General features: G+C 59.2%; 82 protein-coding genes and 14 pseudogenes (1 of these 96 cut by a window edge). 61 read left to right on the top strand and 35 right to left on the bottom strand.

Going from position 1 to position 115,343, the window contains the following annotated elements; genetic code table 11:
* Positions 1-91: the end of a chemotaxis protein CheW gene (locus ACZ89R_RS05060; protein ID WP_429546480.1), read on the top strand. 965 nt of this gene lie to the left of the window's left edge; only the last 91 of its 1,056 coding nucleotides appear in the window; its start codon lies beyond the left edge, outside the window; its stop codon occupies positions 89-91.
* 848 nt (positions 92-939) lie between these two features.
* Here ACZ89R_RS05060 and ACZ89R_RS05055 read toward each other — a convergent pair.
* From ACZ89R_RS05055 to ACZ89R_RS05045, 3 genes and pseudogenes are all read right to left on the bottom strand, one after another.
* A complete protein-coding gene (locus ACZ89R_RS05055; protein WP_008006142.1) occupies positions 940-1,437 on the bottom strand; it encodes a RidA family protein in 498 nt (165 codons plus the stop codon).
* Between the two features lie 24 nt (positions 1,438-1,461).
* Positions 1,462-1,764, bottom strand: a pseudogene (locus tag ACZ89R_RS05050) (monoamine oxidase); the annotation flags it as partial.
* Between the two features lie 37 nt (positions 1,765-1,801).
* Positions 1,802-3,020 (bottom strand): annotated as a pseudogene (locus ACZ89R_RS05045) (IS3 family transposase).
* A gap of 242 nt (positions 3,021-3,262) precedes the next feature.
* On the opposite strand from ACZ89R_RS05045, the gene ACZ89R_RS05040 reads away from it, so the two are divergent.
* The 5 genes from ACZ89R_RS05040 (at position 3,263) to tnpB (ending at position 6,649) form a co-directional block, all read left to right on the top strand.
* Positions 3,263-3,802 (top strand): nucleoside/nucleotide kinase family protein, encoded by a 540-nt coding sequence (locus ACZ89R_RS05040; RefSeq protein ID WP_429546481.1) that lies wholly within the window; start codon positions 3,263-3,265, stop codon positions 3,800-3,802.
* Positions 3,803-3,945: 143 nt separating this feature from the next.
* Positions 3,946-4,284, top strand: coding sequence for a hypothetical protein (locus tag ACZ89R_RS05035; protein ID WP_429546482.1), 339 nt, complete (start codon positions 3,946-3,948; stop codon positions 4,282-4,284).
* Between the two features lie 132 nt (positions 4,285-4,416).
* Complete coding sequence (locus ACZ89R_RS05030) at positions 4,417-5,544, top strand: adenylosuccinate synthetase (RefSeq protein ID WP_476241465.1); 1,128 nt, start codon at positions 4,417-4,419, stop codon at positions 5,542-5,544.
* Positions 5,545-5,954: 410 nt separating this feature from the next.
* Positions 5,955-6,272 (top strand): IS66-like element accessory protein TnpA, encoded by a 318-nt coding sequence (gene tnpA, locus ACZ89R_RS05025; protein WP_429546484.1) that lies wholly within the window; start codon positions 5,955-5,957, stop codon positions 6,270-6,272.
* Positions 6,269-6,649 (top strand): IS66 family insertion sequence element accessory protein TnpB, encoded by a 381-nt coding sequence (gene tnpB / locus ACZ89R_RS05020; protein ID WP_429546485.1) that lies wholly within the window; start codon positions 6,269-6,271, stop codon positions 6,647-6,649. Before tnpA ends, tnpB begins: the two co-directional genes overlap by 4 nt.
* A gap of 192 nt (positions 6,650-6,841) precedes the next feature.
* Here the strand turns inward: tnpB and ACZ89R_RS05015 are convergent, their stop codons facing one another.
* The 14 genes and pseudogenes from ACZ89R_RS05015 to ACZ89R_RS04950 form a co-directional block, all read right to left on the bottom strand.
* Positions 6,842-7,915, bottom strand: coding sequence for a hypothetical protein (locus tag ACZ89R_RS05015; RefSeq protein WP_429546486.1), 1,074 nt, complete (start codon positions 7,913-7,915; stop codon positions 6,842-6,844).
* Positions 7,916-7,946: 31 nt separating this feature from the next.
* Positions 7,947-9,758 (bottom strand): hypothetical protein, encoded by a 1,812-nt coding sequence (locus ACZ89R_RS05010; RefSeq protein ID WP_429546487.1) that lies wholly within the window; start codon positions 9,756-9,758, stop codon positions 7,947-7,949.
* A gap of 3 nt (positions 9,759-9,761) precedes the next feature.
* Complete coding sequence (locus ACZ89R_RS05005; protein ID WP_429546488.1) at positions 9,762-11,054, bottom strand: hypothetical protein; 1,293 nt, start codon at positions 11,052-11,054, stop codon at positions 9,762-9,764.
* Positions 11,055-11,073: 19 nt separating this feature from the next.
* The gene (locus ACZ89R_RS05000) at positions 11,074-11,997 is read right to left on the bottom strand and encodes a hypothetical protein (protein WP_305502049.1); all 924 of its coding nucleotides are present in this window, start codon (positions 11,995-11,997) and stop codon (positions 11,074-11,076) included.
* A 68-nt stretch (positions 11,998-12,065) separates the two neighbouring features.
* Positions 12,066-14,456 (bottom strand): hypothetical protein, encoded by a 2,391-nt coding sequence (locus tag ACZ89R_RS04995; protein WP_429546489.1) that lies wholly within the window; start codon positions 14,454-14,456, stop codon positions 12,066-12,068.
* Between the two features lie 10 nt (positions 14,457-14,466).
* Complete coding sequence (locus tag ACZ89R_RS04990; RefSeq protein ID WP_429546490.1) at positions 14,467-15,606, bottom strand: hypothetical protein; 1,140 nt, start codon at positions 15,604-15,606, stop codon at positions 14,467-14,469.
* The gene (locus ACZ89R_RS04985; RefSeq protein ID WP_429546491.1) at positions 15,585-17,030 is read right to left on the bottom strand and encodes an alkaline phosphatase family protein; all 1,446 of its coding nucleotides are present in this window, start codon (positions 17,028-17,030) and stop codon (positions 15,585-15,587) included. The genes ACZ89R_RS04990 and ACZ89R_RS04985 overlap by 22 nt, the downstream gene beginning before the upstream one ends.
* Positions 17,020-18,252, bottom strand: a complete 1,233-nt coding sequence (gene eboE / locus ACZ89R_RS04980; RefSeq protein ID WP_429546492.1) for a metabolite traffic protein EboE — start codon at positions 18,250-18,252, stop codon at positions 17,020-17,022. The genes ACZ89R_RS04985 and eboE overlap by 11 nt, the downstream gene beginning before the upstream one ends.
* A complete protein-coding gene (locus ACZ89R_RS04975; protein ID WP_305502040.1) occupies positions 18,249-19,133 on the bottom strand; it encodes a TatD family hydrolase in 885 nt (294 codons plus the stop codon). Before ACZ89R_RS04975 ends, eboE begins: the two co-directional genes overlap by 4 nt.
* Before the next feature lie 37 nt (positions 19,134-19,170).
* Positions 19,171-19,944 (bottom strand): EboA domain-containing protein, encoded by a 774-nt coding sequence (locus ACZ89R_RS04970; protein ID WP_429546493.1) that lies wholly within the window; start codon positions 19,942-19,944, stop codon positions 19,171-19,173.
* Positions 19,941-20,831, bottom strand: coding sequence for a UbiA family prenyltransferase (locus tag ACZ89R_RS04965; RefSeq protein WP_429546494.1), 891 nt, complete (start codon positions 20,829-20,831; stop codon positions 19,941-19,943). The genes ACZ89R_RS04970 and ACZ89R_RS04965 overlap by 4 nt, the downstream gene beginning before the upstream one ends.
* Positions 20,828-22,702, bottom strand: a complete 1,875-nt coding sequence (locus tag ACZ89R_RS04960) for a 3-dehydroquinate synthase (RefSeq protein WP_429546495.1) — start codon at positions 22,700-22,702, stop codon at positions 20,828-20,830. The genes ACZ89R_RS04965 and ACZ89R_RS04960 overlap by 4 nt, the downstream gene beginning before the upstream one ends.
* Before the next feature lie 299 nt (positions 22,703-23,001).
* Positions 23,002-23,472: pseudogene (locus ACZ89R_RS04955) on the bottom strand (TetR family transcriptional regulator); the annotation flags it as partial.
* A gap of 652 nt (positions 23,473-24,124) precedes the next feature.
* Positions 24,125-24,635: pseudogene (locus ACZ89R_RS04950) on the bottom strand (helix-turn-helix transcriptional regulator); the annotation flags it as partial.
* Between the two features lie 16 nt (positions 24,636-24,651).
* On the opposite strand from ACZ89R_RS04950, the pseudogene ACZ89R_RS04945 reads away from it, so the two are divergent.
* Both ACZ89R_RS04945 and ACZ89R_RS04940 read left to right on the top strand, forming a co-directional pair.
* Positions 24,652-25,149: pseudogene (locus ACZ89R_RS04945) on the top strand (DNA adenine methylase); the annotation flags it as partial.
* 82 nt (positions 25,150-25,231) lie between these two features.
* Entirely contained in the window at positions 25,232-25,822 is a 591-nt protein-coding gene (locus tag ACZ89R_RS04940) for a hypothetical protein (RefSeq protein WP_429546496.1), read from the top strand.
* A 224-nt stretch (positions 25,823-26,046) separates the two neighbouring features.
* Here ACZ89R_RS04940 and ACZ89R_RS04935 read toward each other — a convergent pair whose 3' ends face one another.
* Complete coding sequence (locus ACZ89R_RS04935; protein WP_429546497.1) at positions 26,047-26,370, bottom strand: SOS response-associated peptidase family protein; 324 nt, start codon at positions 26,368-26,370, stop codon at positions 26,047-26,049.
* A 49-nt stretch (positions 26,371-26,419) separates the two neighbouring features.
* Positions 26,420-28,705, bottom strand: coding sequence for a GGDEF/EAL domain-containing response regulator (locus tag ACZ89R_RS04930; protein ID WP_476241464.1), 2,286 nt, complete (start codon positions 28,703-28,705; stop codon positions 26,420-26,422).
* A 548-nt stretch (positions 28,706-29,253) separates the two neighbouring features.
* On the opposite strand from ACZ89R_RS04930, the gene ACZ89R_RS04925 reads away from it, so the two are divergent.
* From ACZ89R_RS04925 to ACZ89R_RS04880, 10 genes are all read left to right on the top strand, one after another.
* Positions 29,254-29,754 (top strand): Csu type fimbrial protein, encoded by a 501-nt coding sequence (locus tag ACZ89R_RS04925; protein ID WP_429547897.1) that lies wholly within the window; start codon positions 29,254-29,256, stop codon positions 29,752-29,754.
* Between the two features lie 111 nt (positions 29,755-29,865).
* A complete protein-coding gene (locus ACZ89R_RS04920) occupies positions 29,866-30,396 on the top strand; it encodes a Csu type fimbrial protein (protein ID WP_429546498.1) in 531 nt (176 codons plus the stop codon).
* 19 nt (positions 30,397-30,415) lie between these two features.
* Complete coding sequence (locus ACZ89R_RS04915; RefSeq protein ID WP_429546499.1) at positions 30,416-30,949, top strand: Csu type fimbrial protein; 534 nt, start codon at positions 30,416-30,418, stop codon at positions 30,947-30,949.
* A gap of 4 nt (positions 30,950-30,953) precedes the next feature.
* Positions 30,954-31,454 (top strand): Csu type fimbrial protein, encoded by a 501-nt coding sequence (locus ACZ89R_RS04910; protein ID WP_429545168.1) that lies wholly within the window; start codon positions 30,954-30,956, stop codon positions 31,452-31,454.
* A gap of 44 nt (positions 31,455-31,498) precedes the next feature.
* Positions 31,499-32,290, top strand: coding sequence for a fimbrial biogenesis chaperone (locus tag ACZ89R_RS04905; RefSeq protein ID WP_429545169.1), 792 nt, complete (start codon positions 31,499-31,501; stop codon positions 32,288-32,290).
* A gap of 157 nt (positions 32,291-32,447) precedes the next feature.
* Positions 32,448-34,805 carry a fimbria/pilus outer membrane usher protein gene (locus tag ACZ89R_RS04900; protein WP_429547898.1) on the top strand — a complete coding sequence of 786 codons (2,358 nt, stop codon included), beginning with the start codon at positions 32,448-32,450 and terminating at the stop codon, positions 34,803-34,805.
* A 72-nt stretch (positions 34,806-34,877) separates the two neighbouring features.
* Positions 34,878-35,825: a Csu type fimbrial protein gene (locus ACZ89R_RS04895; protein WP_429546500.1), complete on the top strand. Its 948-nt coding sequence runs from the start codon at positions 34,878-34,880 to the stop codon at positions 35,823-35,825.
* Between the two features lie 712 nt (positions 35,826-36,537).
* Positions 36,538-36,792 (top strand): AbrB/MazE/SpoVT family DNA-binding domain-containing protein, encoded by a 255-nt coding sequence (locus tag ACZ89R_RS04890; protein WP_429546501.1) that lies wholly within the window; start codon positions 36,538-36,540, stop codon positions 36,790-36,792.
* Positions 36,789-37,136: a type II toxin-antitoxin system ChpB family toxin gene (locus tag ACZ89R_RS04885; protein ID WP_429546502.1), complete on the top strand. Its 348-nt coding sequence runs from the start codon at positions 36,789-36,791 to the stop codon at positions 37,134-37,136. The genes ACZ89R_RS04890 and ACZ89R_RS04885 overlap by 4 nt, the downstream gene beginning before the upstream one ends.
* Before the next feature lie 240 nt (positions 37,137-37,376).
* Positions 37,377-37,643, top strand: coding sequence for an Arc family DNA-binding protein (locus tag ACZ89R_RS04880; RefSeq protein ID WP_429546503.1), 267 nt, complete (start codon positions 37,377-37,379; stop codon positions 37,641-37,643).
* Here ACZ89R_RS04880 and ACZ89R_RS04875 read toward each other — a convergent pair.
* From ACZ89R_RS04875 to ACZ89R_RS04865, 3 genes are all read right to left on the bottom strand, one after another.
* Complete coding sequence (locus ACZ89R_RS04875) at positions 37,626-38,003, bottom strand: LysR substrate-binding domain-containing protein (protein ID WP_429547899.1); 378 nt, start codon at positions 38,001-38,003, stop codon at positions 37,626-37,628. The genes ACZ89R_RS04880 and ACZ89R_RS04875 overlap by 18 nt on opposite strands.
* Before the next feature lie 190 nt (positions 38,004-38,193).
* Positions 38,194-38,280 (bottom strand): hypothetical protein, encoded by an 87-nt coding sequence (locus ACZ89R_RS04870; protein ID WP_476241492.1) that lies wholly within the window; start codon positions 38,278-38,280, stop codon positions 38,194-38,196.
* A gap of 169 nt (positions 38,281-38,449) precedes the next feature.
* Entirely contained in the window at positions 38,450-39,352 is a 903-nt protein-coding gene (locus tag ACZ89R_RS04865; RefSeq protein WP_429546505.1) for a LysR family transcriptional regulator, read from the bottom strand.
* 130 nt (positions 39,353-39,482) lie between these two features.
* Here ACZ89R_RS04865 and ACZ89R_RS04860 point away from each other — a divergent pair, with 130 nt between their 5' ends.
* The 3 genes and pseudogenes from ACZ89R_RS04860 to rmuC all read left to right on the top strand — a co-directional run bounded on the left by ACZ89R_RS04860 (position 39,483) and on the right by rmuC (position 41,177).
* On the top strand, positions 39,483-40,313 hold the full coding sequence (locus ACZ89R_RS04860) for an oxidoreductase (protein WP_429546506.1): 831 nt from the start codon (positions 39,483-39,485) through the stop codon (positions 40,311-40,313).
* Between the two features lie 254 nt (positions 40,314-40,567).
* A pseudogene (locus tag ACZ89R_RS04855) lies at positions 40,568-40,811 on the top strand (short-chain dehydrogenase/reductase); the annotation flags it as partial.
* 114 nt (positions 40,812-40,925) lie between these two features.
* Positions 40,926-41,177 (top strand): DNA recombination protein RmuC, encoded by a 252-nt coding sequence (gene rmuC, locus ACZ89R_RS04850; RefSeq protein WP_429546507.1) that lies wholly within the window; start codon positions 40,926-40,928, stop codon positions 41,175-41,177.
* Between the two features lie 359 nt (positions 41,178-41,536).
* Here rmuC and ACZ89R_RS04845 read toward each other — a convergent pair whose 3' ends face one another.
* The 10 genes and pseudogenes from ACZ89R_RS04845 to ACZ89R_RS04800 all read right to left on the bottom strand — a co-directional run bounded on the left by ACZ89R_RS04845 (position 41,537) and on the right by ACZ89R_RS04800 (position 60,541).
* The gene (locus ACZ89R_RS04845; RefSeq protein WP_429546508.1) at positions 41,537-43,711 is read right to left on the bottom strand and encodes a site-2 protease family protein; all 2,175 of its coding nucleotides are present in this window, start codon (positions 43,709-43,711) and stop codon (positions 41,537-41,539) included.
* The gene (locus tag ACZ89R_RS04840) at positions 43,708-45,084 is read right to left on the bottom strand and encodes an efflux RND transporter periplasmic adaptor subunit (protein ID WP_429546509.1); all 1,377 of its coding nucleotides are present in this window, start codon (positions 45,082-45,084) and stop codon (positions 43,708-43,710) included. The genes ACZ89R_RS04845 and ACZ89R_RS04840 overlap by 4 nt, the downstream gene beginning before the upstream one ends.
* Positions 45,081-45,842, bottom strand: a complete 762-nt coding sequence (locus tag ACZ89R_RS04835; RefSeq protein ID WP_429546510.1) for an efflux RND transporter periplasmic adaptor subunit — start codon at positions 45,840-45,842, stop codon at positions 45,081-45,083. The genes ACZ89R_RS04840 and ACZ89R_RS04835 overlap by 4 nt, the downstream gene beginning before the upstream one ends.
* A complete protein-coding gene (locus ACZ89R_RS04830; RefSeq protein WP_429546511.1) occupies positions 45,839-47,731 on the bottom strand; it encodes a TolC family protein in 1,893 nt (630 codons plus the stop codon). Before ACZ89R_RS04830 ends, ACZ89R_RS04835 begins: the two co-directional genes overlap by 4 nt.
* A gap of 45 nt (positions 47,732-47,776) precedes the next feature.
* Positions 47,777-55,399, bottom strand: a complete 7,623-nt coding sequence (locus ACZ89R_RS04825; RefSeq protein WP_429546512.1) for an Ig-like domain-containing protein — start codon at positions 55,397-55,399, stop codon at positions 47,777-47,779.
* A 466-nt stretch (positions 55,400-55,865) separates the two neighbouring features.
* A pseudogene (locus tag ACZ89R_RS04820) lies at positions 55,866-56,231 on the bottom strand (IS21 family transposase); the annotation flags it as partial.
* Positions 56,232-56,508: 277 nt separating this feature from the next.
* Positions 56,509-57,531 (bottom strand): transketolase family protein, encoded by a 1,023-nt coding sequence (locus tag ACZ89R_RS04815; RefSeq protein ID WP_429546513.1) that lies wholly within the window; start codon positions 57,529-57,531, stop codon positions 56,509-56,511.
* Positions 57,528-58,376: a transketolase gene (locus ACZ89R_RS04810; protein ID WP_429546514.1), complete on the bottom strand. Its 849-nt coding sequence runs from the start codon at positions 58,374-58,376 to the stop codon at positions 57,528-57,530. Before ACZ89R_RS04810 ends, ACZ89R_RS04815 begins: the two co-directional genes overlap by 4 nt.
* 16 nt (positions 58,377-58,392) lie before the next feature.
* A complete protein-coding gene (locus ACZ89R_RS04805) occupies positions 58,393-59,691 on the bottom strand; it encodes an MFS transporter (protein WP_429546515.1) in 1,299 nt (432 codons plus the stop codon).
* Positions 59,692-59,791: 100 nt separating this feature from the next.
* The gene (locus tag ACZ89R_RS04800; RefSeq protein ID WP_429546516.1) at positions 59,792-60,541 is read right to left on the bottom strand and encodes an SDR family NAD(P)-dependent oxidoreductase; all 750 of its coding nucleotides are present in this window, start codon (positions 60,539-60,541) and stop codon (positions 59,792-59,794) included.
* Positions 60,542-60,739: 198 nt separating this feature from the next.
* Between ACZ89R_RS04800 and ACZ89R_RS04795 the strand changes: the two are divergent.
* Together ACZ89R_RS04795 and ACZ89R_RS04790 are read left to right on the top strand one after the other, a co-directional pair.
* Positions 60,740-61,654 (top strand): annotated as a pseudogene (locus ACZ89R_RS04795) (LysR substrate-binding domain-containing protein).
* 608 nt (positions 61,655-62,262) lie between these two features.
* Positions 62,263-62,562: an Arm DNA-binding domain-containing protein gene (locus ACZ89R_RS04790; protein ID WP_429546517.1), complete on the top strand. Its 300-nt coding sequence runs from the start codon at positions 62,263-62,265 to the stop codon at positions 62,560-62,562.
* A gap of 208 nt (positions 62,563-62,770) precedes the next feature.
* On the opposite strand, the gene ACZ89R_RS04785 is transcribed toward ACZ89R_RS04790, so the two are convergent.
* Both ACZ89R_RS04785 and ACZ89R_RS04780 read right to left on the bottom strand, forming a co-directional pair.
* Positions 62,771-63,127, bottom strand: a complete 357-nt coding sequence (locus tag ACZ89R_RS04785; protein ID WP_429546518.1) for a type II toxin-antitoxin system RelE/ParE family toxin — start codon at positions 63,125-63,127, stop codon at positions 62,771-62,773.
* Positions 63,128-63,129: 2 nt separating this feature from the next.
* Complete coding sequence (locus tag ACZ89R_RS04780; RefSeq protein WP_429546519.1) at positions 63,130-63,420, bottom strand: type II toxin-antitoxin system ParD family antitoxin; 291 nt, start codon at positions 63,418-63,420, stop codon at positions 63,130-63,132.
* A 1,049-nt stretch (positions 63,421-64,469) separates the two neighbouring features.
* Here ACZ89R_RS04780 and ACZ89R_RS04775 point away from each other — a divergent pair.
* From ACZ89R_RS04775 to ACZ89R_RS04590, 38 genes and pseudogenes are all read left to right on the top strand, one after another.
* A pseudogene (locus ACZ89R_RS04775) lies at positions 64,470-64,994 on the top strand (MCP four helix bundle domain-containing protein); the annotation flags it as partial.
* Between the two features lie 9 nt (positions 64,995-65,003).
* Entirely contained in the window at positions 65,004-66,110 is a 1,107-nt protein-coding gene (locus ACZ89R_RS04770) for a methyl-accepting chemotaxis protein (protein ID WP_429547900.1), read from the top strand.
* A 4-nt stretch (positions 66,111-66,114) separates the two neighbouring features.
* Complete coding sequence (locus ACZ89R_RS04765) at positions 66,115-66,648, top strand: chemotaxis protein CheW (RefSeq protein WP_429546520.1); 534 nt, start codon at positions 66,115-66,117, stop codon at positions 66,646-66,648.
* 14 nt (positions 66,649-66,662) lie between these two features.
* Positions 66,663-67,367, top strand: a pseudogene (locus tag ACZ89R_RS04760) (Cache 3/Cache 2 fusion domain-containing protein); the annotation flags it as partial.
* A 210-nt stretch (positions 67,368-67,577) separates the two neighbouring features.
* Positions 67,578-68,501: pseudogene (locus tag ACZ89R_RS04755) on the top strand (methyl-accepting chemotaxis protein); the annotation flags it as partial.
* Entirely contained in the window at positions 68,498-69,427 is a 930-nt protein-coding gene (locus tag ACZ89R_RS04750; RefSeq protein ID WP_429546521.1) for a chemotaxis protein CheW, read from the top strand. The pseudogene ACZ89R_RS04755 and the gene ACZ89R_RS04750, both read left to right, overlap by 4 nt.
* Positions 69,420-70,226, top strand: coding sequence for a CheR family methyltransferase (locus tag ACZ89R_RS04745; RefSeq protein ID WP_429546522.1), 807 nt, complete (start codon positions 69,420-69,422; stop codon positions 70,224-70,226). The genes ACZ89R_RS04750 and ACZ89R_RS04745 overlap by 8 nt, the downstream gene beginning before the upstream one ends.
* Positions 70,219-70,731 (top strand): chemotaxis protein CheD, encoded by a 513-nt coding sequence (locus ACZ89R_RS04740; RefSeq protein ID WP_429546523.1) that lies wholly within the window; start codon positions 70,219-70,221, stop codon positions 70,729-70,731. The genes ACZ89R_RS04745 and ACZ89R_RS04740 overlap by 8 nt, the downstream gene beginning before the upstream one ends.
* Positions 70,728-71,789, top strand: coding sequence for a protein-glutamate methylesterase/protein-glutamine glutaminase (locus tag ACZ89R_RS04735; protein WP_429546524.1), 1,062 nt, complete (start codon positions 70,728-70,730; stop codon positions 71,787-71,789). Before ACZ89R_RS04740 ends, ACZ89R_RS04735 begins: the two co-directional genes overlap by 4 nt.
* A 138-nt stretch (positions 71,790-71,927) precedes the next feature.
* Positions 71,928-72,707, top strand: a pseudogene (locus ACZ89R_RS04730) (cache domain-containing protein); the annotation flags it as partial.
* Positions 72,708-72,827: 120 nt separating this feature from the next.
* On the top strand, positions 72,828-73,562 hold the full coding sequence (locus tag ACZ89R_RS04725; RefSeq protein ID WP_429547902.1) for a methyl-accepting chemotaxis protein: 735 nt from the start codon (positions 72,828-72,830) through the stop codon (positions 73,560-73,562).
* 85 nt (positions 73,563-73,647) lie between these two features.
* Positions 73,648-75,282 carry a methyl-accepting chemotaxis protein gene (locus ACZ89R_RS04720; protein WP_429546525.1) on the top strand — a complete coding sequence of 545 codons (1,635 nt, stop codon included), beginning with the start codon at positions 73,648-73,650 and terminating at the stop codon, positions 75,280-75,282.
* 249 nt (positions 75,283-75,531) lie between these two features.
* Positions 75,532-77,076 (top strand): BcsE family c-di-GMP-binding protein, encoded by a 1,545-nt coding sequence (locus tag ACZ89R_RS04715; protein ID WP_429546526.1) that lies wholly within the window; start codon positions 75,532-75,534, stop codon positions 77,074-77,076.
* On the top strand, positions 77,073-77,267 hold the full coding sequence (gene bcsF / locus ACZ89R_RS04710) for a cellulose biosynthesis protein BcsF (RefSeq protein ID WP_429546527.1): 195 nt from the start codon (positions 77,073-77,075) through the stop codon (positions 77,265-77,267). Before ACZ89R_RS04715 ends, bcsF begins: the two co-directional genes overlap by 4 nt.
* Positions 77,260-78,879, top strand: a complete 1,620-nt coding sequence (bcsG, locus tag ACZ89R_RS04705) for a cellulose biosynthesis protein BcsG (protein WP_429546528.1) — start codon at positions 77,260-77,262, stop codon at positions 78,877-78,879. Before bcsF ends, bcsG begins: the two co-directional genes overlap by 8 nt.
* Positions 78,876-79,100 (top strand): cellulose biosynthesis protein BcsR, encoded by a 225-nt coding sequence (bcsR, locus tag ACZ89R_RS04700; protein ID WP_429546529.1) that lies wholly within the window; start codon positions 78,876-78,878, stop codon positions 79,098-79,100. The genes bcsG and bcsR overlap by 4 nt, the downstream gene beginning before the upstream one ends.
* Positions 79,097-79,819: a cellulose biosynthesis protein BcsQ gene (gene bcsQ, locus ACZ89R_RS04695; RefSeq protein ID WP_429546530.1), complete on the top strand. Its 723-nt coding sequence runs from the start codon at positions 79,097-79,099 to the stop codon at positions 79,817-79,819. The genes bcsR and bcsQ overlap by 4 nt, the downstream gene beginning before the upstream one ends.
* Positions 79,816-82,407, top strand: coding sequence for a UDP-forming cellulose synthase catalytic subunit (gene bcsA / locus ACZ89R_RS04690; RefSeq protein WP_429546531.1), 2,592 nt, complete (start codon positions 79,816-79,818; stop codon positions 82,405-82,407). The genes bcsQ and bcsA overlap by 4 nt, the downstream gene beginning before the upstream one ends.
* Positions 82,404-84,698, top strand: coding sequence for a cellulose biosynthesis cyclic di-GMP-binding regulatory protein BcsB (bcsB, locus tag ACZ89R_RS04685; protein WP_429546532.1), 2,295 nt, complete (start codon positions 82,404-82,406; stop codon positions 84,696-84,698). The genes bcsA and bcsB overlap by 4 nt, the downstream gene beginning before the upstream one ends.
* Positions 84,698-85,813 carry a cellulose synthase complex periplasmic endoglucanase BcsZ gene (bcsZ, locus tag ACZ89R_RS04680; RefSeq protein ID WP_429546533.1) on the top strand — a complete coding sequence of 372 codons (1,116 nt, stop codon included), beginning with the start codon at positions 84,698-84,700 and terminating at the stop codon, positions 85,811-85,813. Before bcsB ends, bcsZ begins: the two co-directional genes overlap by 1 nt.
* A 41-nt stretch (positions 85,814-85,854) precedes the next feature.
* Positions 85,855-88,755 carry a cellulose synthase subunit BcsC-related outer membrane protein gene (locus ACZ89R_RS04675; RefSeq protein ID WP_429546534.1) on the top strand — a complete coding sequence of 967 codons (2,901 nt, stop codon included), beginning with the start codon at positions 85,855-85,857 and terminating at the stop codon, positions 88,753-88,755.
* A gap of 60 nt (positions 88,756-88,815) precedes the next feature.
* A complete protein-coding gene (locus ACZ89R_RS04670; protein WP_429546535.1) occupies positions 88,816-91,275 on the top strand; it encodes a PAS domain-containing protein in 2,460 nt (819 codons plus the stop codon).
* 387 nt (positions 91,276-91,662) lie between these two features.
* Positions 91,663-93,537: a TonB-dependent receptor plug domain-containing protein gene (locus ACZ89R_RS04665; protein ID WP_429546536.1), complete on the top strand. Its 1,875-nt coding sequence runs from the start codon at positions 91,663-91,665 to the stop codon at positions 93,535-93,537.
* Positions 93,534-94,067: a YfiR family protein gene (locus tag ACZ89R_RS04660; protein WP_429546537.1), complete on the top strand. Its 534-nt coding sequence runs from the start codon at positions 93,534-93,536 to the stop codon at positions 94,065-94,067. Before ACZ89R_RS04665 ends, ACZ89R_RS04660 begins: the two co-directional genes overlap by 4 nt.
* 4 nt (positions 94,068-94,071) lie before the next feature.
* Entirely contained in the window at positions 94,072-95,337 is a 1,266-nt protein-coding gene (locus tag ACZ89R_RS04655) for a diguanylate cyclase domain-containing protein (protein WP_429546538.1), read from the top strand.
* A 182-nt stretch (positions 95,338-95,519) separates the two neighbouring features.
* Positions 95,520-99,356: a PAS domain S-box protein gene (locus ACZ89R_RS04650; RefSeq protein WP_429546539.1), complete on the top strand. Its 3,837-nt coding sequence runs from the start codon at positions 95,520-95,522 to the stop codon at positions 99,354-99,356.
* Positions 99,353-99,982 carry a response regulator gene (locus ACZ89R_RS04645; protein WP_429546540.1) on the top strand — a complete coding sequence of 210 codons (630 nt, stop codon included), beginning with the start codon at positions 99,353-99,355 and terminating at the stop codon, positions 99,980-99,982. Before ACZ89R_RS04650 ends, ACZ89R_RS04645 begins: the two co-directional genes overlap by 4 nt.
* A 446-nt stretch (positions 99,983-100,428) precedes the next feature.
* Positions 100,429-101,523 carry a methyl-accepting chemotaxis protein gene (locus tag ACZ89R_RS04640; protein ID WP_476241491.1) on the top strand — a complete coding sequence of 365 codons (1,095 nt, stop codon included), beginning with the start codon at positions 100,429-100,431 and terminating at the stop codon, positions 101,521-101,523.
* An 8-nt stretch (positions 101,524-101,531) separates the two neighbouring features.
* Positions 101,532-101,900, top strand: coding sequence for a response regulator (locus ACZ89R_RS04635; RefSeq protein WP_429546541.1), 369 nt, complete (start codon positions 101,532-101,534; stop codon positions 101,898-101,900).
* A 63-nt stretch (positions 101,901-101,963) separates the two neighbouring features.
* The gene (locus ACZ89R_RS04630; protein ID WP_429546542.1) at positions 101,964-102,272 is read left to right on the top strand and encodes an STAS domain-containing protein; all 309 of its coding nucleotides are present in this window, start codon (positions 101,964-101,966) and stop codon (positions 102,270-102,272) included.
* 13 nt (positions 102,273-102,285) lie between these two features.
* The gene (locus tag ACZ89R_RS04625) at positions 102,286-104,454 is read left to right on the top strand and encodes a chemotaxis protein CheA (protein WP_429546543.1); all 2,169 of its coding nucleotides are present in this window, start codon (positions 102,286-102,288) and stop codon (positions 104,452-104,454) included.
* Between the two features lie 63 nt (positions 104,455-104,517).
* On the top strand, positions 104,518-106,173 hold the full coding sequence (locus ACZ89R_RS04620; protein ID WP_429547904.1) for a methyl-accepting chemotaxis protein: 1,656 nt from the start codon (positions 104,518-104,520) through the stop codon (positions 106,171-106,173).
* 4 nt (positions 106,174-106,177) lie between these two features.
* Positions 106,178-106,702: a chemotaxis protein CheW gene (locus tag ACZ89R_RS04615; protein ID WP_429546544.1), complete on the top strand. Its 525-nt coding sequence runs from the start codon at positions 106,178-106,180 to the stop codon at positions 106,700-106,702.
* Positions 106,699-107,583, top strand: a complete 885-nt coding sequence (locus ACZ89R_RS04610) for a chemotaxis protein CheW (RefSeq protein WP_429546545.1) — start codon at positions 106,699-106,701, stop codon at positions 107,581-107,583. Before ACZ89R_RS04615 ends, ACZ89R_RS04610 begins: the two co-directional genes overlap by 4 nt.
* A gap of 94 nt (positions 107,584-107,677) precedes the next feature.
* Positions 107,678-108,826: pseudogene (locus ACZ89R_RS04605) on the top strand (HAMP domain-containing protein); the annotation flags it as partial.
* Positions 108,821-109,684, top strand: coding sequence for a methyl-accepting chemotaxis protein (locus ACZ89R_RS04600; protein ID WP_429547905.1), 864 nt, complete (start codon positions 108,821-108,823; stop codon positions 109,682-109,684). The pseudogene ACZ89R_RS04605 and the gene ACZ89R_RS04600, both read left to right, overlap by 6 nt.
* Before the next feature lie 148 nt (positions 109,685-109,832).
* Positions 109,833-111,905, top strand: coding sequence for a putative bifunctional diguanylate cyclase/phosphodiesterase (locus tag ACZ89R_RS04595; RefSeq protein ID WP_429546546.1), 2,073 nt, complete (start codon positions 109,833-109,835; stop codon positions 111,903-111,905).
* Between the two features lie 426 nt (positions 111,906-112,331).
* On the top strand, positions 112,332-114,134 hold the full coding sequence (locus ACZ89R_RS04590) for a tyrosine-type recombinase/integrase (protein ID WP_429547906.1): 1,803 nt from the start codon (positions 112,332-112,334) through the stop codon (positions 114,132-114,134).
* A 447-nt stretch (positions 114,135-114,581) separates the two neighbouring features.
* On the opposite strand, the pseudogene ACZ89R_RS04585 reads toward ACZ89R_RS04590, so the two are convergent.
* Positions 114,582-115,057: pseudogene (locus ACZ89R_RS04585) on the bottom strand (alpha/beta fold hydrolase); the annotation flags it as partial.
* Positions 115,058-115,343: the final 286 nt, after the last annotated feature.

The following is a 115,343-nucleotide window of genomic DNA, read 5'->3' as shown; positions in this document are numbered from 1 at the left end:
CAACCGCTCTATCTCCTTACTCGACATCAGCCAGGGACTATCGGCGGGTATATTTTCAGAGCCGAACTCTGCATCCAGCATGCTGGAGTAGAGAAGCAGCCCAAGATGATCAGCGTATAGTCCCGCTAGATTTTCCCGGAGCGGGATCCGCACATTCAATGGTGCTGCGTCTCCAGTGAAAACCCATGTCCTGCTGTTTTCGGTCATCGTCACTACTGGGATAGGGGGGCCTCTACGCCAGTCAGAAAATCAGATCAGGGTTCGCCCAGCGCCAAAGCACTGCCATTCAGCGAGGTGGTGAAACTGTAGGCACTGGACGAGTTGAGAGAGTCTAAACCTGAAAGGATATTCCTGTAGAGATCGTTCTGATTTGTAACTGAACTGGCCTAATGATTTTGGACACTTCGATCGGGCGTTGACCGTGACGACTGTTTTTCCTTCAGCGTTGATCTTCCACGAATAACCTTCAGCCACACCCTCTTTGATCAATGCATCAAAAAGGATTGCGCAGTGTTCTATCAATGTCGACGAAATCATCACATTCAAGACACACTTGCCTGCGTAATCGAGGTAGCCGTCCTCGACTTTCGACGTTTTTTCGCTCTTTCGCCATGACCCACTAGCGCGTGAGGCTCGGTTAATTTATAGGGGGCTACAATCGTTCGCCGGATTATAGGTGAGTTCAAATCAGTGCCAGTCGTGGCGAGCGAGTTGTCACGGTCGAGCACTTGGAATCGGACATTGCCTTCGACCTGAGGAGGTCTGGGTTTGCGTTGTAGCTGCTTTTCCGATTTGACCCAGTGGCCACGCCCAGGGAGAGGAACACCGGCTTTTGCGACAAGCTTTTGCGACGGCGACGTTGGAAAGGCGCCCGATGCGTGGGTCAATAGGGCAGTTGGGCATGGGAGTGAAGCTCCTGTAGATCGGTTGGGGCCCGTGTCACTTCTTGCGAGCGGCGACGGCTTCGATTTCGACCAACCCGCCCGGTAGCGGCAGGGCGACTACCTGCACGGCGGTGCGTGCCGGTTTGTTCGGTTGCGCGGCGCTGCCGAAGAACGGCGTATAGCCTTCCTGCAACCCGGCGAAATCGAGCTTGCCGCCCTTGGCCGGATCGCCCACCAGAAACACCCGAAGTTGCACCACATCACCCAGGTCCAGTCCTTGGCTTTGCAGTACGCCTTTGAGCTTGTTGAGAATCGAGGTGGTCTGCGTCGCGGTGTCGCCATAGGCAGCGAAGGAATCCTTCGGTGCTTTCGGGTCGTGCAGGTCGGCGAGCAGGCCGCTGACAAACAGCAGGTCGGTCTGTGCCGGCACCGACACCGCCAGCGAAATCGGGAAACTGGAGTTGGGCAGGGCGATGCGTTTGATCTCGTCGGCGTGGCTGCTGAGGGCGGTGGCGGTCATGAGGAGTCCTGTGAGCAAAGTCATGGTTTTCATCGGTCAGTCCTTTATTGAAAAAAGTCAGGCGGCAACGCCCGGTTGCTGGCGTTCGGCATGGCGGCCGATCAGGGAAACGATGCGTCGCGCCGAGTCGGCTGCGCTGTTCTGCCAGATGCCGACGCCGCCATGGGCGAGGGCGTCGCTGGCCAGGTACGTGCGGCCCTGAGGCTCGTTGAGGATCTGGTAAGCGCTCTCGCCTACCTCGTCGTTGACGATCCATGGGCCTTTGCTGAAGGGTACCTTGGCCCAGTTGATGGCCACCGGTTTTTGCAGCTTGGTGCTGTGGCCGGGGTGCAGCAATTCGACCGCTTGCCACGAGGAGGCTGGACTTGCCCCTACAAAACCGGACACCAACTCCCTGTTAAATTGATGCTGCCGCTAAGCGCCTGAACTCTCTCGGCGAGCGATATTTCAATGCGCTGTGCGGATGCTGCTCGTTGTAATGTTCGAAGGCAATTGCCAGGTTACGCAGCGCCGTTTCTCGATCCGGCTTGGGCATGTGCGCCACGTAATCACGCTTGATCGTCTTCACGAAGCTCTCTGCCATGCCGTTACTCTGTGGGCTGCGCACCGGGGTGGTCACCGGCTGCAAGCCGATCTGTCGAGCAAACAGACGCGTCTGTTCGGCGGTGTACGCCGAGCCGTTGTCGCTTAGCCACTGCACTGGCGTTGCAGGCAGTGGATCACCGAAGCGCTTTTCCACACTTTCCAGCATCAAGTCGCGGATATCATCGCCGCTGTACCCGGTCGGGCTCGCGACCCAGCCGATGGCTTCGCGATCACAGCAGTCCAGGGCAAAGGTCACGCTCAGTTTGGCGCCATCCTCGCAGCGGAACTCAAAGCCGTCCGAGCACCAACGGGTATCGCTGGTTTCCACGGCAATACGTCCCTCGTGCCGACGTGGCACACCGGGCTGTTTGATCCGGCGCTCAAGCAGCAGGTTGTGATCACGCATGACCCGGTAAACCCGCTTCACGTTGATCGCGGGCAGCAACTGGGTTTCACGGGCGCGACGCAGCAATCCCCAGACACGACGGTAGCCATAGCTGGGCAGCTCGCTGACCTGTTGCTGGATTTCGGCCACCAACTCAGCATCGTTCACAGGCCTGCTTCGCCGTGTCTTGGGCGATACCGATTGCTTGATTCGAACCGTTAATTGCGAGCGCGCCACACCGAGACATTCGCTGACCAGCTTCACTGGTCGTCCCCCGGCAACAAGGGTGAGTGCGCAATCCATTTTCGCGACCGGGCGATCTCAACGGCCTCTTTGAGGATTTCCGCTTCCATCGTTTTTTTGCCAGCATCCGTTGCAGTTCACGGATCTGCTTGAGCGCATCGCTCAGCTCGGAGGCTGGCACCACGGCTTCGCCCGCGCTGACCGCCGATAGACTGCCGTCCTGATAAAGCTTGCGCCACAGGAACAGCTGATTGGCATTGATGCCGTTACGCCGAGCCACCACCGAAACGCTTTGCCCTGGCTCAAGACTCTCGCGAACCATGGCCAGTTTTTGCTCTGGGCTCCAGCGGCGACGCCGCTCCTGACCCAAAAGCTCCCCACTCTTATCGTTGCTGTTAGTCATAAACATAACCGTTTGCCTATCCCTTATCGTAAGGGGGAAACGGTGTCCTGTCTTTCATGGGGCTCGTTCACTGTCAGCATTGCGTATGGCCCACTTGCCCTCGGCTAGATAAGTTTCGTTAGATCCGAGCACTCGGTCTCAGCATCAGCGAATGAAAGAGGATAAACCTTAGGGCTGCGTCTCTTGGCAATTACGCAAGGTGTGTTGGGCGGACGCTTACGCAAGACAGGGATTGTCATGAAGTGAAGCGACTACTGCTTTTGAGTGGCCCGATGGCCAGTGGCAAGACATCGATTTCTCTCGCCCTACAAGAAAACTATGGGTTTGTGCCCATCAGCAGTGGCTCATTTCTGCGGGCGCAACTGGCCGCCCGGAACGAGCCAGTTAATCGTCATAACCTTCAAGAACTCGGTGACATCCTCGACGGGGCTACCGACTTTTCCTGGCTCATAGAGTCCGTGGCAAACCCGGCCATCAAAGCTCAGCCGGATGTTGAAAACTGGCTGCTGGACGCAGCCCGTAAACCCAAGCAGGTGGAGTTGTTCAGGCTCCGGTTCGGGGATGCGGTGAGGCACGTGCACATCAACGCGCCAGAGTCTGTTCTGGAGCAGAGATACGCTGCGCGTGGCGCAAGTCTTGTCGTAGAGTATCAGGCGAGCGTACTGCACCCTAACGAGCAGAGTGCTCGTTCGCTCGCAGGTTTTGTGGACAAAGTTCTAGACACTGAAGAGCTCACCTCGTTGCAAATTGCAGATCAGATAATGGACGTCTGGGAGAAGTAGCGCATGGAAACTCGGCTGATTGTAGTGATCAGTGGCAAGACCTGTAGCGGCAAGAGTGGATTAGCCAGTTTGTTGGAAAAGGAGTTTGGCTTCGCCGTGGTTTGCGATCGTCGAGCCCTTGAAGATAATGAGTGGCGCCTCGCATGGATCAGCCGACCATGCTTGATCGTCGACGTGAGCTGGATGAGGCCGAGTTTGAACAGTGGATGCTTCTGGAAACCCAGGCAATGTGCGCGAAGGAGAATGGCCGACCGTTAGTCGTCGATCATCTGAATACGCTGGCGCAGGTACTGCAGTTTCGACAGGCCTTCGGGGCCAACCTGGTACATGTGCACCTCTACGCTAGCGATCCCACGCTTCAGGGGCGTTACGCCAAGCGTGTTGAAGGGCAAACCAACCCTCCAGCCTATGAGGACGTGAATCAACTCAAGGATCCGGATGAGATCGATGCGCTCAAGCAGGATGCAGACGTTCGCATCTAAACCGAGCGCTCAGATTCCGAGGACACATTGGTGCGGGTCGCCGCTCGCTTGCACCTCTTCACACCGCCCGAAATCCGATGTGTAGATGTTCTCATCGGCGGGCAGTACGGAAGCGAGGGCAAAGGCAATATCGTGGCTTACCTGGCTCGCGAGTACGATGTCATGGTTCGCGTCGGTGGCCCCAACGCTGGACACACCGTGGCGAGTGCCGCCGGCACGTTTACCTATCATCATCTTCCCTCAGGGTCGCGTGAAGTGACCGCACGGCTACTCCTTGGCCCTGGCATGACTATCCGATTGCCGGGGCTTTTGAAGGAGATTGAAGCTTGCGGTATCGGCGTAGACCGATTGTTCATCGATCCTCAAGCAACCATTATTGAAGATGAAGACATCGAGACGGAGAAGAAGGGGCATCTGGTCTCAACCATCGCTTCTACTGGAAGCGGAAGTGGGGTAGCGGCTGCGCGGCGTATTCTGAGCAGAGGTAAAGAGATCAGGCTCGCACGGGATGTTGATGAGCTGCGCCCTTACGTGGGGACTCCTGGAAAATATCACGGATGCACATCAGACAGGTTGGAGGAGGCCTACCGCAACGGTAACTCCATTCTGCTGGAAGGAACCCAAGGTAGCGGGCTGAGTATTTTCCACGGTGACTATCCCCATGTGACGTCCAGGGACACGAATGTTGCAGGATGCCTCGCTGAAGCGGGGATATCACCCAGCAGGATCCGCAAGATCCTTATGGTGATTCGACCTATGCCTATCCGCGTTGGCGACCCGGATGGGAATCAGGGCCACACTTCTGGGACGCTTAAGCATCCGACGACTTTCGACGACATTGCAAAGTTTGCAGGTCTCGAAGCGGACGCTTTAAACGCTGCCGAGAAAACCTCCACCACTCACCGTAACCGTAAAGTTGGCTGGTTTGAATGGGATCAGTTTCGCAAAGCATGCGCGCTGAATGCCCCGACCGACATCGTCCTGACCTTTGCAGATTACCTCAAGTCGACGAACCGTAATGCTCGTCGGTTCGAGCAGCTTGATTCTGACACGATCAAATTCGTGGAGGAGCTTGAGCGCGTGTCTCAAGCGCCTGTCTCGCTGATCAACGCTGTCTTTAACGCGAAAGATCAGTTTATAGTGGCGTCTCAATATCAATCACGCAGCAGCGCTGATTATGCTCATGGATGGGAGTTTATGCTTCTCAGCAGTTACAACAGTGTATTTGGAAGGACTTGGGTAAGGACGAATGCCGCATAGGTTTTAGGAGAAGTCCAGGAAACCCCTCCAGCTCATCCTTACCCCGAGATTTACGCCGGCGCCCTCCAGACCGCTGCCATCTAAGTTGGTGGTGTGATCAGCGGACAGACACACGCTGCCATCCTTCGACACCCGGGAAACAATTCCCAGGCCAAGATGATTTGTGATCAGATTCGTGCAGTCGACACCGTCGAATGTGGAAGTGCCTATTTGTTAGCCGTAAAGTGACGATCCTTGCTTGTATTTCAGTTCCTTGAGTGAGTTCTTCTTTCAGTGCCTTCTAGGGCTACCGCATATTGCTGATAGATTGTAAGGGGCCGGCGAACACGCCTTCCGAGCCAAGCCGATAAGGGCGATTGTGTCCGCGTATTTTTAAAGCGGACGCAATTACCCTTAACGTCAGGATCGCCATGCGCCAACGTAAGTCCTACCCGAAATCCTTCAAAACTCAGGTCGTCCAAGAGTGCGAACAGCCCGGTGTATCCGTGGCGGCTATTGCGATGACGCACGGTATCAACGCCAATGTCGTTCGCCGGTGGATACCGCTTTACCGTGATCAGCAGGCAGTCGCGCTGCCAGCTTTCATTCCTTTGAAAGTCGAACCAAAACGAAAGACCGAAGCGTTGGCGATCATTGAGTTACCGCTTGGCCAGCAAACGCTCACGGTGACTTGGCCAACTTCCGGTCCCGAAGGGTGCGCCCGATTCATCCGTGGACTCGTCCAATGATCCGCATCGATTCCATCTGGCTCGCCACCCAGCCGATGGACATGCGCGCAGGCACCGAGACTGCGTTGGCCAGGGTGATCGCGGTGTTCGGTGCGGCGAAGCCGCACTGTGCTTATCTGTTTGCCAACCGTCGTGCCAATCGCATGAAAGTGCTGGTGCATGATGGCTTGGGGATTTGGCTTGCTGCCCGGCGCTTAAATCAAGGACGTTTCTTTTGGCCGGGCGTGCGGCACGGCTCTGAAGTCGAGTTGGATGCAGAGCAACTTCAAGCCTTGGTGCTCGGCTTACCTTGGCAACGCGTCGGTTCCGGAGGAGCCATCACGGTGCATGGCCTGCCTGCCAGCGCAATTGGCCCATCAGTCTATCGCCGCCCATAGCCCTCTCTGGCAACATCGGCGCATGACTTCGCATCCGAATCTCGATCAATTAAACCCTGAAGAACTGCGTGCCTTGGCGGCGCAGTTGATCCAGTGCGTCGAGGCGATGGACAAGCTCACTTGATGTATTTCAGGACAATCGACAAGGCCCCAAAAAAAGCCACTCATTGAGTGGCAGTTTTTGGGGGGGCGTCACCAGGCACCTACTTTATAGAGCTGTACCCGACGGAGTCTGCCGCTCAACGGGGTGACGTTGTTGTCTGTCGTGGGCAGCGGCCGGCCCGCTAATCCCATGCCTTCGCTCACCAGTACCGCCTCTTGCAACAGGCACAGGTTGGAAGGGGTATCCAGGCCGCGGGCGAGCACGGCGACTTGGGCTGTTTGCAGGTTGCAGCTCAACAGGCGACCCGTGAATCGGGTAAAGCCGCCATGGAGTGGTTCGCCGTTCCAGTCAGGCGGCAAGGGTTGCTGTAAGCGGTCGCAAAGCTCCAGGACCAGCACGTTCCCCTGCGGACACAACGCCAGTCCGGTGGGGAGTTGCAGGCCGCGAATCAGCACCTCGATCTGCCCGCTGTCGGGCCAGACCCGAATCACTCGGCCTGCCTTATCGGCAAAGTCGATGCCCTTGCGCGCAGGGTCGCCCTGCAGCTCTCCGGAGAACAGGCTGATCAGCACGGCGTCTGTCGCCGGTTCGTACACCAGGGTCACGGGAACGGCTTCCTGGCCCTGGTCCAGTTCGGGCAACTGGACCAATACGCGCTCGCCCTGTTCGCCGGTGAATTCCACCAACTGATTGGTATCGGGTTTGACCGCCAGCCAACTGTGGCGAGTCGGGTGGTAACACAGCGCATTCAGATTGCCACGGCTGTGAAACACCGGCTCGGGCGGGGTGTATTGCAGGTCCAGCAGTTTGGAACCTTCGACGTAATCGGTGTGGCTGACCAGGCAGCGCCCGTCACCGCAGGCGATGTCCGACAGCCCCATGATTTCATCGCGCAGCATGCGGGCCTGCATGTTCATGGCGCGAAAACCTTGCGCCAGTGTTTCGCGAGGCAGGTAGGCGCCGGGTCTGTGCGGATCCGGTCTCAGTCGACTGATACGGCCGCTGAAGGGCTGTTCCGGCAGGCCCGAGCCGGCTTCGGTCAGCAGCAGGCTGCCATCGGCCTGCACACAAAGGCCCCGAGGGTTCAGCAGGCCCTCGGCGATGATGGTGCTCGGGCGCAGCGTTTCAGTCGGTTGCGCCGGAATATGAACGGGAATGGACATAGGGTCTCTCTCCATGGACAAGGGGGCGCGACTACTGCGGCGGCTGCCACGGTTCCCCGGTGAGATAGGCCCGGAGCAGCGCCCGCTGGCAGGGCGACATCGAGCGCACCACGGGCATGAAAAGGGTGGTGCCTTTGTAGGCGTCCGAGGTTCGGGCGAGGATGGGGTTCTTGGCGCCCATGACCGAGTCGCGCTGATTGAGCGGGATGTAGCGCGACATGGCGGGGAAGGCCAGATAGTGAAAACGCAGGACGTTCGGGTACATCAGCTCCCAAGTGATGGTGGTGCCCTTGGGGATGCCGAAGTCGGTCTGTGCGTATTTGCGAAAGCTGGTGAAGTAGCCACTGCTTGGAAGGCCATTGGCGATGCAGGTCAGGGCGACAAAACCCGCTTGGGCGGCGCTACCCGGTTTGACGGTGACGGGGAAACTGATTTCGAGCTGGCCGGTGTTGACGGTCAGCGAGGCAGGAAAATCGAGGAAGTCCCAGTATTGCGGCTCATCGTACACAGCAGGCGCGGCGGCCTGCAGGTCGATTTCGGTGGCGCTGGGGACCGGGCCGCCCAGATACCTAACCTGCAGGGTGATCGACAGACCATTGGGGTAGTCCTCCAGATAAACGTTGCGCTGATCGGCATAGATTCGATAGGTCGATTCGGTTGCTTTAAGCGAGGTTCCAGCGACCTTGTTAGGTGCGTTGATTGCCAGCGCAGTGGTCCGCGCCGCCTGCAGTTTGTCGGCGGTCAGGGGCAGGTCGACGATGCCGCCATACACGTAGTAGTCGAGCAAAAAGCGGCTGGTCGGCTCCAGGGTGAACAGTGTGGTGGTACCTGCGCTGAAGGTGACGGGGCCGTAGTTCGCGTTGGGTCCGATAGGGCTGGTGATGTCGTCCCTGACGGCCCTGAAGGTTTCCTTCGGAATGACGTTCACCATGTCGATGCTCAGGTAACCGTTGTTTTCGCCCAGATCGGCATAGCCGGCATTCCCCGTACCCTGGTTGACCAGTTGCCGGCCCGACTGGCAGTTCAGCGGCTCGTCGGCGAAGGCCGGGGCCAGTGTACCGATGACCCGGCCGATGCTCGGGTTGGGCGTGTACCTGCCGGCGGCATAATCGGCGTCCAGTTGTTCGGTGGTCATCGTGGGGCACATTTCGAACATGACGAAACGCAGGACGATGCCTGACGCACCCGGCGCCTGGATGATCGAGCGCAGTCCATTGCTGTTCTGGTTCCAGCTGACGATGCTGCTCAAAGGGAAGGTCAGTTGAAACGTACCGCTGGCGTGGAAAGATCCTGGCGCATCCATTTTCGCGGGCAACAGCACACGTCCCGCCACGTCGAAACTGCTGCACACGGTATTACTGCGAATCAGCAATTGGATGTCGCTGTTACCGCCAATTTGCAGGCCGCCGACGAATATCTGGGTGGTCGTTGATGAGGTGGGGTCCAGGTCGACCATCATCGGGCCGGAAACGGGCCCTTGTCCGGTCACTGGGTCCACCGAACCGAGCAGATAGACCGGCTGGCCCACCATATCGCCGGTGGTGTTGATGCTGCCCGGACTACCCTGCGAACTGATCAAGGCGTTCTGCATGTCGACGACATGCTGCCCGTAGTGATTCCAGCCGCCGGCGGTGTAGTAGTCGCCCGTGGGTGCATTGATCATGTTGTTCAGCTGATCGTCGGTGTAAGACTGGGCTCCCGGTGCCAGGGTCGAGGTGGTCAGGTCGAAGAGCGGCCATTTCTCATTGCCGTCGTAAGGGATGGTGGGGGAGTTGTTCGGCAGGCTGACGTCCGTGCGGATGCCGCCCCAGAAATTCAGCCGTGGTCCATTGAGAATGCTCATGATCTATTCCTCGTCCTTGGTGGTTGTGCCGACAGGCGCATTGGCGAATTTGAACAGGTAGGAGTAATCGGACTTGTAGGGGCTCTTGACCGGTGTCGCCATGGAGTGGCAATTCATGCAGCTGCTGTTGGGCTGGATGTAGCTCTCCATGGTCACGTTGGCCGACAGGGCCGGTGTCGGCTGGCCCAACGGGTTACTGGGGTTGTCCGGCATCAGCGGACGCTGGGTGGTGATGAGCTGGTAGTACTTCAGCACGCTTCTTTGCAGGTCCGGGTCGGTGCGGTATTGGGTGTTGACTCCGTTGGTGACCTCGGCAATCGGGGTGACCCGGTTCAGCGGGTTTGGGGTCTGGAACGTGGTGCCGGGTTTGGGCACGCAGACCAGATGTGCGCCCTGCGTCTGCCAGTCGCACGGTGACTGGTTGAGGCTGGCGGCGGGGGCGGTGGAGTTGAAGTAGGAATAGGCCGTGCCGGATGTCGGCTGGTCGACCCACTTGTCGTTCACCAGCGCCTTGGACGGAACGTTGTCGATCTGCTCGAAGGTCGACCAGATCCACTGCGGATAGCCGTTGACCTTGGTGATGATGTGCAGGCCCACCAGGCCAAGGTAGGCCTCGGTGACACCGGTGCGTTGGCCTTGGTCGTTGAACGTGGGTACGCGCGCCAGCATGGTCAGGTAGCGGCTGGCGTTGTCACTGGTCGTGAGGATGCGCCAGCTCGACTTGACCTCGATGACTCCGTTGGGGAAGTTGATGTTGTTGGCTTTGGAAACAACATCGGCGTTATAGAAGCTGTTGTTGACGATGTAGTCGTAGGACGTCTCGTTGGCCGATATGTCGTAGTAGGTCGGGTTACCGGCCTGGTCGATCAGCCAGCCGCCGACAGCCTGGTCCACGGCATTCACCTGGGTGCTGTTCTTCAGCGCGGCGATGTTGATGATGCCCAGGCTTTTGGCGGTCTGCGGGGTATTCCACGGGCCAGGATCAGCCCCCTTCGGCAGGAAGATTTCCTCCACGGTCTTGTAGGTCTGCCAGACGGTGTAGCCGGGATCCCCAGGCTGCTTGGCGCAATCGGGATCACCTCGCTGCCCGTTCTGTGCGGGCCAGTTCAAGGCGATGAACATCTGCCAGCTGTACTGATCGAACTGGTCCTGACTGGCCGAGGCGGCCGGTGCGGTGCTGGGAGGCTGGCAGTTCAGGCTGGTGGCCTGCGTCGATGGCATGGCCTGTTCCCGAGCCAGGGCTGGCAGGCTGGCCAGACCGAGTAATACCATGGTGAGGCGGAGCGAAGTTTTCATGGCGATCCTTCGTCATTGATCAGGGTTTGCGTTGCATGAGTTTGTCCCACTGCGCTCGCTTGCCATTACCCAGAGAGGGCGGCGGATCGAACAGTTGGCACTGCGGTGGATTCGCCGGGCACATCGCGGCCACTTGCGCCCAGGTCTGGGCCGGGTCCGGTTTGGCGATGCGGAAGTTGGTGTAGTTCTGGCTGACGATGGGCGCATTGGCGACACTGGTGTCACCGGAGAAAAAGAACGACTGGGGATGCCGGTAGGGCGGTTGTCCTGACAATTGTTTGAAAAAGGCGTAGCCGAACAGGATCGGACCTTGCGGTGACTCGAGGTCCAGGGCGTAGGCCTGCACGCTGCCATTGAGGTTTTTGCTGCGCTCGGCGCTGTAGGGCAGATGCTGGATGAAGTCTTGCCGTGGCGGATGATTCATTGGCGAAAACATGCAGCAGGCCGGCATGTCCTTGGGGCGGTCTTGCGGGTACGTCAGGAAGTACGCCTTGTTGCCCAGGGACACGAAGGAGCAGGTGTAGTTGTTGTTCTTGATCGGGAAGATCGGCAGACAGTATTTCTCGTAGTGCTCCATCATGGCGCCGAAGCCGTCGCCATCCGGTGGGATGTAGGCGGTGTCGTAATAGCTGGTGCCTCGGGAGACGGTGTAGTCCGCCGGGGTCAGGGTCGAGGGTGGATTGCTGTAGGGCGGCGGGTTTTTTTCGTAGTTGTGCATCACCCGGTACATGGTCCAGTCGCTGATCCAGTACGCCGGGAAAAACGGATCGGAAGGGTCGCTCGGTGCTCGTGTGGCGATGCAGTTGCCGTTCTGCTTATTGCACCCTTCGGTGTTGTGCACCCCCATGGTGAAGTAGACGGCGCCGCTGTCCGCCTGGGCGAAAAGCGCCGGGCTGAGCAGCAGCGTCAGCAGCAACAATCGGTTCAAGATGCTGGTTTTCATAGGGCACTCCTGTGAATTGCCGGGTGACAGGCTCGTCACCCGGTGATCCTGCGTGAAGCGTTGTTGTTTTAGCCTTGTTCGTAGTCGCTCATGCTGAGCGGGACGGGTGGATAATTGCGTTTCACCAGCGACTGTGCCCAGAGCTCCAGCACAGCGCGTCGGCTTTGTGACATGTCGCGGGTGATGGGCATGGCGAGGGTGCTTTCCTCCTGGTACTCCTTGCTGATCAACACAATCAGTTGGTCGATGGCGCCTTCGATTCGCTCCAGGGAATTGAGTGGCATGTATTTGCTCATGATCGGGTACAGGTAATAGAAGGGCTGCAGGATGCGTGGGTAGATGAAGCTTTCCCAGATCAGGACGCGGGCCTCGGGCTTCGTGTAGATCTTGTTCCACTCATTGACGAAGTCCTCCTGCAGTTTCGGCTCCAGCGGCAGCACCCGCAAAGGCGCCATGAAGTCGGTATAGGCGTTCGTGTAGTTGAAACTGAAAGGGATCTCGGGAGGCTGTTCACCCTCCTGCACGAAGAAGCGCAGGGTCGGAAAGCCAGGGGCCCGACCTTTGACGGTCAGTCGTGCGATGCCCTTGGCGTCGGTCTGTATCTGCGTCACGCAATAGTTCACGGTGCTGTTCTGGATATCCTGCAGTTTGCCTTCCATGGCGATGGGATTACTGAAGCCCAGGCTGGGGGCCAGGGAAACCGAGGCGGGCGTCGACAGGTATTGTTGATAGGTGACGGGGATCGGCACCTCGGAGGGGGCCTCGGCGTGTAACGCCATGAGCCGGCGGCCACTGCCTGTGCTTGCCTGGCTGTGTTCGCTGGGGGCATCGATGAATTGCGGCAGATTGGATTTGTTCTTTTTGCGGTTCAGCGGATAGTCGTAGAGCAGCGTGAAGTCGGCCTTGTTGCTGAACGCCAGGTAGTAATCGCTGGTACTCAGCATGAAGGCGTTGTCGTACTCCGCCACCCAGAGCACGGTGCCGGCCGGCGCCGGAAGGCCGTCGTATTGCACCATGATCTGCAGTGTTCTGCTGTCTCCCACATCAATGAAACTGGCGCTTTCCACCACCTCGGCGGTCCACATCTGCTGGGTAGCGGCCTGCGTCGGTGTTGTGCCCTGCAGTTGCAGTTCCAGTGATCCGGTTTGCAGCTTTTTCCTGGCGCCGGGGTTGAGCGTCAAATCCAGGATGCCGGAGCGTTTGTCGAAGGCTGCCTGTCGATACTGTTCGAAGCCGAAACTGGCCAGGGGACTGAATTGGCCTGCGTCGTTTATCCCCAGTACGTAATTGCCTGCCTGGAATTTCTCCGCCACCGGAATGTTAGCGTTGCTGTCGAGTGGATAGAACGGGAAGGCGGTCGAGAGATCCAGCGACAGGGTATCGCTGTCAGGCTGGACCTGGGCCGAGATCACTCCCAGCTGTATTTCTACGCCAGGGGGAAGGGGCGTATCGCCAGGTGAAGTCTTGTAAGGATTGATGGCGGAGGCGGGGACCAGGCGTCGTCCCGCCGGCGCAGTCGGGAACTCATCCTCAAACCACAGGCCCAGGGTGCCGGCGGTGCGGCTGTAGGCCGGGTTGAAGAAAATATCGGCAACGTTGTCCAGGCCTTTTTGATACATCGCCTGCACGTTCGCCTGTATCTGCGGGTCTGTGGAATGGGTGTTGATGGGGGGGTAATCGTTGAAAACGCCGTTTCTGTCGTAGCAGGTCAGGTAGGTGGAGAACCTGAACATGAGCCCCTTGGCGTGTTGTTGGTCCATCTGTTCCTGGAGGTCTTTGAGCAGTTGCGAGTCGCCAATTACCCACTGCAGGTTCTCTTTGGGAAAGCAGGTCTGCCACGTTGTGGTGACATAGATCAGGCCACCCAACGCCCCCCAGTTGAAGTTCAGAAAGCGATCGAGCATCCGGTGCTGACGCTTGAGTGTCACGCCGCACTGATCGTCACCCAGCACCAGCTTGTCGAAGTACAACGCGGTGAAGGTGTTCTGCCAGGGGCTGACGTCGACGAATCGGGCGGGGGTGGGATTCGTGCTGCCAAGGGGGTTGCCGAACAGTTGGTAAGCCTTGTCGATCAGCGGATCCTGGTCGACGTAACCACCGCCAGGAAGCTCGCCGCCAATGATCACGGACCGGGTCTGGTCATAGCTGACGGTGCCGCAGGCGTTGTCGCCGAACAGGTCCCATTCGGCGGGAATCATCGGGTAATGATCCGGATCGGCATTGCCCGGTACTTGCTGGGCATAGGCGGGTACGTCGCTTAACGGCAAGGGGGCGATGGCCCAGGGCATCAAGGTGCTGGCGGCATTCTCGGGATCGATACCGTATTCAGCGAGAAGCCGCCAGTTCATCTGCATCTTGACCGCGTCGTAGAGCGGAAGTACGTCGTTGTTATTGGCCGTTGGCGGGTTCCAGAACATATGGCCGTTGAGGTAGATGCGGGGGAAATTCAATACGCTCATGTCATGCTCCTTAGCGGTGCCACTGGGCGCGTTTGAGCGACCAGACAAAGTCCAGTTTGTTGTAACCGACGAAGGCCGATTCCGGCAGGAGGGCGGTGGGGTAGACGATGCCGCCCTGTTCTTTCATGGCGAAGTTGAAATAGCCCTTTTTCGCCGAATACGCGGCGGTGTTGTGGCAGGCAAAGCACGACGACTGGCTCTGAAAGGCTGACTCCAGCTGAGAGTTGGCCAGCAAGGTCGGGTTGGTCCTGGACTGGACGGCGATCAGTTCGTACTGCGACAACCCGGGATATTGGGCCTGGAATTGGCTGTTGACGGGTTTGGCAGCGGCTATCGGCCCGGTACTGTTGGTCATCGGGGTGGGCGGGATGGCGTTGGTGACGGTGTACTTGCTGTTGTTGATGTTTTCGAAAGTGGTCCAGACCCAGCCGGGATTCAGCTTGTTGATGACATGCAAGCCGCTCAGTGCTGCATAACCAACCTGGTATTTGCCGTCTTGCAGGTAATAGGCCTGGGCGATGTAGTAACCGTCGTTTTCGAGGGTCTGTTTGTAAGTCGCGTCGGAGCCGATCCACAGCCAGGCGGATTTCAACTCCCAGGCGGTAGAGGGGAACTCCAGGTTGCTGGTCAAGGCCGCCTGGCCGTTCATGTTGTAGACCTGACGTTGCACGATGTAATCGAAAGTGCCTTCGCCCATCAGCAGTTGAAAACGCACCGGTTTGCCTGTTTCTGGCGCAGGCACCGCACCGCCCATTTCCAGAATCATGCCATCGACCTGTTGCGTGGCGTTGAGGTTATGGAAGATTCGGGACAGGTCCATTCCCTGCGCCTTGGCTTGCGTCAGCACCGCGTCCGGAGGCGGCACGGGTGTGCCATAAGGGGCGGGTTTGGCGCCATTGATCAGGTAGACCTGGTCGGAGGGTTTCATGGACTCCCACTCGAGGTTGGGGCTCCCCGCTGCGGCGGGCTGGTTCAGGCAGACGAACCAGTTCCAGGCCAGGGTCTCGGGACTCTGGGCAAACTCGGTTCGGGTCTTGTCGACGTTTCCTCCAAACTGCAGGAAGTTGCTGCAGTCGAAGGTGCTCGGGGTCTGAGCCTGAGCCAAACCGGCCAGGGTACTCAGAACTGTTATAGAAATGGCGCGCCGCATGGAAGCTCCTTGGCATTGGCCAGGTCGGTGTGTGGGTGCCCCAGGAAATGCTGCAGGAGCAGTTGTTTCACCGCCGTGGCCGCAAGGTGCTGCGGCAACGGCAGATCGCAATTGGTGATGAGCAGTGGGCCGGTCTGTTCGCTGGTGGGCAGGCGGCCATGGCTGCCGCGGACCAGGCGGGTGTCCAGCGGAATCAGGTCCATGTAGTAGCGAAAACCGAGCTTTTTCTGTAGCAGGCGGCGCGCCACTTTCAGTTTGGGGAAGCGAATGGCCGGGTCAATGAAGAGCTCCAGCGGGTCGTAGCCGGGCTTGCGATGGATGTCCACGGTGCGGGCAAAGTCGGGTGCCTGGAGATCGTCAAACCAATAGTAGTAATCGAACCAGTAACCCGGCGCGGCCACGGTCACCAGCTCGCCGCTGCGCGGATGATCCAGTTGCCAGGCGCGTTGTTCGGCTTTATCCAGCACCTGCTCGATGCCGGGCTGTCGCTGTAACAGCGCTTTGACGCGAGGTATGTCTTGCGCCTGCTTCACGTAGACATGCGCGATCTGATGATCGACCACGGCAAAAGCTGCGCTGGCGCCGGGGTCGAGCAACTCCCAGGTCAGCGATTGGCGCACCTGCAACAAGCCTTCCGAGCGCAACAGCCGGTTGATGGAGACCGATTGCTGGACCGCTTCGATGCCGTATTCGGACAGCAGCATCACCGCCGCGCCTTGTTCTTGGGCAAAGGTCAGCAGACGACCCACTTCACTGTCGATGGCCCGCACCTCGTCGGCAATCGACGGATGATCGGGGCCCAGGCGCTGCAGGCTGTAGTCCAGATGGGGCAGGTAGACCAATTGCAGGTCGGGTCGGTCGAGCTGGAATTCGGCGATGGCACAGTCGACGATCCAGCGGCTTGACGCGATGCCGGCCGCCGGACCCCAGAAACTCGGAAACGGGAATTCGCCGATCTGCTGCTCGATGCGTTCGTGCAACGAGGCCGGTGACGAATACAGACCAAACATTTTGCGGCCATCGGCCGGGTAGTGAGGGCGTGGGGTGATGGCGGCGTCCACGTCCGCATGCATGTTGAACCACCAGAACAGCTGGCTGCAGCGAAACCCGGGGATCTCACGCTTGAGCTGCTGCCAGACCTTTTCCCCCTGGATCAATGCGTTGGGTTGCAGCCAGAAACGCACTTCAGCCTGATCGCGGAAATACCAGCCATTGCCGACGATGCCGTGCTCCGACGGCGGCAGACCGGTGAGGATCGAGGCCTGCACCGTAGACGTGACAGCCGGAAACACCGGTTGCAGGCTGGCCATTTTTGCCGTTTTCAACAGGGCATTGATGTGAGGCGTCGCCGCCCCCAACAGCGCCGGTGTCAGCCCTACCACATTGATCAGCAACAGCGGTTGACGCGGTTGATCAGAGGGCATCGGCGTACGCCTCCCGCGCTTGGGGTTGCAGCAATTGCCGCTGCCGCAGTTGGTCTTCGACCCAGTGCAGTTCGGTGGCGATCCCCTGGAGTTGGGCGTGTTCGGTGGTGGGCCGCAGCTGGGCGGGCAAGACGCCCCAACTGTAGGTTTCCACTTCCAGTACAGGACGAAAATCCGCATGGTCTACCAGGAAGTCGAAGGTCTGCGACAGGGCGATCTGACTGCCACTGAGCTCGGGCAGCAGCAAGTGTTCACTGAACAGTGGAATGTGGAAATGAATCCTCAGTTCGGAGTATTGCCCCGGGCTTTTAGCGCAATCGTCGAGTGCGGCGGGAAGGTCCGCCCAGGCCAATAACCGGTCCTGCGCATCGCGGGCTTTCACTTGATGCAGGTAGGTGGTTTCGGCAAAGTCGCTCAAGGTCTTGAGTATGTGTTCGCGCCGGTTGTCGTCTTCAGGGGGCAGGTGACAAATCAGGGCGTTGGACAGCTGGATCTTGCCGACGGGCACCCGGGCCTGACGCAACCTTTCTAGCGATTGATAGCAGTCTTCGAACATCACTGCCTGATGGCAGACATCAAAACACAGCGCCAAGTATTCATGGTGCTGGTCCGTGGCTTGGTAGCGGTGGAAGAAGGCGATGGTCTGATCGGTGTTTTCCAGCACGCAGTCCGGCTCCATTTCCAGGCAGAACACGATCTTCTTGCCCGTCTCCAGATGCAGCCTGGCCAGTGCGGCCGTGAGTTGGCGCAGCAGATGCTCGGCACGCTGCTGTAAGGCCGGGTTCCAGCTAGCGGCATAGCCCAGCGGCACGGTGGAGATCACCCCTTGTTTACAGTCCGGGGGCAGGGCATCCGCGAGGATCCGCGCCAGATTCAGGCTGTATGCCAGCCGTTCCGGATCGGCCCAACTGGGCAGATACACCTCGGCTTTCACCGCGCCCTGATGAAATTGGCCGTAGGGAAAGCCGTTAAGCGAGGTCAGGCGTAGGCCGCTGCGTTGCAGCAGGCTCAGGAAGTCCGTGCGAGCCGATGCCTGTTGTAATTCGGACGCGGCGAGTGCGCTGATCCACAATCCACTGTCCTGCTCGTTCAACCCGCGCAGGGTTCGCACACCCTGAAAATGCTGTTCGATGGAGGACCGTAGCCCAGCCAGGTCACGGGTCGGGTGCACATTGCTGCAATAACCGACCTGCGCGGCAGCCCAACCCGTGCCGGCACTCATTTGATCACCGGTTCCTGGCCCCGTAGCGCGGAGTTTTCCTGCCACTGCCGACGCTGATCGATGGGCAACGGGGTGCTGACCAGGGCTTTGTCCAGTTGGCCGCTTTGGGCAAAAAAGTCCACGGGGTTGTGGAACAACACCTGTTCGACTTGGGCTTTGCTGAAGCCGGCCGCCAGCATCGCTTCGCCCGTTTTCGGCACCTTGAGCGGGTCGCTGATGCCCCAGTCGGCGGCGCTGTTGACCACCATTTTCTCGGTGCCGTACTGCTGCAACAGGGCGACCATGCGCTGTTCCGACATCTTGGTGTTGGGGTAGATCGAATGGCCGCGCCAGCAGTCGCTGTCCAGCACCAGCGGCAGGGTCAGTTCGTTGAGGTGGTCGATGATCACCAGGTGCTCGGCAATCCCGACTTCGCGAATCACCGCCAGGGTGCGTTTGGTGCCACCGATCTTGTCGCGGTGCGGGGTGTGCACCAGCACCGGCAAATTGAATTGTTTGGCCAGCTCCAGCTGAGCGGCGAGGAAGCGATCTTCCTCCGGGGTGATGTCGTCGTAGCCGATTTCGCCGACCGCCACGACGCCGTCTTTCACCAGGTAGCGCGGCAGAATCTCCAGCACTTCATTGGCCACCGACAGGTCATTGGCCTCCTTGGGGTTGAGGCCGATGGTGCAGAAGTGATGGATGCCGAACATGCTGGCGCGAAAGCGCTCCCAGCCCAACAGGGTGTCGAAGTAGTCGATGAAACTGCCGACGCTGGTCCTGGCCTGACCCTGCCAGAAAGCCGGCTCGATCACCCCCGTGATGCCGGCGGCGGCCATGTTCTGGTAGTCATCGGTGGTACGGCTGACCATATGAATATGCGGGTCGAAGTACTTGAGCATGGTGAATCCTCGTCAAGGGGAGGGGAGCCGTTGAGTATCAGTTCAGTGGGGTATCGGCCAGGTGCTCACGCCATTCCGGCGGTAAGCGTTGCTGCTGACTCAGGCCGACCAGACGCTGGTGTTGCGCCGGGCTGAGCAGGTCGAAGGCAATCACCCGGGGCAGCCCGGCGGACACCGTTCGTTCGGCAGCGAGCTGTTCGTCCAGCAGGTCGAGGGCCAGTTGGTTGAGGGTGACGCTGTGTCGTTGCGTCAGGCCAAGCAGGCGTCGTACGTCGAGCCCCATGCCCAGTGCTTTCAGCACCAGTTGATGGAAGGCCCGTTCGCTGTAATGACGCGACGGGTAGAGGGTGTCCAGGGCGAGGGCGGCAAACACCTGGCTGTTGCTGGTACGCCCGGCCTGCAACGCCAGTTCGACGCAAAGCCCGCGGCTATCTAGCCAGTCGAGGGCTTTCAAGGTGGCGATCTTTTCCTGATCGTCGCCCCACAGAAACAGCTGGCGCAGCAAGGGCAATTGCCCGGCGAGGGGTTGTTGCTCCAGGACCTGAGACAGCAACAACGCCCGCGCCATCTGGACGTTGCTCCAGCAGGAATTGTCGGGCAGCGCATGCTCCTTGAGGCTGCGCTTGCACTGGCTACTCAAGAGCGCAGCAGTGTTGGCGTCCGGGCGTTGCTCAAGCCGCTCCTGCGCCTGACGCCACCACTGCAGTTCGGCTTCATCGAGCTGCTGGGTGAGGGCCTGGCGTTGTTCGGCGAGACAATCGTGGCGCATTTCGAGGGCCGCCGATGGCGGTGCAGTGACGTCCATGTTCATGTCGGTCTGATCCAGCGCTGGAAGTGTGGAAGCAGGAAAAACACCAAAACACATAACAGGCTGCCCAGTGGCTGGTTGGCCACCGCCAGCACCAGGGCATCGAACAACGGCAGGGCCGCCAGGCCAGCGCCGATAAAGGCGCGGACTTGCCGGTGCTGCGGGTTGGCCAGGTGGCGCCAGTAGTGCCAGCCCAGCCAGCCTAGCCAGAGCAACAGCACCGGCCAAAACCAGAGGTTGTCGGAATAGAACGCCAGGGCCAGCGGGCTCAGCATCAGGATCAGGGGGAGGCGACTTAGCAACTGGTTGCGGTGTTCCTGGCGGGCCAGGTAGGTCAGGCCACTGATATAGACGCCCAGCAAAATGGCGCAGAGCCAGATCGGCTCCGGTGGCACCGCCAGGCTGGCCGCCGCCGTGAGGTAGAGGGCCGAGCGGCAGGCGCCCATCAGCCAGACGCTGTGGGCGTATCTCTTGTGCAGCAGGTTGTAGCCGAGGATGCAGCCCACCAGCAGGGTGGCGCTGCCCAGCAACCAACGCGGTTGGTCGATCAGTCGGCTCAGGCCCAGCACCGACGCCGCGGCCAGCATCAGCAACAGCCCAGTGACCAAGCCTACCTGCTGTCGGCTGACCAGGCCGAGGGTGATGGGGCGGGGGTTATCGTGCTGTTGGTCCCAGTCGGCGTCGAGCAGGTCGTTCAACAACATGCCGGCCAGATACAACAGCGACAGTGCGGCCAGCAGCAGAATCCACACCAGGGACGACGGCGGCGCCAGGGCACCGGCGCTACTGGCCAGCAGGGCGGCGGCCAAGGTGTTGGTCCACACGGTGGGCAGGTTGGACACCCGGCCCAGGGTCATCCAGGTCTTCAGGTTCAGCGGTGTCTGGCTCATTGCGCGCAGCCCTCGCTCAGGGTGAACGCCGGGCCGATGTAGGTGGACAGTCGCTGCAACGCTTGCTCCATCCGCGCGGCATCGATTTCATGCAGGTCCACCGACTCGCCGATCCGGCTGAGCATGGGGATGGAGAGTTGCCCGCCCAAGTGCTGGCGGAATTCCTCCAGCCCGAGCAACACCTGTGAGCGCCCCTGTGGATCTTTCAAGGTCAGTTCCGGTGGGCACAAGCTGAAGCCGAGCTTGAGCAGCAGGGACAGAACACGTTCGGTGTCAGCATCGTTCAAGAGCCCGAGGGCATTGGCATAGAGTCCATCCAGGGCCATGCCCACGGCCACGGCTTCACCATGGCGCAGCCGGTGGTGACTGAGATTTTCCAGTTTGTGCGCGGCCCAGTGCCCGTAATCCAGTGGCCGCCCATTGCCGCGTTCGAAGGGGTCGCCAGCACCGGTGATGTGCGCCAGGTGCAGTTCGGCGCAGCGGCGGATGGCATAGCGGCTTGCGGGGTGATCGAAGTGGGCGAGGGCGTCAGCCTGTTGCTCCATCCATTGGAAAAATGCCTGGTCCTTGATCAGCGCCACCTTGACCGCCTCGGCCAGCCCGGCGATCTGGTCGCGACGGGTCAGGCTGGTCAGCAGCTGGAAGTCGTTGATCACCGCTGTGGCGGGGTAGAAGGCCCCCAGCAAGTTCTTCTGGCCGAACGCATTGATGCCGTTTTTCACACCGATGCCGGCATCGTTCTGGGCCAGTACTGTGCTCGGAATACGGATCAGGCGAATGCCGCGATGGAAGGTGGCGCAGGCGTAGCCCACCGCATCCAGCACCGCGCCACCGCCCAAGGCCAGGACATAACAATGTCGGTCCAGCCCATGCCGCAACATGTCGCTGTAGAGCTGCTGCAGCACCTGCGAGTCCTTGCTCAGTTCGCCGGCCGGCACCGCAATTGGCGCGGCCTGTAAGTGCAGGTCCGCCGCATGGGCGGCAAAGTAGGCGTCGATCTGTTCCAGCAATTGCGGGGCGCTATGCAGCAGTTGTTCATCGGCGAACACCAGTACCGTCACCGGTCCCCGGTGCTGGGCGGTGAGCTGGCGATGCAGACAGGGGTTGGATGGGGCGAACAGATGATCGGTAAACACCACCGGGTAGTCGTAACTGACCTCGAAGCGCCCGTGCAGTGGTTGCTCCGCGTCGTGCCTGCGCAAGGTCTTGAACAGGCTGTACCCAGCGATAAACAGTCCGGGCAACACCATGCTGGCGAGGAGGGTCACCAGCAGCGCGTTCTGCTCGACGAGGAAGGTGCCGATGGCGCTGTAGGCCAGTGCCAGGCCGGCATTGGCCAGGGTGGTGACCAGTAGAAACGCGCGCAGCGGATAACGTTGCATGCCGGCGGCCACCACCGAGGTTTCCGCCAATACCGGCACACCGCGCAGGCAGATCAATGACAGCGTGCCCAACCGATACGCCAACTGCCCCGGCTGGCGCTGATGCAGACCCAGGCGGCCGGACAGCAGACGAAAATAGCCGGCCCCCAGCGCATAACCCAGACCGGCACCCAGGCACAGGCCAATGAAAATCACCAGATAGCCGCCGAGACTGCCGAGCATGGCCACGGCCAGCAGCGCCACCATGCTCGAAGGCACCGGCAGCACCACGTCCAGCGCCAGCAGGGCGATCAGCAACATTGCCAAATTGAGTTTCTGGGAGAGGGTAGAGGGCAGGTACAGATTGAGATGGGCCAGGAAGTTCTGGATCTGTTGTTCGAACAACAGAAAGCTGGCGATCACCAGGCCCGAGAAGCAAAGCAATGAAATCCAGAAATGTCCGGCAGGCCCTCTTTTCGAGAGCGCACGATACCCACGGCTGCGCTTCATCAAGCATCCCTCTTGATTTTTATGACTGATTCCGTGTCAGCGATTAAAAGCAGCGTCTGGTTTTTTTAGGTGAATAGACTCGCTCGCCTGAGGGGCTGGTTTTATGTGCGGTTGATAACGCTTGCGAAGATATTCATGAACCTAGACGGTTGTGGTGTTTTTGCAAGCTTGCGTGGTGGCAGAGTTTTAGATGAGCTGTTGGAACGATGCGGTAATGTCGATGGGGTGAGTATATTTATTGGCTTTTTGTTTAATTATTACCGACGTTTTTCAAGGTGGTTGTCGCGTCCGCCGTCTCGCTACGCGACCTTTATGACCACGGTCAGCTCCCTTTCAGGGTTCAGATACACCGTCCCGATTGGGTTCCAATTGCGTGTCTCACCTGACCAGCGTTTCGGTCTTTTTTCTCTCGCCTGCCCATAGATCGCATCGCGCTGAGCCAGTATTTCCCGGTCTTGTCCCTCATGACGTTGGGCCGGTGTCACGAAGCGGATCGACTATGGCGATGCACGGTGTTGTACCAGTCATAAATCCCTCACCCAGATACGCGCATCATCCAGGCTGGTAAATCCGTTCTGCGGCCACTGCGGGCAGTACTTCAACGTTCTGAACAGCGACTCCGAGTACGGGTTGTCGAAAAGCTCCGTTTTGGATGCGAAGTGACTATAGAAGGCCCCCCGGGTCAATCCCGCACTCTCCATAATTGAGTCGGTACTGACTTTTTCGCTAACCCGCGGTCGCCCACGCGACGGCGTGATGCCCAAATCGTAGCCACAGCTTCTCTATCGACATGGCGTGATGGCTGCGCAGGTGAAACCAGCAATAAAAGATAACGACGTATCAGTCGATCATCGGCACTGGTAAAGATGGTTTGCAGCAGGTAGTGAAAGACTATCTCCGCATGGACCATCGGGATGCAAGCCGCATACACTGCCCGTTAGCCTTCATGGTCAATGATGCTGTTCAGCAGGACGGAGCCATCCAGGAGAGCTACACCCAAGTGCTCGCAGCTTTCATCACACGTCTAGAGTCCGGACTGAAATCGACGACAGAGACGGATACACGCCAGCATGCTCTGCAAATTGCCGTAGGGATGGTTGGGGGCTTGGCACTAGCTCGAGCTGTGGCCGATGACCAATTGGCGCAAGAAATTCTCACAGCCTGTCAACAGGGGTGTTTGCAGTTCGTTGAGCTATGACATGCCTTAGCAAGCAACGAAACGGCCGCATTGGGTCGAGGCTGTGTGAAAACGTTTTTCAGCGCGGTAGGTACCGGACTAGAAATCGCGCTTCTACGCGAAATCCACATCTGCTGACATGCCGATAAATTTCAGATCTAAGATAGACGCGCACACTTCAATTTTGGCGAAGCGTTTTTACACACTCTGGACCCATTGCTGCCTGTAACCAAACGGTCAATTACCTAGCTTTGACTGTACGCCGAACGCCTTCGCAATTGCGCTGGACTGACTCCAAGGCGTAGCTTGAAAGCGGCCGTCATGTATGCTTGGGAGTTAAAATCGCAGGTGAGTGCGATCTCCGACAGCCTGGCGGTCGAATCGCGAATCGCGAATCGCGAATCGCGCATCGATGCTCGGGCCTTGGTCAGGCGTCGGTCGATTAGATAGCTATGAGGGCTCTTGCCCGTCGCGTTCTTGAATGCGCGCATGAAATAACCTTCGGACAACTCAAGCAACCCCGCCATTGCCTGTATACCCAGTGGGCCGTCGAGGCCAGCATCAATGAATTCATCGAGCAGGCGCATCCGGCTACCGGTTATAGAGTCTTGGGGGCGACGCGTCGATACCTTCCACCCGCTCAGCCAATGCGAATGCCCAGGCTTCACAGTCCTCCTCCTCAGAGGTCTGCAACAGCGCGCGGCGCATTCGCAGGGCGAGGTTAATGGCTGGTTGATCAAAGCGGTTGTTGAGTGCGCTCACCCACTAATGCATCACCGACATCCAGTGCGCCACCCGATTCTTCTACCTGCAGCACCATGCCTTCGCTGGTAAGGTCACCGGGCAGACGTTCGGTACCCCGACCACCGGCCCAGCGATCAACCTGCTGCGGATCGAGGAAAACCTCTCGGCTGCCTGCAAACGCCTGTCCGGCACCTCCGTCGAGAACCTTCCTTGGTTGGAATGCGCTGAACACTACGACCGTGCCCATACGTTCCATTGCGGACCCGCCTTACTGGCAGACCGCTGGGTATAGGGTGGACTTTCCGTTCGAGAGCCATGAGCGCATGGCGGGCTTCATGCGCCCAAAGGCAAGGTGATGGTCAGTATCAACGATCACCCGGACATCCGGCGGGTGTTTGAGGGCTTCCACTACGAGACCTTGGACATCCGCTACACCACGACCAATCTGCGGCAGGGAAAGGCCGAGGTGAGTGGTGAGCTGGTGATCATGAACTGGGAACCAGCGGCTTTAGGTGGGCTGTTCTAATCCATTCGTTTTGTTCTGCTACAGTGAAGGCGCGAAAAGGAAAACTCCGAGCACTTTTAGAATCGCACAAGGAAAAATGGACATGACTTCTGCAACTGTCGCTTCAAACGATTTTCTGGCTGTTTTGAAAAAGCAGCGCGCACTGGCCCACAAAAGCATCGCGAATCCGTCTGGAGGTACCATCGGTTTTTCGGCGGGTGAGCAATTGGGATCGCTTCCAATCTCTAATAGTGATGCACTTGATGATGCTCTGCAGCAAATAAAGGCTGTGGCCAATATAGGCGCCACCGCCACCGCTGACCAAGCTCAAAATGAGATTACGACCATTACAAATACGTACATGAATGGTGCGAGAGATGCCAATGCCAGTGCGGCCTTCAAGCAGCAAATGGAGCAAAGCAAGGCACATGCGATAAATAATGCAAATAGCGCGATTGATAAAGCCTATGATAAAGCAGAAGACCTTGGCTGTAACATGAGCCCATCAGAGCAAAATGCGCTTATTAGTTTTATGGCAAATGTTGTTGAGAAGGGGATTTCAGGTGTTATTAATGAAATCACTGATTTCATAGTTAATGCAATCAGAACATTTCCAAGTTGGATTGGTCACGCATTTGATGCGATCAAGCAAACTTTTGCGAAAATCGCGGCATTTATTAAAAGTATATTCTGAATGGGGATGGACCACTCTGTCGACAGAGAGAGTGGTCAAATTAACCATCGGTTACTGGGCTGTTGTTTGGTTTGTAGTTGGTTGAAAAACAGTGTGCTTTCACCGCATACGTTAAGCCAAAACTAACCAGCCCAAGGCAAAAGGTTGATATCAGCGGCGAGCGGGTAATCATGGCGCGTTGGATAAGCTGATTTAGCGATCAAAGCTGCTAATAGTTTTTAGATTCAGCAGGAATTCAGATAAGTGGATCGCTGGGATTTGATCAGGCCGCTTTGCTGATTGCGGAGATTACCGATAGAGCGGCCGACGTTGAACCATTCGAAAGCCTCCGGCGGTTCCCCTGTAATAGCATTATTTGTTCCGCGCGCAGCTGGATTCAGCCATTCCCGCGCCAGGTCGGGGGTGAGCGTTACCTGCTGCCAGTCGTTTATATCCACCACGCCGCCCTTGCTGTCGGCGCTGATGAACACGAAGCCGGCATGCGCGTCCGGAGCGGACGGCGCGACGTTGTAGAACTCTAAAGTCTGGTCTCCTGCATAGTTGATCAATGCGTTTGGAATGACAGAATTCGCCGGTTAGCGACACGAGTAGACATAGTCATTTTTGTGCCCCGGATGAGGACCTGGTAGTTTGACGGTTTCCATCCGGCTCAATACTGCCGATCTGCAAGAGCTCGCTGGCTTGAAGGAGGCTAACGGCTTTACTGAAATAAAAGCCCTGCGCCGTGATAGGCGAGCCTGTAGAAATCAATGAGTCACGTTGTTCTTGAGTTTCCACGCCTTCGGCGATCACCCCGATTCCCATTTCACGGGCGAAGTTGATGATCGCGCGTAGGGTCGTGGCGCTGGCCGGGTCGCGGATGGCATTGTCAATGAAGTTCTGGGCGATCTTGATGTGGTTGATCTTATAAGTTTTGAGGTAGTCAAATGATGAGTATTCGGTGCCGAAGTCGGCGATGGCGACTTTCACCCCCAGCGCGCACAGACGCGGCAGCACATCGTTGTGGCTCCACTTGGTCTGCGCCAAGGTCGCTTCGGTGACGTCGAACCGCAGATCCCAGGGACAAATGTTCCAGTGTACGGTGGTGCGCAGCACGTCATAAATGAGGTCCGGGCCGCTTTTGAGCTGGGCTAGGGACAGGTTGATCGCGATCACCGGCGGCGCCATGTCCCGATCCCGCCACTGCCGCATCTGCTGGCAGGCCCGGTCCAGCAACCAATGCCCCAGGGCAATGATGGCGCCGGTTTTTTCCGCGGCGGGCAGGAAGGTGTCAGCATTCAGCAGCCCCCGCTGAGGGTGGTTCCAGCGCACTTGGGCCTCCATGCCCAGGATCCTGCCTGAACTCAGGTCCACTTCAGGCAGATAGTGCAGTTCGAGTTCGTTCCGCTCGATGGCCATTTTCAATTCGTTGGCGATAGTGAACCGGTCAAGCACTTCCTGATTGATCTCCTCGGAATGAAAGTTGTATTGGTTACCGCCCTGATCCTTGGAGCGGTACAGCGCCATGTCGGCCTGGTCCAGCAGGCTGTCGGCACTGACGCTGCTGCAGGTATAGTTGCTAATGCCGATGCTGACCGAGTTGTGCAGGTTACTGCCATCGATCGAATAGGGGTGCCCCAACGTATCGCGAACCTTAGCGGCCAAGGTCGCCGACTGGGTCGGGTCGCTGACGTTGAGTTGAAGAATCGTGAATTCGTCACCGCCCAGGCGTGCCACCACGTCGTTTTCTCGCACACAAGCCGTGATGCGTCGGGCAACCTCCTGCAACAGCAAATCCCCCACTGTGTGGCCAAAGCTGTCGTTGATCCGTTTGAAGTGATCCAGGTCCAGATAGAGAACCGCAAACCCCATCGCGCCACGGCGGGCGGCGGCGAAGGCTTGATGCAGACGCTCAGTGAGTGTCGCGCGATTGGCCATTCCGGTCAGCGCGTCGGTGCGTGCCTGCTGGGTGATGTGCTCTTCGGCCTGCTTGCGTTCGTTGATGTCGATAATGATCCCTTCCACCTCGAGCAAACGCCCGTCGTCATCGCGTACCGGCACATAGCGATTTTCCACCCAGCGCCACAGGCCATCACCGGTACGCAGGCGGAACTCGATGGAGGCGCCGACAGCATGCCGGTCCAGGACCTGGGCCATGGCGGCGTCGAGTTTTTCCAGGTCTTCGGGATGAATCAGCTCCCGGGCCCAGTCGGCAGAGGCCACCAGATTGGCCGCGACATGACCGAACTTGGTGATGTTGTGAGAGATATACGTCAAGGGGAACGACGGCTCCCCAAGCAGCCGATACAGAATGGTCGGGCTGTTCTGCACGATGATGTTAGCGTCGAACAGCTCGCGGGTCCTTTCTTCGACAGCCTGTTCCAGCAGGTTCATTTTAAGGGTGGCGTCTTCGGCCATTTGCCATTTGACCGTCAGCGCACAGGCCAGCTGACGGATCTCGATGGCATCGAAAGGCTTTTTCAGGATTAGCAGGCGATCACCCAGTTCCAGGCGTTCGGCGATGTTTTCCCAGGAGTGATCTGAATACGCGGTGCAGAGAACGACTTGCAATTTGGGGTCGACCTGCCAGAGCCGTTCGATGGTTTCCAGGCCGTCCCAGCCGGGGGGCATGCGCATGTCGATGAAGGCCATGGCATAGGGTAGATCCTTGGCCAAAGCTGCTTCGACCTTGTCCAAGGCTTCGAGGCCCTGAAAGGCGGAGTCGAGTTCAAAGACTTGCACCGCAGCGGCTGGAGTGCTGCCAAACAGGGCTTCTTCAGCAGATGCCCAGCCATTTTCGGGACTCGCTGCCGGGCCGAGAGTCTTGCGGAAATCGTCATGAATTGACGGCATGTCGTCCACGATCAAGATGCGCCGATTGACGCAAGTTACCAAGCTGCTCATTCGGCCACTCCAATTAAGTTCTGGATATAAAAAAATGAATACATACAGGTTCCATCCTTAGTGGCCATTAATGCCAGCGTAAGCATAGCTCAACGAATTCACTTCGATGGCAAAGTAGCGACTATTGAGTAAAGAGCGAAGCAACTGGTAAATTCAATATTGAAGGCTAGATTCCCATTTAAGTCAAAAGTGATGTATTGAATCTTGCACTTAACTAAATTCTAGGGGCGGTAAGACTCACCCTGAACCAAGGTTCAATCAGTTTGGCCGACATCTCAATCACGATTTATGTAGCAGTGATCGAGCGCAATATTGGAATGGTTAGTGGCGAGTCCAATTACCTAGTCAGCTAAAACCGCCTCCTCCCACGAGAAACCGTGCCACAGGTCCACTGATTACACGAAAGGTAGCCCTTCGTCTCAAAGAAGCGGATTTGACATGTTGTTTGTCCCCTTGGCTGGATGTCTTTTCCTTGGGTGCTAACCTCAACCCGAGAATCCCCCCTCAAAAGGATTGAGGTTGTGAATGGACTTAGGTTTTTGGCGGTCATGAGCATGATGCTCAGTGCGACGGCATTGGCTACGGAGTTTCAGGTTGAGGTCCGGGTCAATGTACTGCGCGGATGCCAGTTGGTCGGTCAACAGCGCGAGGCGGGCATTGAGCAATTAGGCGTGCTCGACTTCGGCAGCACCGCCCGCCTGGACGATCCGGCAGGACCATTGAGCGCAGCACTGCTTGACACACGCCTGCCACGCCTGGAATGCAATCCCGATACCCCTTACCAATTACAGGTCGACGGCGGCCTGCATGGCGGCGTCGGCGAGGTCCGCTATCTGGCAGGCAGTGCAGAGCACAGCAAACCCATTCCTTATCGCCTCTATCAAGACGCTGCACGGCAGATTCCGCTGCCGGTGAATGTGCGCTTGAGTGGGCGGGTGCCGGATTCAGGTACGGTGGATTTGCCTCTGTATGCCCGTATCGAACGGCTGGCCGAGATCCCCCGTGTCAGCCGTTATTCCGATCTCTTGAAAGTGACCGTGAGCTGGTAGCAAGGCATTGAGTGACACCTGCCCGATGGATTCGGGCAGTACAAGGAAATGTCGTTCGCAAGCGGACGGCCAATGTTTGAATCCTGATGGAATTAGGATCGGTGCGAGACGATGAAGAGTTGGGTGGTGATAGCCCTTGGCACAGTTCTACTGCTGGCTGAGGAGGCGCAAGCGGCGATGAGCGGGCAGATTGATGCGCGGCTCACCATCATCGCCAGTTGTGAAGTGACCAATGGCGCCGCCAACCCTGGCAGTTCGTTCAGCGATTTCGGCCTGCTGGATTTTGGTGCGCAAGGTCCGACCTGGACCAACCCGATCAATGCCAACCTGAGTGATGCCGGCAACGGCACGCTGGAAGTCTCCTGCAATCCTTCGGTCACCGGTTTCACCGTGACCATCGATGGCGGCGCCCATGGTGACGGCACCACGCGGCGTCTGAGCAACGGTACCCAGACCATTCCTTATCAATTGTTCCTCGATGCGTCCGGTGGCGACAGCTACAGCATCGGTCAACAACGCAATTTCGCTGTTACCAATGGAGCCCAGATACCAATCCCGGTATTCGGCTCGGTGGTCGCGAATACCCGCGCGGTCCCAGCAGGAGTCTATACCGACACCCTGAAGGTCACGCTGGATTGGTAAACCTCAGAGGATGAACATCATGCATATGCTTGTATCAAGGATTGGTTTGTCGGTGCTCGTTCTGGCGCTGGCCAGCAATGCTCAGGCAGATACCACGACCGGTCAGATCACCTCCAGCATGACCCTCAGCAACAGTTGTCAGGTCAACGGTGCTGGGGGGACTAGCGGGGTGGACTTCGGTGCACTGGACTTCGGCACCACCGGCAGTCTATTCACCACGGCGAACGGTGCAGTGCTCGCCGGTGGCGGCGGCGCGCTGTCGATTCTCTGCTCCAGCGGCACCACACCGACCGTCACAGTCAGAGCTGGCACCAATGACGGCGAATCTGTCGGGGGCACCCGAGCATTGGCCGATGGTAGCGGCAACTTCGTGCCTTACGACCTGTATACCGACGCTGGTCGTACACAGGTCCTGGCGATCGACGGGGTGATCGCGCTTGCAGAAAGTACCGGTGCAGCCCAGACCGTGAATATCTACGGCAAGGCCCTGGGCAAGGCCGGCTTGCCCGCCGGTACCTATACAGATTCCGTCGCTGTTGAATTGACTTTCTAGTGCGATGGCCAATTATGGTTGTGCCGCCTTAATCCTGCTCTGCGCGGCCAGCTTGCCATTGCCATTATCGGCGGTGACCAGCGAGAGCTTTCAGGTGAGCGCAACAGTGACGGCGGGGTGCCTGGTGACGGGTGGTGGTTCCAATTATGGCGACCTCAACTTTGGCACCCAATCGGCGCTGGCGACCAACACCGTGCAAGTGCAATTGAGCGGCGGTGTGCAGTTGCAATGCACGCCAGGCGTGACCCTGAACATGAGCGTCGATGGTGGCCAGTACAACAGCAGTGGGCGGCATCTGCAGCTCAATAGTGGCAGTGCTCGGGTGGCTTATCAGTTGTTCAGTGACGCAGCCTTCAGTGAGAGCCTGGGTATCGGTCAGAGCGTTGCAGTAGCCTACAGCGACGCGAATAACATCCGATTGCCTATTTACGGACAAGTACAGTTACCGGGTGATCAGCCTGGGGGGACTTATAGCGACGTGCTGCAGGTGCTGCTGTCTTGGTAGTTCGGCGATTTAGATCAAGCCTGTCAGGCATAAGGAGTAGGCATATGTATTCACCTTTCCGCAGGTTACCGGTCGCGCGTTGCGCTGTGCTGGCGATGGTCTTGCTGGGCGGGGTCAAGGTGCAGGCGGCCAGTTCGGTGCTGATCTGGCCGATTGATCCGGTGCTCGAGGCTGATCAACAAGCGAGTGCGCTGTGGCTGGAAAATCGCGGCAATGAAACGGCCAATCTACAGATCCGCGTGTTTGCCTGGAGCCAGAATGGTTTCAGCGATCAATATCAGAACCAACGCGATGTCATTGGCAGCCCGCCGGTCGCGAAGATCCAACCCGGCCAGAAGCAGCTCGTGCGCCTGACTCGTACCCGCGACATACCGCCGGGGCAGGAGTTGGCCTACCGCATCATTATCGATGAAATCCCGTCGGCCAGACCCGTGACGGCTGAAGATGGCAAAACCGCTGCAGCCATTCGGTTCCAGATGCGTTATTCGGTGCCGCTGTTTGCCTACGGCGTCGGTTTGTGGAGCAAAGAAGACATGACCCGAAAACGCGACCCCAAAGGTGCCGGCGTGCCTGATCTGAGCTGGCGAAAAGTGGTGGTCGATGGCCGTTCCTACATGGAGGTGCGCAATCAGGGCGCGGTGCATGCACGATTGACCGATGCTGCGTTCAAACAGGGTGGACAGACACGGCCAGTGGTTGAAGGGCTGCTCGGCTATGTATTGCCGGGAGCGATCATGCGTTGGCCAGTATCAGAACCGGTAAGTGGGGATCAGGCATTGCAAGCGCGGGTGAATGGCGCGCCGCAGGTTCAGAGTATTGCGCCAAGGCAGTGGTAGCAGTGTGGACCGTACCCCCTAAATTATCAGTTTACGCAAAATCCGGAGCTGCCGCAGGCTGCGATCTTTTTGGGGCTGTCAGGACTTGACTGACAGTCACCAAACCAAGGCCGTGTGCCACAGGAAGGAAGTGTCCATTGACGGACCTAAAGCAGTGGTGAGCCAGGATCGGGCTCGTGATGTCAGGCCTCCGCTGTGGGTCGCGACCGGGTTGTGCTGTCTGATATTCGTCCACCATGGTCTGGCGGGTGACCTGCCGCCACCGCCCAGCGGCACGGAGTCGATTGCCGACGCACAGTTGTTTCTGGAACTGGTGATCAACCAAATGAACACCGGGCGTGTGGTGGCAGTGCAGCAGCGTGGCGGGCGCTTCTTTGTACCGGTCGCGGCGTTACGCGAAATCGGTATGAAATTGCCGCAAGCACTCAACGCTGAGGTCGCCCTCGACAGTCTGCAAGGTTTGACAAGCGACTATGACAGACAGGGGCAGCGGCTTTTGTTGACCGTCCCGCCGGACTGGTTGCCGGAACAATTTGTCGGCAGCCAAGAGGCGTATCCGCGCACCGCGGCGTTGAGCAGTTTTGGTGCCTTGCTCAACTACGACTTGTACCTCAATGACACCGACGACAGCGGCACCTACCTTGCGGCCTGGAACGAAGTGCGACTATTTGACAGTTGGGGCACGCTGTCCAACACCGGGCAATACCGGCGCACGATTTCCGGAATCAGTAACGACACCCTGAACAATGGTTATCGGCGTTACGACACCACCTGGCGTTATTCCGATGATGAACGCCTGCTGACTTACGAGGCGGGCGACCTGATCAGTGGTGCCTTGCCCTGGAGCAGTTCGGTGCGCCTGGGCGGTGTGCAAGTGTCACGCGATTTCGGCGTGCGTCCGGACCTTGTGACCTACCCGTTGCCGCAGTTCGCCGGGGAAGCGGCGGTACCTTCATCGGTTGACCTGTTCATCAACGGCTACAAGTCCAGCAGCGCCGAGTTGCAGCCCGGTCCCTACACGCTGACCAACGTTCCGTTCATCAACGGTGCGGGCGAAGCAGTGGTGGTCACGACCGATGCCCTCGGTCGACAGGTCTCGACCACCGTGCCGTTTTATGTCACCAGCAACCTGCTGCAAAAAGGCCTGATGGATTTCTCGGTGGCCGCCGGTACCCTGCGTCGTGACTTCGGGATCCGCGATTTCGGTTACGGTCCGGGTGTGACCTCCGGCAGCCTGCGTTACGGTCTGAACGACAGTCTGACCCTCGAAACCCATGCCGAAGCCTCGGACGCGCTGGCCCTTGGTGGCGTTGGCGGCAACCTGCGCGTGGGCAATTTCGGCGTGCTCAACACGGCGATCAGTCAAAGCCGGTTCGACGGCAATAGCGGTCAGCAAGTCAGCCTCGGTTATCAATACAGCAGTCAGCACTACAGCGTTGCCTATCAGCGTATGCAGCGCCGCGACCAGTACGCCGACCTGACCGTGGTCGACAGCCCCTATGTCAGCCTCAGCCAGCGCAGCGAGCAGTTGACCCTGAGCGTCAGTCTCAACGGCTGGGGCAGCCTTGGCGCAGGCTACTTCGATGTGCGAGCGGCGGATGATTCGCGCACCCGGTTACTCAATCTGACCTGGAGCAAGCCACTGTGGCGCAATACCAGTTTTTACGTGTCGGCCAATCGTGAGATCGGCGACAGCGACTGGGCGATGCAGGCGCAACTGGTTATCCCGTTCGACCTGCGTGGCACTCTGAGCATGAGTGGCGAGCGCAGCAAGACCGGCATAAACCGCCAGCGCGTCAATTACAGTCGCGCGGTGCCTAGTGCAGGCGGCGTGGGCTTCAACCTCGGTTATGCCCACGACGAAGGCCCGGATTATCGCCAGGCCGACCTGACCTGGCGCCTGCAGTCGGTGCAATTGCAGGCAGGGATTTACGGCAGCAGTGACGCCGAGACTCGCTGGGCCGATGCCAGCGGCTCGCTGGTGTGGATGGACCATCAAGTGTTCGTTGCCAATCGTATCGATGATGCTTTCGTCGTGGTCAGCACGGGTGGCTTTGCCGATATCCCGGTGCGTTACGAAAATCAACGGGTGGGCCAGACGGATAAGAACGGTCATCTGCTGGTGCCATGGAGCAGCGCCTATTACCGCGGCAAATATGAAATCGACCCACTGAATTTGCCGACCAATGTGCAGAGTTCGAATGTTGAACAACGAGTCGCGGTGCGCCGTGGCAGTGGTTACCTGCTGGAGTTTCCACTGAGTCGGATCATTGCCGCGAGTGTTGTGTTGGTGGACGCGCAGCAGCACCCATTGCCCTTGGGCAGCGGCGTGCGGCACGAGCAGAGCGGGACGCACGCCGTGGTCGGTTGGGACGGGCTGGTTTATCTGGAAAACCTGGAAGAGCACAACAGTTTGCAGGTGACCTTGGACGATGGCCGGACTTGCCAGGCGCAGTTCACGCTGGACATGCAACAGGACCAGGTGCCGTTGATCGGGCCGCTGCTATGCCAATGAAACCGCATTGATTAGAACAGGGAGGTGGGTGTGCAATTTTCTGATGGATGGCCGGGTAGAGTGATCAGGCTGATGGCGATTTTTCTGCCGTGTCAGGCCGATGCCTTGTGCGAGGTGGCCAGTACTTCACCGGCGGGTTTTGGCTCGCTCAGTTCGATCGCGGTGCGTACCACTTTGCAAACCAGTTCCACCACCCATGCCGGTTTGAGTTGCACCGGTTCGTTGGTATCGCCGTTGGCCAGCGATGATCATTTTTACGTCACCATTACATCGGCAACCGCAGGGGTGGTCGGGCCAACCAGTGATGTGATTGGTTACACACTGTTTGCCAACAACAGCAGCAGCTATCCGATCACTCGCGGCGTAGCGTTCGATTTCGCCCGACACTCGATCATCGATGACCTCGGCCTGCTTTCCAATCCAACGGTTGCCAAGGCTGTACCGATCTATCTGAATACGATCATCGGCAGCAACGTGGCGGCCGGGATTTACTCTGAAACCCTCAACATTTTCTGGAGTTGGGATTATTGCCATGACTATGGTGGCGGTGGCAGCTGTCAGGGGCGAGACATCAACAGCGGTTCCACGAGTCTGACTGTCAATATGACCGTGGACAACGATTGCACGATCACTGCGCCGAACATCAGCTTTGGCAGTGCCTCGGCAATCAGCTCCTTCTCCACCGTCACTGGCCAGACGATCAACCTGGTCTGCACCAAGGGCAGTGCCTACACGGTGGGGCTGGACGACGGACAGCATGCTGTCGGCGTGGGCGGGCGCAGGCGAATGATCTCAGGCGGCAATTATTTGGATTACGACATTTTCAAGAGTGCCGGAAGCACTCGTTGGGGCAGTGTCAGCACGGCGCGTCGCACAAGTTCCGATGCCGAGGTCAACCCCGGCAACGGCTTGGGCACTGGCAGTCAGATCTTCAACTACAACGCCAAAATCTACCTCGACCAGAACACGCCGCCACCGGGAACCTATCTGGACAGTGTGGTGCTGGATGTGGGGTTTTAGGAAGAACTTGGATACAGGATTGCGACCGTTGTAGCAGGTGGCGCGAGCCTGAGTTCGACCAGACTCGCGTTCAAGAGCGGGATTCTCGATTTAATACATAGAGATCAAGAGTCCAAAAAGGAGCAATCCCCCCATACTTAAAAAAATGATAGAAGTAACGATTTGTGAGTCCATTCTAATAGTTCTCCAAGAGCGCAGGCAAAAATGAGTGATGCAGTTCGTCTAGCCTAGACCATAAAAAATTAATAATGATGCTTCTGGAGTGGATTACGTGGCCTGAGAGTGTGTTCGCTCTTGGCCGAGGCTGTGTAAAAACGTTTTAGCGCAGGATGAATCCATAACGGATACCTGCCTATGAGGTGACCGGACTGGTTCCCCGAATCACCTCGACATGACTGTTGACGGGCCTTTTGTGTGCAAATGGTTAACCGATGTCCAATTTCTTCAATCGAGCCTGGCCGTCGTTTTCACCGATGGTCCACAGTGCTCCACGGACATTTCCGCCCACTTCCTGCGACCCTTACCGTATGTTGGACAGCGGGCAAGTCATTCTCGGCCACGCTCGACTTGACTACAGCAAGCCTTATCCACCAGTTGATCAGAGCACTATACGACGGGTTTATGAACTGGCATTGTAGATACTTTGTTTAAACAATGTAGTTGCGTTTCGCGCAGCAGGTATCTACTGTGTATCTACTTTTCAAGGTGTTTTATGGAAGTAAAAATTCAGCAGTGGGGCAATAGCGCGGCGATTCGCCTGCCAGCAACCGTGCTCAAGAAAATGAGCTTGTCCAGCGGTGATGTGCTAATTCTCGATGCGTCCGCGGACGTGATGACGCTCAAACCGGCTAAAGCCAAGCTGCATTATCGATTGGCTGATCTGATGGCCAAGTGTGATTTGAATGCGCCTGAGCCTGCGGAGCTGGCCGGGTGGAACGGCATGCAGCCAATAGGACGTGAAGTTTGAAGCGGGCCAAATTCAACCGGGCGGACATTGTGCGCCTAAATCTGAATCCAACCGCTGGCCGCGAGCAGCAGGGTGATTTTCGTCCGGCGCTAATCCTTACACTTGCGGCTTTTAACGCATCTGGCCTCGCAGTCATTGCGCCGATCATGCAGGGCGGTGACTTTGCTCGGTACGCCGGTTTTGCGGTGCCGTTGAGCGGTTCAGGCACCGAGACACAGGGGGTTGTTCTGTGTAACCAGATTCGCACCATTGACCTTGAGGCCCGTGGCGTCAAGCGCGTTGAATCGGCACCCGAGGTGGTGATTGACGATGTACTGGCCCGCGTCCAAGCACTCTTTGAGTAACAGGGAATGTCGCAATGAGTGCCTGCCGCAAACCTACCGGCTGTCGGCACACCAGAACGCGGTTCTGGCGAAGTTTGAAAACTTGACCGGCCAGCCGCCTTTCGCGCTTAAGGACTTGAACTGAGCGCCCGTGACTTGTGGCAACAACAGGTCGCTTGGGTGGAAGGCGTCTATTCCGATGTTATCAATATGACGTTCCTGTCCGATTACGACTGACCATAGGAAAAATGGAGAGACTACATGCCCACCAAAACTGCAACGGCTCAGATGCCGTACAACTCCAGGACGGCTGATAAGTTCGTATTGCGCCTGCCGGAAGGGCTACGTGACCGGATCAACTTGGCGGCGGAGAACAATCACCGAAGCATGAACGGTGAAATTATCGCTCGAATTGATAGCTCGCTTGATCTAGAGGATAAATACGAAGAGATGCGGCGATTCAACAGTTACCTGCTGAAGCGGGTTGAAATGCTTGAGACAGCAGCACACTCACAAGCCGCAAGTTGAAGGAAAAGCCCAGATAATGTCCAAGCCTGTTGACGCCGACGCCGAATTTACCCACGTGCCGATGTAAGACTGACCCTCCTCAAATAGGACCAATCTAGAACAGGTAATGGTTTGCGAGGAATCAGACTGGCTCAGTGACATCTCGGCAACTATGTCAATTCGGCGTCGGCGCCAACAGACCTGAGCCTTTAGGGGAGGGCCGATCGGTATGGCAACCATGTCTTTCTCAACCGAACTGCCGAAGCGGATACCCGCGTCGAATCCTTGGCTGACAATATCAACCAACAAATTCTCAACGCGGGTTTCCAGGTTAATTTCGGGATAATCGGCCATGAAGCGTCGCAAAATCGGTTGCAGCACAATCAAGTAGGCAGCTCGCGGAACATTGATTCACAGCAGACCAGCAGACTGGCTGGTCTCTCGGCCGAGCTCTTGGAGCGTTATTTAACTGTTCCAGTGCCGGTTGTATGCGTTCTAGGTAGCGTTCGCCAATTTCGGTCAGACAGACACTGCGCGTATCCGATTGAGCAGCACCAGTCCCAAACGGTGCTCAAGTCCCCCGGATACTTTCACTAATTGCTGAAGGGGAAACTCCGAGCTTCACGGCGGCGTTGGAGAATCCCTTTTCCTCGGCCACCGTGATGAACGTTACCAATCCATCAAGGTGATTCTGACGTCTGGTTGTACTCCGGACACTGAAGCGATCAATTATCTGTAGCACCGTCTCAATAAGTCTGCACAGGTGACCACCTAACACTTTCTCAGCGAATGTTGCCGATAATATTCTTGGCAGCTTTTCCGCGCAGCTACGTCTTCAATTGTCGCGCCGAGCGGGCAAAGTCGATGAACGCCTTGAGTGGTGCGGGTACATGGCGGCGACTGGGGTAGTACAGGTGCAAGCCCGGGTAGAAGGGGCACCAATCTGCGAGTACCTGGATTAACCGGCCATCGGCCAGATGCTCGGTGACCATGTCTTCAAACACATAAGCCAGGCCCACGCCTTGCAGTGCCGGGCCGACCATCAGGCTGACGTCCCCAAGAGTCAGTGGGCCGCTGACTTCGATTTCCTGAGCGATCCCACCACGTTCGAATTCCCATCGATACACCGATCCGCTGGGGAACCGATGGCGGACACACGGCACGCCATGTAGATCCTCAGGTTTGTGCGGAACAGCATGCTGTTCAAACAGCACAGGTGATCCAACGACCACCGAACGCATGGTCGGCCCGATGGGCAGTGAGACCATATCGGCTTCCAGACGGTTACCGAAGCGGACCCCTGCATCAAAGCCGCCTGCTACCACGTCCACCAACGCGTCACTCTCGACGATCTCAAGTCGGATATCCGGATACTCCTTCAGGAATTGGCTGATGATCGGCAAGAGCACCAACTCACATGCCTGTCGGCCTGCTGTTATGCGCAGGTTCCCTGAGGGCTTGTCGCGAAAGCTATTAAGGTCTTCCAAGGCATCATCGATGTCCCGGAAGGCGGGCTTCAGCCGTGTGAAAAGTCGTTCCCCGGCGTCAGTCAACGCCACGCTGCGCGTTGTGCGGTTGAATAGGCGTATGCCTAAGCGATTCTCCAGAGCTCGCAATGAGTGACTTAGTGCCGAGGGCGTCAGACCGAGTTCGACCGCTGCCCGGCTGAAGTTAAGGTGCTGGGCGATGCACAGAAAGATAGTCAGGTCGGCTGTGGTGGGAGATTTCATTTGTGAGTACCTTTCACAAAGTCATGCAATATCAGTGGGATTATCACATCAGTAACACGGCTTTAAAGTGGCATCAACTCATCGAGAAGGCCCGGCAATAACGCTCGGGTCGCTGCCAGGAGGAGTTGAAATGCGTACTTGGTTCATTACTGGAGCTTCCCGTGGTTTTGGCACCCTCATCGCAGAACACGCTCTGCGTGCGGGCGACGCTGTGATTGCCACTGCTCGTAAACCACAAGACATCACCGATCATCTGGGCGATCACCCAAATCTGCTGGCGGTACGTCTGGACGTGACCAGCGAGGCAGAAGCCCATCAGGCTGTTGCAGAAGGTATTAAGCGTTTTGGTCGCATCGACGTCGTGATCAACAATGCCGGTTTCGGTGTGTTGGGTGCGGTGGAAGAAACCAGTGCCAGCGAAACAGAGCGTCTGTTCGCGACCAACGTGTTCGGTGTGCTCAACGTTACTCGCGCCGTACTGCCGCACATGCGTCGTCAGCGAAGCGGTCACGTTATCAATATCTCTTCCATCGGCGGTTATCAGGCCTACATGGGCTGGGGCGTCTACGGTTCCACCAAGTTCGCGGTGGAAGGCATCACCGAAGCGCTGTATCAGGAATTGGCGCCTCTGGGCATCCACGCCACGGTGGTCGAACCAGGTTTCTTTCGCACCGACTTCCTGGATGAGCAATCGCTGATCAAGACCGCCCTGGAACTGTCGGACTACGACGTAACCGTCGGCAAGATGCGTCAATTTTCCGAAGCCGCCAACCACGCACAACCGGGCGATCCGGTGAAGTTTGCCGAGGCAATGCTCGCCCTGGTCAACGCGCCGCAACCGCCACAGCGTTTGGCGCTGGGCAGCGATACCGTGGCGCGTATCGGTGAGAAGAACCGCTTTGTCGAAGCGGAACTGGCTGAGTGGAAAGAGCTGGCTCTCTCCACCGACTTCAAAGTCTAAGCGACTGCCGTTATCGTGGAGGAGTATCAATGAACAATGTGCTGATTTCCCTGCTGGGTATCTTGATGGTTGCCCAAGCAACTGCCGTTTGAGTCTAGAAGTTCAGTGGGGGCCTTCGATCAACGAGTACCACTGGGGGCCAATTGGATATAGCTTGTGTCGTGTCACACAGTGAAATTCCCCCCGTGTATTATGTCGTTCCAGCGGAAATGAATTACGAAGATTCCAAGGGAAATCAACACACCATCCGCTACAAGACTGCCCTCGAACTGTCGGACTACGACGAAACCGTTGGCAAGATGCGCGAATTTGCCTAAGCATGCCGACCATGCACAACCGGGCGATCCAATGAAGTTTGCCAAGGCCATGGTGGCCTTGGTTAACGCCCCAAGACTTCCACAGCGCCTGGCGCTTGGTAGTGACACGCTGGCGCGCATCGTGCGTAAGAATCACGTAGTGGAAGTGGAACTGTCGAGTGGAAAAAGCTCACTCCACTAGACTTCAAGGTCTAGTCGATACGTTTGCAGAAACCGGGCTTGCCCGGTTTTTGTGTGTGCGTTCAGCATGGGAGCAATCTTGTGGGTGAAAATCCCGCCGTAATTGGGTGAGCTGATGCTGGAGAACGTACTGGACAATTCAGGCCTTCGACTCGGCATCGACTACAAACGGGAAGTCAACTTCACCACTGAAGAGGGCCGGCAACGTTCCCATGCAATCATCTATCTACCACATAAACAACACCTGATCATCGATACCAAGACATCGTTAATGTCCTACACCCAGTGTGTAAATGCCGATAACGACTTGGAACGCGGTCAAGCGTTGGCGGCCTATACCAAGGCGGTGAGCGATCAGGAACGATGATTGGTCTGGATTTCATTCCGTCAGCTATTGAAGTCGAGTGTCACGTTGGTAATGCTGCTGCGCGTTTTAACCCTTGGCTTGCGGGCGGTGTAAATGCCGGCTCGCGTCGGTGGCAAGTCAGATCGAGTCGATGCGGGTCGTGGTGGGAGAGCTTAATGCGTCGCTATTGGCGCGCAGCGTTGACTGGAATGAAGCAGTTTGCAGTGTCAGGTTTTTATGCGCATGCACCCGAATCCATTTATGGACGAGGTTGGCATTGAGGTGTGGGTCAAAGTGACACTAGCCATTGGAGGTGCTCTTCAATGCCTCAAGGGGGTATATCGGTCCTGTTCGTCCGATTTGTCCTGGGCACGTTGATTTCAAAAGCCGCTTTCTCTAACCAAGATCGACAACGTGTCGGTGAATAACTCGGCAACCGGGCTGATGCGGGTACCCTCTATCGAAACGTTGCCTAACCGCATCATCATTTGAGCGGGCGGGGCGCCCAGATTGATTCTGACCCGGTAAAGCGCGTCACGAACCTGCAGGCTGCTGTCCGACTTACCAGAAACGGCGATCGGTCCACCATAGGCCGTGCTCAGCATGAGGTGAGGAACGTTTTGGGTACGTGAATCATCAATGCTGACAATTTTTCCTTCAAGCGCGCTGCCACTGTCGCCGTGAATATAAAAGCGCGCGCGGGCGCCAATGGTCAGTCGTGAAAGGTCCTGTTGACGGACGAAGGCTTCTACCGTCCAGCTATCGGGATTGACCAGTACCCCCAACGGCTGATTGGGTTTGACCCAGACGCCAGGCTGCACGGAGGGGTCGACATCCGTGAGCATGCCCGCCATTGGAGCGCGTAGCGTCAGGCGTTGCAGTTCCGCTAACTGCGCCGCTGATTCGGCTTGCTGACGGCTGAGCTGATTGGCAATCGAAGCATATTTTTCTGCTCCGTTCGCTGTCCCCATAAGCCCATCCAATTGTGCACGCAAGGCGAGGGCCGCCTTGCGCGATCGCTCGGCCTTGTCACGTATTTGCGCAGAGTCGAGAACGGCCAGGACTGCATCGGCTTCGATTCTTTGTCCGGCTGGTGGCATCTCCAGCAGCCTTGCAGGCAAAGGACTGTAGAGCGTGTATTGGACTTCCGCATGCAGCCATGCCGGTGCTTGCACTTGAGTGCTCCAAGGCAGGGCGGCCATCAGCACCAGCGCGCCGAGTCCGAGTAAAAGCATGAGGCCACGGCGCGCGGGGAGTTCCTTGCGACGCCGCCACCAGACCTTGAGTTCACGTTGAATGGGCATAATGACGAACCAGGAAATTTCAACCAGAAACAGGAAAATGCCCAGCGCCTTGAAAAACAGGTAATACACGGCGACGGCGATCCCGAGAAACACCACCAGGCGATAGATTCGCGTGATCACGGCAAAGGTGATGAGAAACCGACACAGGCGCGGTGCCATGACTTCGGGGTCTGGTTCGTCCCAGGAAAACAAGTGACGGCGCATCCAGGCTTGCGCCAATGCCCCTGACCGTTCATGAAGGTTCGGCAGGTCGAGCCGGTCGGACAGCAAGAAGTAACCATCGAAGCGCATGAACGGGCTGGCGTTAAGGGCCAGCGAAATCATCCAGCTGGTGGTGGCGAGAAAGAACAGGGCGCTTTTTAGCATCGGGTTTTCACACAAGCCCCAGCCCAAGGTGGCTATTCCCGCAATGATTATTTCCACGAGAATGCCAGCGCCGGCAATGTGAAAACGCTGACGTCGGTCGGCCAGTTTCCATGACTCGCTGGTATCGGTGTAGAGCACCGGCCACAACACGAGAAACGCCACACCCATGTGCGCGACGCGCACGCCATAACGGGTGGCTGTGTAAGCATGCCCAAGCTCGTGAAGGCATTTGGTCACGGCCAGCGCTATCAGGTAACCGACCAGCCCTTCGGGAGAAAGACTTTGTTGAAAGCTGGCGACGAACATGTCCCATTGCTGCCCGACGAGGAACAGGCCAAGCAAGATGGCGACGGCAACGCAGCCGAGAAACGTGCAACTGAACAAGGGCGCGACCCATGGCAGGGTTTTTTGTAGCAGACGTTGGGGACGCCAGAGCGGCACCCGCATGAACAGGTAGTTATGAAGCAACCATTGCCAGCCCGTGTGCTCGCCTTGCCTGGCCATTTCTTCCAGGCGGCGAGTGCCGGTCACGTCGCTGATATGCAGCAGCTGATGGCGACTCAGAAATGTCAATAAGGCGGCCAGCTCCGCCCGGCTGACGTGCAAGGGCGTTTGCGTCGCCAACGCGTCGAGTAACCGGGTCGGGCTGCCCAACGACCAGCGCGACAGCATCTCGAATTCGAGCCAGCCGATATTAAAGAAGCGGTTACCGACCGGGTCCTGAATCATCCAGGCCGGCGAGCCATTACGTTGCGTGGCCGCCGGAATCAGGCGCAGGTCGTCCCGTATTGCAGGCAGGTGTTCTGGCAGCTCAATGCTCGAATTTTCTGCCGTCGGCCGGGTGGAGGGTGCTGGCGACGGGGCCGTGAAGTCCAGCTCACTCACAGACCGCTCCATTCACGTAATGCGGCCAGGGGACGTCGCAATACGTAATAGATCAACGGCACCGGTTCGCCGTAGAGCTTGGCGGTGCCTTTGAGACCGATTCGCGCCAGCTGGCTGGCATCGCCCTGGAACTGCCCACGAATCCGATAGGAGGGTATGTTGTCCGGCGACAGGGTGGCTTGATAGCTGGTCTGGACCAGGCTCGCGGTCAGCGGTGACAGCGGCGCCACATGCAGGAACAGACGAATCTCGGAGCCGGCATCGAGGTTGATCGCATTGGCCACTGGTAGCCAGACCAGCACTCCGGCATCTTGCGGGTCGGCGAGCTGGATGATGCGTTCCCCCGTGACCACGGGTTTGCCGATCCAGTCATTGCTGTCGCCAAAAATCGCGATGCCGTCGCGTGGCGCACGAACCATGTTGCGCTCGAGCATTTCATCGATCCAGCTGACCTCGGCCTGTTTCTCCTGCACCTGTCCATTCAGGGCGGCCAATTCACCTTTGCTTTGTGCGTTGTCGAAGGCTTTCTGCGCCGCCAGCAGCGCTTCGGAGCGGGCGACTTCCAGCGCTTGCCGGGCCACTGCCCGGCGGTTGCGCAGCGTGGTGTCATCCAGGCTGAACAGCGGTTGGTCCTTTTTTACCATCTGGTTGGGCTGTACCAGAAACTCACGCACTACGCCGTCCTGGGGGGCGGCAATGGCCATGGCATTGTGTGCTTCGATCTCGGCCGGCGCCAGGGCACTCAGGCGGACCGGGAACAGCAGCGCCAGGGCAAGGGCGCAACCCAATCCCAACATATGCAAAGGGCGTCGTCGCCAGACTTGCCAACGGGCACCCAGCGTAGGGCGCCTGTCAGTCAGCGCCGCGAGGCAGTACGCATAGGTTTGCCCCAGTCGGGCGAGCAACGCCTGCGTGTGCTCGTCTGGCTCGGTGTCGCAGGCGAGCAGCAGCATGCCACGGCGCGAATTGTCGCGACCGGGCAGTTGCATGCACAGCAGATGCATCGGCATCCACTCCGCCCAGCCCTCAGCGAAACCCTCGGCAAGCTGCGGTGCTTGCCATAAGCGCACAGTGGGTAAACGAGCCGAGTCGGCCGCTACCGCAGGCGGCCGCCAAAGATGATGGGCCAGGCGCTTGAGCCAAACGGTGAACGGTGATTCCTCCGGCAGCACGGCCAGGCTCGAGACATTGCTCAGGGCCGGCTTGCCCAGCACATCGCTGACGAAGAGATACGCCTGGCGATACCGCAAAAGCTGCCAGGTTTCGTTGACCATCACGAAACCCAGCTCTGTGGTGTTGCGAGCTTCTTGCGCACGCTGCTCCAGATGCAGCAACACCGCGACGGGGTTCACAGGATTGGTGGGTGCATTCATTGCGGTGCTTCAAATAACGCGGTGCCGCTCATCCCAGCCAGCAAATCGGCGGGTTGGCCTTCTATCACCCCTTCAAGCTCGATGGTCTGGCTCACGGCATCGACCTGGGCGTTGATGGCATTGATCCTGGCCGGATAGCGTTTGCCGGTCTCACCCAGATCGACCTGAAAGGTCTGCTTGGGTTTGAGCCAGGTCAGCCATCGGGAGGGCACGTTCACGCGCATTTTCAGTGGCCCGTTGCTGATCACGTCGAGCAAGGGTTGGCCCAGGTTAACGCCTTGGAAAGCCTTGACCTGGACCTTGACGACACGTCCATCGAACGGCGCGAGGACCGTGCATTGTTGTTGCTGGGCACGGTACTGGGCGACCTGGGCCGCAGCTTTTTCCGCCGCGCTGGCCGCCAGTGAAACCTCCACCTCGCCGGCAGACTGCAACCCCTGCAGGCGCAGCTTGGCATCATGGGATTCTTTCGCGGCACTCAGGTCGGCCTGGGCCATTTTCAGGCGGGCGGCCTGCTCGTCACAGTCGAAACTGACGAGCACATCGCCCTTGCGGAACGCCGAGCCCAGCGACGCGTTGACCGCGCGTACCCGGCCCACCAATTGACTGGCCAGGGTGGTTTCCTGATCGGCCACCAGCAGCACGCGCACGCCGGCGTCGGCTTCGTTTTGTGCCCAAGCCGATGAACCGGCCAGCGCCAAGACGAGCAACGAGCCGGTCAGCATGAAAAAAGAATGACAACGGCATCGGATGCTCATTTCGAAGCGACCTGCATGGAGGCTGTTTTCAGCCACTCTCTCAGGTTCGGCATTTGCGCCACCGTGGCGGCTTCGCAGAACGCATTCAATGAGTTTTTATCTGGCTGGGCCCGCAACGTGCTTTGGTAGTCGCTGGTGCCGGCCACGCTGCCGTCGGCACGGAGCAGGCTGACGCTCCAGCGGCCGCGACGGATGCCGTCCTGAACGTTGGAGATATGCAATTGCATGACCAGTGTAGGCGTCTGCGGGGCCTTCTCGGTGAGCACGAACAGGTTACGTTCGAGCGCGTGGCGCGCGATGTCGAGCATGCCGTTGGCCGTTTGCGCATCGCCTGGGTATTCCAGTCGGATGGCCATCGGTTGCCGGGATGGCAACTCACCTACCGCTGTGGTGAACGCCTGCCGTTCCGAACTGCTCAGGCTTTTTTGCAGTTGTTTCGAAAGTTGCTGCAGGTTGCTGGAGTCGTCGAAGTTTTCAGGCAGCACGTCCAGACCCAAGGAGTTATAGATACGCCCGAACGCGGTTTGCGCGGTGGCATAGGCCGAGTAGCGCTGGAACTGTGCGAGCAGGGCGCGGGTTTCGGTGCGGATCACTTCCAGCTCGGAGTCGGTGCGCGAGGTCAGCGAAGCGCGGGCGAACTTGGCCATGCGCTGGTCGACCTGGCTCGATTGATCGGCCAGATCGTAATCGACCAAGGCCAGCTTGTAGCGTTCGACCGAAATGCGCACTTGCGTCAGTATCGCCATCGACAGCGCCAGGCGGCGAGCATTGTCGGTCTTTTCCTGGGATTCACTGGCGTCTTGCGTAGCCGGAATGGCAGCCAGCTTGAACAGGTTGGCGCTCAACTGCACGCCACTGTCGACCCAACTATTGTTGTAGAGGTATTTGTTGGAGTCGTAATGGCTGTTGATGTTGATGCCAAGACTTGGCAGCAAGGCCAACAGTTGACGACGGGCTTCGTCGGCTGAAATGCGTTTGCGGTAATCCTCTTCGCGCAATTCAGGGCGCGCCTGCAAGGCAATTTCCTCAAGCTTGGCGATGTCGGCTGGAACGGCGGGCAGCGACGGTTCGCTTTCCTCGGCCAACGTGAACTGGCTACCGGGCGGGATACTCATCAGCGCCGCCAGCTCGCGTTTGGCGAATTCCAGGTCCTGGCGTCGGGCGTTGAGCAAGGTGGTCGCATCCAACAAGGCACTCTGGTACGCCAGGGCCTGGGCTGGAGGCAGCAAACCCTGCACCTCGGCCTCGCGGGATTTACCCAAGGCGACGCGCACACGCTTAAGTAAATCGTCGGCCTGGCTTTCCAGGCGCTGGGCGCCCAGGGCGCGCCAGTAGGACGTGCGCAGGTCTTGCAGGACGGTTTGCATCACGCGCCGACGGCGCTCTTCTGCAATCAGATACTGATCGGCACTTTGCTTGGCTCGGTAGTAACTGACGCCAAAGTCCAGCAGGTTCCAGGAGAACTCGGCACTGGCCAGCGTGCGGTCGCGTTCGACCGAGGAGGAGGGGATCAACGAAACGGTGTGGGTCTCGATCCCGACGCTTGTACCGCCGGACTCGTTGTTGCGCGAGGCGTAACCGGCCGACACCAGCATTTTGGGCAGCATGTCGTAGCGGGAAACATCATGCAGGCCGGCAGCGAGGGCCGACTCCATCAGCTTGAGGCGGTAGTCCAGGTTGTACTTGAGCGAGCGCGCCAACGCATCGGCGAAGGTCAACGGTCCCTTGATCGGCTCCTGGTCAGCGTAAAGCTGGAGTTGGTCTCCGGCCACACGCTGATGAACCTCATCATCTTTTAACGGCTGCGGGGCGACAGAGCAGCCCGCCAAACCAACAAGCACGGCGGCAGCGACGAAACCGGGGACCAGCACAGAACGACTTTTATTCATCAGACGCATTTGATTACCGTTTTTCATAGGGTGCTAGAAGTGGATTCAGCCTTTGCGCTGTGGCGCTGGCGACCGATTTTTGTCACTGAACAAGTGAGGCTGACGTTCCGTTGCGGCCCTCTTCACTTGATCACTGAAAGAGTCGGCGGTCTTGGGTTGGTGAGGCTTGCCATCATTCACGGAGGCCTCGTTAACGTGGGGCACCCATGTGTTGAAGTCATCGAACAGGCTGTCGCCACCGGTGAAATATTCGCTGTCCTTGAACTTGAGCGATCGTTCCTGGTAATCAACGGTTTTTTGCGAGTCTTGTACGGCCTGCGTGACGTGCAGGTCCGGCACGAAGCCGAGTCCTATGCCAATCGACTCCGATTGCGTTTGCCCGCTGATGGCAGCGCCGTAGCCCGACAACAGTGGGTCGAGTCGGTCACGGGCCTGTGCTTGAGAGTCCATTACAGGCAACGTGACGAACAAACTAGGCACCATCGAGCGCTGCACACTCAGCAGATCCAGGTGCCAGTCCGGGTAGTCGTAGCGTTCGACGCCACCCGGCGGCGCGGGTTGATCGGACGTCACCTGGGAGGCCGGCGGCAACGGCAGCGTCGACGAGTCGATGCGCAGCCTCAATTGGGCGGTGGAGAAGCCGCCATGGTCGTCGGTTATCTGGTAACGGACCGTCGGTACCGCGCCCAGATAGTTGTTGTCCGGCACGAATCGGTAGCTACCGTCACGTTCGAGCGTAAAGACGCCGACACCTGCAATCACCACGCTGCTGCCTGCCGCATGGGTGCCGGCCATTCCATCGACGTTGAAGTCGACCACATGAATCGCGTCGTTCTCCGGGTCGCTGTCGTTATCGAGTACGGTGCCATTGAGCGGATCGCCCTGTAGCCCGCTGTGGACACCGTCATTGACCGCCACGGGCGGCTCGTTGATGTGAATCCGAACCAGGGCGGTGTCACTGCCGCCGTGTCCATCGCTGATCACGTAGGTAATGAGGACATCCCCCGTCACACCGGGTGCCGGGGTGAAATGCAGGGTGCCGTCGGGATTGATCGAAACGTTGCCGTCCGGGCTTTCGGCGTGGGTAACCGTCAAGGGGGAGCCGTTCGGATCGGTGTCGTTGCCCAGCACATCGATGGACGGAATCGGCGTGTCGCGGTCGGTCAGCAAGACACCGTCATCGTTGGCGTTCGGCCTGGCGTCGGCCATGATGGTCAAGTCGGCGCTGTCGGTTCCGCCCGCGCCATCGCTGATGCTATAGGTCACCATCGGTACGTTGCCGTGGTAGGTCGACAACGGGGTGAACAGGTAGCTGCCGTTGGCATTCAATGTAAAGGTGCCGACGCCGGGAATGGTCGCGGTGTCCCCGGGATTGAAACTGTCGGCGACGCCAGCGACGGTAAACCCGCTGACGCTGAGGGGATTGCCGTCCGGATCGCTGTCGTTGGGCAACACGTTACCGCTGGCCGGATTACCTTGAGGGACGGTTTGCAGACCGTCATCCACCGCCACGGGCGGGGCATTGACGCGAAGGGTCAAGTCGGCGCTGTCGGTTCCGCCCACGCCATCGCTGATGTTGTAGGTCACCACCGGTACGTTGCCGTGGTAGGTCGGCAGCGGTGTGAACAGGTAGCTGCCATCGGCATTCAAGGTGAGGGTGCCCACACCGGTGATCGTGGCGGTGTCGCCTGGGTTGAAGCTGCCGGCAACACCATTGACAGTGAAGCCTGTGACACTGAGGGGATTGCCCTGCGGGTCGCTGTCGTTGGGCAGCACGTTACCGCTGGCCGGATCGCCCTGCTGGACGGTTTGCAGGCCGTCGTTCACCGCCACGGGCGGGGCATTGAGGCGAATGGTCAAGTCGGCGCTATCGGTTCCACCCATGCCATCGCTGATGCTGTAGGTCACCACCGGTACGTCGCCATGGTAGGTCGGCAGCGGTGTGAACAGGTAGCTGCCATCGGCGTTCAGGGTGAGGGTGCCGACGCCGGTAATGGTTGCGGTGTCCCCGGGATTGAAACTGCCGGAGACACCGGCGACGGTAAACCCGCTGACGCTGAGGGGATTGCCCTCTGGATCGCTGTCGTTGGGCAACACGTTACCGCTGGCCGAATCGCCTTGCTGGACGGTTTGCAGGCCGTCGTCCACCGCCACGGGCGCGGTATTGAGGTGGATAGTGATCGACTGGGTGGCGATTTTCTGCCCTTCGGCCCCTTGGTCCTGGCCGCTACCGGCAGTGCCGCTGTCCGTGGTATTAGGGTTCTCGTCATTGAGGACGAACTCGATTTGCACGTCGGAGCTGGTTGACGTCGACGGATCGGTGTTGCTGTAGGTGACCGCGCCCATGACCTTGCCGACCACCGAGCGGTCGGCATTGGCATTGAACGTGACCTGCAAACTGCCCGAGGCATTGCTGACGGTACCGACGGTCACGCCGTCAACGATCAGGTCGTTGCCATTGAGCTGGACGCCGACCGCGTCATTGCCAGTATCACTGTCGAAAAAGCCGAAGACATCGTTGGCATTGCTTGCGCCGTTGCGGCCGATGGTCAGGGACGCCCCCATCCATTTATCCGGATTCACATCCAGCTCGGTATCGCTGACGGTCACTGTGCCGTCGCCGTCCAGGCGGATCGGGTTGCCGCCCTTGGTCACGGTCTGGACGGTGCTCAGTCCCGAGGCCAGCGGTGCGTCGTTGACCGGGGTCACTGTCACGTTGATCGTGCGGGTGGTAATCAGCTGGGCGCTGGTGGCGTCAGCGTAGCCAAAGTCGCCGGGGTTCTGGCTGGCATCGTTGGTATCGCCGCTCAGGACGCCGGGACGCTGGCCGATGCTACCACCATCGTTGACGGTGACCGTGACGGTAAAGCTGCCCGTGTAGTCGGTCCCCGCCGGAGCGCCCGTCGCTGTCGGATAGGTGATGGTCAGGGCCTGCAGGCGTGTATTGATCTGGGCTTCGGTCGCCCCGGTGATCGTGATCGTGTCGCTGCCAAGTCCGCCGATGGTGCCGCCGCTGCCGCCCACGCCGGAGATGACGCCCTGGCTGACATGAATGGTCGCCGAAAAGGTATTGGCGCCGTTGGCGTCCGGGTCGCTGACGGAGAATCCGCCCACACTGCCGGTCAGGTTCAGGGTCGTCGAACCTTCCTTGACCGTGACATCGCTCGCCGTGACGATGGTCGGGTCGTTGATGCTGGAGACGAACAGGTTGCGCGTGTTGCTCGCCATGTTGAGCGCCAGCGAGCCAGGCAGCGCTGCGTAGGGGTCGATGACGGTGGTGGGCGCGGTGGCTACCGTGGCGCCCGAAGGATTCAGGCCGCCGTTGGCCAAGCCAGCAGGATCCAGCGTGCCGGTCGCTACGTCACGCATGCGATCGTCGGCGATCACTTGTACCTTGTAGCTGGTATCGGTGTTGGCAAGGCTGCCACTGAGCGTGACCTGCAGTCCCGCGAGATAGGCGTTTACATTGTCCCGGCTGCCCCGGATCACCAACGCATTGCCTGTGCCGGAGTAAGTGTCGTCGACCTCGAAAGTCGTGTGATCTTCGGTCGGTGAGCTGGTCGATCCGACGATAATGTCGGCATACGCCGCCTGGTTCAATGGGACGCCGTTGGCGTCGGTCAGGCGCACGGTGACCTGGACGAAATCCTGCTCGGGGGAGTTGGGTTCACCAGTGGGCGCGGTGATGCCGCCGCCATCGCTGTAGTCTGGATCGGCGATCACGAACCCGGGCACGGCCACTGCTACGCCACCTTGGCCGATCGCCAGGTTGCCGCTGCCTGCTGTTACCGTTGGCGCGTCGTTCGTTGCTTGCAAGGTGATGGCAACTTGGCTTGTCTGAGACGTCGGCGCGACGCTGCCGCTGCCGGTGTCACCGCCGATGGCGGCGGCGCCTTCGTCAATACGCACACTGAGCGTGACATCGCCTGCCGCCACGCCGTTGGCGTCATGGTTGGCATTGGTCGCGCCGGTATACGTCAAGCCGTTGCTGGCATCGTTGAGCAGCGACTGGATATCGTCGGCTCGCCCGACCAGCGTCACGCTGTTGCTATTATCCCCGCTGATGGTGACGGTACGACCTGAGGCCAGGGTGATGGACGTTTGTGCGCCAGTGCCAGCGATACCCAATATGCCTTGACCTGCTGGGACACTGACCGTGACGGAGACGGGGGCGTCGAACGCAGTGGACTCGGTGTCTACCACCGTGAGGCCATTGATGGCGGTTCGACGGTCTTCATTGATCAAAACAGAGGCTGGGGTTGTGACGCTGGGCGCGTCATTGACGGTGGAAACACGAATCAACACGCTGGCCTGGGCAAGGTTCAGATCAGTGCTGGCGACGCTGTCGGCATAGCCGTTGAATTCCACGGCGGATATCGGTTGGCCGGGGCCCCCTGGGGTTGCCGCCTGGTTTTCGTCGCCGCCATTGGCGCCGGTGGTCAGGTTGCCGCCGGCGTCACGCAAGCGGTCATCGACGATGACCTGGATGCGGTATTGGTGATCTTCGTTACTGGGGTCATTGACGCTGGCGGTCAGGGTAGCCAACGCCGCGTTGACTTCGGCGCGCGTGCCGCGCAGCACCAGGTAATCGCCATTCCCGTCTTTATCGCCATCGCGTGTAGCGCCGCCGCCGAGGCCAACCGACAGGGTGACGCCCGTATAGTCACCGGCCGTAAAGGCCGTGCCGTCAGTCTGGGTCAAGCGCACGATGACCTGCACCGAGTCCGGTGTGCTGGGGCTACCGCCCAGGTCATCGGGGTCGCCCACCACGAAGCCGCCGACCGGATTGTTGCTGGCGGTGGTGCTGTCGAGGTTGATAGCACTGCCGGGGGCGGTCACCGTTGGCTTGTCGTTGGTCGGCAGGATCTCGATGTTGTAGGTCGATGCGGTGGCGGCGGCACCCTGGGCAAACGAGCCGTTATCGTTGGCGCTGAAATCGCCGTCACTGACGACGTAGGAGAACGAGTCGTGACTGGTTTCGCTGCCGTTGTGCTGGTAAGTGACGCGACCGGCGTCCAGATCGGCCTGAGTGAACACCGATCCAAGTCCCAGCACGCCGCCATTGAGCATCAGGTTGCCGTTTTGCGGAATCGCGGTGAGTCGGTATTGCCGCTGCACGCTTGAGTTGTCGTCGTCGCTGTAGACCAGGTGCGCACCTGCCACCGGGCCATTCACCGACCCTGAACCATCGCCATTGGCATAGCCGGTGGCGCCGCCAATGACAGCGGATTGACCTTCGCGGATGGCGCCGGCCTCACCGTCGATCAACTGGGATTTTGCACTGAATTCAGGCGCGTCGTTGACCGGTGAAATGGTGACCGGTACGACCAGGGCCGCGCCGGTACTCGATTGATTGGTGCCCGCCGCGATGGCCACGCCCTGATCGTCCACCGGTACGACAGTGAAACTGTCGGTGAAGTTTTCGCTGCCATCATGGACATACTTCAGGTTGCCCGCCGCCAGTTGCGCCGCCGTGATCGCCTGGTTCAGCGTGACGTTCACGCCGTTCAGGGTCAGATGGCCGAACTGCGGCAGCACGGTAATTTGCAGCACCACATCGTTGGTCTCGGCGTATTGAGTGCCGCCGCCGGCATCGCCTTGCCTGTCCGAGTCGGCGACCACGATATTGCTGTTGGTGATGGTGACGGTGCCGCCTTCGGCGGTGAATACCCGGCCATCGTTGACCGCGGTGGGCGTGTCGTTCTGCGGCACGATGTTCAGGCTGAAACTCTCGGTCGCGGTGGTCAATGTACCGTCGGAGACAGAGAACTGGAAACTGTCGACGAAGTGTTCATCGCCGCTGTGCTGGAACGTCACAAGCCCGTTGTTCACGTCGGCTTGAGTGAACGTGCCGAAGGCGCCGATCGCGACACCATTGACCAGCAGGGTGCCGCTGCCCGGTGTAACAAGCACGCGGTAGGTCAGCCCGTCGGCCGCGGTGAAATCGTCAGTGGTATTGAGGTCGGCGGCGGTCAGTGTGTAAGTGCCGGCTTCATTGAGCGTCGCGGTCTTGTCTCCACCGACGACGGGCATGGCATTGGACGGTGGATCGGCAGGGATCGCGCCAGGAGCCGTCGCAATCTCGGGTGGCACGTTGACGCTGAAGGTATTGACCGTCAGCGTACTGTTGGCGTCGTCGGTGTCGTAGATGCCGCCATCGCGTGAGCTTGGATACAGGCGAACGCCGCCGTCCTTGACCGTGAAGCTCATGCTGTCGGTGCGCGCCGTACCGGTATAGGCGCGCATGTGGTACACCACATTGCCAGCGTTGACGTCGGCCTGGGTGAATTTCGACCCGACCACCAGCAGATTACCGTTCAAGGTGAAGTACCCCACGTTTCTGTCGGGTACCGCGGTGAGCGTATAACTCAGGCTGGAAGAGAAAGAGTCGGTGTCGGTGACCTGCAACATGGCACTGGTGACCACCCGTGTCATTTCTCCGGGGTTCAGGGTCTGGGTGATGCTGTGGTCCAGAACGGGATCGTCGTTGTTGGGCAGCAGCGTCAGGTTGACGGTCAACGTCGAGGTCTTCGGAGTATTCGTGCCGCCGCCGTCGTCGGTGACGTTGAGGTTGAAGCTGTCGGTCGTGCCCGTCGCGCTGGGCTCGCTGCCATTGTGGCTATAGGTGAGCTTGCTCAGGTCATTGATGACGAATGTGGGGTTGGTAATCGCCACGCCGTCATAGAACAGCGTGCCATGGGTCGGCAGGGAGGCCAGCGTATAGCTGAAATCGACGCCGGGGGCCTGGTCCGGATCGCTGATCCGAATGGATCCGCGCGGTGTGCCGACGGGCGTGATCAGGTTACCGTTGTCGGTCAGGCTGACGTTTTGCTCACCCTCGATAATGGTGATCGTGCCGCTCGATGTGGGCGCCTGATCGACTGGATTGATGTGGATCTGCACGACCTGGTCGTGGAGGACGCCACCGGCACCGTCATCGATGGTGATGGTGAAGGCGTCCGTGAGGCCTGCGGGGGCCGTGACCTGGTCGCCGTTGTGGCGATAGCTCAGGTTGGCGATCTGGTCGATGGAGAAACTCGATCCGACACCCAATTCCTTGCCGTTGAGCAGCAAGGTGCCGTCGCTGGCTAATGACGTGAGTTTGACGATGACCTGCTGCTGCACGTTATCGACATCGTTCAAGCCCAGGTTGGCCTGGGTGAAACCTTTGCCATCTGCGGTGTTGATTGCCCCGGAGAAACTCGCGGAGCCCCCTTCGTCCACTTGCAGCGCCGGGCCGCTGCCGGAAATCGCAGGTGCATCGTTGACGGGGGTTATGTTGATACTGATGGTCTTGCTGGTGATGCTGCTGCCGTCGTCGCTGGTCAAGGTAAACGAGGCGCTGCCATTGAAGTTCTGGTCGCCCGCGAAAGACATGCCGTTAAGGGCGGCATTGATGTCCGCCAGCGAGCCGCTGAAGCTGATGCTCGCGCCGCCATTGCCTGTCAGCCCGGTAAGTCCATTGGTGTTCGCCAGGCTCAAGGTACCGTGGCTGGCATTCAAGGTGATGTGCTGTGTGGCGGTATCATCGCTGACACTGACGCCGCTGATCGCTACATGGGCGTCCTCGGCACCGCTACGCGGCACCACGGCGTTGTCGGCAATGACAGCCGCCGCACCATCAAAGAGCATTCGCTGTTCGAGGGCGAACAATCTGTTACGCGACACGGGAGACACGTCAGTACGGGAGTGGATGCTTTTCACCGGTTAGATCCTGGCTTGTTGATTTATTGATTTTTTATCTGGCAGCCGATAATCAGGTATCACATTCCAAGGTGCTAAGCGTCCTGCACAACCCCCTAGAGGGCTTGTATGACAAGCCTCTCACGTCAGCGTTTACTATCTCTGTGCAAACGTTTGCTAGTGCGTGGTGCTCAAAGCGACCACGATTTGCCTCTATGTCGGTTCAACAGATAAAATCTTGAGCCCAGTACCCTCTTTTTTTTATCGATTCAGGGAGCCATGTTGCAGCTTTGTGCGGCCCGGATTCATTGCTTGGAAGTGAGGGGCCCGCTGCATTGTGGCTGTTATACCGTGATGTCATTGCGCTATCAATGCTCCATGAGATTCGAATTTATCAGCTTGAATATTCGGCCGGAAGATAAAAGCGGAGTGCAGTGAGGAGGTCTCAACGCTCACCGAGTGCGAACGTCAACGGACAAAGGCCCGTAGGGATTTGCCTTGTTCACCGCGCCATGAGCGTATGAAGGTGGTGAGCTGGCTGTAGCCGCCGTCGTAACCCTCGGCCTTGATCTGTTCGAAGAGTGCTTTGGCGCCCCTGCGATTGTGCTTTGCCCAACGAATCGGCCTTGAGCGCCTGCTCCAGTGTCTGCTGATACGGACTGAGTTTGTTGAAGGATACGCACCGATGGTACGCCGGTTGAGTGGCTTCGGGCTCTCTGACCCATTTTCGGATGATGTTTCTCGACAGCCCGGTACGCTTGGCTATCTCATGCAGCGACAGCTTGTCGCGAAAATACATGCGCCGAATTTTGCCCATCATTTCCATGCTGATCACCCTGTGTTCTCCTGCTCAAAAATTGAGCAGAAGCAGTTGAACACCTTGGGTCAAAATCGCATCAGCGCCAACATGCTGAGTCCTATAGGTTGAATGGACGCGCTCCCTGATGGCCGGCAGTGTACCGATCGATCATTGATCCGTGCCAGTGATCAGAAAACTGTGGAATTCGGGATCTAGCAGTTCATGTGGCTTCAACGTTCCCCTCCCTTTGCATCGAACTCAATGGCACCTGTTGCCAGGTGCCTTGTCCTCGCCGTTAAAGCCAGGCTTTGATTTGAGCAGACACGGCTTGAGTGGAGATGCCATAGCGATCATGCAACGTCGGCAGGGCGCCTGCATCGAGGAACGCGTCGGGCAAGGCGATCTGCCTAAAGGTTGGCGTCACTCCGTTGCGCAGCAGCACTCCGGCAACGGCCTCACCGAGACCGCCAATTATCGAACTGTTTTCTGCGGTGACCACCAGTCGCCCTGACTTCCTTGCCTCGGTAAGAATGGTTTGCTCATCCAGTGGTTTGATCGTCGGTACGTGCAGTACGGCGACATCGACGCCGTCCGCTTGCAGTTCCTTGGCTGCGTCCAGTGCACGCATGGTCATCAAACCGGTGGAGATGATCAGCACATCATTACCGGTGCGCAGGGGCTTGGCCTTGCCGATCTCGAATTTATAGTCGTACTCGTCCAGCACCAGCGGCACATTGCCGCGCAACAAACGCATATATACCGGCCCCTGATGCGCGGCGATGGCGGGCACGGCCTGTTCGATTTCCAGGGCATCGCACGGGTCGACGATCATCAGGTTGGGCATGGCGCGGAAGATCGCCAGGTCATCGGTGGCCTGGTGGCTTGGGCCGTAGCCGGTAGTGAGGCCGGGCAACCCACAAACGATTTTGACATTGAGGTTTTCTTCGGCAATTGCCATGCAGATGAAGTCATAGGCGCGGCGCGAAGCGAACACCGCGTAGGTGGTGGCGAAAGGCACGAAGCCTTCGCGGGCCATACCCGCGGCCGCACTCATCAGCAACTGTTCGGCCATGCCCATTTGATAGAAACGGTCGGGATGTTCCTTGGCGAAGATATGCAGGTCGGTGTATTTGGACAGGTCGGCGGACAGGCCGACGATGTCTGAACGCTGTTCTGCCAGCGCCGCGAGCGCATGACCGAAAGGCGCGGATTTTGTGGTTTGGCCTTCTGAGGCAATCGAAGCGATCATCGCTGAGGTGGTCAGGCGTTTCTTGGTCGGTTCGGCAGTCGAAGTCGGAGTGTTGGCGGCGTTACTCATTGGTTTTTTCCTTCTTCCAGGTTGTTCAGTGCCAGATCCCATTCGTGTTCTTCCACGCGGATGAAGTGTGTCTTCTCCCGGGTTTCGAGGAAGGGCACGCCTTTGCCCATTTTGGTGTCGCAGATGATCACACATGGCTGAGTGCCAGGATGATTGCGGGCGGCATCGAACGCCGTGACCAGCGCCTCCAGATCATTGCCGTCAACGCGCTGGGTGAACCAGCCAAACGCTTGCCAGCGATCGATGATGGGTTCAAAGGACAGGATTTCACTGGAGTGACCGTCGGCTTGCTGGTTGTTGACGTCGACGATGGCGATCAGGTTGTCGAGCTTCCAGTGCGACGCCGACATCACCGCTTCCCAGGTTGAGCCTTCATTCAACTCGCCGTCCGACAGCAGGTTGTAGACGAAGGCCGTTGAGCCTTTGCGCTTGAGGCCCAGGCAGGCACCGACCGCGATGCCTAGACCCTGACCCAGTGAACCACCGGTGATTTCCATGCCCGGCGTGTAGGCGGCCATGCCCGACATCGGCAGGCGGCTGTCGTCCGCACCGTAGGTTTCCAGCTCATCGAGCGGGATGATTTCGGCTTCGATCAATGCGGCGTACAGCGCAATGGCGTAATGACCGATCGACAGGTAGAAGCGATCGCGCTCTTCCCATTCAGGATCTTCGGGCCGATAGCTCAGGGCATGGAAGTAGGACACTGCCAACAGGTCGGCGGCACCGAGGGCCTGGCCGACGTAGCCTTGTCCCTGAACTTGCCCCATTCGCAGCGCGTGGTGGCGAATGTTGTGAGCGCGCTCTACCAGGGTCTTGGATGAAACGTATGAAGGATTAGTCGTCATGTGAAAACTCCGTAAATCAACGATTGACCAAGGCGGCCGGAATGCGCAGCACCAGGGTGGCACCGGCGAGCAGCACGCCAGTGATAAGATACATGCCGATGGCGCTGGAACCGGTCAGTGTGGTTATCCAGCCAATCAGGTAGGGCGAGCAGAAGCCGGCGAGGTTAGCGAAGCTGTTGACCGCCGCAATGCCCGCGGCAGCGGATACGCCACCGAGCAGCGTGGTGGGCAACATCCAGAACATCGACGTCGCGGACAGAATTCCGGAAGCGGCCAGGCAAAGACTGAGAATGGAGAGCATCACATTCCCCCCCACCATGGCCGCGAGGCTAAGACCGATGGCACCGGCAATCATCGGAACAATCAGGTGCCAGCGGCGCTCGCGGTGTTTGTCGCCACTGCGTCCGGCATACAGCATTGCGGCAATCGCACAGAGGTAGGGCAGGCTGGTCAGCAGGCCGATTTTCATCGGGTCGGACACCCCTGCGTTGCGCACCAGGGTAGGTAACCAGAAGGTGATTGCGTAATGACCCATCACCACACAGAAGTAGATGGCGGCCAGTAACCAGAGACGACGGTCTCGGATGAATTCGCCAATAGAGGCATGCGTTACTTTTTTCTGGTCATCCTCGGCCAGCTCGCGGGTGATCAACGCTTTTTCGTCGTCGTTGAGCCAGCTGGCTTGATGCACGCCATCCTTGAGATAGCTCAACACCAGCAGTCCAACCACAACGGTGGGCACAGCCTCCAGCACGAACATCCACTGCCACCCGGCCCAGCCGTGTACACCGGCGAAATGAGTCATGATCCAACCAGAGATCGGACCGCCCACCATCCCCGACAACGGAATGGCGATGAACCACAACACGGTCATACGGGCACGACGGTAAGACGGGAACCAATAGGTCAGGTACAGCAGCAGACCCGGTGCCAGACCGGCTTCGGCAATGCCGAGCAAAAAGCGCAGCGCATAGAATTGCCACGCGGTTTCGACGAAGGCGAACAGGGCAGAGACGATGCCCCAGGTGATCATGATGCGCGCGATCCAGACCCGCGCCCCGACCTTATGCAGGATGATGTTGCTGGGGACTTCGCAGAGAAAGTAGCCGATGAAGAACATGCCCGCGCCCAGCCCGTAGACCGTTTCGCTGAGCGCCAGGTCGTTCATCATTTGCAGTTTGGCAAAGCCGACGTTAACGCGATCGAGATAGGCACACAGGTAGCACAGCATCAGGAACGGCATCAGGCGCCACGCGGTTTTACGGTAGGCGTTGGAGCGCACGGTCGAAACCGCTTCGAGCGACAGGGTAGTCATGATGGTCTGATCTCTTGTTTTTATTGACCGCCAGGCAATCAAGCCTGGCTGTGTCATCGATCCAGAACCGCACGGGCCTTGCAGGCCCGCCCAGATGTACTCAGTGAATCAGCATGCCGCCGTTCACATCCAGAGTGATGCCGGTCAGGTATGAGGATAGGTCGCTGGCCAGGAATAGCGCCGCATTGGCCACATCCTGTGCTTCGCCGAGACGTCCCAGCGGGATGCCGTCGATGATGGCGTGGCGGCGTTCATCCTGCATCAGACCGCCGGTGATGTTGGTGTGAATCAGGCCGGGGGCGATGGAGTTGACCCGCACCTTGTCCGGCCCCAGCTCCCGCGCCATGGCTTTGGCCAGGCCCAACACGCCTGCCTTGGCGGCGCTGTAATGAGGGCCACCGAAAATGCCGCCGCCGCGTTGAGCGGAAACCGACGACATGCACACGATGCTGCCGCCGGACTGCTGGCGCATGATCGGAATCACCGCCTGGGACATGAGCAGGGTGCCGCGCAGGCTGACGTCCAGCACCTTGTCGTAATCCGAAGGGCGAATGTCCAGAGTCTTGAGGGGTTGGGTGATGCCGGCGTTATTGACGAGGATGTCGATGCGACCGAAGTGCTCGATGATTTTCGCGACAGCCTGCTGCACTTGGGATTCGTCGGCGACGTTGGCGGCCAGACCGAGATGGCCTTCGCCCAGGGAGGCAGCGGCATCGCGTGCGGCGGATTCGTCCAGATCGAGAATCACCACGCGTGCCCCCTGTTGCGCGAAGGTGGTCGCTGTAGCGCGGCCGATGCCACGTGCAGAAGCTGCACCGGTGATGATCGCGACTTTGCCTTGAAGAAGCATGGAAGAGTACCTCTGATTGTTTTTATTGGGTCGATCCGCAAAGAACCGATGACTCAGCTTGTTCTTCAGAGCAACCCTGAGCAATAACGCGAATGTCACTCGGTGCTGAAAAAAATTCAGCACTCGCCAAGCAAATGCTCGAATGGTTGAATGGCTAAACGCCCGACTTATGCCTCCTGCAAGGGAATAACAACGATCATGCGCTCACCCGGCGATGCACCTGCGGTACTACCACCCCTGAAAGCCATTCAGGCCTTTGAACAGACTGCGCGTTTCGGCAATGTCGCGCGTGCGGCGGAATTGCTCGACCTGACGCCCTCGGCGGTTAGTCACTAATTGGCCAAACTGGAGGCGATGATCGGGCGGCAGCTGTTTCTCAGAACGGCCAGGGGGGTGACATTAACGCCGGTGGGTGAGCAATATCTGACTGAGGTTTCCGGCATCCTGCACAGTCTGGCCGTTGCCACCGAACGGGCCACCAGCGATGTCAGCCTGGATTGCCTGCGACTGCACTCGTCGCCCAGTTTCGGCCTGTTGTGGCTGATGCCGCGCCTGGAGCAATTTCGCCAGAGTCATCCGGACATCCAGCTCAATCTCTCGTGCTCCTACGAATCGCTGCACTTCAGTCGCGACAAAATTGATGTCGACATCCGCCATGGCATGCCCAACTGGCCCAGCTACGAAGTGCGGACGATTCGCAATGAACAGATTGCAGTCATGGCTTCCCCGAAGCTGCTGGAAAAACACCCGATCCGGACCGCTGCGGATTTGCTGGACAGCCAGTTGATCCTATCGGAGGCCACGCTGATCAAGTGGCCGCAGTTGTTTGCCCAACATGGTGTGTCACGCCCCGAGAAGCCCTACACCCTCAGCTTCGATCGTTCCTACATGACGCTGGAGGCTGCCAGCCACGGGCTCGGCTTTGCCCTCGAAAGCACCTTGCTGGCGCAGGACTATCTCGCACGCGGTGCGTTGGTAGAGGTAGCGCCGGAGCTGAGCGCTTCGATTACTGCACACCACTTGGTTTTCCCAAGGGCCCACGCACACTTCCCTCGGGTCAGACGATTCCTGGAGTGGATGCAGAAAGAGTTGGGGCATGATTTTAGTTACTGACTGTCAGTTAGGTGCGGGGAGCTCCGATACCATGGTCATCAAGAGTCCATCGACGGCGAGGCCGCTTTTGCGGCGTTCGATATTTGGAGTGGTGTTCGATCGGGCGATGTCGTTTTTGAATCGCCACGATAAACGAGAGAACACAGCTGATCGACATACCTCCGACCATCGCGGCAATCGTGTGGAAAATGATACTCACGGCCTGACTTCTCCGCGTGGCTGTAGAAAGCACTCGGTAGCGCGACTCGGACTTATGTTCTTCTCGTTCTTGACATGCCCTCCGAACAAGTCAAAAAATGAGTCCATTCCCATTGGGGGGATATTACAAAACCTTTAGATTTCAATGGGTCGGACACCAGATGCGAGTCTCGTTTCCCGCTCCAATTATTTTTCTATAGGCTTCCATTGAAGTATGTAGAAACCCAAAAAAGAGGCTTCGGCCTCTTTTTTTGTTCCAGTAAAGTCCATTCTGATACATCAATAGCCACAATTTTTCAGTACATTATTTAGTACATCAATTCGGCATTTGATAAATCGTTTTTTCGTGGTACTCACCTCACTGGAAACCGTACAAATCTCCTCTATTCAAACGAGACGGAGATTGTAAGATGGCTCTCACCGACACTGCAGTCCGGCATGCCAAACCCCGTGCAAAGGGCTACACCCTCCCTGACTACAACGGCCTTGCCCTTTTCGTAAATACCAAAGGCGCCAAGTGCTGGCACTTCCGCTTTTCCTGGGCGGATAAGCAACCCCGTATTTCGCTTGGTACCTATCCTGAAGTTAGCTTGCGAGATGCTCGTGCTCTGCGTGATGTTGCGCGGGCACAGGTCGCCAGGGGCATTGATCCGCGTGTCCATCGGCAGTTGGAGCGTAATGCCAGGCGCCTGGCCACGGAGAACGCCTAAGAAACGGTTGTTCAGCATTGAAAGTGGTAAACAAAGTTGAACATCGTGTTTGTGGTCGTGGGTCTCGATAGCCCGGTCGGACCCAGAACCTCCCACTTCAATTGGCCGCCGAGTCGGCTGACAGCGAGGGCGCTCAGGTTGAGGTGTAGAGGGCGACGCCTTACCTTCGTCGTTTATGGCCAGTTAAACCGTTGGGCCAGGTCGGTGATTAGTCGTTGGGCAGATGCAACTGCACCTCCATGGCGTCATGGAGGAGTCGGACGATCTCAATCACGTCGCCGTCTCCTACACGATAGAACACGATATGTCGCGGACTTTTGACTACGCCATGAAGTTGTTTGGCCTGCTGGCGTGAATAGATGAGGTGATAGCTGCGAAGGCCCGGTGCAAGCTCATCGCGGTCGTGGCTGCCAACGCGATAAGGCGTGTCGGCAATCGCTTGCAGCGCCGCGAGGATCAGCGCCTGGTAGCGCTGGCGTGCTTGATCGCCGAACTGCGCCTGGGAGAGCCTGAGGATGTCGACAATGTCTGTGCGCGCAGCGTTGGAAATCCGATACTGCGGCATGCTTAGTGTTTCTCTCTCGCGGGGATCGTTGCCTCCAGGCTCAAGCCCTCGAGGTAGTGCTCCAGATCCCCTTCGTTCACCTGAGTAAAGCGCCCGTGCTCAAGGTCCATAATGCCGATCGAGGTCGCCTGACGCAGGGCCTCAATTTTGGCGGTGTCTTCGGCTACGCGCTGTTCCAATAGGCGCAAACCTTCTCGCATCACTTCGCTGGCATTCTGATAACGGCCGGACTGCACTAGGTCCTGGATAACCTGTTCCTGGTGAGGGGTGAGCACAACGTTTCGCGTCGCCATAATGAGCTCCAGCTTTCGGCAAACAGGTTCTTTCGATCATTGGCATATTATGCCATTTGACCTGCGAACACATAGTTTGGGATTTTGTATCTGACGAACTGCGCCGTGCGGGCTCATCCTTTGCGGCGAACAGCGCGTGCCGACCCTGACTGCACGCATACAAAGTCCAAAATGGCTGTTGCAGTCGGGACGCAGTGGAGAGCTTGATGAGTGTGGGCCTCGTGCCTTCTGTTTGGCCAAGCCTTGTTTGATGTGTCCGACGTTCTTTCTGATCGTTTGCGCACCTCGGACATTGTCGCCAGTGTCCGTCGCGGCCTCCCTGGCCCTTAACGCTTAAGGTCAACTCCATCACGGCCGCCTGTCAGGCGAGCTTGGGACAGTCGGCCCACCAGGTTCGACTATTCCAAAATGGAACAATGCTTTCGTTACCCTGACTGGAGTTTTGTGGGGTTTTATCAAAGACCTGGAAAGGGCTGACCCTTAGAAAGAGCTCTGGCGACAACAGCAGATAATCAATTTTGTTTGCTGCTGTGCACGATCCGTATGTCCCAGGGCAACCACCGGTATAGAAATTGCTCATGGATGAACATGTCCTTCAGTACCCTATTTACGTGAGCGCCCAGGCATTGCCGGGCCGACACGTTCGAAGATTTTGCCGATGCAGCGGTTTGGCGATCACCACTCGCTGGTAGCACCGTGCCTCTCGGTGTAGGGCAGTGCTTACCGCAACCTCCAAAATGCTCACTTAAAAACCAGCAGCGTCTGATGGCTGATCAATGGTCGTGGCGTGCATCATGGCTGATGGCATTCTGCCGTCAATCTTTCGACGCATAGCGAGCGATACCGGTATCCCTCAGCGACCCGATCAATATGTGGCGGATCCGTATCGAGCATGGCAATCGATCATGCCGTGGTCCACGCATCTTTCCAGTGCTCGTCGCCTGGCGATTCCGCGTGTCGCCTGCACCCTGGCGACAGGGGTGCGGGCGTCCATGGCAGGCGCGACTATGTTGGCTCGGAAAAGTCAGGTCTATTAAAGGTAGTAAGAAATGAAGAGTGTTTCCGTTGCGACGAAGCTGGGCTTGGGCTTCGCGTCCGTTATATCAATCACATTGATTATCGCGTTGGTCGGTTTGGCGGGTGGCAATAACATTAACACCATGCTCAATGAAATGTACGCCAACAACCTGGTACCTATCAAAGACGTGGCGAATGCCAACATGCAGGCCATTTATCATAACCGTGCGCTTTATGACTATCTGATTTCCGACAAGGCCGAGCTGGACAAGATTGTCGAGAACATGGAGAGAAATAAAGTGCGGATGGCTGAACTACTCGATAAATATAAAAAGACCTCTCTGACTGACCGCGAAAAGGATCTGTTGAAGAAGTTTGATACCGCCTGGGGGCCTTATGAATCTTCGGCTAAGAAGGTCTTGACCCTCGCGCAAACCGATAACTTGAACGCTACGAATCTCATGAACAACGAGACCACGCAGCTGTTTCAGACGGTCGATGATGTGTTGTCGGACATTGTCGACGTCAACGACCAGTTGGCTACAGAGGCTTACGACCAAAGTGATGTGGCTGCAAACAGAGCGCAGCAGATTCTCATCGGTCTGCTGATTGCAGCGGTATTGGTTTCAGTCTTGATCGCCTTCCTTATCACCCGTGGTTTGCTCAGGCAGTTGGGCGGCGAGCCGGCGTTTGCGGCGCAGGTGCTGTCCAGGGTAGCAGCGGGGGATCTCGGCGTAACGATACCTTTGCGCAACAACGATACCAGCAGCATGCTCGCCGCAATGAAGAGCATGGTAGAGAAGCTTTCACAAATCATCGGCGAGGTGCGTGGATCGGCCAATGCCTTGACCAGCGCCTCCGAGGAGGTTTCCGCTACAGCACAGTCCTTGAGTCAGGCCTCCAGCGAGCAGGCAGCCAGCGTCGAGGAAACCTCGGCCTCGGTCGAGCAGATGTCCGCTTCCATCGAGCAAAACACCGCAAACGCCCGGGTCACCGACGGTATGGCGGGCAACGCGGCCAAACAGGCCGCTGAAGGCGGCGTGGCGGTCAAGGACACGGTCAGCGCGATGAAGAGCATCGCGGAAAGGATCGGCATCATCGATGACATCGCCTACCAGACCAACCTGCTCGCGCTCAATGCCGCCATCGAGGCCGCCCGTGCCGGTGAACATGGCAAAGGCTTTGCCGTGGTCGCCGCCGAGGTGCGCAAGCTGGCTGAGCGCAGCCAGGTCGCCGCCCAGGAAATCGGTGAGGTAGCCAAAGGCTCGGTGGCCCTGGCCGAGCGTGCCGGCAGCTTGCTCGACGAGATTGTTCCCGGCATTGCCAAGACCAGCGACCTGGTCCAGGAAATCGCCGCCGCATCCGCCGAACAATCTTCCGGCGTGGGCCAGATCAATACGGCGATGAACCAGCTTAACCAGATCACTCAACAAAACGCCTCTGCCTCAGAGGAGCTGGCCGCCACCGCCGAGGAAATGAGTGGGCAGGCCGAGCAGTTGCAGCAATTGATGAGTTTTTTCAGCCTCACGGGCCACGGTGAACATGAGCGCGGCGCGCCTCTCTTGACTGCCTCTGCCAGGTCCAGGGTGGTTACCAACCTGCCGGCCATCAGCCGCTTGGCTGAAACTGGTAATTCGGCGGTGCCGAGCGGTTTCGTGCGTTTCCAGGAGTGATGCCGTGGGACAGTCGATCAAGCTGGACAATCACGTAGCCTCCCTGCAGACCCGACAGTATCTGACCTTCACCCTGGCCGGCGAACAGTTTGCCGTGGGCACGCTGAGCGTGAAGGAAATCATCGAGTACGGTGAACTCACCGGTGTGCCGATGATGCCGCCCAGCATCCGCGGCGTGATCAATCTGCGTGGGGCAGTGGTGCCGGTGATCGATCTGGAGGTGCGCTTCGGTGGGCGGCCGACCGAAGTCGGCCGGCGCACCTGCATCGTCATCCTCGAAGTGGATCGCGGCGATCAGCAACAGGTCATCGGCGTATTGGTCGATGCAGTGAACGAAGTGTTGGAAATCAATCTGTCGGACATCGAGCCGCCGCCGGCCTTCGTCGGGCATGTGCGCACCGATTTCATCCAGGGAATGGGCAAGGTCGACGGCCGTCTGGTCATTCTTCTGGACATCGGCCGGGTGCTTTCCGTGGGTGAGCTCGCTGCGTTGGATGAGGTGAGCGAGGCGCTTGAGTTCGGAGAGTCGGATAGTTGACTTCTAAAGTTCGTATGAGCATTTCGGCGCGCCTGATGATCGCGGTTACGTTCCCTATCGCGTTGTCAATGATCGGTGGTGGGTTCTTCGTGGGGCTGCATGAAATCGACGTCGCCCACGCGGACCTCAAGCTTTTGAACGAGGAAAAGCTCAAGAGCGTGGAAGAGCTTCTGCAAGTCACCGACACGCTGCTGCGCGACCGTGTGAAGAATGGGATGCGTTTATTGCAAGAGCGCAGTACGTCGATGGGCGGCGCAAGCCTGGACTCGGATGTCCTGGTCGACAATGTCGCGGTTCCCGACTTGCTGCTCGGAGGGCATCCCCAGGCCAGCGACTCCCGTATCGTCGACTCTGTAACCGCCGATATGGGTGGGGGCAGCGCGACCTTGTTCGCCAGGAACGGCGAAGATTTCGTGCGCATTTCGACCAACGTCATGCTCGATGATGGGCGGCGGGCGATCGGCACTCGACTGGACCCGAAAGGCAAGGCCATTGCAGCCATCCGCCAGGGGAGAGCGTTCTATGGTCTGGTCGACGTGCTCGGCCATCCTTACCTGGCCGGGTATGAACCGATCTTCGACGCTCGCGGCGCAGTCATCGGTATCTGGTATGTCGGTTACAAGATCGAACTGCAAGCGCTTCGGGAAGCCGTAGGCCGCACCAAGGTTTTGGGCAGTGGTTTCATGGCTGTGCTGGATGAAAACAACCGGGTTCTGTTCCGTTCGGAAAACGTCAGCGCCGAGCAGGTGCTCGCTGTGGTCGAAGACACTGATGGTGAAGATTGGCAGATCGACACACGCACGTTCGACAAGTGGCCATTTCATCTGATCATGGCTTACCCCAAGGCTGAAGGTGACCGGCAGGGTAACGCGGCGTTCCTGTGTATTGCGGTGAGCGGTGTCCTGTTGTGCCTGTTGGTGATCGCCGTGCTGCAAGTGCTGGTCTCGCGCATGCTCAGCCGCCCCTTGAGTCGGGCGGTCAGTGTGGCCCACCGTCTGGCTAATGGCGACTTGACGATGAAAATCGATGTCACCAGTACGGATGAGGTGGGGCAATTGCTGTCCGCGTTGCAACGTATGCTCAAGCAGCATGTGCAGGTTATCGGCGAAGTACGGGCCGCTGTGAGTATCTTGTCGAGTTCCTCGGAAGAGCTTGCAAGCACTGCCCAGAGCATGAGCCAGGCGAGCGACGAGCAGGCGGCGAGCATGAGCAGGACCGAGGCGTCGACCCAACAGGTCTCGGCCTCGATTCTGCGCAACCGGAGCAACGCCAAAGTGACCGAAGACATCGCGCTCGCTGTCGCCAGGGAAGCCGGGGAGGGCGATCGCGCGGTGAAGGAGACATTGCAGGCGATGAAAAGCATCGCAGAAAGGATCGGCATCATCGATGACATCGCCTACCAGACTGACCTGCTCGCCCTGAATGCCGCCATCGAGGCGGCGCGTGCCGGCGTGCATGGTAAGGGCTTTGCCGTGGTGGCCGGCGAGGTGCGCAAGTTGGCCGAGCGCAGCCAGGTTGCGGCTCAGGAGATCGGTGAGGTGGCAAAGGACAGCGTGGCATTGGCCGAGCGTGCCGGCAGTCTGCTGGACGAGATCGTTCCCGGCATCGCGAAAACCAGCGTTCTGGTCCAGGAGATCGCTGCCGCTTCCGAAGAGCAGTCCTTAGGCGTGGGTCAGATCAGCTCGGCCATGAATCAGCTCAACCAGATTACCCATCAGAACGTTTCGGCCTCCGGAGCGCTGGCGGCCATGGCCGAGGAAATGAGTGGCCAGGCCGAGCGATTGCAGCGATTGATGGGGTTTTTCACGCTTGAGGGTCACCACGAGCGTGCGCGGTCAGGAGCAATGCAATGAGCTCATTGATTGACGCCGGCAACCTGGTGTTCTGGCTACTTGCGTCCCTGGCGCTAGGCATCGTGATACTCGTCGTCTTGAGCATTCGCCACCGGTCGGAGCGGCGCATCGACAGGCAGGCAAGTGTTCCAACTGCGTCGCTGGTCGATGCCGGGTCCGACGACCTCGAGCGCTTCAATCGATACGCGATCGAACAACTCAGCGCTATCTCGCAAGTGCTTGCGACAAAGCACCTCGAGATGCCCTCTAACAGGCAAGAGGACGGCGATTCCCGTCGTCATGTGGGTTATGGAGCCATCGGCGAGCAACCCGATGTTCGGTTACACATGGAACTCAGTGAACTTGACGAAAAAGTGCGCCAGCTGAACGGGCTCGCTGCTCGATTACTTGATACAGAGCAGCTCTTTGTCGATATGGACAGGGGGGCATTGCCGACCGCCGACACAATTGTCGCCAACAATCACTACCTCTTTTTTACACTTGGGGGCGAGCCGTTCGCGGTGAGTGCATCCAGTGTCGAAACGATCGTCGGGGCCGCTCGAATCGTTGCCGGGTCCGGTCTGTCGACGCGGTTGCGTCGGGCGATCAGGGTGCGCGATGCGCTGGTGCCGGTGATCGACTTGGGTTCACATTTCGGTGGGCCGCCGATAGAGATCGGCTCAGGCACCAGCATCATCATTTTCGAAGTGATGCGCGACGACGGCATGCAGTTGATCGGTGTTCTGGTCGATGCGGTTGTCAACGTGCTGCCGATCCCTGCGCTGGACATCCAGTCGCCGGCAACATCGAACAGCGGAATTCCGAGCGATTTCATCCGCGGCACCGTCACGATCGACAATCAGGGCGTCACCTTGCTGGATATCGGGCAAGGCCTTTCTGCCAATGAGTTCCTCGCCCTCGGCCCAAGGAGACCTGAAAATGAATAATCCGGTGCTCTCCGATAAAGAGTTCCAGCAGTTTCGCGGCATGATTTTCGAGATCGCCGGGATCAGCATGTCCGATGCCAAGAAGCCGCTGGTCAGCGGTCGCCTGGCCAAGCGCGTCCGCCAGCATGGCTTGTCCGGCTATGGCGAATACTTTCGGCTGCTGATGAGCGAGCGCGCCGAACTGCAGGTCGCGGTGGATCTGTTGACCACCAATGAAACCTATTTTTTTCGCGAACCGAAGCATTTCGACTTCCTCCGTGAGCGGATCCTGCCGGAGTTGCTCGACCGTTCCAACTTGCGTGTCTGGAGTGGCGCCTGCTCTTCCGGCGAGGAGCCCTACAGCATTGCCATGACCTTGGCCGACGCCCTCGGCAATCGCCCCTGGGAATTGCTCGCCTCGGACCTCAGCACGCGGATGCTGGAAAAGGCTCGCGCGGGCTTGTACGACATTGCCGATGCGGAAAACATTCCACGGCCGCTGTTGATCAGACATTGCCTCAAGGGGGTTGGCGAGCACGCCGATAAGTTGCTGATAGATCCGGCGTTGCGCAACCGCCTGCGTTTCCAGCAGATCAATCTGAATTCAGCGTTGCCGCAGTTGGGTGAGTTCGAGGTGATTTTCCTGCGTAACGTAATGATCTATTTCGACCTCGAAACCAAGCGTCAAGTAGTGCGGCGCATGCTGCCGCTGCTCAAGCCGGGCGGCTATTTCATCGTCAGTCACTCGGAGAGCCTGAACGGTGTCTGCGACGAGCTTAAAGTCGTGGCCCCTTCCATCTACCGCAAGCCTCATGCGTAGACCCGACGGCTTCATCGAGATCTTTTTGCAGCCGGGCGATTTGTATTTCGGCGATCGCTACACGCGCATCCGGACATTGCTGGGCTCCTGTGTATCGCTGGTGTGTTGGCATCCCAGGCTGCTGATCGGTGGCATGTGCCACTTCATGCTGCCGACCCGGCCGCACCCGCCAACCGGGGAGCTGGACGGCCGTTATGGCGACGAAGCCATTGAGTTGATGCTGCGTGAAGCTCGCGCTCACGGTGTCTCGCCCTCGGAATTCCGCATCCAGCTATTCGGCGGCGGCAACATGTTTCCCTCTATCGGTAGGCACAAGGACAAGCACGTGGGCAAGAAGAATGTCGACGCCGCGAGGCAATTGCTGCAGGTCCATGGTTTGACGTGCAGCGGTACCCATGTGGAGGGGGTCGGGCACCGGAACCTGATCTTCGATCTCTGGAGTGGCCATGTTTCGCTCAAGCACATTGCACCGACGCTGGATCCACACCAGGGGAAGCGCGCATGACGCCCATCAAGGTGATGATCGTCGACGACTCCGCCGTGGTGCGCCAGGTGCTGTCGACCGTGCTCGCCGCACAGCCGGGGATCGAGGTGATAGGCGTGGCCATCGATCCGCTGTTTGCTTTGGAAAAGATGCAACGGCAATGGCCCGACGTGCTGGTGCTGGATGTGGAAATGCCACGCATGGACGGCATCACATTCCTGAGAAAACTGATGTTGGAGCGACCGACGCCGGTGGTGATTTGTTCCACGTTGACCGAGGCCGGGGCGCAGACGACCTTGCAAGCGCTGGCGGAAGGGGCGGTCGGCATCGTCAGTAAGCCCAGGTTGGGGCTCAAGCAATTTCTCCACGATTGCGTCGATGAACTGGTCCAGGCGATCCAGAGCGCGGCGCGGGCCAACCTGCGCCGGCTGGTTCCCCAGGCCGCTGTCAGACTGTCCGCCGACGCGATCCTGCCGGCCACAAGCCTGGCGATGGCACGGACCACCGAGACGCTGGTGGCCATCGGCACCTCTACCGGCGGCACCCAGGCGTTGGAGGCGATACTTACCCGCCTGCCGCTGGTCTGTCCGGGGCTGGTCATTGTCCAGCACATGCCGGAGCGCTTCACCGCCGCCTTCGCCGAGCGGCTGAATCGGCTGTGTCGTATCGAGGTGCTGGAGGCGCGCAACGGCGATCGGGTCATGCCGGGGCGAGCGCTGATCGCTCCCGGTGGGCGGCACATGCTGCTCATGCGAAGTGGTGCGCAGTATCAGGTGGAGATTCGGGATGGCCCGCCGGTCAGTCGGCACCGCCCTTCGGTCGACGTGCTGTTTCGCTCCACTGCCCGTGCGGCCGGCTGCAACGCGCTGGGAATCATCATGACTGGCATGGGCGACGACGGTGCGCGCGGCCTGAAGGAAATGCGCGAGGCCGGTGCTCGAACCCTGGCCCAGGACGAGGACAGCTGCGTCGTTTTCGGCATGCCAAAGGAGGCGTTCAAGCTGGGCGCGGTGGAGCGGATGCTGTCCCTCGATGAGATCCCCGCAGCAATCCTTGCCGGCATGACCGGCAGACGATGAGTACAAGCTTTTCCAGAGAACCCACTTATTTCGATGGGCGCTGACGGCCCTGCAAGGGTGATGGGTTGTGCGGCTGAATAGAGGTCCGCGCCCGGAGCCTGAAAAATCACCTTCGCCTTACGAGAATCGAATATTCAAATGAAAACGCTTCGTAATATGCCCATCAGCCGTCGGCTGTGGATCGTCCTTCTGTTCGCCATGATCATGCTGCTTCTACTCGGCTTGACGATGTTGCGCCAGATCTACACTGAGGAATACACCGCCAAGGAAGACAAGACCCGGCAAGTGGTTGAAGTCTCGATGAACATACTCGAGCATTTTCACAGTATGGAAAAAGCCGGCACACTAAGCCGCGAAGATGCCCAGAAACAAGCCATCGCAATGGTGCGCAAATTGCGTTATGACGGCGATAACTATCTGTGGATCAACGATCTCGCGCCAAAAATGCTGATGCATCCAACCAATGCCAAGCTTGACGGCCAAGACCTCTCCGGCTTCAAGGACCCCGATGGCAAGGCCCTGTTCATGGACATGGTGGCAGTCGCCAAGAGCCAGGGCAGTGGCTTGGTGGGCTATCGCTGGCCCAAGCCGGGCGCCAGCGAGCCGGTGCCGAAAATATCCTATGTCCAACTGTTCACGCCTTGGGCTTGGGTACTCGGTTCAGGCACCTACACCGATGACGTGCAGGCCGCGTTCCGTGCTCAGATGTGGAAAGCTGGCGCTGTGCTCCTGGGCATCGGCCTGCTGCTGGGCGGCCTGATCATACTGATCAGCAAGAGCATCACCGGGCCATTGAACGACGCGGTGCGCGCGATGGCCGATATTGCCGGCGCAGACGGCGACCTTACGCGTCAACTGGACGCTCGCGGTCAAGATGAGCTGGCCGCACTGGCCGGTCACTTCAACGGTTTCACTGGAAAACTGCGGGACGTGATCGAGCAGTCGTTGCAAGCGGCCAATGCGCTGAATCAGGCATCGGCTTCGCTCAATGCCATCGCCACCGAAAGCCAGGGGCACAGCGCCCAGCAGTCGCAACAGATGGAGCGGGTGGCGACGGCGATCGATGAGGTGACGTACGGCGTCCAGGATGTGGCGAAGAATGCTGAACAGGCCGCCGGGGAAGTGCGTGACGCCGACGAGCGAGCCCGGTTGGGGCAAAGCAGTATCGACAATTGTTCACGGCAGATCGAGCAGTTGTCTGGGACTATCGAGCAAGCAGTGGCGGTCATTCAGGCCCTTTCGCAGGAAAGTACCCAGATCGGAAGGGTGCTTGAAGTGATTCGCGCCATTGCCGAGCAAACCAACCTGCTTGCCCTCAATGCCGCCATCGAAGCGGCGAGGGCAGGGGAGCAGGGCCGAGGCTTTGCCGTGGTGGCGGACGAAGTACGCATGCTGGCTCAGCGCACTCAGCTATCGACCACTGAGATCCAGGGCATGATCGAAACCTTGCAGCGTAATTCCGACGCCGCGGTCAAGGTGATCGACGAGAGCCGCCAGGGTTCGCAACTGACTATCGAGCAAGCAAACCTGGCTAGCCGCAGTCTGGATCAAATCGGCCAGTCCCTGCGTAACCTGACCGGGCTCAATGCCTCCATTGCCAGCGCGACCTCTCAACAATCCCAGGCGGTCGAAGACATCAACCGCAATGTCACCCAGGCCAGCGGCCTTGCTCAGGACAACTCTCAGGCCTGCGAACGAACCAGTGCCGCCAGCCAGAACGTGCGGCAATTGGCCGGCCAGTTGGATCGGTTGCTGGGCCAGTTTCGAGTTTGAACCTAGGTCCGCAGACCATGTTTTGCGGTTCAGAAATTCAGTTACCTGAAACTAAAGAGCGAAAGGCTCTGCGAGTAAAATTTTGATGAATAAACTGTTGGGTAATCTGAGCGTTAATCTGAAGCTTGCAGTGGGCTTCTCTCTGGTCTTGCTGCTGACGTTGATCATCGCCTTTGCCGGTTGGTTCGGGTTGGACACCTTGAGCGAGCGTGCAGACAAGCAAATGTCGATATCGGAAGTTGAAAAGACCACCAAGGACCTGCGCATCGCGCGTCTGTTGTACACCCTGAATAATGGCTCTGGAGGTGCTGCGGCCGTACTCAGGCAATTGGACACTCTCGATCAAAATCTGCTGCGGGCTCGTGCATTGCATAAATCTCCTCGGGACATCCAGGCGATAGAAGAAAGTATCAAGATTGCCGGCAATTATCGTGAGGCGTTCAACCAATTCAGCCGTGCCCTCGAGGTTCGTGAAGTCACTCGCAAGCAGCCAACCGGCGATGCTGGTACCGCTGACGTTGGGCCGTTACACGATGCACAGCTTGCCATCCAACAGGCACAGCAGCGTCTGGACCGGGAAGTGACTCGGTTGTTTGAATTGTGTAAGCAGATGGCGACCGAGCAGGTTGTGAAGCGCGACCAGGCCTCTCAACAAGCCAAGATCCTCCTCGGCGGTACCGCTGGAGCCGCTTTGTTGCTGGGTATCTTGGTCGCTATCATCATCAGTCGCCAGATCACCCGTCCAATCCGCGCGACGCTCTATGCAGTCGAACGCATTGCCGCCGGCGACCTCACGCATAATCTGTTGGTCACCCGCCGTGATGAACTGGGCGTGCTGCAACAAGGCATCCAACACATGGGCGAGACCCTGCGCAACCTGATCGGCGGTGTTCGCGACGGTGTGACGCAGATCGCCAGCGCGGCCGAAGAGCTGTCGGCCGTGACCGAGCAAACGAGTGTCGGGGTCAACCATCAGAAAATCGAGACGGATCAGGTCGCCACCGCCATGCATGAAATGACCGCCACGGGGCAGGAAGTCGCGCGTAACGCCGAACAAGCGTCGCAAGCGGCCGCAGCCGCCGACGACGAGGCGCGCGAAGGCGACAGGGTAGTCGCTCAGGTCATTGCACATATCGACAACCTGGCCACGGAAGTTGTCCGTTCCAGCGAAGCCGTGGCCGTGCTGCAGCAGGAGAGCAAAAAGATCGGCAGCGTGATGGACGTCATCAAAGCGGTGGCCGAGCAAACCAATCTGTTGGCGCTCAATGCCGCCATCGAGGCCGCTCGCGCCGGTGACGCAGGACGCGGTTTTGCCGTGGTGGCCGACGAAGTCCGTGGCCTGGCCCAGCGGACCCAGAGATCCACCGAAGAGATTGAAGACTTGGTTGCCGGCTTGCAGAGCGGAACCGAGCGGGTGGCCCTCGTGATGAAAAACAGCCGTAGCCTGACCGACAGCTGTGTCGATCTGACCCGAAATGCTGGTTTGTCACTGGCCAGCATCACTCGCACGGCGTCGGACATTCAATCGATGAACCAACGGATAGCGGCCGCCGCCGAACAACAAAGCATCGTGGCCGACGAGATCAGCCGCAGCATCACGAGTGTGCGTGACGTTTGCGAACAAACTGCCGCTGCCAGCGACGAAACGGCTGCCTCAAGTATCGAGTTGGCGCGACTGGGAAATCAACTGCAGATGATGGTCAGCCATTTCAAGGTTTAACGTGCAGGAAGTGTGGGGTAGGGCTAGCCCTACAAGCGTAATCCCTTTGCCTAGTTAAAATCAGGCGCACCTGATAGTCCCCGCGCTTTATCCCCGGCATCATCGCCACTGTTTTGATATCGCCGCTTCCGAAGCTGAACGGTGATCGTGTTTGTCGCTGCGTTGCTCTGACCGATTGCCTGATGTTGATCCATGGCATTCGGAATGCCCCGTCATGCGTTCATCACTTATAAGGGGAGGGGCGTACGCTTGAGTCAGGTTTCCTTGGCAATCCGGGATCTGCCGGATGAGCAGTTGTTGATGCGTCAAGGAGGACTGTATTGGGTGGCTGTCGACCGTACCCGTGATGTCGAAGCGTTGGCGCTCCAGAGCCTGGCCTGCTTGCCCGAGCGGCACCGGGCGAGTCTGGTGTGGTGTGGCCACCACCCCGAGCAAATGATAAGCGCCTTGGGCGAGCGGGCCGGGCTCGTCGACCTGCGGGTTTTTGAAGTGTCCAAGGCCTCCATCCGCATGGCGCTCAAGTCGCTGCCCGGCGAGTTGAAGCGCGCTGCAACGGTGCCGGGCAGCCTCGTGTTGTTGATGCTGCCGGCCGGCGGCTGGCAGGCCTTTGATGCGGTGCAACTGCGGCAATGGTGCAGCACGGTGAGGCGCTGGTTGCGCGAACAACGTTGCACGCTCTTGGTGCTGTGCCACGGTGAGGCCCCCGACCTGCATGCCGAGCTGATTCGTCTCAATGAGCATCTGTCCGGTCTGGCGCAGTTGTATCGGCGAGACGGCGTTATCCACTATCAGTCGCACTTTTGGCACAACGAGCGAGGCGTCTGTGGTGCCCAGGCATTCGAACTCGATCTGCAAGCCACGGGTTTCAGCCTGGCTCGGGCCGAACAGGCTGTGGCGATACCGACACGTACCGATGATCAGCGCATCTATCTTGCCCAGCGCGTTGTGCTGGAAGGTGCTACGGCACTGTTGCAACACTGGCGTGTATTCGAACGGCGTATCGACCTGTTGGAGCAGGCGGCTCAGGCCCGTGCCGCGAGCGTTGTCGTGGCGGTCGACAGTGACCAGCAGGTGGAGGTGCTGGCGCGGGAACTGTATGAGTTGCGCGAACGCTGCGGTACGGCGTTGAAAATCATTGTCCGGGAAATGGAGCCTTGCCTGCGCTATCGCGACGAGCGTCTGTTGATGTCGTGTGGGGCGAATATCATCGTGCCTTTCGGCATCGCGTTATCCCGATTCTTCAGTCTGGTCGACAGCGTACAGGGGCAGGTTTGGAGGCACGGTCGCTTGAGCGGTGACCTGGAATCGCTCATCGAACGCCTGCGTGCGCCGAAGATGCGAGGCCTGTTGGCGCCCCGGGAGTTTTTGCCGGCACTGGAGCAAATTTATGGCGGTGCCGCCGGTGAGGTCGAGCACCAATTGTTGCGGCTGTACCCGCGCCCTGCGTTGACGATGGAGCATTGTCTGCACCAGATCAGCCTGCGCCGGTTCGGCGACGTCGCCACCGTGGTGGATGGGGTTTTCTATCTGTTTCTGTTCGCTTGTCGTAGCGATGGCCTGGAAGCGGCGCTGGGTAACATCTGTCGCCTGTCGTGGCGCAGCCTGTTCAGCGATTGCCAGGCTCTAGCCGAGTTCGATGACTTGCCGTATGAGGCATTCAGCAATGCAGTCAGCCTGCCGCAGACGTTGCGCCTGGCCCCGGATCGCACCGACACGGCCCTGCGCACGCAAGCGTCGTTGGGCGCCCACACACCGCAGCGAATCACGCTGGCCCTCGCGGATGCCTGTGAATGAATCTTTTTGAGTTACTCCAAGTGATTGCCGTGAGCAGTCTGTTGACGCTGGCGTGTGTGTGGCTGTCGCGCAGCGTTTGGCATCAGGGACAAGCATTGCTTCAGTCCTTGCTGCCACCTCGCTATCTGAAATCCCGTCGCTCGCCTCGACGCACTTCCACCCCAGTGGTCCCGAAGGCGCCCCATGAGTAAGTTCGAACCGGAGATTGCCGCGAGCACCGCCCGGGTCTGGCCCGGCCTGGGGCACTGGAACCTGTATTTCATCCTCAAGTTCGCATTGCAGTGGGGCGGTTATCTGAACATCCAGGTATTGCCCAACCTGTTGTTCGTGGCTTTTTTGCTGGTCCCCCTGCGCAAGCATTCCATTATTTTCATCCGTCGGTGGGTCGCTGTGCCGGTGGCCATGGCGCTGTTCTATCGAGACACCTGGCTGCCACCTCTGGATGAATGGGGCGAATGGTCTTCGGTGATGGACCTGTCTTTTGGCCATTTTTTCAGAATGGCGGGGGATCTGGTTGACTGGAGCCTCTGTGGTTGGCTGCTGGTGTTGGTGATGGCGTACCAGTTCGTCCAGCCTTGGCTGCGCATGACCACGCTGAGCCTGGCCGGCCTGGCGTGGTTGAGTGTCACCCATCCGTCGGTATTGCCGCCAACGCACGGAACGAGCTCGGCCCGCGTCCTGGCCCCGTCAGACAAGACGGCCCCCTCCAGTGAGGCTGTCGACGTTTATCTGAAGCAGTTTTACGACTCGGAGGCCGATCGGCGAGTCTCGTTCTTGCCTGCGACGGCTGCCGCACAGCCTTTTGATCTGCTGCTGATCAATATTGATTCCATGTCCTGGGACGATCTGGATGCCGTCGGTTTGCGCGACCACCCGCTGCTGCGGCAGATGGATGTGCTGTTCGACCACTTCAACTCGGCCGCCTCCGATCAGGTCACAGCGGCGCTTCGGCTGTTGCGTGCCGGGTGTGGACAGCCACCTCGCCGTGACTTGTTCGTTCCAGCGCCGGAGTCTTGCCTGCTGTTCGATGAGCTGGGCAAACAGGGTTTCATAGGCCAGACACTGTTCAACCATACGGGCCGTTTCGGGGGCTTTCTGAATGCCGTGCAAACCTTGGGTTCGCTGCCGGAGCCGGACGTGGATACCGACCATTGGCAGCCCATGCTCTCAGGGCCGGACGGTTCGCCGGTGTGGCGTGATCGCAAAGTGCTGGGCGACTGGTGGAAACACCGTCAAACGCAGCCTCAGGCGCGGGTGGCGCTGTTCTATAACACCCTGACTTTGCACGCGGGCAATCATGTCATGGCGGCCGATGGCAACCTCCAACGTGCCGATTACAAGACAAGAGCCCAGGTCCTGCTCAATGACCTTAGCGGGTTTATCGAGCAACTGGAGCTCAGTGGCCGTCGCGTGGTCGTGGTGATGGTTCCCAGTCACGGCGCGGCCCTGCGCGGTGATCGCATGCAGTTCCCCGGCATGCACGAGATACCCAGTCCGTCCATCACCCAAGTACCGGTCGGCATCAAGTTGATCGGCATGGGGCGCAATCCTCGTTCCATGCCGTTGCATGTCAGCGAACCGAGCAGCTACCTGGCCGTGGCCCAGCTCATTGACCGGTTGTATGGGGCGCCATCACCCGCAGGGGACGAACAGCCAGACTGGCAACCGCTGCTGGCAGGCCTGGCCCAGGCCCGGCTGGTTTCCGAAAGCGAAGGCAGCATCGTTCTCGATTACGCCGCAACGCCTTATGTACGGATCACGGAGAAAGACCCATGGCTTCCTTATCGTCCGGTGTCCCAATGAGCGCCAGACTGATGTCGCGCACCGAGCGGGCCGATGACATCGCGCGATTGAAGGTGGAGCTGCAATTGCCCGCCCTGAAGTACGTCGACGTGTCGCTCCAGAGGGAGCTGCGCCACGCGGTGGAGCGCTGGCCCTTGTTCGCCGAGCTGGAACAGGCGCAGCACGCGCCGGGCACGCGGGTCTCGTTGGTGCGTCGCGATGAACCGCAGGTGACCGCATGACTTCGTTGGGGGTGTACGGGATACGTGGTGGCACCGGCAGCAGTTCGTTGCTGGCGGCGCTCGGTTATGCCCTGCACACCCTGGAGCAGCGCGTACTGCTGGTGGACATGTGCCCGGAGAATCTGCTGCGCCTGCACTTCAACCTCGCCGTCACGCAAACCGGTGGATGGGCCCGGGCCTTGCTCGATGGTCAGGACTGGACTGACCAGGTGTGGAGTCTTGCGCCGAATTTGAGTGTGCTGCCCCATGGCCGTCTCATCGGGACCGACCGGTCGCGCCTGGCGCAAGCATTGGACCACCGGCCCGGACTTTGGGACCGACGCATGAACGCTTTGGCGGAGCATTTCGATTGGATCCTGTTCGATTTGCCTCGGGGCTCGCCTTGGCAGGATGACGCTGTGTCGTGCCAGTTGCAGATCCAGATCATTGAAGCCGATGCCGCGTGTCATGTGTTGCTGCAACAGCAGGAGGAGAGGGCGGACAACTTGTTGCTCAATCGTTTCGATCCGGCCAGCCAGATTCAACGCGATCTCGCGTTGATCTGGCGTCAACACTACGATGCGCGGCTGTTGCCAATAACGGTGCACAGCGATGAAGCGATGCGCGAAGCGCTGGCCAGCAAGCAGCCGGTGGGACGCTATGCGCCGGACAGCCTGGTGGCCCAGGACGTACTGAGCCTGGCGATCTGGTGCCAGGCGCATCAAGGTGAGCTGAGGTGATCGCTCGTTGGTTCCCCTATGGGCAATTGCGCGCTGAACATGATTGTCCGCCGCCGGTTGCGCTGTTGTTGGCCCTGTGGAGTCTCCTGGCCTGGACGGTATTGCGTCTGGAATCGCCCGCCTGGCGACAGTTGCTGGAGCATCGAAAACGCTGGTATCCGCAGTTGGCCGGCAAGACGCCGAGCATCGGCGACCCGTTGCGTTATGCCCTGCAGAGCGTCTGGTTACTGTTGGTACACCCCGTCGCGCCAGAGCAGCGTTCAAGCGCCTACCCATGGTGGTCGCGAGCCGCGGCGTTCCATCGAGCGTGGTGGGAACGGCTGAGCAAAACGCTTGCGCAACAAACTCGACGTATTCGTGACCACTCACGCATCACTCAAGGCGTCCATTGGTGGAAAGGCCTGGAGCGGCACCGCCAATGGCTGCTCGGTGGTTTTCTATTCATCCAATTGATTTTGCTGACACTGTTGTGCATCACCGAGCCGTTCGGTTACGTGGAACAACTGGTCTTCGGGCTTTTGCTCTGGGGCTTGGCCCTGCTGGTGCGGGGCATTCCCGGACGGTTTGCGACGTTGCTGATGGTGGTGCTGTCCGTCATCGTTTCCTGCCGTTACCTGTGGTGGCGCTACACCTCGACGTTGAATTGGGACCAACCCCTGGACCTGGCCTGCGGCCTGGGATTGCTGGCGGCGGAAACCTATTCCTGGGTCGTGCTGATCTTTGGTTACATCCAGACCTGCTGGCCGCTGAACCGCGAACCGGCGCAGTTGCCGGACGACACGCGTCATTGGCCGACGGTCGATCTGCTGATTCCGACCTATAACGAGGACCTTTCGGTGGTGCGGGGCACGGTTTATGCGGCTCTGGGCATTGATTGGCCGGAGGACAAACTGCGGATATACCTGCTGGATGACGGCAAGCGCGAAACCTTCCGCCAGTTCGCCGCCGAGGTGGGGGTCGGCTACATCATTCGTCCGGACAATCGCCACGCCAAGGCCGGCAATCTCAACCACGCCTTGGGCCGCATTGACGGCGAGCTGGTTGCGATATTCGATTGTGACCACATGCCGGTGCGCTCCTTCCTGCAACTGACGGTGGGCTGGTTCCTGCGTGATCCGAAGCTGGCGTTGGTCCAGACACCTCACCACTTCTTGTCGGCCGACCCCTTCGAACGCAACCTCGCGGTATTCCGTAACCGGCCGAACGAAGGCGAGCTGTTCTATGGCTTGATCCAGGACGGCAACGACATGTGGAACGCGGCGTTCTTCTGCGGCTCCTGCGCCGTCCTGCGGCGTTCGGCGCTGGATGAGATCGGCGGGTTCGCGGTGGAAACCGTGACCGAAGACGCTCATACCGCCTTGCGCCTGCACCGCCGCGGTTGGAATTCGGCCTACGTGCGCATTCCCCAGGCCGCCGGCCTGGCAACGGAAAGCTTGTCCGCCCACATCGGCCAGCGCATTCGCTGGGCCCGGGGCATGGCGCAGATTTTCCGTACCGACAACCCGCTGTTGGGCAAGGGCCTGACGTTCTTCCAGCGGATCTGCTATGCGAACGCAATGATGCACTTTCTCGCCGGCTTGCCGCGGCTGGTATTCCTGAGCGCGCCCCTGGCCTTCCTGCTGCTGCATGCCTACATCATCTATGCCCCGGCAATGATGATCCTGCTGTATGTATTGCCGCCGATGATTCATGCCAGCCTGACCAATTCGCGCATGCAGGGTCGCTTTCGACAGACGTTCTGGGGCGAGGTCTACGAAACCGTCCTGGCCTGGTACATCGCCCGCCCGACCACGGTGGCATTGTTCAGCCCGAACAAGGGCTCTTTCAATGTCACCTCCAAGGGCGGGCTGATGGAGCACAACCGATTCGACTGGAAAATCGCCCGGCCCTACCTGGTCCTGGCGGGGCTGAACATCATCGGATTGGGTTTTGCCTGCTGGCGTTTGACCACTGGACCGGCCAATGAAATCGGTACGGTGCTGGTGAGTACGCTGTGGGTCATCTACAACCTGCTGATCCTCGGCGCCGCGGTGGCGGTGGCCGCCGAGGTTCGCCAGGTGCGCCAGACGCATCGGGTCCAGACCCGGTTGCCTGTCGCGGTGCGCCTGGACAGCGGCCACTCGTACCCTGGCATGCTGGTGGACTATTCCGATGGCGGCGTCGGTGTCGAAATCGATGTGCCGCTGGCGCTGCCGGTCGGAGGTCGGATTTCATTGCTGATGCAGCGTGACGCCCGAGAGTTCATGTTTCCCGGCCTGGTCAGTCGCAGCCACCAGCGTTTTGTCGGTATCAACTTCGCTCATCTGTCTACCCGGCAGAAAATCGATTTCGTGCAATGCACCTTTGCCCGCGCCGATGCCTGGTTGAACTGGGGCGAGAACTACGTGCCGGACCGGCCGCTGCACAGCCTGATCGATATTTTTAAACTCGGTACCAAGGGTTATTTCCAGCTCTATCAATTCCTGCCGTTGTGGGTCCGCCGCGTAGCCGGCCCTCCCTTGCGGCTGGTGGGATGGCTGTTGAGTTACCTGCCGCGGATGCCGTCTTCATTTTTCTCGTCTTCATCTCGTTCTGTGAGCCCATCATGAGTCGCTATTTCCGTAGATCCCTGGTTGCCGGCCTGGCGCTGCTGGCCATTGGTGGGGCGCAGGCCCAAGGCCTGGCATCGCCTGTGGTGGGCGCGCCGCCAGGGCTTGAGCCGGTCCCAAGCTGGAGCAATATCTACAGCTTTGGCCAGTTGGGCCAACCCGGCGACAACCTATTGCTGGGCATTCATGACAGTGAGCAGATCGAGTTCTCGTTGCGCCGCGACCGCATCGCCAGTGACGCCAGGTTGCGGCTGGAATACACCCCGTCGCCGGCATTGCTGCCGGTGCTGTCCCACCTGCGGGTCTATCTCAATGACGTGCTTGTCAGTGCACTGCCCATCGAAAAAGACCAACTCGGGCGCAAGACCTTCCGCGATGTGGCCCTCGACCCGCTGTTGATCACCGATTTCAATCGGGTGCGCCTGGAGTTCATCGGCCATTACACGGACATTTGCGAAGACCCAGCCAACAATGCGTTATGGGTCAATATCGGGCGCCGCAGCGAGATAGAACTGCATGAACAGGCGCTGTCGCTGAAAAATGACCTGGCGTATTTCCCCCTGCCGTTTTTCGACGCGCGGGGCCAGGAAAAACCGACGTTGAGCATGGTTTTCGCAGCAGCACCGACATTGGGCGAGCAGCGCGCAGCGGGCGTCCTGGCGTCATATTTCGGCAGTCGGGCTGGCTGGCGAGGCATGCGTTTTCCGGTGTTGTTCGATCAGTTGCCCGAGGCCGACGACGGGACGGCGACCACGCCGGCCATCGTCTTTGCGACCAACGACCACCGCCCGTCATTCCTGGCTGACCTGGAGCGTTTTCCAAAAGTACAAGCCCCGGTGCTGCAAATCATCGAGAACCCTCGCGCGCCGCACAGCAAGGTGCTGCTGGTACTCGGTCGCAATGACGAGGATCTGCTGGTCGCAACGCGTGCATTGGCGCTTGGCGGCGATTTGCTGCGCGGTTCGCGGGCGACGGTGGACAAGGTGCAGCAACTGCAACCGAGGCAACCCTACGACGCACCCAATTGGATTCGCACCGACCGTCCGGTTCGATTCGCCGAGTTGATCAGTTACCCCGGGCAATTGCAGGCGAGCGGTTTGCGGCCGGCACCGATCAGCGTCGACCTGAACCTGCCGCCGGACCTGTTCGTCTGGCGCAGCCAGGGCATCCCCCTCAAGCTCAATTATCGCTACACCCCAAGCGTCGTCACGGATGAATCACGGCTGAACATCAGTCTCAACGATCAATTCATCAGCAGTTTTCCTTTGCCCGCCAATGACAGTTCGAAGCTGCAAGGGCTGAGGCTGGCGGTGCTGTCCAGTGATCCGGCCAACCCCACCGAGAAGGTGTTCGTGCCTGCGTTGAAAGTCGGCGAGCGCAACACGCTGCGTTTTGACTTCAACTTCGCCAGCACGATCGGCAGTGCCCAACGCGATCATTGCCAGACGAGCTTGCCGTCCAGTAATCAGTCGACGATCGATGAAAACTCGACGCTGGATTTGTCCGGTTATCACCATTTCATCGCCATGCCGGACCTGAAGGCTTTTGCTCGCAGCGGGTTTCCGTTCAATCGCATGGCCGATCTGTCGCAAACCCTGGTCATGGTGCCGACTCGCGGCAGCGCTGTAGAGATCAGCACCTTGCTCGAAACCCTGGCAACCATCAGCGCGCGTTCCGGCGCGTCGGCGCTGGGCCTGCAGTTGTCCGATGATTGGGGCGTGGCGGCCCGCACGGACGCCGATCTGCTGGTGCTGGGAGGGTTGGGCGCGGGCGTTGGCGACAGCGTGAATGCCAACCTGATGCTCAATCAACTCAATGATTGGTTGCTGGAGCCTTCCAACCAGATGCCGAGCGGATCGTCCGCGCGCGCCGGGCAGCTCAATGACATCAGGGAGCAAGCGGCCCATCGAGTCGAGGTGTCGGCCCAGGCGCCGATTGCCGCATTCGTCGGCCTCAAGTCGCCGTTCCATGAGCAGCGCAGCATCGTTGCGCTGCTTGCCCACGACGATGCCGATTACCAATTGCTGCGCGATACGCTCGCCGACGGCGCGAAAATGGACGCCGTGGCGGGTTCGGTAGCGCTGCTACGCAGCAGTGGCGTGGAGAGCAGCCAGGTCGGCGAACAGTACTTCGTCGGGCATCTGCCTTGGTGGCTGTTGCTCTGGTTCCAGCTCTCCGAACACCCGGTGCTGTTGGCGATGACGGTGGTGCTGATCGTGCTGCTCATTGCATTCATGTTGTGGCGCTCGCTCAGTTGGATCGCCCGGCGGCGCCTGGCGGGCCGGGAGTGATGGGCGTGAGAGGACTCCTGGTGTTGATGTTGACCTTGAGTGTGATGGCCCCGGTAAAGGCGGCGCAGTGCGGTTGGCCAGCCTGGGACGGTTACCGGCAGGCGTTGATGAGCCCGGAGGGGCGGGTGATCGACGTGTCCACCGATCAGCGGATCACCACATCGGAAGGGCAGAGCTATGGCCTGTTCTTCGCTTTGGTGGCCAATGATCGGGTGAATTTCGAGCGGTTGTTGCGCTGGACCCAGGACAATCTGGCCGGCGGCGACTTGTCCCGGCGATTGCCGGCCTGGCAATGGGGCCGTGATAAGGAGGGGCAGTGGAAGGTGCTGGACCCCAACAACGCCAGCGATGCCGACTTGTGGATCGCCTACAGCTTGTTGGAAGCCGGTCGGCTGTGGCGACGTCCCGACTATGAAAAGCTGGGGCTCAATATGCTCTGGCTCAGCGCGGCGCAGAGCATGCGCAAAGTGCCGGGGCTGGGGCTGATGTTGCTGCCGGGTGGGCAGGGTTTCGAGAGTGCCGACAGTTGGCGCCTGAACCCCAGTTACCTGCCGCCGCAATTGCTGGCGCGCTTTGCCCTAGTGGCACCGATCTGGGCCGAGCTTGCCGAGAATTCGCAACGGTTGCTGATCGAGGGCTCCCCACGGGGCCTGGCGCCCGACTGGTTGTCGTGGCGAGCGGGGCAGGGGTGGACGGTCGATAGCGTGACGGGCCCCAAGGGCAGCTACGACGCCATCCGGGTCTACCTGTGGCTCGGCATGCTGGCCGAGCAAGCACCGGGCCGGCGGGAGTTGCTCGAGCATTTCCAACCCATGTCGGCGTTGATCAAGCGCTTGGGGGCGGTGCCGGAAATACTTGATACCCGTGCCGGCACCGATACCGGCACGGGCCCCGTGGGTTTCTCCGCGGCCATGCTGCCGCTGCTGGCCGGCACACCTGATGGCGGCGAAAGCTTGAAGATCCAACGTGAACGGCTGCGTCAGGAACCGCCGGCCCCCGACGCCTATTACAACCAGTCCCTGGTCTTGTTCGGACAAGGCTGGGACGAGCGGCGATATCGTTTCGACAGGCAAGGACGGCTGCTGCCGAACTGGGCGGGCGCATGCAAAAAGTAACGAGGTGGGCGCTGTTGTTGGCAGGGTTGTCTGGGCCTGTCATGGCCCAGTCGACCGGTCCCGTTGACCAGCAGCAACGGTTCCTGGAGCAGATGCGTGTCGGCGAGGCGCTCTATCGCGAAGACCTGGTCCGTGACGCCTTGGCGCGCCTGAATCTCATCGCTCCCGATCTGCCTCAAGTGCTGGTGGCCGGGATCCGTCAGGCGCTGCTGCAACATGATCAGGCGCAGGCCGAGCGCCTGCTGGAGCGGTTGCAACGCCAGGCGCCGGATTCCCAGGAACTGCTCCAGGCCCGAAGCCTGTTGACGTTGCAAAGCGTGGACGGACAGAAAGGCCTGAGTCAGGCGCGCAGGTTGGCCCAGGCGGGGAAAGCGCAAGAGGCGCTCGGGGCGTACCGGCAATTGTTCGGCGATGCCCCGCCGGATCTCGCCAGCGCCCTGGAATACTGGCGGGCCCGCAGCGCCATGGCTGGGCAGCAAGCGATCGCCTTGGAACATTTGCAAGTGTTGGATCGCCAGTACCCGGGAAATGTCGGATTGCAACTGGTCCTGGCCAACCTTCTGATCGCAGAGAAAAAAGACGCACAGGGCCAGGCGATCCTGCATCGCCTGGCGAGTAATCCCCAGGCAAGCAACGCGGCCGCCGAGCAGGAATACAACTATCTGGGTCGCCTGCCGATCAGCCCCGCGAGCGTGCAGGGCTGGCAGGGCTTCCTCACACATTATCCCGATTCGCCACTCAAGGAAGCCGCCGTCGGTCAACTGCTGCGACAGCAACAAAGACTGGCTGATCCTGCCTGGCAGGCCGCAGCCAAGCGCCAGCGCGTGCTCAAAGCCGTCGATCATTATTCGGTATGGCTGCGCCAGGGTGACAAGGCCTTGCTGCGCAAGGACCTGGCCGCCGCCGGGACGGCCTATCGGCAGGCACACAGTGTGAAACCAAACGACGCCAGGGCGCTGATCGGCCTGGCCGCTGTCGCCCAGGCCAACGCCGATGACATCGGCGCCGAAGCCTTGCTGTTGCAGGCGCACCGCTTGCAACCGGACAATCTGGCGGTGACATGGCCGCTGGTGCATCTGTACCAGAAGCAGTCGCCGCAAAAGCTTGAGCAATTTCTTGACAGCTTGCCTCCCGGGCAGCCGCGGGATCTGGTCACGTTACGCCAAAGCCTGCGGCTCGCGCGCTTGAACGCCTTGGCCGATGCCGCCACGCAACGGTCCGATTGGACCGAAGTCAGTCGCCTGTTGCTGGAGGCCCGGCCGCTCGACGAGGACAATCCCTGGTTGGCTTTGCGGCTGGCCAAGGCACAACGAGCGTTGGGGCAAACGGCGGCGGCCGATGACAGCCTGCGCCGGTTGCTCCTGCGCCAAGGGAACAATCCCGAGGCACGCTATGCCCAGGCCCTGTATCTGAGCGCCGATGGGCGAGACAGCGAGGCTTTGCAGGCATTGGCGCACATCGCGCCGAAGGCCTGGAGCCCGCCCATGCATGAGCTGGACGAGCAGTTGCAGCGTCGGCGATCGTTGGCGCAGGCCAATGCATTGCACAACGACGCGCGGCTGAACGCCAGGCGCCAACCGCAACGGGCATTGGACCAATACGCCCGGGGAATGGCGGCAGTGGGCTTGCTGACCAGCGCCGAAGCCAGCCCACGTGATGACCGTGCGCTGACCCTGGCCAGTCGGGAAAAGGACGGCGATGATGGGTTGCCTCGCAGCTTGCGCGAGGAAGTCGACGCGCTGTATCAGCAGCAGAATCCGACCGTACACCTCTACCACGACATTGCCTGGCGTTCCGACAACACCACGCCGGGCACGTCCGACCTGCTCGCCCAAACCTCCATCTTGCGCATCGATGCCCCCATCGCCGCCGGCCAGGGCTTTGTCCAAATCGAGAATATCGATCTCGATGCCGGCCGTTTCGACACCGAGGCCGACGGTCTGCAACGGGCGCGGTTCGGCACTTGCGCGATCCGCCTGCGCGATCGGGCAAGCGGGGCTGTGGTGTCCGACGGCTGCCGGAGCGATACCCAACGCGCGCGCGGCAATACAGTGGCCGTCGGTTGGCACGATGAGCACTGGGCCTTGGATGTCGGGCATTCCGCCGAAGGCTTTCCCGTCTCGAACTGGTTGGGTGGGGTCAGTTTCGCCAGTGACTGGAACGCCCTGAACTGGAAACTGACGGCTTCTCGCCGCCCCGTGAGCGATTCGCTGCTGTCCCATGCCGGTGCCGTCGACCCCGTCAGCGGCGTGCGTTGGGGCGGCGTCACCGTCAATGGCCTGAGCCTCGACCTCAATCATGCCACCAGTGCCGTGGATGGTTTCTGGGGCAGCCTCGGCGCGCATTGGTTGCGGGGCGATAACGTGGCCGATAACCAACGTCTTTCGGCGATGGGTGGCTACTATTACCACTTGATCGACCGCGCCGACGAACGTCTGACCTCCGGCCTGACCCTGATGTACTGGGGGTATGACAAGGACTTGAGCGAGTTCACCTTGGGCCAGGGGGGGTACTACAGCCCCCAGCGATACTACTCGGTGGGAGTGCCGTTGAACTATGCCTGGCGCAACGCCGATTGGTCGGTGCGCCTGGACAGTTCGCTCGGCTGGTCGTATGCGCGGACCGAGGCCAGCGCGCTTTATCCGCTCGAAGGCGCGGGGGCGAAATGGCTGAGTGGTATCGAACAGGCGGGCTTGATTGCCGACGATATCAACCAGGTGAAAGCCGGGAGTAGCACCAGCGGGGCCAACGTTCGTCTGCAAGGATGGGTTGAGCGTCGTCTGTCCGACCACCTGGTGCTGGGCGGTGGGCTGGCATGGCAACACAGTGAGGACTACGCGCCGAGCCGCGCGCTGCTTTACTTGCGCTACACCTTCGATCCTTGGCAAGGCAACCTGCCTTTGCCGGTGGAGCCTATAACGCCTTATGCGCTGGTGCGCTGATCGTCAGATATCGGGCGGGTCAATCGCAGCCATCGAGAGATGGTGGCAAAGGAGTCGATGATGGTGCAAGAAATCCCCGAGGTCATCCCCCATAAGCATTCGCTAACGACGCGTGCCCTGCGGCTTGCCACGTTCCGCATTGGTCTTGTGTCCCTGGGCGCGGGGGCGATTTCCTACTATGTCAACTCCACCTCGATCGAGAGGGAGGTGACCGGGCAATTGCTGCTGTCCACCGAACAGACCCTGCAACGCGAATCCTTGCCGTTTCGGGAAATCAAGGATCTGCAGCGCAACTTCCTTGAGGAGTTCAAGCAGACCCTGGCCCTTCCCGGCATGCGTGCCAGGCTGATGGATGACTTCGAGCAGATTTTCTATCGCCACGACGATGGTTCTTACACGCAGCGTCCCGGTTTGTTCGAAGGAGAACCCTTGGCCGATGGACGGCGCTTCGCCAGGATGTCGGCCACCTACGCGCCCGACATCCCGCCCAGCGACGATACCCGTGCGCGGTTTGCCTTGTCGTATCTGCTGTCCTACAAGTACGGATCGAGTAGTTACGGCCGGCTGTTCAACTTCTACGGCGTGGTGCCTGAGAAAGGTTTTCCTATCTACCAGGATGCCGATATCGCCAAGGTGTTCAGCTACTCGGGGCCGGATGCCCTGGAACTTGAAACCTACGAGTTCTATGCGCGCGGCTTCGGTACCTCCGGCAACGAGACGCTGTTCACGCGGATGTACTGGGATTTCTCCAACAATGCCTGGATGACGACCATCGCCACCCCCGATGTGGCCGATGCATCCGGCAAGCACCAGATCCTGGCCAGCGTCGATGTGCTGTTGGATGAATTGATGACGCGCACCGCCAAACCCGCGATGCAGGGTGCATACAGCAGCTTGTTCATCGCCGATGATGAAGGCACGCTGATTTACCATCCAGACGCCATGGAACAGGTCAAAAGCAGTGCGGGCAAGGCGTCCATCCGCTCTCTCGACATGATTCGCAGCTTTCCATTGCTCAATGTCGCCTCCGCGCTGACGCCGGGTCATGCGCAGATTATCCAGACCCGTGACGATATCGTCGCGATGGGCCGCATTCCCGATACGCCCTGGGTGCTTGCGGTCCACTATCCTCGAACGCTGATGACCCCGGCTATCGTCGATAACCTGATGATCGTGGTTGCGCTCGGGCTGCTGACGTTGCTGGTGGAGATCCTCATCCTGCGTTCCATTTTGCAGAAACAAGTGGCCATTCCATTGTTCCGGTTGATTGCGGCAACACGACAGCTCGGCGCGGGCAAGGAGCGCCTGTGCCCGACGCAATTGCCGATCCAGTCCGCCGACGAAATCGGTGAACTGGCCCGGGCCTTCGGCAACATGGCCGAGCGGGTTCAGGGCACCCATGACCATCTTGAGCACGAGGTGCGCGACCGTACGCGTGAAGCCCGGCATCTGGCGGCCATCGCCGAAGAACGCAAGCGTGCCGAACAATTGCTGTTGGAAAGCGAGCAGCGTTACCGGGACATTTTCGATAACTCCCAGGACCCTCTGTTCTTGCTCGAGGTGACCGATGGGGGGTTGCGTTTCATCGAGGTCAACCCGGCCCTTGAGTCGGCCATAGGGGTGGGGCGGGCCGAACTGATCGGCAAGACGATCGAGCAAACGCTGGCGCCACAGGCACTCGCTACCGCCATGGCAAAATACCAACGCTGTGTGGACAGCGATGCGCCGCTCGACGAAGAGGAGGAGGTCCAGTTGCCTGCGGGCCTGCGCACTTTCCACACCACGCTGATACCTGTACGTGACGCTTCTGGATGCGTGCAGAGAGTCGTGTGCATCGCTCGCGACATCACCGAGCGCAAACACGCGCAGCGTGTACTTCACAGTTATCGTGAAAGCACACGGGAAGAAGAGCGCAAACGGATAGCCCGGGAAATTCATGACGAATTGGGGCAACAACTCACGGCATTGCGCATGGGGGTTTCCCTGCTGCGCCTGCAGTTCGGCAGTGGCCAGCCATTGCTGGTGGAGCGGGTAGAAGCGCTCATGGGGCGGATCGACGCAGTCATTCAGGTGGTGCGTAACGTCGCTACCAGCCTGCGTCCGGCCGCGCTGGACATGGGATTGATCCCGGCGCTCGAATGGCTGGTCGCGGAGTTTTCGCACAATGCCGGCATCGCGTGTTCGCTGCGGGCATGTACCGATCGATTGGAGCTCGACGATGAACGGGCTACCGCCATTTTCCGCCTGATCCAGGAGTCGTTGACCAACGTCGCTCGTCATGCCCAGGCAAGTCGCGTGGAAATACATCTGCAGCGCAGTGCCGACCACGTGTTCATCGAAGTGCGTGACGACGGCAAGGGCTTCGATCCCAAGCAACTGTCCAAGCACACCCTCGGCATGCTCGGTATGCGCGAGCGGGGAAGCATGCTCGGCGGAACGGTCAGCGTGGACAGCGCCCCGGGGCAGGGTGTGCGGGTGCAGGTCGCGATCCCTTTTCAGACGGACCTGGAGTTTCCCTGAACCATGTGGATGTTTTCCTGCCGGATCATTTCCGGCGTGGCTTGGGTACGATGACGCGTGACCTCTTCTTTGGCGCGGCGCGCTGGTAGGGCAACCCCTACATCAAGTCCCTGTTTCCTTAGGTAAATATAGGCTTTGGCCGATGGTGTTACCTGTCGAGCCAGGGCATTCTGCCATCACCTGCTCGATGCAATGATTCACTATGAGTGGAGAGTCGTACGGTTCAGTGCAACGCGTCCGCTCAGCTTCCCCAGATGGCCCGGCTTCCCCCGAAGCGGCAAGCCGAACGAAGAGATTGAGTTTCCAGTCCCAGAGACCTCTATCCAGATCATGTCATCGCCCCGCACCACTACGCTGCTGACCCGGTACACTTTGCAGAGCCTCTGCGTGTCGGGCATATGGCTGTTGGCGCGGGTGGCGGCGGCCCAGGATTTGACCGTCATTCCCTTCGAGCAACTGCTCGAGACCAAAGTCGTGGGCGCGGCTCAATTCTCACAGCAGCTCACCGATGCGCCCTCGGCCGTCTCGGTGATCACGGCCGAAGAAATACACCGCTTCGGCTACAGGACGCTGGGCGAGATCCTGAATAACATGCGCGGCCTCAACATCGGTTTCGACGGCGCTTACTATTTTCTGGGTGGGCGTGGCTATGGCGCGCCTGGCGAGTATGCGGGACGCGTCATGTTGCGTATCGATGGCCAGCCGGTTGCCGACAACATCTTCAACCAGATTTACCTCGGCGAGGATGGGCTGCTCGACACCGAGCTGATCGACCGGGTCGAGTACGCGCCAGGCCCGGGCTCGGCGCTGTACGGCAATGGTGCCTTTCTTGGCGTGATCAACGTCGTGACCCTCAGGGGGCGCGATCTGGACGGCAGCCAGGTCGCCCTGACCGCCGGCTCGAACCAGGGTCGCAAGGTTCGCGCCAGTTGGGGCACGCGTCTGGACAACGGCGGGGAGTGGCTGGTCTCGACCTCGGCGTCCCAAGCCGAACTTCCTGACACGCCGCTCGCCGACGGCGTCCTGCACGATGACGAAGGCGGGCAGCGGTTGTTCATCAAGGGTTCTCAGGATGCCTGGAGCGTCGAGGGCGCATTCGTCGAGCGCAGGCAACAGGAGCTGACGATTCCCCTCGATTCCCATTGGGACTTTTCCGACCGCAACGACTTCTTGAAGCTTGGCCACGACACCGACTTCGGGAGTTTGCGCTCATCCGTCCGGCTCTCTCACGGCCGTTATCTTTACCGCAGCGCCTATCGCGAGCCCATCGACGATGGGCGCCATTTCATCGAGGACATTCGCGCGGACGGCCGGTGGTGGGATCTGGAGGGCACGATCAGCAGCGTGGCCCTTTCCGGGCATCGCCTGGTGCTGGGCAGTGAATACCGTAACGACTACCGGCAGGACCAGCAAATACACCAGTATTTTCCCCGCCGCGATGAACACGAAACAGATCACAGCGAGACGTCGACTCAGACGTTCAGCCTTTACGCCCAGGATGAAATCGCCCTGCGCCATGACCTTAGCCTGAACCTGGGCATGCGCGTGGACCAACGCAGCGGCCAGGATTCGGTGACGCGCAGCAACCCTAGGGTGGCCTTGCTCTACACCGGCCTGACGAACACCAGCCTGTCGTTGTCCCATGGCAGCGCGACCCGCTTCGCGAGCCGGAACGAGACGACCTTTAATGACCTACCCGGCGTGCAGTCAGAGCGCGTCACCACCACCGAGTTCGTGGCTGATCATCGCCGTGGCGACTTCCGTTTACTGGGCACCCTCTATCGTTATCGCATTACCGATCCCATCGGTCGTTTCTCGCAGCCTTCGCTGGAGCGGATCGACACGCAAGGCGCCGAACTCGAAGCCCAGTGGCAGTGGCATGAGGTTCAACTGAGGGGTAGCCACACTGTGCAGCGCTCGCAGGACAACCTTGGCCGTGATCAGGTAAATTCGCCCAGACACTTGAGCAAGCTGCAGGTGTCGGTGCCTCTGGCACAGGAGCGCTTGCGAGCCAGTCTCGCTGCCCGATACGTGGGGCGCAGGCTGGTCGCTACGGGGATCAGCGCCGGCGGCTATACGATCACCGACCTGACCTTCACCAGTCGGGATGTCGTGCCTGGGGTGAGTGTCACCGCCGCGGTACGCAATCTTTTTGACCGGCGTTATCTCGATGCGTCGCTCTTCGACGTCGAGAGCAGCGCCGATTTGTCCGAGCGCGGTGAGCGCAGCCTGTGGTTTAGCGTGGGGTATGCGTTCCCATGAAGATCGCCGTGCGCCACCTGTTGGTCTTGGTTGTCCTGTGTCTGCCCACCCAGGTGGTAAGGGCCGACTCGGTGGTGGGCGAGCGCGCCATGAAAGCGGCCTATCTATACAATTTTGCCCTGTTCGCCGAGTGGCCATCGCTGCCTGATGTCAATTTTCAATTGTGCGTGCTTGGCACCACGCCGTTGGACGATGAACTCGCCCAGTTGCAAGGCAAGCGTGTCCAGAACGGCCTGCCCATCACCATGCGCCGGGTTCTGCCTGATGATCCGTTTACGGGCTGCCAGGTTCTTTATATCGATGAACACAACCGTCGCTCCCTTGACGCTCTGCTCCGGCAACTGGCCGCGACGCCGGTGCTGACCATCACCGATGCGGCCGGATTCGCCGATCAGGGGGTCATGATAGAGATGCGACGCCAGGGCCAGCACATTGTGTTCGACGTCAACCTGATTGCGGCGCGCCACGCACGCCTGAGCCTCAGCTCTCGGTTGCTCAAGCTCGCCAGCTTCGTTGCGGACAGGTCCTGAGCGCATGTCCCGTCTACGTTTCGAGGATCTCTCTTTGCGCGACAAGGTCACTCACACTGGATTGAAGTTGACCTCGGCCGCCATGATGGTGCTGTTGGTGATGCTGCTGAGCTACCAATTTGTTAATCAGCGCCAGGCCCTGGCGGAGGGCATCACGGCGCACGCCATGGTGGTCGGCAGTAATGGCTCGGCGGCGATTGTGTTCGGAAATGCCGACGAGGCCTACGAAACACTGGCCTCCCTCCAACACGTCCCGGATATCACTTGGGCAGCGTTCGCGCTGAATGATGGGCATGAGCTGGCGATCTATCGGCGTGACACGACCGAGGAGGTTGTGAATCACGATGGGATTGAAGAAATCGGCTGGCAGTCCCTGCTGGTGCGTCGGCCGGTAGCGCTCCATGGCCAGGTCATCGGCAGTGTCGCGGTGCATGCAAGCTTTGCCTCGCTCTATCGGCGCCTGGCGGTGCAGGCCTTGTTCGGTGGGCTGGCGGCCGTGGTGGGGTTGTTCCTGTCCTTCATTTTCTCTCGGCGAATGGCGTCCGGTATCGTGCGCCCGTTGCAGAACCTGGTAAAACTGACCGAGCGGGTGCGCACTTATCAGGATTTCAGTCTGCGAGCGACGGTATATGGCAGTGACGAGACCGGCCGGCTCGCTCGCAGTTTCAATGACATGATGGACCAGCTCGAAAGTCACGACGCACGCATCAGTGCCGAGCTGCAACAGCGTCGACTGGCGCAGCAGCAGCTAAACCAGTTGGCCTATCAAGATCCTGTGACCGGGCTGTACAACCGCCATTATTTCAAGGAAAAGCTCGAGACCGCCGTCGCGGAGGTGACGCGCTACGCTACGTCCTGTGCGGTGCTGTTCATCGACCTCGATGACTTCAAGATTGTCAACGATACGCTTGGCCACGAGACCGGCGACAGTCTGCTGATCTTGGTCGCCGAGCGCCTGCGGGAAACATTGCGCAGCACCGATGTGGTGTGTCGAATCGGCGGCGACGAGTTCGCCGTCATCCTGGAAAATGAGGTCAGTGCCGACCAGGCCGGGCAAGTCGCGTCCAATATCGTCGCCGCGCTGTCCAGCCCGTTCTACGTTGATGGTCGGCGGATCGGCGTCGGCGCCAGCCTGGGTATCAGTCTGTGCCCTGATCATGCCACGGACACCGCCAGTCTTCTGCGCAAGGCGGATATCGCCATGTATCAAGCCAAGGGCAGCGGTAAGAACAACTATCATTTATATGATCACGACTCGGAAAATGCCTGAGTCTGTCGATTGGTCGATCGAATACCGGGCATTCATCACTTTGGCGTTTAGTCTTATGACAGAAAGGCGAACGATCCACCATACTCGGGGCAGGTCCTGATGAGCTTGCGCCGTCACCGACCGAAAATCGACCGGTCCTTGTCCATAAGTAACTTTAGAGCGAAGTGCCGATGAAGCTCTCTATGGAAACGGATATTTCTCCCCCACGGATGGTGCACGCCCGACTCTTCGATGCCGTCTTCGACCTGGTTTCAGCGGCGCTGGTGCTATTGGATGGCCAGGGCCGGATATTGAAAGCCAACGGCGTTTTTGCCGAGCTGTTGGGCTACGCGCCGGCGCAATTGCTCGCCGTCGAGTTCCAGACGTTGCTCCAAGACCCGGGCGGCCAGTTCCCGCGCGCCGTGGATGGTCGAGTCTTGCCGGCTCACTTCGCCAGCGGACCGGTTGAACTGCGCTATCGGCACCAGGACGGCAGCGTGCTGCTCGGGCGCACGAAGTCGACTGCGGTCGACGAATGGCTCCTTTGTGAGATCGACCCATGTGCAGCGGCTCGAAGCCTGGGCAGATGCCTGGAGCAGGACCAGTGGCTGCAGCGGATCGTGGAAACGGCGCCGGGCATCATCGGCACTTTTCGACTGGGGCGCGATGGCAAGGTATCCATGCCTTGGGCATCGCCGGGTTACGAAGAATATTACGGGGTGACCACGGACGAGCTCAAACGCGACGTCAATATCCTGTTTGAACGTATTCATACCGAGGATCTCGCTCGCGTCCAGGCGTCGATCGCTGAGTCGGCACGCACGTTGTGTCCCTGGCAGTGCGAATACCGGGTTCGCCATCCGATAAAGGGTGAGATCTGGCTCGAGGGGCGTTTTACACCAACGCTGGAGGCGGATGGCTCGATTATCTGGTTCGGTTTCCTGCACGATATCAGTGAGCGTAAACGCATCGAACAGGCGTTGATGGACAGCGAAGAACGTTTTCGCCTGGCCTTCGAGTCTGTTGCCATCGGCATGGCCTTGCTGGGGCTCGACGGGCGCTGGTTGCGCGTCAATCGCTATCTCTGCCAATTGCTCGGTCGCGAGGAAGACGACCTGCTCCAAACCAGCAGCCAGGCGTTGACTCATCCGGATGATTTTTCCGAGGAGCAGGACTGGGGGCGGCTCCTCGCCAGGGAGGGTGTTTCCTACCTGCGAATGGACAAGCGATATCGGCACCGCAACGGCGAATATGTGAGGGTTCAACTGACCGTCAGTGCGATACGTAGCGGCGACGCCACGCCCTTGTATTTCGTCGTCCAGATCGAAGACCTCAGCCGTCTTCTCAAAGCTGAAGAGCACCTGTCCTTGCTGGACCTTGCCCTCAGCCATGTACACGAGGCCGCCTACCTGATCGACCGTCAGGCCCGGTTTCGCTATGTCAACGACGAAGCTTGTCGAAGCCTGGGTTACAGTCGCACGGAACTGCTCGGCATGACGGTCGCCGAAATAGATCCGGACTGGACGAATGAGCAGATATTGGAAGATTGGAGCTACGCTGCGCGGGGCACCCCTGAAATCATTGAAAGTCGTCATCGGGCTAGGGATGGGCGCATTTTTCCTGTCGAACTGAGCGTCACCTATCTTGAGCTGGACGGCCAGAGCTACAGCCTGGAACTGGCCCGTGACATCACCGAGCGCAGGCGCCTGCACTCGGCGCGGCAGGAAAGCGAGAAGCGCTATCGGGAAGTCTTCGACAACAGCTCCGACTGCCTCTATCTGCTGGAAATCACCGAAGATCGACAGTTCCGCTACATGGAGGTCAATGCAGCCTTTGAGCGTGTGTCGGGGCTCGACCGCCGGCAATTGATCGGTCGCTGCCTGGGGGAGGTCGTGCCGCAGGCGGGGCAAAAGGTCATGGAAGGTTTGATGAGTTGCCTGGCCCGTGGCGAAATCATCGAGTGGAGCACCGAAATCGATCTTCCGGCCGGGGCGGTGTCCCTCCATTCGACGTTCATTCCCGTGCGCGACGAGCAGGGACATATTTATCGCATCGTCGGGATCAGTCGCGATATTAGCGAGCGCAAGCGCATGGAGACCCGCCTGCTGACCAGCGAGCAGCAATTCCGTGCGCTGGCGGAGAACTCGTTGAACCTGATCATCCGTTACGACCTCGATTGTCGGCGCACTTACGTCAATCCTGCTTTCGAGCGGTATACGGGTATACCGGCTGCCCGAGCGCTAAAGATGCCGGTCGAGGATGGCTGGACCGCCAACATGGCGGTGACGGACTACCTGGCGCTGCTGCGTCAGGTGATACGTACCGGCGAACCGCTGGAAACCGTCCTGGAATGGCCGAACGCTGCAAGCGGAGAGATGGTTGTGCACGGCTTCCAGATAAACGCTGAGCGAGGCGCGGACGGATCGGTGACCAGTGTCCTGGCCAAGGGGTACGACATCACCGCACTCAAGCGTCACGAACGTCTGGAGGAGGCGCGGCTGGGCATTTTCGAACGGTTGGTGCGGGGTGCTCCGCTGGCTGAGGTCTTATCGCGGGTGACGGCTTATATCGAGCAGGCCCGGCCGGAGTTCCTCGCCTGTATCAGGTTGGTGAGCGCTGATGCACGCTACTTGCGCCTCATTACCGCGCCAAGCGTGCCGGGTGATTATCTACAGGCGGTAGGAGATATTGACATCTCGGAGGAGGACGACACAGCCGGCTGGCGCAACACTACGATTATCGTCGAAGACCTGAGTGTGTATCGTTGCTGCGCGGCCATCAGAGAGTCAGCTGTCAAGACCGGATTGCGAGCCTGTTGGTCGGAGCCGATCAAAGGCTCTTCCGGGAAGGTCTTGGGTCTCTTCAGCATCTTTTTACGCCGCCCGGGCCGACCAACCGACAGCGACCTCAAATTGATTTATCAGGCCAGCCATCTGGCTGCCATCGCCATCGAGCGCAACTACGCCGAGACGCTGCTGCGCGAAAGCGAGAAGCGCTACCGGGACATTTTCGATAACACCCCTGACGTCATTGCCCGGTTCGATTCGAAGTGCCGCTTCATGTATGTCAATCCGGCGATGGAAGGCATGCTCGATCTGTCGCAGGGGGCTCTGCTCGGCAGAACCTTCAGACAGGTATCGCCCCGTTCGGGTCTGGCGCGATCTTTTCAGAGCAGGGTCGAGCAGGTCCTGCGCAGCGGTCAAGCCGGCGAAGCGGAGCTGACGCTGGACATGCCGGCAGGGCAGGACTCAGAGCCGGTCTGTTATCAGGTCCGTCTGGTGCCAGAGCGCGATCAGAGCGGAGCACTTGTCGGTATTCTCACAGTCGGTCGCAACGTCAGCGCCTGGCGCGCGGCGGAACGACGTCTCAAGGAATCCCACGCGCAGTTGCGTCTTCTGTCCAGTCGTCGCGAAACTACGCGCGAGGAAGAGCGCAAGCACATCGCTCGGGAGATCCATGACGAGCTGGGGCAGCAACTGTCCGCGTTGCGAATGGGCATTTCGTTGCTGCGCCTGCAATTCGGCAATGATCAGCCCCTGTTGGTGGAACGTATCCAGGCGTTGATGCTGCGGGTTGACGAAATACTTCAGGTCGTGCGCAACGTCGCCACCAGCCTGCGCCCCTCCGCGCTCAACATGGGCCTGACCTCTGCTCTGGAATGGCTGGTGTCCGAGTTCATCCACAGTACCGGTATCGATTGTCGGCTCAGGGCGCCCTCGACTCGACTGGCGCTCGATGACGAACGTGCTACTGCGATCTTCCGGGTGATCCAGGAGTCGCTGACCAATGTAGGTCGCCACTCCCACGCTAGCCGAGTGAACATTCACCTGGAGCACGATGCCGAGCACTTGCAGATCGTGGTGTGTGACGACGGCCGGGGCTTCGATCCCCAGCAATTGCCCAAGGGCACGTTGGGCTTGCTCGGCATGCGCGAGCGCGGGCACATGGTAGGTGGAACGGTAATCATTGACAGTGCACCCGGACAGGGGACCCGTGTCCGAGTGTACATTCCCTTTCAGCCGGGCCCGGAACTCCTATGATACGACTGATGATCACTGACGATCACGCCATCATGCGTGAAGGCCTGAAGCAACTGTTCGCCCTGGCGGCCGATGTGCGGGTTGTCGCCGAAGCGGAAAACGGTGCGATGCTGCTCGAGCAACTGCGAGTGACCGACATCGACCTGCTGCTGCTCGACATGAGCATGCCGGGCATCTGCGGCGACGATCTGGTGGCGCGCATTCGCTTTCGCTATCCGAAGTTGCCGATCCTGGTGCTGAGCATGCACAACGAAGTGCAGATTGCCCAGCGCGCGTTCAGGTCGGGGGCTTCAGGCTACCTGACCAAGGACCGTGACCCCGAAACCCTGCTCGCGGCGATTCGCCGGGTGGCGGCTGGAGGCCGATACATCGATGCCGGGCTGGCCGAGCAAATGGCGTTTGCGGCCAGCGGGTTGGGCCCGCTTAGCCAGCACGATGGACTCACCGATCGGGAACTGCAGGTCATGCGCCAACTTGCCCAGGGGTTGAGCGTCTCGCGGATCGCGGCGGAACTGGCGATCAGTCACAAGACCGTCAGCACTCACAAGGCGCGCCTGATGGAAAAAATGGGCTTCACCAGCACGGCCGATATCGTTCGCTATGCCATCAAGCATGGGGTGCTCTGAGTCATCAGGGTGTTACCTCTGTTTCATTCGGAAAACCACCGCTGAAAACCTTCCGGGCACCCATTGCCCACCTGATCGGGACGCTCGACGCCGGGCGCCCCGGGCATCTCTTTTATGCCTTCCTTACCGCCATCCGTAGCGCCCAGGAACATGAAGTGAAGTAGGGCGATTCCTACCGAATTCGCCGAGGCGCCTACAGTAAAACCAGCCTGGTCCGATGGTCGCGGTATACCCCGGTTCTTCATGATGGGTGGGTGGCATTTTGCTGCCAGATTTTTTGACGCAAGACTGCCGGCGTTCGCCTCTGCTGTCAGTTCCGGTCGTCGGATGGAGAGTCCACATTGAGCGCAACAATCAATACCCAGGTTCCCGACGCGTCGGGTGCTCCAATCGCATTTGTGCTGCTGGCGATCCTGGGAGCTGCCTGTGTACTGGCGGGCGGAGTGATGGACATGCAGGCCGTAGGGCTTGCCGTTCTGCTTTTGGCGCTGGGCGTGGCTACGGCTTTTTATTACCACTCGCGTAACCATGCCCTACGTATCGCGATCGATTCAATCGACCATGAGCGACAAGCGCAGCAATCCCCCGTACCCCTGTGTCGCTGTGGCCTGGAACCGGTATGCCAAGGCGTGCTGCCGATATGGGTTGGCCAGATCGAAGTCGCCCGCAGCCACACTGAAGAGGCTATCACCACGTTGGCGGCGCGCTTTGCCGATATATCCATGCGTGTCGAGCGGGCTGTTTCGGACGCGCAGGATGGCGCGGGGGCGGAAGGGGGGCTGGTCGAGTTATTCGGTACCAGCCAGCGGGAACTCGATGCAATCATCGCTTCGTTGCGCGCCGCATTGACCACCAAGGAAACGCTCTTGCATGAGGTGATAGCACTCTCCAGCCTCACCGAACAGTTGCAAACGATGGCTCAGGATGTCGGCAATATTGCCAAGCAGACCAACCTGGTCGCGCTCAACGCCGCCATCGAGGCCGCCCGTGCCGGTGAGGTTGGTCGTGGTTTCGCCGTGGTGGCGGATGAAATTCGTAAACTATCGAGCCTGTCCGGTGAAACCGGCAAGCGCATCGGCGACACGGTGAACACGGTGAGTGCGGCCATCGCCAATACCTTGGAAATCTCTCGTCGATATGCCGAGCAGGACGAAGCCACCGTGAACCGTTCCGGCCAGGTCATCGAACAGGTGATCGAACGTTTCCGCGGCGCCACCACCACGCTCTTCGACTCTTCTCATGAGTTGCGCAAGGAAAGCCAGTCCGTCGGCCAGGAAATAGCCCAGGTGCTGGTCAGCCTGCAGTTCCAGGATCGTGTCAACCAAGTGCTGTGCCTTGTCCGTAATGACTTGGAAAAACTCCACGAGCACCTTGCCCAGGGGCAACGGGCCAGCGCCATGGGCCAGCTTCCAGCACCGATTGACGCCGATGCCTGGCTGGAGCAATTGGCCCGAACCTACACGATGCCCGAGCTGCATGACGTGCACCGGGGCAGTGCCCAGGGCTCGACGGGCAACGAATCCGAAATCACCTTTTTCTAGGAGCCCTTATGGCCAAGACCATCATGATCGTCGACGACTCCGCGTCTCTGCGCCAGGTTGTCAGCATCGCCTTGAAAAGCGCCGGTTACGACACCGTTGAAGCCTGCGACGGCAAAGACGCCCTGAGCAAACTCGACGGTCGAAAACTTCACCTGATCATCAGTGACGTGAACATGCCGAACATGGACGGTCTTTCCTTCGTCCGGGCGGCCAAGCAGTTGCCGACCTACAAATTTACCCCGGTCATCATGCTCACCACCGAGGTGAGCGATGCCAGGAAACAGGAAGGCCAGGCGGCCGGGGCCAGGGCGTGGGTGGTCAAACCCTTCCAACCGGCACAGATGCTCACGGCGGTGTCAAAGCTCGTTCTGCCCTGAAATTTCGCAATCCTATCCATGCCGCACGCGATAGACCGGCATCGGTTGAAGAGAATCCAAACCATGTATCCCAACGCTCATCAGCGCCTCTTCATCGAGGGCGAGCTGAACATCTACACCGCGGCTGAATGGAAAACACGCCTTGACGATCTGATCGCTCAGGGAGAAGACCTCGAATTGGACTTGGGCCGGGTACAGGAACTGGATACCGCCGGGTTGCAACTGCTGATCATGGCGAAGAAGGAAGCGAACTTGCGCAACCGGCAACTGCGATTGGCCAATCACAGCCCAGCGGTATTGGAGGTGTTTGCGCTGTGCGATCTAGCCGTCCTGTTCGGTGACCCTGTCCCGTTGCAATCGAACCGGTGGTGAAAAGGCGATGCTCATGAACCTGGACGACGCACAGCAGACCTTCATCGTCGAAAGCCTGGAATTGCTGCAAGAGATGGAGCAAGCCTTGCTGCGGATCGAGTCGGCGGCGGACGACCCCGACACGATCAACGCGATCTTTCGCGCCGCCCATACCATCAAAGGCTCGGCGGGTCTCTTTGGTCTGAATGACATCGTTTCCTTCACCCACGTCGCAGAGAGTGTGCTGGATCGTGTTCGTGACCGGCAGTTGCAGTTCAACGCGCCGTTGACCGTACTGTTCCTTCAGGCCTGCGATCACATCGGCGAATTGGTAAGGCTGGTGGCGGACGGCAACGAATCCGCGCCGCAGAACGTTCGCGACAACGGCGCCAACCTGCTCGGCGTACTGCGCGGATTTTTGGGCGATGAGTCTGAATCGGCGCCAGGCCCCGGCACCCAGCCGGGCAGTGCGTCGCCGATCGAGCATGAACCGGGCATCGAAAGCGGCAAGGAACCCAGCAGTGCCGACCATTGGCACATCTCCTTGCGTTTCGGTATTGACCTGCTGCGCAACGGCATGGACCCCCTGGCGTTTATCCGTTACCTGGCCTCGCTAGGGCGAATCTGTCACATTGTGACCCTCAGCGATCATCTGCCCCGCGCGGCACAGATGGATCCGGAGAGCTGTTACTTGGGCTTCGAGATCGGCTTTCACGGCGATGTCGATCAAGCCACCCTCGAGAATGTCTTCGAGTTCATTCGCGACGACAGCCAGGTGCATATTCTGTCGCCGCACTGCAAGGCCGACGAGTACAGCCAGTTGATTCGGGATCTGCCGGAGGAGCATCAGCGTATGGCTGAAATCATGCTCATCCGGTGCGGCACGCTGACCTCCGCCGCCTCCGCTGGACCACTCGAACAGCCGCCACCGCCTCCGACGTTGGCGAACGATCCGGTGCCGGTCGAGCATCCAATCTCGGTTGCGATACCCGACGATCCTGTATCGAATTCACCACAGGTCCAAGACAGCCGCAGAAGCGAGAACAGTCTGATCCGCGTGGATGCCGGCAAGCTCGATCAATTGATCAACCTGATCGGCGAACTGATCATCGCCGGCGCGGGCGCCAACCTCGCTGCCAGGAACACCGGCGCCAGTGAGCTGATGGAAGCCACGGCGGTCCTGGCGCGTCTGGTGGAAGAAGTGCGCGATTCAGCACTGACCCTGCGCATGGTGCAGATTGGCTCCACCTTCAACCGTTTCCAACGGGTGGTCCGCGATGTGTCCAGGGAGATGGGCAAGGATATTCGCCTGGAAATCAGCGGCGGCGAGACCGAGCTGGACAAGACCCTGGTGGAGCGCATCGGTGATCCGTTGACCCACCTAGTCCGCAATGCCATGGACCACGGCATCGAACCCGCCGAGGTGCGCCTGGCCCACGGCAAGCCGGCCCACGGCACGTTGCGCCTTAACGCCTATCACGATGCTGGAAGTATCGTCATCGAGGTCGCTGACGACGGCGGTGGCTTGCACAAGGAGAAAATCCTGCGCAAGGCCATCGAGCGCGGGCTGGTCGGCGAAGGGCAACATCTGGCGGAAAACGACATCTTCAACCTGATTTTCGAGCCCGGTTTCTCTACCGCCGAGCAGATCAGCAACCTCTCCGGGCGCGGCGTCGGCATGGACGTGGTCAAGCGCAACATCACCGCGTTGCGCGGCAGTCTCGAGCTGGACAGCATCGAAGGGCAGGGCACCACGCTGCGGATTCGCCTGCCACTGACGCTGGCGATCATCGACGGTTTCATGGTGGGCGTCGGCAACGCCAGCTATGTGATCCCACAGGACATGGTGGTGGAGTGCATCGAGCTGCCGGCCAATGACGGGCTGGACTATCTCAATCTGCGTGGCGAGGTGTTGCCGTTCATCCGCCTGCGCGAGCTGTTTGACGTCGAAGGGGAGCCTGCGCGCAGGGAAAACGTAGTGGTGGTGCAATTCGCCGGGCAGCGAGCGGGTTTCGTGGTGGATCGTCTATTGGGCGAATTCCAGACGGTGATCAAGCCGCTGGGCAAGCTCTTTGGCCAACTGGGTGGCCTGGGTGGCTTCACCATCCTGGGCAACGGCGAAGTGGCGCTGATCCTGGATGTTGCTGGATTGATCAAGCGAATCGCGGGAACGAGACGACGGACGTTCGCCGCGCCTGGCTGATTGTCGATCATCTTCCATGGCGGACACGCCTCAATATTATTCCGATAAAAAGAGAGCTCGATGATGAACGCTTTTTCCAGCATGAGAGTCGCTACCAAGCTCGGTCTGGGTTACGCCGTCATGCTTCTGATGATGCTGACGCTCGCCCTTACCGGGATGAATGGCCTATTCAACGTTCATATGATCGTGGACGACATCACAGGCAACGCCTATCCCAAAGTCCAGGTTAGCAACGACGTCAACAATGGCTTGAGCGATACCAGTACCATCTTGCGTGACCTGATCCTCAAGTCCGACGAGCAGCAACTCAAGCTGCTTCGCGACCGCTACCAGGCGATTCGTCAGGACCAGGAAAAGAATATGGACATTCTGGAGAAGTTGCTGGACAACGCTCAGGAGCAGAGCCTGTTCAAGGGTATCCAGAACGCCCGAGGCGCCTATATGCGGTTCGTGGACCAGGTCGTCGAGCTGGCGTCGGCCAGCCTGGACGATCAAGCGATCGAGTTGCTCTACGGTGACCTGGACCAGGCAAAAACCGTATATGCCAAATTGCTCAACGACATGATCGAATTGCAGGAAGCCTCCTTCGCCGACAACGACAAACAGGAACAAGCCGAATACGATCAGACCCGTCTCCTGTCCTTTATGTTGCTCGGCGCCGCGCTGCTCATCGGCATTGGCCTGGCTCTCTGGATCACTCGCAGCCTCACCCGTCAACTGGGCGGCGAGCCGCAACTGGCTGCCGAGATTGCCCAGCGTATTGCCGCCGGCGACCTCAACGTGGCGATTCCACTGCGCCAAAACGATTCGAGCAGCATGCTCGCCGCCATGAAAGCCATGGTCGAGAAGCTGTCGCAAATCATCGGCGAGGTGCGTGGCTCGGCCAACGCCTTGAGCAGCGCTTCGGAACAAGTCTCCGCCACTGCCCAGTCGATGAGCCACGCCTCTAGCGAGCAGGCCGCCAGCGTCGAGGAAACGTCGGCCTCGGTCGAGCAGATGTCGGCCTCCATCGAGCAGAACACCGAGAACGCACGGGTGACCGACGGCATGGCCGGCAACGCCTCTCGGCAGGCCCGCGAAGGGGGCGAGGCGGTCAAGGACACGGTCATTGCGATGAAGAGCATCGCCGAGAAAATCGGCATCATCGATGACATTGCTTACCAGACCAATCTGCTCGCGCTCAACGCTGCCATCGAAGCGGCCCGCGCCGGCGAGCACGGCAAGGGTTTTGCCGTGGTCGCCGCCGAGGTGCGCAAGTTGGCCGAGCGCAGCCAGGTCGCCGCCCAGGAAATCGGCGAGGTCGCCAAGGGCTCCGTCGCCCTGGCCGAGCGCGCCGGCAGCCTGCTCGGTGAGATCGTGCCGGGCATCGCCAAGACCAGTGACCTGGTGCAGGAAATTTCCGCCGCGTCCCAAGAGCAGTCCTCGGGCGTCAGCCAAATCAATACGGCGATGAATCAGCTCAACCAGATCACCCAACAAAATGCCTCTGCCTCAGAGGAGTTGGCTGCCACCGCCGAAGAAATGAGCGGTCAGGCCGAGCAATTGCAGCAGCTCATGGGGTTCTTCAGCCTTGACGAACAAAGGAGCGACGAGCGCGCAGTCCCGTCTTCCACTCGTTCGGCCTCCCCGCGCAAGGACGTGATCCCACTGGCGCTAAATGGGCGGCCAGGCCGTCACGGCCAGGCTGTGCCGGCCGGTTTCGTGCGTTTCGAGGAATAATGGCATGGGCCAGTCGATAAAAACGCAACACCCTGACGCCGCGCCGCAGGCCCGGCAGTACCTGACGTTCACCCTCGGCGACGAACAGTTCGCCGTTGGCACCCTCAGCGTCATGGAAATCATCGAGCATGGCCGGCTCACCGGCGTTCCGATGATGCCGCCCAGTATCCGCGGGGTCATCAACCTGCGGGGGGCGGTCGTGCCGGTCATCGACCTGGGCGCTCGCTTCGGTGGACAGCAAACCGAGGTCGGCCGGCGTACCTGCATCGTCATTCTCGAAGTGGTCCATGCCGGTGAACAGCAAGTGATCGGTGTACTGGTTGACGCGGTGAATGAAGTGCTGGAAATCGCCTCGGCGGACATCGAACCGCCGCCGGCCTTCGGCGCGCATATTCGCTGCGACTTCATCCAGGGCATGGGCAAGGTCGGCGGGCGGTTTGTCATTCTGCTGGACATCGGACGCGTGCTGTCGGTGGATGAACTCGCGGTGCTCCAGGGTGCGGTCGACGATCGAGCGGTCGATGCATGACTGGCCGTGATTTGACGCTCTGGCTGTGCCTTGCCATGACCCCGGGTATGCTGATGCTCGTCGCCCTGATTGTTTACTACCGAGGCTACTCGCGCACTGCCCGTCAGACTCCTATGTCGATCGAACCGTTTGCCGCAGGTGAACTCGATGAACTGGCGCCGCTACCGGGGAACACCGCCGAACCACGAGGCGACCTAAGTACGCGAAGCAATGACGAGGTGACAGTGATGGACAACGACCCGATCGGCGACCAATCGAGTCGCGCTGTTTTCCAGCAGACGCTGCCATTGGCGACGAGAGGGATGAGTGCTGCTGAACTCGCGGAAAAATTGCTTTATCTGGCGGACCTGACCGAACACATGCTTGAAAACAGTGAAACGCTCAGCCGTGCGGCCGTTGCGCCCCGTCGGGTTGCCGATGAGGTTGCCCCCAACAGGCTTTACCTGTCTTTCATGCTCGGTGGTGCAGCGTTCGCGGTGAGCATGAGCAGCGTCCATTCCGTGATCCAGGGCGCTCGGCTCATTGGCGGGGCTGGTCTGTCGGGGCCGGTTCGCAGGGCAATCGTCATGGACGGTGCCTTGGTGCCAGTGGTCGACCTGGGTGTTCAGGTGCATGGACGGCCCACCCTGATCGGGGAGCGTACAAAAATCGCCATCCTGGAAGTGCCGGTCGGCGAGCACCTGCAAAGAGTCGGGGTGCTGGCTGATGGGGTGGGCGCAATACTGCAAATCCCTTCGATCGGGATCGACCCGACCACACGCTTCGACAGCCGGGTTGGCGTCGACTTCAGCTTCGTCACCGTCACGGTCAATGAGCAGAGGACGACGTTGTTGGTTGTCGCGCCCGGGTCCTCGGCAAGTCAATCCAACGCCGTGCGATAGCTGAGCCGATCCGTAGTACAGCGAAGCTTTGCCGACACGACGTTAGACCCATGGCTTGGGTACCTGATTTCTCTTTACCTCCGAGAGCCCCTTCATGAATATGCTCGATCGATTGTCTTTGCCCGGCAAGTTTTCATTGTTGGCGGTGTTGTGCCTGGCGCTGATCGCCGCGCCTACGTCGTTATTCGTCCTTGGCGCCATGGGCCAGAGTCGCCAGGCCGTGCAAGAATCTAGCGGCATGCAACCGGTGCAGGAACTGTTGCACCTGATTCAGCTGACGCAACAGCACAGCAGTCTTTCATCCGCGGTGCTGGGCGGTAGCCGGGCATTGACTGAAACGAGGCAGAAAAAACAGGCCGAAGTTGAACAAGCCTTCGATTTGACCGAGCGTGAATTGAGCGAATCTCAAGTGCCTTCTGGCATTCTGGATGCCCTTCACAAGGCTCACCGGCAATGGCGTGAAGTGGCTGGCCAGATTTCACAAGGTACGGTCAATGGTGCTCATAGCCAGGCGTTGCATGGACAGTTGGTCGCGGCCTGTCTCCAACTGGAGGACTCGCTGCTCGACCACTTCGAGCTGTCGCTGGATCCGATTTTCGAAACCTATTACCTGATCACCGGCGCTTTGGTCGAGCTGCCACAGACCAGCGAACTGCTCGGGCAATTGAGCGCGACGGGGGCGCTGCTGCTCTCGCAAGGGCAAATCCAATCTGAACAACGTGCCACCCTCACCAGCTTGACGACCCAGGCAGCGAACAGCTTCGGCAAGCTGACAAGAGCTTTCACCAAGGTCAATGGTGCCAGCCCGTCATTCAGCCTATTACTCGCTGGTCCTTTGGCGACACTGGGGCCGCAGGTCGAGCAAGCCCTCAAGCTGACCGACACTCAATTGATTTCGGCCAATGAGCTCAACTATCCGGTCGCCGACTATCTGGCGACCTACACGCGGACCATCGACGCGTTGTTTGCCTTCAACCGGCCGGCGTTGGATGCACTCGCGCAAGCGCTTGAGGCCCGACGTGACAGCGCCCGAAACGACATCATGCTGATGTCCGGCGGTCTGTTGGTGATGTTGTTGGCCGGGGCTGCGCTGGCGACATTCATGGTGCTTCGGCTTTTGCGGCAGCTGACCGCCGCCTTGACGGCCGCGGAGCGCATCACCGCAGGAGACCTGAGCCATCCGATCGACTCTCCCGGCGCGGATGAACCGGCACGCTTGCTGGCTGCTTTGAATCAGATGCAGCAAGGATTGCGCAGCACCGTCCAGCACATCGTGGGTTGCGCCGGACGTCTTACTTCGACGGCCGGCGAACTGAACTCGGTATCCGATGATGCCAGCCGGGGCCTGACGCGACAGAACAACGAGCTGGATCAAGCCGTGACCGCCGTCACTGAACTGACCGTGGCAATCGAGGAGGTGGCGCGCAATGCCGTCTCGGCTTCCGAGGCGGCCCAATCAGCTGACCAAAGCTCGCGCGAGGGACAGGAGAGTGTCGGTCGGGCAGTCGATGCCATGGCATCGCTGACCGGTGACATCGAACACACCACCGACGCCCTCCAGGTGCTGGATGGGCAGATAGGTGGCATTGCCTCCGTACTGGATGTCATTCGAGGTATCGCCGAGCAAACCAACATGTTGGCCCTGAACGCGGCGATCGAAGCCGCGAGGGCTGGTGAAAGCGGACGCGGCTTCGCCGTGGTCGCGGATGAAGTGCGGGCGTTGGCACAGCGGACCCAGGAGTCGACGCGGCAGATTGAAAACATCATCGGGGCGGTGCGCAAGGGCAGCCAGGACGCCCTCGGCGCCATGCACGAAAGCAATGGCAGGACCCGCGACACGCTGGTAATGACTCGTCAGGCGGGCGCCGCCCTCGGCGCGATTGCAGTCGCCATCGGTCAAATCAACGAGCGCAACGTGAGCATTGCCAGCTCGACCCAGGAACAGTCCCATGTCGCACGGGAGGTGGACAGCAATCTGCTCGACATTCGGGATGTCTCGGCACAGACGTCAAGTGCGGCGAACCAGACCCACGCTTCAAGTCGGGAGCTTGCGACACTCGCGGACGAGCTCAACGCCGTGGTCAAGCATTTCGTCGTCTGAAAGGTCGCGTCACATAATCCCAGCGGACCCACCCGCGGGCAGACGGGCATGAAGCCGTTCAAGGTGATGATCGTCGATCACCGAATGCCAAAGGTCATGAAAACCATGCAACAAACGATTCCTTCCACTCGTTCCAAGCTGTCCGCCGATGACTGATCATCCAGAATGGCAATTGCCAGGCGACGAGCAGACGCTGCGCACTCTGGTCGAAAACACCCCGGATACCATTGCGCGATACGACCACAATGGCCTACGGACCTACCTCAACCCGGCGTTCGCATATATGGCCGGGGTACCTGCCGTGACGCTGCTCGGCAAGAGCCCCAGCCATGACCGGCAAACGCCCGAGATGCTCGCCTATGAGGCTAAATTATTCGGGGTTTTGCACAGCGGCCAGCCCGACGAGTACGAGCTGACCTGGTCCGGCGCGGACGGCGCGCTGATCGCCAGCCATATTCGCATCGTGCCGGAGAGAGATGCTTGCGGCGCGGTAGTCAGTGTCCTGGCCGTGGGCCGGGACATCTCAAGGTTCAAGGCCGCCGAGCGGCGACTCGAACAGGCCGAGGCCCTGGCCCGCTTCGGTCATTGGCAGCAGGATTTTCGGCGAGGTAGCTTGCAGCTGTCCGCGGAACTCTGTCGCATGCTCGATAAACCGCGGCATTGGGCGCCGACCCAGCAAGAACTCCTGGACATGCTCATACTCAAGGACCGTGCCCGTGTTCTGGAGAGCGTGTACCACGCCTTCTCGAAGCACAGCGTATTTCTGGCGCTGGAATATTGCATGGCGGTAGGGGATCGGGAGCTGCACTTGCAGACCTGCCTGACCATCGAATACGACGCCGGTGGCGTGCCTTTGCTGATGTTCGGGACAGCCCAGGACGTCAGCGAGCTGAAAAACTATCAGCAACGGCTGCATGTACTGGCGTTCTACGACGCATTGACAGGTCTGCCCAACCGCGAACGATTCAAGGAGTGCTTGCAAGAAGCCTTGTTGAAAGCGGGGCGCAACGGGCGTCAGGTCGCGGTCGCGATTCTCGATCTCGACAACTTCAAGGTGGTCAATGATACCTTGGGCCATGGTGCCGGTGATGAGCTGCTGTGCGAAGCCGCCAGGCGCCTGCGACGCTCAGTGTGTGGTCGCGATGACGTGGCCCGCCTGGGCGGCGACGAATTCGCTCTGATCCTGTCTACGCCGCTCGAAACTGTCCCTGAGCTGGAGGACAAGGGGCGCAAAATTCTGAAGTCCATCACGGGCGTTTATCAGATCCAGGGCAGGGAAATTTTTGTCTCGGGCAGCCTCGGTATCGCCCAGGGTACGGCGGGCGTCGAGAGCATCGATGAATTGGTGCAGTTCGCCGACTCGGCCATGTACAGCGCCAAGACTCACGGGCGTAACAATGTGCAGCTCTACTCGCCGAGCATGACCCAAAAAACCACCGAGCGGCTGGCGCTGGCGAGCAGCTTGCGCCATGCGCAGCGCAATGGTGAGTTGGTGTTGCATTACCAGCCGCAGATCGATCTGATCAGTGGCCGTGTGATTGGTGCCGAAGCCTTGTTGCGCTGGCAACATCCGCAACATGGGCTGATCGCCCCGGACACCTTCATTCCCATTGCCGAGGAAACCGGATTAATTGTTGGCATCGGTGAATGGGTGTTGGAAAGTGCCTGCCGCCGCGTTGTCGAGTGGAACCGCGGTAATCGTTGTCCGCCGCTGAGAATCGCGGTCAATCTATCCCCGCGACAATTCCAGATGAACGACTTGCTCACGTCGGTTTGTACGATCCTGCGGGATACCGCCTGCGAGCCGGGCTGGCTGGAGCTGGAAATCACCGAAGGTCTACTTCTGGATAACAATGTCGCCGTACGCGAGACACTGGAGCAACTGAATGCGTTGGGGTTAACCATTGCAATCGATGATTTTGGCACGGGCTATTCGGCGCTCAGCTACTTGAGTCGCCTGCCCATCGAAACGCTCAAGATCGACCGATCCTTTATCAACGACATCGAACATAATCGCGATAGCGCCGAGTTGGTCAAGGCGATCATCTCCATGGCTCATAGCCTACGGTTGACCCTGGTTGCCGAAGGTGTCGAAGCAGCCTCTCAACAAGCGTTCTTGCAGCGCTATGGATGTCAGAGCGCACAGGGTTGGTTATATGGTAAGCCCATGCCGCAGTTGGCGTTCGAGGACCTGTTGAGGGCCAAGGTTGACAATCAATGATTCTTTGGTTTGGGCAAGGTAGGCTCGCTGATGGAATAGCTTTGCTCGGAATCACGCCCTCTTGGCCCTTGATACACCCCAAAAACAAGTCCAGAATCAAGTCTTTTCCTACTCCGTTAAGAAAAGAAACCCCTTAGATTTCAATGGGTCGGACGCCAGATGCGAGTCTCGTTTCCCGCTCCAAATATTGCGCTGCAGAATTCCACTGAATTCTGTAAGTGATTGAAATCAGGACCTTCGGGTCCTTTTTTCGTTCCGGCGGGAACCACTGAAATCCAGCATCATCCAGTGTTTTTAAGTCCTGAATTGAGTCCTGAATGAGAGTCTTGAATTCGGACGCGCACTGAATCGGTTTGTTGCTGGAGCGGCTTGGATAGCGAGATGAGCATCTGGCCCTGACTCTGATCAGGAGCTCGGCAAGCCAGAATTACCGGCAACGATTACTCCCTCGGCGACACGGATGGGCTTGCACTCAATGTGACGGCCCGTGGGGGAAAGATCTGGTATTTCAGGTACTACTGGGCAGGCAAGCAGAAGCGAATGTCTCTGGGCAGTTACCCGCAGATCAGTCTCAAAGAAGCGCGTGGACGCCGTGATGAGGCGCGTGCCTTGGTTGCTCAAGGCATCAATCCTTATGAGCATCGTAAACAGCAACGTCGCTCTGTGCGTAATGCGGCAGAGCACACCTTTGAGGCGGTGTTTGATCAATGGGTCGCGTTCCGCAGGCTAATCCTGAAGGAGGGACGCCAGAGCACCCTCTCGCAGATCTTGAGAATCTTCAAAAAAGACGTCCTGCCAACGCTCGGCCAGCGGTCCATCTACGACATCAATCGCCACGACTTGATGCACCTACTGAGCGGAATCGAACAACGCAAGGCGTTAACGACAGCGGAAAAATGTCGGACCTGGTTCAAGCAACTGTTCCGATACGCCCTGGTGAAGGTGGAGGGGCTTGACCAGAATCCCGCATCGGACCTTGATGTGGTAGCGCTTCCCAGACCCCCTGTCGCACACAACCCCTTTCTTCGTATGGACGAGCTGCCTGCATTGCTGGCAGCGCTTCGAGGTTACGGTGGTGCAAACCAAACGCGTCTTGGTCTTCGCTTGCTGCTGCTAACGGGGGGGCGTACAGGCGAGCTGCGCTTGGCGACACCCGGCCAGTTTGATCTGGAGCAGCGATTGTGGATTATCCCGCCGGAAGTGGTGAAGCAGCTTCAGATGGGGATGCGCAAGGCGGGGAAACAGATATCAAACATACCGCCTTACATCGTGCCATTGTCGGTCCAGGCGCTTGAAATAGTGCGCCAGATGCTGAGCCAAGTTGTCCCCGCGCAGCGTTACTTGTTTGCGCATCGGAGTGACTTAAGCAAACGCATTAGCGAGAACACCTTGAATGGAGCGCTGCGTCGAATGGGGTATGCCGACCAACTGACCGGTCATGGAATGAGGGCGACGATTTCGACGGCGCTTAACGAGATTGGCTACCCCAAGGTATGGGTAGACGCGCAGCTTTCTCATGCCGATCCGGACAAGGTGAGTGCGGCCTACAACCACGCGGAATATGTCGAGCAGCGTCGGACCATGATGCAGGATTGGGCGAACAGATTGGACCTTTGGGGGCAGGGGAAACCGAAAGCAGCAAGCTCTCCGCTGACTATTCGTTTGGAGGGCGCAGCTTCGCTGCCATTACTGGAAAACGCGAAGGGAAATGCCGTTCTGTACAGCAGCAGCTTTCCACCGGCGGCCGCCCCAGCGACGATGCGGGACAGTCGCGAGAATGCCCATATCGGTTCCAGCCGATCGCCTGTCATGCCCGCTCCGATACGGACTGAAAAAGCTCACAACTCTCACATGTCTGACATCCAGCGTGAACGCGCCGAAATGTTGGCCACGTTTGAGGCTTCGAGTAACTTGCCGCTGCTGGTTTTCGCCAGACTGGCCGGCAAATCCCGTGATCAGATCAATCGCGATATCAAGGCTCGGCGCCTGCTATCCCTGAGCCTGGGGAATCGCGGTCAGCGCATTCCCGATTGGCAGCTTGATCCATTGCGGTACAAATTGGTTCTCGCGGTGCTGATGCGGTCTCCGGATGCGGATGCATGGAGGCTTTATCGCGCTCTTTGTAAACCTCATGAACGACTAAAAGGTCGTTCGCCAATCGATGTACTCACTCTGGAGAATTTCGACGTGACTGCACGGATCGTTTGCACTGCCTTGGGCTCAAGCTGAGGTGCTGTCTTCGAGCGGTGACAACGGATGTCGCCGCTTGCTTAAGTGCATCTGGCACGGGCTACTTCTGGATCCGTGAAATTCACAAGTCACATGAAATGTTGGAGAGGGTCGGAGAGAGGCTTCTATTGCGCAGAATGACACCATTTGGCAATATCTCGCCCCCGCACTCTCTTGTCAGCTCTCCATCCCTCTCATTTGGGGGCTGCGTCTTGGAGATGGTGGGTAACCCGGCCTCGTGCCGGGTTTTTTATTCGCCCGGCAAGCATGGCTGACGGATAAATTTTGAGTATCCAGCTACCCCATGTATGGGGTGCTAGGGATAGAGTGTTCGAATCACTCCGTCCCGACCATATAATTCAATGACTTAGCCGAACACTCACCAGTTCGGCTTTTTCATGCCTGTGAAATTACTCCCACATTTACTCCCACGGATATTTTAGGTGTAGCGAAGAAATGCTCGGCATCTTCTCGGGCGTAATCGTGGATCTGCCGGCTGAGAAAGCAGTCTTCCGGAGCGATATTGCCTTCGATAACGACGAAGCTAAGTACCCGCTCAGGATGCTGGTGGGCCAGCATCAGCGCGGTCAGGCCACCCATGGAATGGCCGACCAGATGAAAGTGCTGGATGTCGAAGTGCTCCAGCAGCGCCAGGGCGGTGTTCACCAGCAATGGAACGCCGATGCGCGCGAGGTCTGAGCAGCTGGTTTCACCACAGCCGGGGCATCGTAAGCGAGGAACGGGTGCCCGTTGTAGGCGGCATAGCGCACGATGTCGGCATAGTCCTCCTTGGTCGAGCCGAAGCCGTGCAGGAAGACGATGGGTGCCTTGTCACCGCCGCGATGCAGGGCCGCGACTGTGAGGTCGACGCCATCGACGCTCAGCGGCACAAGGACGCGGGAGAATTCTTGCTGAGTGGGCACGTCTTTCACTCCTAAGGCAGGTGGGCTGTACGGTCGCCTTACTCTGGATCGGGCCAATCCTTCTGTAAATTCCTAATCCAGTAAGCCACCCATATGCTGAACCTATGGATATCTGGCGCATGCGCTGCCGATCGAAGGAGCGTTGATATGTATGCAGAGCTCTGGGACAGCAGAATCCATCACAGATTGGACTGCTGCCTTCTGTAAACTTGCGGCAAGCAAGGATAAAGAGTGCGATGGGCAGCCTCCTCAACATGCTCGAGTCCAGATAGGTAAACCGGGGAAG

This window comes from Pseudomonas sp. TE3728, assembly GCF_056279145.1.
The sequence above is the reverse complement of the archived record's forward strand: the minus strand, read 5'-3'. Positions and strand labels throughout refer to the sequence as shown.

Bases quoted from the DNA above. Each gene is read 5' to 3' on its own strand.
- ACZ89R_RS04830 (WP_429546511.1), bottom strand. From the start codon at position 47,731: ATGAATAAAAGTCGTTCTGTGCTGGTCCCCGGTTTCGTCGCTGCCGCC.
- ACZ89R_RS04925 (WP_429547897.1), top strand. From the start codon at position 29,254: ATGAGCATGATGCTCAGTGCGACGGCATTGGCTACGGAGTTTCAGGTT.
- ACZ89R_RS04790 (WP_429546517.1), top strand. From the start codon at position 62,263: ATGGCTCTCACCGACACTGCAGTCCGGCATGCCAAACCCCGTGCAAAG.
- ACZ89R_RS05035 (WP_429546482.1), top strand. From the start codon at position 3,946: ATGGATCAGCCGACCATGCTTGATCGTCGACGTGAGCTGGATGAGGCC.
- ACZ89R_RS04840 (WP_429546509.1), bottom strand. From the start codon at position 45,084: ATGAATGCACCCACCAATCCTGTGAACCCCGTCGCGGTGTTGCTGCAT.
- ACZ89R_RS04725 (WP_429547902.1), top strand. From the start codon at position 72,828: ATGGAGCGGGTGGCGACGGCGATCGATGAGGTGACGTACGGCGTCCAG.
- ACZ89R_RS04595 (WP_429546546.1), top strand. From the start codon at position 109,833: ATGACTGATCATCCAGAATGGCAATTGCCAGGCGACGAGCAGACGCTG.
- ACZ89R_RS04860 (WP_429546506.1), top strand. From the start codon at position 39,483: ATGCGTACTTGGTTCATTACTGGAGCTTCCCGTGGTTTTGGCACCCTC.
- ACZ89R_RS04835 (WP_429546510.1), bottom strand. From the start codon at position 45,842: ATGAGCATCCGATGCCGTTGTCATTCTTTTTTCATGCTGACCGGCTCG.
- ACZ89R_RS04895 (WP_429546500.1), top strand. From the start codon at position 34,878: ATGGCGATTTTTCTGCCGTGTCAGGCCGATGCCTTGTGCGAGGTGGCC.
- ACZ89R_RS04910 (WP_429545168.1), top strand. From the start codon at position 30,954: ATGGCCAATTATGGTTGTGCCGCCTTAATCCTGCTCTGCGCGGCCAGC.
- ACZ89R_RS04995 (WP_429546489.1), bottom strand. From the start codon at position 14,456: ATGAGCGTATTGAATTTCCCCCGCATCTACCTCAACGGCCATATGTTC.
- ACZ89R_RS04600 (WP_429547905.1), top strand. From the start codon at position 108,821: ATGCAGCAAGGATTGCGCAGCACCGTCCAGCACATCGTGGGTTGCGCC.
- ACZ89R_RS04745 (WP_429546522.1), top strand. From the start codon at position 69,420: ATGAATAATCCGGTGCTCTCCGATAAAGAGTTCCAGCAGTTTCGCGGC.
- ACZ89R_RS04905 (WP_429545169.1), top strand. From the start codon at position 31,499: ATGTATTCACCTTTCCGCAGGTTACCGGTCGCGCGTTGCGCTGTGCTG.
- ACZ89R_RS04810 (WP_429546514.1), bottom strand. From the start codon at position 58,376: ATGACGACTAATCCTTCATACGTTTCATCCAAGACCCTGGTAGAGCGC.
- bcsZ (WP_429546533.1), top strand. From the start codon at position 84,698: ATGGGCGTGAGAGGACTCCTGGTGTTGATGTTGACCTTGAGTGTGATG.
- ACZ89R_RS04985 (WP_429546491.1), bottom strand. From the start codon at position 17,030: ATGCCCTCTGATCAACCGCGTCAACCGCTGTTGCTGATCAATGTGGTA.
- ACZ89R_RS04750 (WP_429546521.1), top strand. From the start codon at position 68,498: ATGAGCTCATTGATTGACGCCGGCAACCTGGTGTTCTGGCTACTTGCG.
- ACZ89R_RS04610 (WP_429546545.1), top strand. From the start codon at position 106,699: ATGACTGGCCGTGATTTGACGCTCTGGCTGTGCCTTGCCATGACCCCG.
- tnpA (WP_429546484.1), top strand. From the start codon at position 5,955: ATGCGCCAACGTAAGTCCTACCCGAAATCCTTCAAAACTCAGGTCGTC.
- ACZ89R_RS04645 (WP_429546540.1), top strand. From the start codon at position 99,353: ATGATACGACTGATGATCACTGACGATCACGCCATCATGCGTGAAGGC.
- bcsQ (WP_429546530.1), top strand. From the start codon at position 79,097: ATGACTTCGTTGGGGGTGTACGGGATACGTGGTGGCACCGGCAGCAGT.
- ACZ89R_RS04660 (WP_429546537.1), top strand. From the start codon at position 93,534: ATGAAGATCGCCGTGCGCCACCTGTTGGTCTTGGTTGTCCTGTGTCTG.
- ACZ89R_RS04625 (WP_429546543.1), top strand. From the start codon at position 102,286: ATGAACCTGGACGACGCACAGCAGACCTTCATCGTCGAAAGCCTGGAA.
- ACZ89R_RS04975 (WP_305502040.1), bottom strand. From the start codon at position 19,133: ATGCTCAAGTACTTCGACCCGCATATTCATATGGTCAGCCGTACCACC.
- ACZ89R_RS04635 (WP_429546541.1), top strand. From the start codon at position 101,532: ATGGCCAAGACCATCATGATCGTCGACGACTCCGCGTCTCTGCGCCAG.
- ACZ89R_RS04865 (WP_429546505.1), bottom strand. From the start codon at position 39,352: ATGAAATCTCCCACCACAGCCGACCTGACTATCTTTCTGTGCATCGCC.
- bcsR (WP_429546529.1), top strand. From the start codon at position 78,876: ATGAGCGCCAGACTGATGTCGCGCACCGAGCGGGCCGATGACATCGCG.
- rmuC (WP_429546507.1), top strand. From the start codon at position 40,926: ATGCTGGAGAACGTACTGGACAATTCAGGCCTTCGACTCGGCATCGAC.
- ACZ89R_RS04890 (WP_429546501.1), top strand. From the start codon at position 36,538: ATGGAAGTAAAAATTCAGCAGTGGGGCAATAGCGCGGCGATTCGCCTG.
- ACZ89R_RS04780 (WP_429546519.1), bottom strand. From the start codon at position 63,420: ATGGCGACGCGAAACGTTGTGCTCACCCCTCACCAGGAACAGGTTATC.
- ACZ89R_RS04630 (WP_429546542.1), top strand. From the start codon at position 101,964: ATGTATCCCAACGCTCATCAGCGCCTCTTCATCGAGGGCGAGCTGAAC.
- ACZ89R_RS05055 (WP_008006142.1), bottom strand. From the start codon at position 1,437: ATGAAAACCATGACTTTGCTCACAGGACTCCTCATGACCGCCACCGCC.
- ACZ89R_RS04640 (WP_476241491.1), top strand. From the start codon at position 100,429: ATGGACATGCAGGCCGTAGGGCTTGCCGTTCTGCTTTTGGCGCTGGGC.
- ACZ89R_RS04655 (WP_429546538.1), top strand. From the start codon at position 94,072: ATGTCCCGTCTACGTTTCGAGGATCTCTCTTTGCGCGACAAGGTCACT.
- ACZ89R_RS04940 (WP_429546496.1), top strand. From the start codon at position 25,232: ATGACTTCTGCAACTGTCGCTTCAAACGATTTTCTGGCTGTTTTGAAA.
- ACZ89R_RS04800 (WP_429546516.1), bottom strand. From the start codon at position 60,541: ATGCTTCTTCAAGGCAAAGTCGCGATCATCACCGGTGCAGCTTCTGCA.
- ACZ89R_RS04880 (WP_429546503.1), top strand. From the start codon at position 37,377: ATGCCCACCAAAACTGCAACGGCTCAGATGCCGTACAACTCCAGGACG.
- ACZ89R_RS05005 (WP_429546488.1), bottom strand. From the start codon at position 11,054: ATGAAAACTTCGCTCCGCCTCACCATGGTATTACTCGGTCTGGCCAGC.
- ACZ89R_RS04915 (WP_429546499.1), top strand. From the start codon at position 30,416: ATGCATATGCTTGTATCAAGGATTGGTTTGTCGGTGCTCGTTCTGGCG.
- eboE (WP_429546492.1), bottom strand. From the start codon at position 18,252: ATGAGTGCCGGCACGGGTTGGGCTGCCGCGCAGGTCGGTTATTGCAGC.
- ACZ89R_RS04965 (WP_429546494.1), bottom strand. From the start codon at position 20,831: ATGAGCCAGACACCGCTGAACCTGAAGACCTGGATGACCCTGGGCCGG.
- ACZ89R_RS04670 (WP_429546535.1), top strand. From the start codon at position 88,816: ATGGTGCAAGAAATCCCCGAGGTCATCCCCCATAAGCATTCGCTAACG.
- tnpB (WP_429546485.1), top strand. From the start codon at position 6,269: ATGATCCGCATCGATTCCATCTGGCTCGCCACCCAGCCGATGGACATG.
- ACZ89R_RS04615 (WP_429546544.1), top strand. From the start codon at position 106,178: ATGGGCCAGTCGATAAAAACGCAACACCCTGACGCCGCGCCGCAGGCC.
- bcsF (WP_429546527.1), top strand. From the start codon at position 77,073: ATGAATCTTTTTGAGTTACTCCAAGTGATTGCCGTGAGCAGTCTGTTG.
- ACZ89R_RS04960 (WP_429546495.1), bottom strand. From the start codon at position 22,702: ATGAAGCGCAGCCGTGGGTATCGTGCGCTCTCGAAAAGAGGGCCTGCC.
- ACZ89R_RS04920 (WP_429546498.1), top strand. From the start codon at position 29,866: ATGAAGAGTTGGGTGGTGATAGCCCTTGGCACAGTTCTACTGCTGGCT.
- ACZ89R_RS04620 (WP_429547904.1), top strand. From the start codon at position 104,518: ATGAACGCTTTTTCCAGCATGAGAGTCGCTACCAAGCTCGGTCTGGGT.
- ACZ89R_RS05015 (WP_429546486.1), bottom strand. From the start codon at position 7,915: ATGTCCATTCCCGTTCATATTCCGGCGCAACCGACTGAAACGCTGCGC.
- bcsG (WP_429546528.1), top strand. From the start codon at position 77,260: ATGAGTAAGTTCGAACCGGAGATTGCCGCGAGCACCGCCCGGGTCTGG.
- ACZ89R_RS04675 (WP_429546534.1), top strand. From the start codon at position 85,855: ATGGCCCAGTCGACCGGTCCCGTTGACCAGCAGCAACGGTTCCTGGAG.
- ACZ89R_RS04735 (WP_429546524.1), top strand. From the start codon at position 70,728: ATGACGCCCATCAAGGTGATGATCGTCGACGACTCCGCCGTGGTGCGC.
- ACZ89R_RS04720 (WP_429546525.1), top strand. From the start codon at position 73,648: ATGAATAAACTGTTGGGTAATCTGAGCGTTAATCTGAAGCTTGCAGTG.
- ACZ89R_RS04970 (WP_429546493.1), bottom strand. From the start codon at position 19,944: ATGAACATGGACGTCACTGCACCGCCATCGGCGGCCCTCGAAATGCGC.
- ACZ89R_RS04930 (WP_476241464.1), bottom strand. From the start codon at position 28,705: ATGAGCAGCTTGGTAACTTGCGTCAATCGGCGCATCTTGATCGTGGAC.
- ACZ89R_RS05010 (WP_429546487.1), bottom strand. From the start codon at position 9,758: ATGAGCATTCTCAATGGACCACGGCTGAATTTCTGGGGCGGCATCCGC.
- ACZ89R_RS04785 (WP_429546518.1), bottom strand. From the start codon at position 63,127: ATGCCGCAGTATCGGATTTCCAACGCTGCGCGCACAGACATTGTCGAC.
- ACZ89R_RS04650 (WP_429546539.1), top strand. From the start codon at position 95,520: ATGGAAACGGATATTTCTCCCCCACGGATGGTGCACGCCCGACTCTTC.
- ACZ89R_RS05000 (WP_305502049.1), bottom strand. From the start codon at position 11,997: ATGAAAACCAGCATCTTGAACCGATTGTTGCTGCTGACGCTGCTGCTC.
- ACZ89R_RS04815 (WP_429546513.1), bottom strand. From the start codon at position 57,531: ATGAGTAACGCCGCCAACACTCCGACTTCGACTGCCGAACCGACCAAG.
- bcsB (WP_429546532.1), top strand. From the start codon at position 82,404: ATGAGTCGCTATTTCCGTAGATCCCTGGTTGCCGGCCTGGCGCTGCTG.
- ACZ89R_RS04740 (WP_429546523.1), top strand. From the start codon at position 70,219: ATGCGTAGACCCGACGGCTTCATCGAGATCTTTTTGCAGCCGGGCGAT.
- ACZ89R_RS04805 (WP_429546515.1), bottom strand. From the start codon at position 59,691: ATGACTACCCTGTCGCTCGAAGCGGTTTCGACCGTGCGCTCCAACGCC.
- ACZ89R_RS04990 (WP_429546490.1), bottom strand. From the start codon at position 15,606: ATGCGGCGCGCCATTTCTATAACAGTTCTGAGTACCCTGGCCGGTTTG.